The organism is Hymenobacter guriensis, from assembly GCF_015773195.1.
Classification (GTDB): Bacteria; Bacteroidota; Bacteroidia; order Cytophagales; family Hymenobacteraceae; genus Hymenobacter; species Hymenobacter guriensis.
This window is the reverse complement of record NZ_JADWYK010000019.1, coordinates 1-83,529: the sequence shown is the minus strand read 5'-3', so window position 1 is coordinate 83,529 and position 83,529 is coordinate 1. Positions and strand designations below refer to the sequence as shown.

At 58.9% G+C, this 83,529-nt stretch carries 78 protein-coding genes; 26 read left to right on the top strand and 52 right to left on the bottom strand.

Annotation, left to right across the window (positions count from 1 at the left end):
- The coding region (locus I5L79_RS21325; RefSeq protein WP_196957114.1) for an AAA family ATPase at positions 1–923 on the bottom strand (923 nt) is incomplete at its 3' end.
- A 157-nt stretch (positions 924–1,080) separates the two neighbouring features.
- Here I5L79_RS21325 and I5L79_RS23400 point away from each other — a divergent pair.
- Entirely contained in the window at positions 1,081–3,420 is a 2,340-nt protein-coding gene (locus tag I5L79_RS23400; RefSeq protein WP_231403249.1) for an McrB family protein, read from the top strand.
- The gene (locus I5L79_RS21315) at positions 3,420–4,721 is read left to right on the top strand and encodes an McrC family protein (RefSeq protein WP_196957113.1); all 1,302 of its coding nucleotides are present in this window, start codon (positions 3,420–3,422) and stop codon (positions 4,719–4,721) included. Before I5L79_RS23400 ends, I5L79_RS21315 begins: the two co-directional genes overlap by 1 nt.
- Positions 4,722–4,754: 33 nt before the next feature.
- On the opposite strand, the gene I5L79_RS21310 is transcribed toward I5L79_RS21315, so the two are convergent.
- Entirely contained in the window at positions 4,755–5,444 is a 690-nt protein-coding gene (locus I5L79_RS21310; RefSeq protein WP_196957112.1) for a DUF4145 domain-containing protein, read from the bottom strand.
- Between the two features lie 209 nt (positions 5,445–5,653).
- On the opposite strand from I5L79_RS21310, the gene I5L79_RS21305 reads away from it, so the two are divergent.
- On the top strand, positions 5,654–6,670 hold the full coding sequence (locus tag I5L79_RS21305) for a hypothetical protein (protein WP_196957111.1): 1,017 nt from the start codon (positions 5,654–5,656) through the stop codon (positions 6,668–6,670).
- 44 nt (positions 6,671–6,714) lie between these two features.
- Here I5L79_RS21305 and I5L79_RS21300 read toward each other — a convergent pair whose 3' ends face one another.
- The 15 genes from I5L79_RS21300 to I5L79_RS21230 form a co-directional block, all read right to left on the bottom strand.
- Positions 6,715–7,674, bottom strand: a complete 960-nt coding sequence (locus I5L79_RS21300; RefSeq protein ID WP_196957110.1) for a site-specific integrase — start codon at positions 7,672–7,674, stop codon at positions 6,715–6,717.
- Positions 7,675–7,777: 103 nt separating this feature from the next.
- Positions 7,778–9,199 carry an argonaute/piwi family protein gene (locus I5L79_RS21295; protein ID WP_196957109.1) on the bottom strand — a complete coding sequence of 474 codons (1,422 nt, stop codon included), beginning with the start codon at positions 9,197–9,199 and terminating at the stop codon, positions 7,778–7,780.
- Complete coding sequence (locus tag I5L79_RS21290) at positions 9,199–11,010, bottom strand: SIR2 family protein (protein ID WP_196957108.1); 1,812 nt, start codon at positions 11,008–11,010, stop codon at positions 9,199–9,201. Before I5L79_RS21290 ends, I5L79_RS21295 begins: the two co-directional genes overlap by 1 nt.
- Positions 11,011–11,170: 160 nt before the next feature.
- The gene (locus tag I5L79_RS21285; RefSeq protein ID WP_196957107.1) at positions 11,171–11,554 is read right to left on the bottom strand and encodes a hypothetical protein; all 384 of its coding nucleotides are present in this window, start codon (positions 11,552–11,554) and stop codon (positions 11,171–11,173) included.
- A gap of 17 nt (positions 11,555–11,571) precedes the next feature.
- On the bottom strand, positions 11,572–12,111 hold the full coding sequence (locus I5L79_RS21280; RefSeq protein WP_196957106.1) for a hypothetical protein: 540 nt from the start codon (positions 12,109–12,111) through the stop codon (positions 11,572–11,574).
- 6 nt (positions 12,112–12,117) lie between these two features.
- On the bottom strand, positions 12,118–13,002 hold the full coding sequence (locus tag I5L79_RS21275; RefSeq protein WP_196957105.1) for a hypothetical protein: 885 nt from the start codon (positions 13,000–13,002) through the stop codon (positions 12,118–12,120).
- Positions 13,003–13,024: 22 nt separating this feature from the next.
- Positions 13,025–14,443 carry a conjugative transposon protein TraM gene (gene traM, locus I5L79_RS21270; RefSeq protein WP_196957104.1) on the bottom strand — a complete coding sequence of 473 codons (1,419 nt, stop codon included), beginning with the start codon at positions 14,441–14,443 and terminating at the stop codon, positions 13,025–13,027.
- Positions 14,444–14,453: 10 nt separating this feature from the next.
- The gene (locus I5L79_RS21265; protein WP_196957103.1) at positions 14,454–15,356 is read right to left on the bottom strand and encodes a DUF4138 domain-containing protein; all 903 of its coding nucleotides are present in this window, start codon (positions 15,354–15,356) and stop codon (positions 14,454–14,456) included.
- Positions 15,357–15,385: 29 nt separating this feature from the next.
- A complete protein-coding gene (locus I5L79_RS21260; RefSeq protein WP_196957102.1) occupies positions 15,386–16,150 on the bottom strand; it encodes a conjugal transfer protein TraK in 765 nt (254 codons plus the stop codon).
- Positions 16,151–16,214: 64 nt separating this feature from the next.
- Positions 16,215–16,841 (bottom strand): hypothetical protein, encoded by a 627-nt coding sequence (locus I5L79_RS21255; protein ID WP_196957101.1) that lies wholly within the window; start codon positions 16,839–16,841, stop codon positions 16,215–16,217.
- 18 nt (positions 16,842–16,859) lie between these two features.
- The gene (locus I5L79_RS21250) at positions 16,860–17,975 is read right to left on the bottom strand and encodes a hypothetical protein (protein WP_196957100.1); all 1,116 of its coding nucleotides are present in this window, start codon (positions 17,973–17,975) and stop codon (positions 16,860–16,862) included.
- A complete protein-coding gene (locus tag I5L79_RS21245; protein WP_196957099.1) occupies positions 17,972–20,587 on the bottom strand; it encodes a VirB4 family type IV secretion system protein in 2,616 nt (871 codons plus the stop codon). The genes I5L79_RS21250 and I5L79_RS21245 overlap by 4 nt, the downstream gene beginning before the upstream one ends.
- A complete protein-coding gene (locus tag I5L79_RS21240; RefSeq protein WP_196957098.1) occupies positions 20,556–20,885 on the bottom strand; it encodes a hypothetical protein in 330 nt (109 codons plus the stop codon). The genes I5L79_RS21245 and I5L79_RS21240 overlap by 32 nt, the downstream gene beginning before the upstream one ends.
- A 9-nt stretch (positions 20,886–20,894) precedes the next feature.
- Positions 20,895–21,275 carry a hypothetical protein gene (locus I5L79_RS21235; RefSeq protein WP_196957097.1) on the bottom strand — a complete coding sequence of 127 codons (381 nt, stop codon included), beginning with the start codon at positions 21,273–21,275 and terminating at the stop codon, positions 20,895–20,897.
- 99 nt (positions 21,276–21,374) lie between these two features.
- Entirely contained in the window at positions 21,375–22,088 is a 714-nt protein-coding gene (locus tag I5L79_RS21230; RefSeq protein ID WP_231403248.1) for a hypothetical protein, read from the bottom strand.
- 272 nt (positions 22,089–22,360) lie between these two features.
- On the opposite strand from I5L79_RS21230, the gene I5L79_RS21225 reads away from it, so the two are divergent.
- The gene (locus I5L79_RS21225; RefSeq protein WP_196957095.1) at positions 22,361–22,771 is read left to right on the top strand and encodes a hypothetical protein; all 411 of its coding nucleotides are present in this window, start codon (positions 22,361–22,363) and stop codon (positions 22,769–22,771) included.
- A gap of 104 nt (positions 22,772–22,875) precedes the next feature.
- Entirely contained in the window at positions 22,876–25,479 is a 2,604-nt protein-coding gene (locus tag I5L79_RS21220; RefSeq protein WP_196957094.1) for a toprim domain-containing protein, read from the top strand.
- A 19-nt stretch (positions 25,480–25,498) separates the two neighbouring features.
- Here I5L79_RS21220 and I5L79_RS21215 read toward each other — a convergent pair whose 3' ends face one another.
- The 5 genes from I5L79_RS21215 to I5L79_RS21195 form a co-directional block, all read right to left on the bottom strand.
- Positions 25,499–26,488: a protein NO VEIN domain-containing protein gene (locus tag I5L79_RS21215; protein WP_196957093.1), complete on the bottom strand. Its 990-nt coding sequence runs from the start codon at positions 26,486–26,488 to the stop codon at positions 25,499–25,501.
- A gap of 46 nt (positions 26,489–26,534) precedes the next feature.
- Complete coding sequence (locus I5L79_RS21210; protein WP_196957092.1) at positions 26,535–27,119, bottom strand: hypothetical protein; 585 nt, start codon at positions 27,117–27,119, stop codon at positions 26,535–26,537.
- A gap of 120 nt (positions 27,120–27,239) precedes the next feature.
- The gene (locus I5L79_RS21205) at positions 27,240–28,928 is read right to left on the bottom strand and encodes a UvrD-helicase domain-containing protein (RefSeq protein WP_262894921.1); all 1,689 of its coding nucleotides are present in this window, start codon (positions 28,926–28,928) and stop codon (positions 27,240–27,242) included.
- A gap of 89 nt (positions 28,929–29,017) precedes the next feature.
- Positions 29,018–29,374 carry a helix-turn-helix domain-containing protein gene (locus tag I5L79_RS21200; RefSeq protein WP_196957090.1) on the bottom strand — a complete coding sequence of 119 codons (357 nt, stop codon included), beginning with the start codon at positions 29,372–29,374 and terminating at the stop codon, positions 29,018–29,020.
- A gap of 40 nt (positions 29,375–29,414) precedes the next feature.
- Positions 29,415–29,675 (bottom strand): type II toxin-antitoxin system HigB family toxin, encoded by a 261-nt coding sequence (locus I5L79_RS21195; protein WP_231403247.1) that lies wholly within the window; start codon positions 29,673–29,675, stop codon positions 29,415–29,417.
- Between the two features lie 584 nt (positions 29,676–30,259).
- Here I5L79_RS21195 and I5L79_RS21190 point away from each other — a divergent pair.
- The 4 genes from I5L79_RS21190 to I5L79_RS21175 all read left to right on the top strand — a co-directional run bounded on the left by I5L79_RS21190 (position 30,260) and on the right by I5L79_RS21175 (position 32,320).
- Positions 30,260–31,282 carry an ArdC family protein gene (locus I5L79_RS21190; protein ID WP_196957089.1) on the top strand — a complete coding sequence of 341 codons (1,023 nt, stop codon included), beginning with the start codon at positions 30,260–30,262 and terminating at the stop codon, positions 31,280–31,282.
- A 79-nt stretch (positions 31,283–31,361) separates the two neighbouring features.
- On the top strand, positions 31,362–31,649 hold the full coding sequence (locus tag I5L79_RS21185) for a hypothetical protein (protein WP_196957088.1): 288 nt from the start codon (positions 31,362–31,364) through the stop codon (positions 31,647–31,649).
- Between the two features lie 8 nt (positions 31,650–31,657).
- Complete coding sequence (locus I5L79_RS21180; protein ID WP_196957087.1) at positions 31,658–31,888, top strand: hypothetical protein; 231 nt, start codon at positions 31,658–31,660, stop codon at positions 31,886–31,888.
- Positions 31,889–31,951: 63 nt separating this feature from the next.
- Positions 31,952–32,320 carry a hypothetical protein gene (locus I5L79_RS21175; RefSeq protein WP_196957086.1) on the top strand — a complete coding sequence of 123 codons (369 nt, stop codon included), beginning with the start codon at positions 31,952–31,954 and terminating at the stop codon, positions 32,318–32,320.
- 187 nt (positions 32,321–32,507) lie between these two features.
- Here the strand turns inward: I5L79_RS21175 and I5L79_RS21170 are convergent, their stop codons facing one another.
- On the bottom strand, positions 32,508–33,044 hold the full coding sequence (locus tag I5L79_RS21170) for a hypothetical protein (RefSeq protein ID WP_196957085.1): 537 nt from the start codon (positions 33,042–33,044) through the stop codon (positions 32,508–32,510).
- Positions 33,044–33,823 (bottom strand): ParA family protein, encoded by a 780-nt coding sequence (locus I5L79_RS21165; RefSeq protein WP_196957084.1) that lies wholly within the window; start codon positions 33,821–33,823, stop codon positions 33,044–33,046. Before I5L79_RS21165 ends, I5L79_RS21170 begins: the two co-directional genes overlap by 1 nt.
- Before the next feature lie 849 nt (positions 33,824–34,672).
- Here I5L79_RS21165 and I5L79_RS21160 point away from each other — a divergent pair.
- The 8 genes from I5L79_RS21160 to I5L79_RS21125 all read left to right on the top strand — a co-directional run bounded on the left by I5L79_RS21160 (position 34,673) and on the right by I5L79_RS21125 (position 41,574).
- Positions 34,673–35,191 carry a BfmA/BtgA family mobilization protein gene (locus tag I5L79_RS21160; protein WP_196957083.1) on the top strand — a complete coding sequence of 173 codons (519 nt, stop codon included), beginning with the start codon at positions 34,673–34,675 and terminating at the stop codon, positions 35,189–35,191.
- A gap of 14 nt (positions 35,192–35,205) precedes the next feature.
- Complete coding sequence (locus I5L79_RS21155) at positions 35,206–36,225, top strand: DUF5712 family protein (protein ID WP_196957082.1); 1,020 nt, start codon at positions 35,206–35,208, stop codon at positions 36,223–36,225.
- 53 nt (positions 36,226–36,278) lie between these two features.
- Positions 36,279–38,606: a TraM recognition domain-containing protein gene (locus I5L79_RS21150; protein WP_196957081.1), complete on the top strand. Its 2,328-nt coding sequence runs from the start codon at positions 36,279–36,281 to the stop codon at positions 38,604–38,606.
- 70 nt (positions 38,607–38,676) lie between these two features.
- A complete protein-coding gene (locus I5L79_RS21145; RefSeq protein WP_149072647.1) occupies positions 38,677–38,946 on the top strand; it encodes an antitoxin VbhA family protein in 270 nt (89 codons plus the stop codon).
- Positions 38,946–40,355, top strand: a complete 1,410-nt coding sequence (locus I5L79_RS21140; RefSeq protein WP_196957080.1) for a Fic/DOC family protein — start codon at positions 38,946–38,948, stop codon at positions 40,353–40,355. The genes I5L79_RS21145 and I5L79_RS21140 overlap by 1 nt, the downstream gene beginning before the upstream one ends.
- Positions 40,356–40,473: 118 nt before the next feature.
- A complete protein-coding gene (locus I5L79_RS21135; RefSeq protein ID WP_196957079.1) occupies positions 40,474–40,878 on the top strand; it encodes a hypothetical protein in 405 nt (134 codons plus the stop codon).
- 47 nt (positions 40,879–40,925) lie between these two features.
- The gene (locus I5L79_RS21130; protein WP_196957078.1) at positions 40,926–41,264 is read left to right on the top strand and encodes a tetratricopeptide repeat protein; all 339 of its coding nucleotides are present in this window, start codon (positions 40,926–40,928) and stop codon (positions 41,262–41,264) included.
- Positions 41,265–41,358: 94 nt separating this feature from the next.
- Positions 41,359–41,574: a hypothetical protein gene (locus tag I5L79_RS21125; RefSeq protein ID WP_196957077.1), complete on the top strand. Its 216-nt coding sequence runs from the start codon at positions 41,359–41,361 to the stop codon at positions 41,572–41,574.
- 94 nt (positions 41,575–41,668) lie between these two features.
- Here the strand turns inward: I5L79_RS21125 and I5L79_RS23530 are convergent, their stop codons facing one another.
- The gene (locus I5L79_RS23530) at positions 41,669–41,800 is read right to left on the bottom strand and encodes a hypothetical protein (protein ID WP_262894920.1); all 132 of its coding nucleotides are present in this window, start codon (positions 41,798–41,800) and stop codon (positions 41,669–41,671) included.
- Positions 41,801–42,097: 297 nt separating this feature from the next.
- On the opposite strand from I5L79_RS23530, the gene I5L79_RS21120 reads away from it, so the two are divergent.
- The 5 genes from I5L79_RS21120 to I5L79_RS21100 all read left to right on the top strand — a co-directional run bounded on the left by I5L79_RS21120 (position 42,098) and on the right by I5L79_RS21100 (position 44,896).
- Positions 42,098–43,132 (top strand): hypothetical protein, encoded by a 1,035-nt coding sequence (locus I5L79_RS21120; RefSeq protein ID WP_196957076.1) that lies wholly within the window; start codon positions 42,098–42,100, stop codon positions 43,130–43,132.
- 115 nt (positions 43,133–43,247) lie between these two features.
- Positions 43,248–43,523 carry a hypothetical protein gene (locus I5L79_RS21115; protein WP_196957075.1) on the top strand — a complete coding sequence of 92 codons (276 nt, stop codon included), beginning with the start codon at positions 43,248–43,250 and terminating at the stop codon, positions 43,521–43,523.
- A gap of 60 nt (positions 43,524–43,583) precedes the next feature.
- Complete coding sequence (locus tag I5L79_RS21110) at positions 43,584–44,036, top strand: hypothetical protein (protein ID WP_196957074.1); 453 nt, start codon at positions 43,584–43,586, stop codon at positions 44,034–44,036.
- An 8-nt stretch (positions 44,037–44,044) separates the two neighbouring features.
- Complete coding sequence (locus I5L79_RS21105; RefSeq protein ID WP_196957073.1) at positions 44,045–44,389, top strand: hypothetical protein; 345 nt, start codon at positions 44,045–44,047, stop codon at positions 44,387–44,389.
- 24 nt (positions 44,390–44,413) lie between these two features.
- The gene (locus I5L79_RS21100) at positions 44,414–44,896 is read left to right on the top strand and encodes a hypothetical protein (RefSeq protein ID WP_196957072.1); all 483 of its coding nucleotides are present in this window, start codon (positions 44,414–44,416) and stop codon (positions 44,894–44,896) included.
- A 30-nt stretch (positions 44,897–44,926) separates the two neighbouring features.
- Here the strand turns inward: I5L79_RS21100 and I5L79_RS21095 are convergent, their stop codons facing one another.
- The 3 genes from I5L79_RS21095 to I5L79_RS21085 all read right to left on the bottom strand — a co-directional run bounded on the left by I5L79_RS21095 (position 44,927) and on the right by I5L79_RS21085 (position 47,264).
- Entirely contained in the window at positions 44,927–45,760 is an 834-nt protein-coding gene (locus tag I5L79_RS21095) for an agmatine deiminase family protein (RefSeq protein WP_196957071.1), read from the bottom strand.
- Positions 45,757–46,773, bottom strand: coding sequence for a hypothetical protein (locus I5L79_RS21090; protein WP_196957070.1), 1,017 nt, complete (start codon positions 46,771–46,773; stop codon positions 45,757–45,759). Before I5L79_RS21090 ends, I5L79_RS21095 begins: the two co-directional genes overlap by 4 nt.
- A 200-nt stretch (positions 46,774–46,973) precedes the next feature.
- Entirely contained in the window at positions 46,974–47,264 is a 291-nt protein-coding gene (locus tag I5L79_RS21085; RefSeq protein ID WP_196957069.1) for a hypothetical protein, read from the bottom strand.
- Between the two features lie 318 nt (positions 47,265–47,582).
- On the opposite strand from I5L79_RS21085, the gene I5L79_RS21080 reads away from it, so the two are divergent.
- The 3 genes from I5L79_RS21080 to I5L79_RS21070 are packed head-to-tail and all read left to right on the top strand — an operon-like array spanning position 47,583 to position 48,386.
- Positions 47,583–47,720 (top strand): hypothetical protein, encoded by a 138-nt coding sequence (locus tag I5L79_RS21080; RefSeq protein ID WP_196957068.1) that lies wholly within the window; start codon positions 47,583–47,585, stop codon positions 47,718–47,720.
- 39 nt (positions 47,721–47,759) lie between these two features.
- Positions 47,760–48,155 carry a hypothetical protein gene (locus I5L79_RS21075; RefSeq protein ID WP_196957067.1) on the top strand — a complete coding sequence of 132 codons (396 nt, stop codon included), beginning with the start codon at positions 47,760–47,762 and terminating at the stop codon, positions 48,153–48,155.
- A gap of 51 nt (positions 48,156–48,206) precedes the next feature.
- On the top strand, positions 48,207–48,386 hold the full coding sequence (locus I5L79_RS21070) for a hypothetical protein (protein WP_196957066.1): 180 nt from the start codon (positions 48,207–48,209) through the stop codon (positions 48,384–48,386).
- Between the two features lie 92 nt (positions 48,387–48,478).
- On the opposite strand, the gene I5L79_RS21065 is transcribed toward I5L79_RS21070, so the two are convergent.
- The 16 genes from I5L79_RS21065 to I5L79_RS20990 form a co-directional block, all read right to left on the bottom strand.
- Entirely contained in the window at positions 48,479–51,496 is a 3,018-nt protein-coding gene (locus I5L79_RS21065) for a Tn3 family transposase (RefSeq protein WP_196957065.1), read from the bottom strand.
- Between the two features lie 165 nt (positions 51,497–51,661).
- Positions 51,662–54,139 carry a TonB-dependent receptor domain-containing protein gene (locus tag I5L79_RS21060; protein WP_196957064.1) on the bottom strand — a complete coding sequence of 826 codons (2,478 nt, stop codon included), beginning with the start codon at positions 54,137–54,139 and terminating at the stop codon, positions 51,662–51,664.
- Positions 54,140–54,216: 77 nt separating this feature from the next.
- The gene (locus tag I5L79_RS21055; RefSeq protein ID WP_196957063.1) at positions 54,217–54,684 is read right to left on the bottom strand and encodes a PepSY-like domain-containing protein; all 468 of its coding nucleotides are present in this window, start codon (positions 54,682–54,684) and stop codon (positions 54,217–54,219) included.
- A 70-nt stretch (positions 54,685–54,754) separates the two neighbouring features.
- Positions 54,755–55,786 (bottom strand): sulfite exporter TauE/SafE family protein, encoded by a 1,032-nt coding sequence (locus tag I5L79_RS21050; protein ID WP_196957062.1) that lies wholly within the window; start codon positions 55,784–55,786, stop codon positions 54,755–54,757.
- Between the two features lie 32 nt (positions 55,787–55,818).
- Positions 55,819–56,631, bottom strand: coding sequence for a phosphatase PAP2 family protein (locus I5L79_RS21045; RefSeq protein ID WP_196957061.1), 813 nt, complete (start codon positions 56,629–56,631; stop codon positions 55,819–55,821).
- Between the two features lie 28 nt (positions 56,632–56,659).
- Complete coding sequence (locus tag I5L79_RS21040) at positions 56,660–57,934, bottom strand: sensor histidine kinase (RefSeq protein WP_196957060.1); 1,275 nt, start codon at positions 57,932–57,934, stop codon at positions 56,660–56,662.
- A gap of 18 nt (positions 57,935–57,952) precedes the next feature.
- Complete coding sequence (locus tag I5L79_RS21035) at positions 57,953–58,639, bottom strand: response regulator transcription factor (RefSeq protein WP_196957059.1); 687 nt, start codon at positions 58,637–58,639, stop codon at positions 57,953–57,955.
- A 107-nt stretch (positions 58,640–58,746) separates the two neighbouring features.
- Positions 58,747–59,163, bottom strand: a complete 417-nt coding sequence (locus I5L79_RS21030; RefSeq protein ID WP_196957058.1) for an EamA family transporter — start codon at positions 59,161–59,163, stop codon at positions 58,747–58,749.
- A 124-nt stretch (positions 59,164–59,287) separates the two neighbouring features.
- Complete coding sequence (locus tag I5L79_RS21025; protein ID WP_196957057.1) at positions 59,288–62,386, bottom strand: efflux RND transporter permease subunit; 3,099 nt, start codon at positions 62,384–62,386, stop codon at positions 59,288–59,290.
- A 122-nt stretch (positions 62,387–62,508) separates the two neighbouring features.
- A complete protein-coding gene (locus I5L79_RS21020; RefSeq protein WP_196957056.1) occupies positions 62,509–63,720 on the bottom strand; it encodes an efflux RND transporter periplasmic adaptor subunit in 1,212 nt (403 codons plus the stop codon).
- A 20-nt stretch (positions 63,721–63,740) separates the two neighbouring features.
- Positions 63,741–64,961: a TolC family protein gene (locus I5L79_RS21015; protein ID WP_196957055.1), complete on the bottom strand. Its 1,221-nt coding sequence runs from the start codon at positions 64,959–64,961 to the stop codon at positions 63,741–63,743.
- A gap of 483 nt (positions 64,962–65,444) precedes the next feature.
- A complete protein-coding gene (locus I5L79_RS21010) occupies positions 65,445–66,158 on the bottom strand; it encodes a phosphatase PAP2 family protein (protein WP_196957054.1) in 714 nt (237 codons plus the stop codon).
- Positions 66,159–66,204: 46 nt separating this feature from the next.
- Positions 66,205–66,984 carry a COG4705 family protein gene (locus I5L79_RS21005; RefSeq protein ID WP_196957053.1) on the bottom strand — a complete coding sequence of 260 codons (780 nt, stop codon included), beginning with the start codon at positions 66,982–66,984 and terminating at the stop codon, positions 66,205–66,207.
- A gap of 15 nt (positions 66,985–66,999) precedes the next feature.
- Positions 67,000–67,668 carry a phosphatase PAP2 family protein gene (locus I5L79_RS23695; protein WP_196957052.1) on the bottom strand — a complete coding sequence of 223 codons (669 nt, stop codon included), beginning with the start codon at positions 67,666–67,668 and terminating at the stop codon, positions 67,000–67,002.
- An 851-nt stretch (positions 67,669–68,519) separates the two neighbouring features.
- On the bottom strand, positions 68,520–69,230 hold the full coding sequence (locus tag I5L79_RS20995; protein WP_196957051.1) for a recombinase family protein: 711 nt from the start codon (positions 69,228–69,230) through the stop codon (positions 68,520–68,522).
- Between the two features lie 233 nt (positions 69,231–69,463).
- Entirely contained in the window at positions 69,464–69,967 is a 504-nt protein-coding gene (locus I5L79_RS20990; protein ID WP_196957050.1) for a M50 family metallopeptidase, read from the bottom strand.
- Between the two features lie 68 nt (positions 69,968–70,035).
- On the opposite strand from I5L79_RS20990, the gene I5L79_RS20985 reads away from it, so the two are divergent.
- Complete coding sequence (locus I5L79_RS20985; RefSeq protein ID WP_196957049.1) at positions 70,036–70,572, top strand: hypothetical protein; 537 nt, start codon at positions 70,036–70,038, stop codon at positions 70,570–70,572.
- A 214-nt stretch (positions 70,573–70,786) separates the two neighbouring features.
- Here the strand turns inward: I5L79_RS20985 and I5L79_RS20980 are convergent, their stop codons facing one another.
- From I5L79_RS20980 to I5L79_RS20945, 8 genes are all read right to left on the bottom strand, one after another.
- Positions 70,787–71,914 carry a replication initiation protein gene (locus I5L79_RS20980; RefSeq protein ID WP_196957048.1) on the bottom strand — a complete coding sequence of 376 codons (1,128 nt, stop codon included), beginning with the start codon at positions 71,912–71,914 and terminating at the stop codon, positions 70,787–70,789.
- A gap of 721 nt (positions 71,915–72,635) precedes the next feature.
- Positions 72,636–73,175, bottom strand: a complete 540-nt coding sequence (locus tag I5L79_RS20975; protein ID WP_196957047.1) for a tetratricopeptide repeat protein — start codon at positions 73,173–73,175, stop codon at positions 72,636–72,638.
- Between the two features lie 150 nt (positions 73,176–73,325).
- Positions 73,326–73,718 carry a hypothetical protein gene (locus I5L79_RS20970; RefSeq protein WP_196957046.1) on the bottom strand — a complete coding sequence of 131 codons (393 nt, stop codon included), beginning with the start codon at positions 73,716–73,718 and terminating at the stop codon, positions 73,326–73,328.
- A 147-nt stretch (positions 73,719–73,865) separates the two neighbouring features.
- Positions 73,866–77,024 carry a DEAD/DEAH box helicase family protein gene (locus I5L79_RS20965; RefSeq protein ID WP_196957045.1) on the bottom strand — a complete coding sequence of 1,053 codons (3,159 nt, stop codon included), beginning with the start codon at positions 77,022–77,024 and terminating at the stop codon, positions 73,866–73,868.
- An 18-nt stretch (positions 77,025–77,042) separates the two neighbouring features.
- A complete protein-coding gene (locus I5L79_RS20960) occupies positions 77,043–77,699 on the bottom strand; it encodes a DUF4276 family protein (RefSeq protein WP_196957044.1) in 657 nt (218 codons plus the stop codon).
- Entirely contained in the window at positions 77,696–78,817 is a 1,122-nt protein-coding gene (locus I5L79_RS20955) for an AAA family ATPase (protein ID WP_196957043.1), read from the bottom strand. The genes I5L79_RS20960 and I5L79_RS20955 overlap by 4 nt, the downstream gene beginning before the upstream one ends.
- Before the next feature lie 5 nt (positions 78,818–78,822).
- Positions 78,823–81,903, bottom strand: a complete 3,081-nt coding sequence (locus I5L79_RS20950; protein WP_196957042.1) for a site-specific DNA-methyltransferase — start codon at positions 81,901–81,903, stop codon at positions 78,823–78,825.
- A 129-nt stretch (positions 81,904–82,032) separates the two neighbouring features.
- On the bottom strand, positions 82,033–83,529 hold a 1,497-nt coding region (locus I5L79_RS20945; protein WP_231403246.1), incomplete at its 5' end, for an AAA family ATPase.

Below are 83,529 nucleotides of genomic sequence, written 5' to 3'. Positions count from 1 at the left end.
TCGTTGACTAATCGGGCATACTTTTCGTTGAAATACAAACTGTACGCTTTAATAATAGCCAGGTGCTCACCGACTGGCTGTTGGCAGAAAGGACACCGAGCTTCCTCTCCCTGCACGTTTTGCCAGCCGTAAGCCAACCAAGCTTCAGGGTCGGCACTTTCGGCAAAGTGAGCTTTGTGGTTAGCCAGTAGACGCTCGTACTCTTCAGAGATGCGCTCGATAGTGAATTCGAACACGCGCCGTACCCGGTCTGGCGAGTGGGCTGGCTCAAGCGTGGATAGCGGAGTTAAGGTTGCTGTTTGCCGGATGGTGGCCAGATTCCTTGCTTTTGCTAGGTCGACCTCATTTTGCCTTACCTGCGCCTCTAGGTCATCCGCAGGTACAAGTTGTACGAACTTCTCCGGAGTCAGGCCACCACCCACCTTGGCAGTGATGCTGCGCTTGGCCTCTGCAACATCCTTGTTATTCTGTTTAATGGTTTCTTTTATGGCAGCAATAGAGCTTTTTAGCCGTACCCCCAGCTTGCCTACTACCAACTCAAACAAATTTTTTTCTTGCTCTGAGCCGATTTCGTGCCCCGCATACACGTTTTCGCTAATGAAGTGGGCATCAAAAATCTCAATGTTGTCACAGGGCTGATTCCAGTTACTGCCATCGAAGCGCACCTGACCAGTGCAGCCGTCTACCAGAAACACTACCTCGCAGTTGGCAGTGGCGGAAAAGCTTTTTTTCTTATTCACGTCAGCGTTGCCAGATTGCAGCGACTTGAATACTTGTGCCAACGTGGTTTTGCCGGTACCGTTTTCGCCGTAGATGAGGACAGCTCGTGGCAGCTCTTGATTCCAATGGCCAGTATTGGTACCAGTAGGTGGGAAGGTCTTAAAGCGCCCGACATTCTGAATCTTGAGTATCTTCTTTATCATAGCAGGGTAGGACTGGGTAGGAATCAGACGGAACCCTAAATGTACTAAAGATGCCCGCACGGAAGCGGCGCTCAGCAGGTGTTGTTTCTTACCTTGCCAACGTGCTCCTTTACCATCCGGCCATTGCGGCCTGGCGCTACTTCTGTTACTCCGACTTATGAGTGAACTTCGACTTATCGAGGCTGCCCCGTTAAAAGCATTACTGGACTTACTGAATGATAACGACCTGCCAGTGGGGCCTATCGTCGTGCAGTATGCCAATTATATCGTGCGCAATACCGGTAGCCTTACGGGGCAGCCGTTGCGTTTCACGTGGCAGCGCGGTGCTCAGCGCGACTCACTCAGTTTTGCCTTGGTTACCTGGGATAATGGACCAGGACGGGCCGCTCCAGGGTCGACATTGGTACTCAAGAATTCTGACAACAGCGAAATGATGGGCTTTTCGCTAGCGCAGTTGCCTCAGGATGATGCCTATGTGTACCTCGGCTTCAAGATGGGCAACGGCGAAGGGGGTAAAAACCGGTGGTTTGGCCGCCGCCGTGACGACCCCCGCCCGGCCGATGCCACCAGCGAGCTGGCGTTGGAGCTGCGCCGGGCCTGGCAGGGCCTGTTTCCCGACGTGCTGACGACGCACCCTACCCTCGGTGGGGAATGGCTGGTGCTGTCGCAGCTGTCGCTGGATGACCTACGGCCAGATGCTGGCCTGAACCGGCGAATGGCGCTCAAAACGATTGTATTGCAACAGCTGGCGCAAGCCTTCGTCGTGGCTGAAAAGCTGCGGGATGAATCGTTTACCGGGCTTGAAGATGAAGTGCGCGATGAACTGATTCCCCCGCAGCCCGTGCCGCCCGCGCCCGTAAATTCGCTGCACCCGCTGAATCAGATTCTGTACGGCCCGCCGGGCACCGGCAAAACCTACGCTACGGCGGCTTGGGCGTTGGCGCTTATTGAAAATAAGCCGTTTACCGAAATAGAAGCCCGCTACCGGCACGACCACCGCACCCTGCAACGGGTGCTGGAAATGTACAAGAGCCGCAAGCAAGTCCGGTTTGTTACCTTTCACCAATCGTTCAGTTACGAGGATTTTGTCGAAGGAATCAAGCCGGACCTGACGGGCGAAGGCGACGTGTCTTACACCGTGGAGCCAGGCGTGTTTCGCCTTATTGCCGATGAGGCGACCCGTGACTGGCAACGGTCGGCGAATCTCAGCGGTGAAGCTGCTGCCACGGAAAAATTGCCTTTCCAACTGGTGTACGGAGGCTACGTGGCCGATTTGATGGCCCGCCTGGCGGCTAGTGCTGACGGTACGGTTTCCATTCCCACTGTGGGTAATTACTCAGCGGTAGTATCGTCGGTATCTCCCCACGGTACTATCAGCGTGCGGCACGGCACGGCTCCGTTGCAGTACAATGTAAAGTCGGCCTGGACGGAAGCCGTATACCAACGCTACGCGCAGGCCGCGGACATCGTCCCGATGAACAAGAAGATGCTGGAGATAGGTGGCCCTAACGCAACCCTGCAGTGGGCTATTTTCAATGACTTGAAAACGTATGAAGCTGCCCACCTGGATGAGTTGCGGGCGCAGGTAGCAGACGAGGAGGCTCCCGAACCGGTTTCCGCTACTGTTCCAAACTACGTGCTGATTATCGACGAAATCAACCGGGGCAATGTAGCGAGCATCTTCGGGGAACTGATAACCCTTCTGGAGGATGATAAGCGGGCGGGTTCCGATAATGCACTGAGCATTGTGCTGCCTTATTCCAAGGATTCGCGTCCGCCCTTCAGCGTACCACCCAATTTATTTGTGCTGGGCACCATGAATACGGCTGACCGTAGCGTAGAAGCTTTGGATACTGCGTTGCGCCGGCGGTTTTCCTTCGTCGAAATGGCCCCAAAGCCTCGCTTGTTGTCGCCGGCCCAGATGATTTTCCGGTTGTGGCATAAGCCGCCCTACGCCGAAATGAGATGGGAAGATGATGCCTATATGGCCGTTGAGCAACAGCTTTTTGACTTGCTAGGGTGCCCGCAACTGGCGGGCGAGGCCGCCCAGCGCGCGGCGTGGGATGCACTCAGTACCGAGGCTACCGAGCAGCAGATAGAAACGGCATTTGCGGCCGTCGACTTCACCGGGGTCAACCTGGAAAAGCTGTTGGCTGCGCTCAACCAGCGACTAGAATACCTGCTTGGTAGGGATTACTGCCTGGGCCACGCTTGGCTACTCGGGGTAGGAAGCCTGAATGGCCTGCGAGCTGCTTTTCGCAATAAAGTCATTCCGCAACTGCAGGAATTTTTCCCCGGCAATTGGGGCCGGATAGGGCAAATCCTTGGTCCTCGCTTTGTGGAAGAGCGAGTGGTTGCTACCTCTCCCTTGCTGGCTTTTGGCGATGAAACCGAGCCGGAAGGAAGGACGCTTTATGCCATTCGGGAGGATGAATGGACGGTGGCTGATTTTCGCTCCATTTACGAGGCCAGCCCCGTGCCGGCGCTTCCTGCCTGATGCCCGCCGCGCTAGTAACTATTGTCGCTTTCGAGCACCAGTTCATAGGTTATTCCACGATTGAGAATTGGCAGGACAGGCACGCCCAAGCATTGGAGCAGCTGCAGACTGAGCAAAAAGGCGGCGCTGGCTGGTTTACGCTAGAGCGTAAGGGAATCCGGTTTGCTGAGTATGTAGGTATTATCCAACTCCCCGGTCTATCAGTAGAAATATTGCCAAAAGCGGACGACCCAAATCGAACGGGAGCCAGCAATGGCAACGAGCTGAAAGCAGTGCACGACCGGTGGCGGAGTGCTTTGCTTGGTATGCTGCGGCAGGTTCTCAACCTGCCACTCGCGGTGCCCGGCCCTGCCGGTCTGGCTGCCGCCCCGCATAAGATGCTGGATGTGTTTCTAGCCGCTTTTGTCCAGCAGGCTGATGGCGTCTTTCGGGCTGGTCTGGTCAAGCATTACCACTCGGCCGAAGGCAACCGGTCCGCCTTGAAAGGGCAGCTCATGTTCGGGCAGCACCTGAACCAAAACTTGCTACATAAGGAGAGGTTCTTCACACGTCACCAAGTATACGACCGGGTTCATCCGCTCAATTGCTTGTTGCGAATGGCCTTGCAGGTTGCTGCCGACCAGGCGTACAGCGCTGCTGTGTCGGCCCGGGCTCGTACGCTGTTGCTGCATTGGCCCGAACTGCCACAGGTGAAGGTTCCGCAAGAGCGCCCTGTATTAAACCGTAAGACAGCGCACTACGGACCGGCACTGGATTTGGCTTTGCTGCTGTTGCGGGCTAATAGCCCAAGCCTGCAACAAGGCAAGACCCAGGCGCTGGCTCTGCTGTTCGACATGAATAGTTTATACGAGGAATATGTGGAGACTTTACTGCGGCGGGCTGCTGCGCAGGCAGGCGCTATAGTGCAGCCCCAAACCGAGAAACGCTTCTGGGCCACTATCAAAGCTCGACCCGACGTAGTCGTATCCATCCAGCCCACCCCAACCGACCCCCGACCGGCCCGCACATGTATTGTTGATATGAAGTGGAAGGTGCCTAAGGGGGGAAAGCCAACTCCAGACGACATTCGACAGGTGTATGCCTACTGTCATCTGTGGGGAGCCCAGCACGGATTACTGCTTTATCCTTGGGTGAGCGAAGCACAACAGCCACGCCGCGGTGCATTTGCGTCCAGCCAATTGGCTACTGCTGGTACTGTCATCACGGGTCAAACGATGTTTGCTCGCGTGCTGCTGCCCAACCATACCCTGAATCCGAACCTAGGCCGGGAAACGCTTCAGGCGCTTCGCAGCCTGGAATAGAGTTGGGCACAGGAATGTGAGCCGTTGGTTCGCTTATTTGGGTTTAGGCGCAGGCATCTGCCGTTGAAGTAATTGGTGTTGGTCTTCTAAATGTAGATGTGCCAATACCAGCCCTATGATTCTTTTTAGATCACTTACATCCATGTCTTGCCAACGACGTACGTAATGAGCCTCGTCATTGCCGAGCCAGACAGCTCTTTCAACCGCTGCTCGTATCCGGTCGTCCTTCAAGCGGGTAATACATTGCCCCAAAAACGTCTGCTTAATAGTTTCGGCATCCTCGGGGCTCTCCCGAATCAGGTAGTCTTTGACTAAAAATTCGAGTGCTTTACGGTACCCCAGCCCAGCAATTTGGTTCAAGCCATTCTGCTCAGCAGCTTGGGCTTGGTGATATATCTCGGCAAAGCTTGGCGATAAGTCAAGTATTGCAGGCTCAAACGCTTGCAGCTGTGGTTGAGCATTGGCAACTCCTTCAAGCAAGAACTTTGCTGGAACAGATTTGAGAACCATAGTGGCATCTGCTTTCCGGTAGCCGGCCACAAAAAGCCGCCGACAGGCTGGGCATTGAAACGTAATATCCGCACTTGATAAGGTACTGCCTACGCCAGGGCGTGTCAATCCTGCTACGTAATCTGGCGTGATAGCATGATGGCAATAAGGACACGTTTTAGGCACCTTACGCAGAGAAATCTGTCGGGAGCTATTTGTAAGCGATACAATCATTAGCTGTACGGGAAGATTGAGAAAACGGGAGGAATAGGGCAAGAGTAAGAACAAAAATTCCCGTTAAGCCCGAGGCGTTGAATTTTGTTGAGGTGGGCAATTTAAAGAAACAGGTACTTTTTTATTAATGTGCGACCATCCGCTGCTTTGAACCAGGTAGCTTTGTTAGTAGTCGATTTGGTGAGTAGTCTCTTAATGATATTATCTGTATGCTGACGCCTAATGCTTTCAACTGCCTGCTACGACACCTTGATGAAATCGACCGGGTAGTAGCTGCTCATCTACTGCGTAAACGCCCTTGGAGCGAAACTCACCTGACTTCGCTTCTGTGTGACTTACTGGATGAGGATACGCAGTCCGATACTCAACTGACGTATCCATTGGCAGACCTCCGGCGCGACTTGGCGCAGGAAGATGGCTTACTAGGAGTTCAACTCTCGGTTGAAACAGTCGAACATAACGGAACCTATGAGCGCTATATCTCGCAGAGTGATATTGGCCTTCGTCTCGTATTTGATAACCTACTAGAGCCCACTACTTCCTGGATACGTCCTTATCTGCTACAGGCCAAACGATTATTTCCCCAGCAGGAGGTTCCGCTGCGCTACACTGAGCTTTCTCGTTTCAAAAGCGCTGACAAAGAGCAGGACGCCCGAATACTCTTGCTTACGGAGCTGTTTGGTAAGCCGTATTTGAAATACTTGCTCTACTGTCCCCGACCAGAGAAGATGGAAGCTGATGTAAGCAGTAAGCTTGCTTACTTACGCAACAAGCAACTCAACCGGCACATCTTCGACTACACGGCGGGCATGGCGCTGCATCAGGCATTGTCGAATGGGTCGGTGACGCTCAAAGCCGGCTTATTCGTGGCTGACCCTGAGCATAACCCTGTCAATTTGGGGGCAATACACGCGGGAATTTTACATGCCACGCTGCCATTCAGTTGGTTTATCGCGCTAAACTTTTTAGATGACGATTGGTCATCCCAGCAATTCGTACCGACTGCTGTGCTCAGACCAGACCCGGCCTCTGCTGAGTTTCAACTCGTAGATGGTATAGTAACCGGCAAGCAGGAAATAATTGAGCAACTGCTGGAGAAGGCACGTGCTAGTAATCTTGACGGCGTACCAGCCAATATCCAGATAATACCCAGGCACACTATCACTGTGCGTGTAAGTGTAGGAGAGCAACTGGACCCTGACAACCGTTATTTGAAGCTACAATAGTTGGTACCCGCATGCTGGCCACCGCTGGTAATTACAAAGAATAGCTATAGCCCGAGTTCCTGAGCTGCATTATGCTGCCGCACGTTGTCCAAGCGTGTGTAACGACGAATCATCGCACTGGTCTTGTGCTTCGTCTGATTCATGATTTTGCTATCATCAGCACCGTTAAGCTTGGCCACCGTCACGAAGGAAGCGCGAAGGGAGTGAGCCGTATAATTAGGACCCAGATAGCGTTGCACAAGCGTATTGACGGTCTGGTCGGAAAGGCGGTTTGAGGTAAGCCGGTTGCCCTTGCGCAACATCACGAACACCGGACCTTCGTCGCGTTTTAATTGCTCCAGCCAAGCCTTCAGGGAGCGTATAGGGCAAACAGCTGGCTCAGGGGAATAAAAAATGGCCTTCTCTTCGTAGTCGCCCAACTGATTGGTTTTGCTCTTGCCCAGCGACACTATCAGGCATTCTTCGGTAAAGCGCAGGTCCTGCACATTCAAAGCCGTTAACTCCGAGCGGCGGAATGCCCCCGTAAAGCCCAAGAGCAGAATAGCCCGGTCTCGCAGTCCGGTGATGGTCTGCACGTCCAGGCTGCGCACGAGTTGTTTGAGCTGCGCGATGGAAAACGCCGGTGCCTGCTTCTGACGCACGCCGTGCACCCGACGCACGCCATCCATGAAAATCTTGAACTGCTTATCGTCCGTGGGCGAGTCAACGCCGCGCACCGCGTGGGCCTTGCTGATGGCCGCGCAATGCTGCTCCAGGGTGCCGACTTTTTTGCCCGCTTCGGCCAAGTGGGTGCAAAACCCCACCAGCGCATCGACGGGGGCCGGCAGTGCCGAGAACCCGTGCTCGGTACACCAGGCGCTGAAGCGCTTGAGATGTGCTGCGTACGCCCGGGCAGTATTGGGCGCGCCGGTCAGCCCAGCCTCGACGTAGCGGGCGGCCGCGCCGGTGTGGTGAGCCAGTGCATGACCGACCGGATTCACGGCAAGAGCGACAGACTTTTCCATGCAGCTTATATATAAGGTATACTTGCCCGGTTTTAGATTGGGCTGGCAAGATAGCGGATAGGTAGTGATAAGATTTACTAATCGATACCTAAAACTTGTTGCTTTACATAAAGTACCGGAAGTCGTAAGTTCCGGATGCCAGCCTTGGAATCCTTTTAATAATTCGAGCGAGCGTACTGGCGTAGGAAAGTGTAACTGGCATACGGTCATAGAGACCGTCATTATTCCAGTTCATCTTGGTTAGGTTCAGGATTTCATTGCACGCCTGCTGCCAATCTCCATGGCCTGCAAATCTGCGGATTAGTAGAGGAGCGGGGATGCTATTCTTCTCTTTGTAAAAGTGGGTTTTGCCTGCAATTGCTGATTCTGGCGAATCACCAGAAGTCCAGAGCAATACCTCCCGAGGGCCAATAGGCAGATAGGTTCCTCTTTCGCAAGGGTATCCGCCTAACTGCCCTCTACCCAGATTCTGAACAAATTGAATACCGCGCCACGGAGTATCTTCCTGTATCTGTAGAAGCTCAATGTCGCCTACGCGTTTAAGTGCTTCGCGGCAGCCAGCTATTTCTTCCGTCGTAAACCTTGTCGTTTTATGTACCACAATTCTAGCCGGAAGCTGGCCGGCGCGGTCATTCTGATATAACGAGAGGCTCCTGCTCATTAGGCGTGCCATCTCATTTCTGGATAGGAAGGGATTCTGCCGCTTGACGAAAGCTGCTTCCGTACCATAGGTTAAGAAACGTAAGCCCGTACCAGAATCATCAAAAATTTGACTGCAACAGGAAATGAAACGGTTGTCAGTAGCACCAGGCTTAAGAGCGTAGCTCAAGCCAATGAAAGCGGTGCTCTGTTGCGAATTAGCCAGCCGCCATGGTAGCCCCCCTGCTTTCACATATAGGGCGAGGCTGAGATTCCAGATTATACTAGCTTGGCAAGCATAATCGGCGGTTTTTTCTTGAATTAGCTGAACAGGAATTTGATGGGTTGCCGTGAGTCCCTTTACAAAATCATGTAAGTCAAAATCGTCAGTGGCTCCTCCTACAAAGCCACTGGCCCAGCTAGAGGGTAAGTAAATAATGAGTACATCAAACTCATTTCTTCTTGCACTAAGCGTAGCAATCGCTTGGGCAAATGATTCCGCCAGAATCTTGTACGGCTGGCTTTGAGTGGCAAGATTATCTGGTATGTCTAATAAGACATTACAATCTTTGGCCGCTACTAGGCGAACCTTAAAGGCAGACTCAAAGCCAGGAAATACAGGCAGATAATCCCGTTGATAGATGGGCGTAAGTGTACTAGAGAATCCATTCCATATCCGTCGCATTTTACCGGCGCCATTGTTGGGTATGATAAAGGCGACACGTATGGGGTCAGGTAAAGGCCGTTCTATTGAGCGCGAATAAGGACCGAATTTAATCAGCCCTTGGAGCGGGTGAACGTGTTGGTCGCTGTTGCGTTCGCTATGAAACAACAGTGGGGGCTCTGCAATATGGCTGTGAGCAGGCAATGCGGCGGAGTGTACCATCAGGCAATTCTTCGGCTATGGGCGGTGTCTTTTTCAATCGTGAAGACGGCATCTGAACCGTCTCGGTGTAAATCGAATGTTCTAAAAGTCTTGCTTGTATTCACACCAAGCAAAACATTCACCCAACCTGTAATTGCTGCATTCCAACCAGCGTTATAGCGATTTCGCAAACGCTGACGCGTAAACTCACGCACTGCTGCATACTCTGGGGAAATTGTGTGAGTAGTAAAATCCGAAAGTAAGGAGTCAGAATCCGTTTCCGGCGAATCTATCCACAGCGTGGGGATTACAACAAGCCAAAGTCTATCAAGTCGAAATTCTAGATGTAATTCTAGTGCCTCATGCCAAGTGTAGCCATTAGATATTCCTGACAAGGGTGCATCTACGGAGCTTGAGGACAGTGATTTGCGTAAAAAACTGAACCTTTCCGGTGCTTCGTGTTCATCTGCGACTAGTAAAGGCGAGCCAAAACGGCGCTCTAGTCGCAAGCCGCCACCCTGCATTAATGCCTGCGCCAAGGCATCTAGAACTAAGCGGTGTTCTTGTGACTCATATGATGAAGGACTATTAATGCGCTGAAATGGATAATAATCGAAGCCGCCAGCCATGCAAGAGGCAAACGCATTCGTTAAATCTTCATCAGCACCAAATGCAATAATCCCTTCTCTAAATCGGCGGGCTATAATTTGGTAGTTACCTTGATTAATGAGCTGCTGTACGGCACGGTCACCGTCAATAAGATTACCGACGGGTATCAATCGACAAGTCTTTGGGAAATGGCTAATGCGCAGGGCGTTCATGCGAAGCAGTGGCCACGTCACAGTAGGTGCCGGTGCAGGGATGGGGGCATCCCTCACCGGGGGCTGCAGTTGCTGGAGATAATCATTTAGGGCCGAGGGAAAATCGGCGCTCTCCAAACCAATCAAGTCGCTTACTAGCTCGTCAAAGGTTTCTATCTCTACAAAATCTGCCTCGATTCCCTTGCTTTTGGCATTCTCAATGAACTGTGCAACACGTGGTAGAGGAGCTGTTCCAGAACGCACTACCCAAAATATTCCTTGGGGAAAACTTTGCGGGTCATTCAGCGCCTCATCCAACGCGTCCATAACCGAATCATCGCGCCCACTGTAACCAACGACTATCAAGCCAAACTGACCACATGCGCGGGTAAGCGCAGAACGCATTTGTGCATCCTGGGCTCTCAATTCATCGGTTGTATTCATTAACCTCACGGATTGGTAATCTCCATGAAGTTTTACCAGCATTGGGTAGTTGCCTTCATTCAGACCCCGTCTTGCCGCATCCGCACTATCAAGCGCAACAGTTAGTAAGTCGTTGCCAGTTAGATTGAAGCGCTTTAGCTCAGCGTAAGCTTGCTCAACCATTCTATCAAAGTTGGTAGTCCAGATTAGTTTAGAATGACCCGTTGAAAGCAAAGCAGCTAATCCGAAGTGACCACGTGAAGGCTGGCCTTGGCGCACTTGCTCTTGAATGTATGCGCGGCGGTCTGATTGAGAAGGTCTGGCAGACTCAAAATAGGCTGAGTATTCCTCAACAGAATCCGAAGCGGGGTAGCGCTTGGTCTGGTCTAAAACAGATTGAATCAGTGCACGGGTATTGCTGTCTAATAAAGTAGGAATTCTACTATCTGCTACCTTCTTTTCTAGGCCATAGATGATGCGCTTAAACTCCCAAATCATTTGCCACGCTGTTTTGATTCCAGCTGACGCAGATGCGCCCGCGCCAAGTAACCACATCAGTTGCGGCGCTCGGGCTTTAAAGCGAAGTTGAAATTCAAGAGGTGTCATCATAAGGCTAATCTAGTAGTCGTGTCACAAGTTAGTTGCAAAAACGATGCTCAGAGGTTCCTTTGACCATTGATTGAAGGACTGTCATCATCTTAAGCATAAAAGCATGAGCGCCAAGCATATTATGCTTGGCGCTCATGCTTTTACATCTGTGGTAACAAACCTACTCACCGATTACATACACCGGTACGGCCTGCGCGTCAACGCCCTGGCCGGTTTCTTTCTTAACCTCTTTTCCATCCAGCAGGATAGAGCAGGTGATTTCTGAGGCCGCCGTGCCGCCGTCGATACTGGCCAGGATGGTCAGGTTGTCGCCCTGCTTCATGGTGCGCTTAAACTTGTAGCTCACCGGCAGCGGCGTGTTGCTGAGCGTCGTATTGCCGCCGCTTTCATTGGTATAGCTCAGGTAGTCAGAGGTTGGAGCATTGGAGGTAACCTTGTATTCTACCTGATACTCTTTCGGGCCGGAGGGCGTGACATCGTTGTCTTTCGAGCAGCTAGCGACCAGGGCCGCGCAGCTCAGCAGTAGATAGGTAAGCTGTTTCATAGGTCAGAAGGAGGTGATTAGCGAAAGTGATACCGCAGGCCGACGCTGGCCAAGCCTGGCCATTGGTCGACCAGCGGATTATTGAACAGGTAGCCTTTGGTGCCCGTGGCCACGAGCGACAGCCGGTTGCCGAGGAAGAAATCCGCTTCGGCTCCTACCTGGGGGCCGTAAGTGAAGCGCTGCGGCTCTTTCGCACTTAATATCATTTCCCCGGTGCCGTTCTGGTTGGTCCACTCGTAGCCCGCACCCGCGCCCACTAGCAGGTGCACGTAGGCCACCTCCCCGAGGCGGAACAGCTGGGGCGAGAGTAAAACCCGTCCTTGGTACACCGAGTATTCGCCGCGAGTGGTCAGGGTGCCGTGCTCATAGCCCCCGCTCAGGCGCAGGGCCAAGTGGTTGGTGAGCATGGGCGTATAGCTCAACTCGTAATAGTTGCCGGTTTCGGAGCGGCCGAGGTGTGCCCCCCAGGAGGCCAAGTGCTTGACGTGCCGCTGGGCGGAGGCCGGCATAATGCCGACCCCCGCGAGCAGGAGCACCACTAACAGGAGCTTTTTCATAGGGTGCTAGCGCGGCCGTGCACGGTCCATTTTAATCAGCGCGTTCCGGCTGAGGGTCGAGGCGTACACCGCTTCGGCGGCCTGGTGGGCAGGGCCGGCCTGCGAGGCTTCCATGAATAGCCGGTCGCCCTGCTCGCGCAGCTGCATGGCCTTAATCAGGTTGTCGTTCGAGGAGTTCAGGGCGGCTATCCGCTCCCCCTCAGTCATGGCGTAGCGGCCCGGATTTTTCAGCGTGGCCTGCATTTCTACGCTTTGCGCAGTCATCTCGTCGGCAATCTTGTAGTAGTTCACGGCCATTGCCAGCTTGCGCTTGGCCATCATCTCTTCGGCCGCAAACAGGGAAACCGTGGATTCCTCGCGCTTGGCCTGGTACTGGTCGCTGGTCATGTTGCCGTTGGGGTCGGCCGAACTGGTGCCGAAGCGCGAGAACACGTCGTACATCGTATTCACGTCCTGCATGGGGTTGGTCAGCTGCAGGGCCTGCCGCAGGCGCTGGGCCTTGGCGTAAACGGGCATCATCTGGTTGGTCTGGCTGCGGCCGGACATGGCCAGGGCCCGCGTAAACAGCTCCTGCGGGTTGGAAAGCCGCAAATCCTGAATGCTCTGCACCTTCCGCAGGTCGGCCTGCACCTGCTTCTGCAGGTCGAGCCCTTCCTGGGTGAGGCTGCGCACTTCGCTGGTGATGTCCTTCGTGACACCGGCAATCTGGCGGGCATCCTTTACTACCTGGTAGTTCTGCACCGTGGAGGACCACTGCTGCAGGCGCTTGGCAAACTCGCCAATCTGCACGCCCATGTGCAGCGGGTCATTCACCACCATCTGCGCCCGGGCCTGACCGGCCGGGGCCAGCAGCGCAACGGCCGCCAAGGCCGGAAAAAGAGTCTTTTTCATTGTCGTGGAATTAGTGAAAGGATTAGCGTCCCGACGCCGTGGCCGGCCCCATCTGGCCGGCGGCAGCCGTGGTAATCAGGATGGGGTAGCCGTCGGGCAGCAGCACATCCCGCAGCTTGGTGCGGGTTTTGGGCCGGCTGAGCACGCCCATGGCCACGCGCCCGCCCACGCCTACCACCGAGTTGGCAGCCGAGGCGGAGCGGTCGATGGCGGTGCTGACTTCCTGCATGGACTGCTGCTGCAGGTCCTGGCCGGCGAGGCTGGCATCTTTGGCTACCCGCTTCACGGGGTCAATCATGATGCCGGGCATGTAGTTGTAGTCGTAGATGCTGGCCGCGACCCGGTTGGGCCCGAGGCGGTTGACTTCCAGCATCACGTTGTTAGTGCCCACGGTGGCAACGGCGGCGAAGACAGTATTCTTCGGGAAGGTTACGCCCGACACCACGGCGTCTTCCTGCAGCCGCAGCAGCACCACGGAGCCGGTTCGCACCTTCTGCTCGCCGTTGATAGCGCACTTGAAAAAGACGTCGGGCACCAGCTCCGCCTGGCTGCTCTGGGCCATCATCCGGGCGGAGCCCGCGACCTTAACGGTATTGAAGCCGTCCATACCGGGCGCGCTGGTGCGGCTGGCCAGTGTCTGCGCGACGGCTTTAGGGTCGCGGTAGCGCTTGCCGGTCATGCGCTCATAGGCGGCGCGGGTTTCGGGCGGCGAGGTGCTCAGCATGGCCAGCACGTCCGGGTCGGTTTCAAACGGGGTGCCGTCGGTGTCAGTCGCCGACAGTAGCGTGGCCCGCGCCCGGCGCGCCGCGCCGGAGCTGGTTCGGCGGGCCACGCTACCGGCTACCTGGCCCGGCCGCCGCCTGGGCACCACCAGCGTCTGGGCATGGTACGAACCCGTCGCGGGGTCCTGCACCGTGGCTTCAATGGTGTCCACGTCGGCCGCGGCGAGGCGGGCTTCCTCCTGCCGGCGGCGCGCTGCCGCCGTGAGGGCCGCCGCCCGCTGCTTCCGCCGCAGGGCCTGCCCCATCGTATCGGCCACGAAGGCTTCCGCAACCTCATCGGTGTTGAGGCGGGTGGGCGTGCTTTGGGCCTCCTGCTCCAGCCGGCGCTGCTGCTCTATCTGCGCGGAGGGCGACACCGGCTCTGCCGCCGCCGTGGGGGCCGCTCTAATCTCGGGCTCGATGTTTTCCGAGGCCGCCGCGACGACTTCCTTCTTCTGCTGCGCGGCTTGGGTGGCGGAGCGCAGCCAGAGAAACAGACCCATGCCGACCAGCAGCACCAGCAGGCCGGTCAGGAGTAGCCAGTTGTTGCGCAGCGTTTCCAGCGGTGTGGCTTTGGACTGGCCGGCGGGCGCGGGCCGCTGCGGGCCGAAGTGCTCCGCGTCGTCGTGCGCCGCGGAGCCCATGGCTGGGGGTTGGGTGTGGGGATTTGCGGGTTCCATGGCAGCAGCGTTAGATGGTAGAGGCTCGGTTGATGACCCGCGAAGGCACCGGCAGCACCAGTACCCGCGCCCCGTTCAGCTCCCGCAGGGTCACTTCCAGGTAGCCTCGGTCGGTGGCCGCGTAGAGCGGAATGGCATAGGTCAGGTAGCCGGTGGTGCGGCCCGTAACCACTTGGTTGGCTAAGCCGCCCGAGGGAGCCAGCGGCCGGCGCGCTTCGTTCTTCTTGCGGGCCAGAAACTTCTTATGGGCGTTTTCCACCAGTTGGAAGTCGGTGAAATCGACGTTGTAGTCAATGGCCGAGTGGTTGATGACCTTGAAGCGCAGGTAGGTAAAATCCTTGTCGTTGCGCACGTTGGCCAACGATAAGACCAAGTCGTTGTCGACGACGGCCACGGCTTGGTGCTCCTCCCGCGTTTTGCGCAGCTGGCTGAGCTTGCCCTCCACGGCCGCTTTCTTCTCCCGCTCCTTGTCCAGGGCCAGCTCATTCTCCGGGGCCGCGCCGGCCGCCGTGCCCTCGCTGGTGCCGCTGCTCACGCTCAGCGCACCGTCTTTCTGAAAGTCGTACAGCTGCAGCACCGGCCGGTCCACGTACACGAGGCGGCCCATCCAGTACTTGGAGCCGTAGCGGATGAGGATGGGCGTGGGCGGCGCGGACTTGCGGCGGGCGCGCACGAACACGGCGTTGGCTTCAATCTTCACCAGGTAGTTATTGGCCATGCCCACATCGACCAGCGACACGGGGCCGCCGAAAACGAGGTAGGTAGTGGAGCTGTCGGACACGGCCACGTCCAGCAGCGCCGGGGCTGTCGGGGATGCCGCGGCGGGCCGCAGCACGGCCGTGGAGGATTGGGCTGACGTGGCCGACGCCAGCAGCAGGGGCAGGCCCAGGGCCAGCAAAAGCTTGGAAATCATAGTGCGATGCGCTTGAAGAAAGGATAGGGCTAATTGCCCGCTGCGGCGGGGGCTGGCGCAGCCGGAACTGCGGCCGGGGCTGGCGCGTCGCCGGCTGTGGGAGCCAGAGCGCCGGCACTGCGCTGGGCTTCCAGCAGAGCCCGCTGCCGGTCGGCTTCCTGCTCCTTCAGGGCCTGAAGCTCCTCCCGCGACACCTGCGGGTTGTAGGGGATGTAATCGAAGTTGGTGATGAGCATCCCGTAGGGGTTGGCATCGGAACGGTTGGTCTCGGTCAGGTTGAACTTGGCGGCCAGCGGCAAGGGCTCTTTCTGCTCGCCCCCGATGAAGATGCGCTGCTTGATGTACACCCGGCCCGACCAAGGGCGGTGGTTCATGTCGATGCTCACGCTGTCCACCGTCACCACGTTGCGGGCGGCGTACCGCTCGTAGTTCTGCAGCACCTGGCCCCGCGTGAAGCCGTCGTAGATGCGCCGGCCGCCGCGTCCCTCAATCAGGGGCAGGGCCGCGTCCAGGTTGGTTTTGTAGGTGTATTGGTCGTGGCCGAACATGGTCTGCATGAAGTTGCGCACCAGGTTGCGGGCCTCGTAGGGCGTGTGGGTTTCGGTAGTGGGCGCGGAGAGGGCGGCCACCGAGCCGGTCTGGCCTACCACGTACACGCGCCGGCCGCTGTTCTCGTAGGCGCGGTACACCAGAAAGCCCGCCGCCAGCGACACGAGCAGCAGGGCCAGGACGCTCCCCATCGCCAGGTTGCGCATGGTGGAGAATGAGGTACTTAGGTTTTTAGCGGAGTCCATTAAAAAGGCTGATTAAGTCAACGGGAGAGGATTGGCGAGGCTGGGGCTTTCTTCCCCACTGCCCCTAGTTGGCCAGGGGCAGGTACACTTGCTTGTCTTGGTAGGGGTACACCAGCAGCCGCTGCGGGTTATCCCGGTCGAGGTAGGTGTAGAGCACCCCTTGCACCGTGACGGGCTCCCCGGGCCGCACCTGCACAACCTTGCTGCCCATGCTCATCTCCGAGATATAGAAGCGCATCAGCGAGTCTTTCGGCGTCTGCAGCACCAGCAGGGCTGATTTGGGCTTGGTCTCCACGTAGCCCGTGGGCTTCCAGCGCAGCACCGCCTCGAAGGGAATCTTGTAGCCGGGGCCTACTTTGGGGTAGCCCGGCTTCACCCCGATGCGCCACATGGGCGGCAGGACGAGGGTGATAGGCTGCAGGGCCTGCCCCTTCACCGACACCAGCTCCAAGTAGCCTTCGGCCGGCAGCAGCTGCTCCACGCCGGCGCGCACGTCAACCGCCGAGGCCGGCCGGGCCGGGGGCAGCGCGTAGGCCGCCTTTTGTGCCGCCATACGGGCCTGTTCAGCGGGGCTTTCCGCTTGTGCTTCCAGCGCGTCGGCGAGGGCCGCGCTGGCTTTTTCTTCTTTGGATTGGCACGCAGTGGCTAGGCTCAGGGTCAGCAGGGCCAGGTAGCGGGTGGGATAGTTCATCGGAAAGGAGGGGAATGGTTAGGCCGTCCACAGCCCGGAAGGCCGTTGCCGGTAGGAAGGATTGAGGGCATCGGACATGGTAATGGAGGGCAGGCCCGCCGAGGCCGAGCTGCCGCCGCTTGGGACCGGGCCGGGGTCGGCTGAGTTGCCGCCCGCGCCCCCGCCGGAGCCGCCACCACCGCCACCCGAGGGGCCGCCGCTGCTCATGGCCCGGCCGATGGCCCCGGACACGCCGTGGCCGCCGCCGGCCATGCCGGCCGAAACACCGGCCGCCGCCGCTGCCGCCGACGTGGCCATGCCTACCACCGAGCCCACGAACCCTTGCGCGGCCGAGGAGCCGATAAACAGGCTCGTCAGGTAGGGTACCATGAGGTAGAGCATGATGAAGGCCACCGAGACAATCAGCTGGCGGGTATCCGACTCCGCCGCCACCGGGGCGGAGAAAACCCCGCCAAACGTGGTGTTGGAAGCCGTGTAGAAGGTGTATAGCAAATCCAGCAGGGCAAACGAGAGCCCCCAGAACTGCACGGCCAGGAAGTTCTGCAGCCACTTGATGGCCAGCTGGCCAAAGGCCGGCACGACCGACAGGCACAGGGAAATGGGGCCGCACACGAACAGGAAGCCCAGAATGAACTGCTGGATGAACTGCATGATTTGCCGAATCAGCAGCACCACTTCCCCGGTCACCAGCTGCAGCAGAATGTTGGTCAGGCTGAACGAGGTGATGGTTTTGAGCAGGTTGGCTATTTCCTGAGCCCCTTGCTCCACCACCGTTTTCTGCGAGAGTGTTTCCGAGGTGCTGATGGTCGCGCCCAGCGCCGAAGCGGCCGTGGAGCCGTCGGGGGTGGCAAACATGCGGGTGAACCCGGCTATGCCCGAGCTGAGCGTATCAATCAACTCCTTATAGAAGAAGAGCAGGAAGAATATCCAGACGGCCTTGATGATGGGGCCCCAGTCCATGGCCAGCCCGTTGCCCGAGATAAAGCCGCGCCCGATGGTGTAGAGCAGGGCAATGAGCATGAAGGTGGGCGTGATGTAGCGGCAGGCGCGCAGCACGATTTGCAGGGTCTGGTCGCAGGCGCTCAGAAAGCCCGGGTCGGCCCCGTAGGCGACCATTAGGTACAGGCTGCTCATTGGGCCAGGATGCCCTTGCGGGCCTGTTTATCCTCCACAAACTGGTCGACGGCGTAGTCCAGCCGCTGCACCTTCACGGGCTCGTACTGCGGGTTGCCCTCAGCGTCCAGCTTCGGCCGGCCGTTTCGGTCGAGCACCGGCTTCAGGTTGGTCTGCTGGTAGAACTTGACCAGCTTGTTGAGGTAGTTGCGCTCCACGGGCTTGGAGGTCAGGATGGCATCCAGTTGCGGCGAGGCCTCCACCCCGAAAATCTTGCCCTTCGCGCCCTGCTTGATGAATATCTCGCGCAGGGCCTCGGTGGAGCGTACCGACTTAATCAGGTCCATCTCGTGGCCGGTCAGGCCCAGCGGGGCCTGCAGCTGGGCCAGGGAGTCGGGGTTGACGTGGCGCAGGATAATCTTGGTAGCCGAGTTGTTGATGATGGCCGGCCCGATTTTGCTGCTGGTAATCTCGGTAATGCCCTGGGTGATGATGGTTACCGAGCCGTTGGTTTTGCGGATGGTGCGGTACATCGACTCGATGAATTCCGAGAGCACCCCGCTCAGCATGGTCCAGGCCTCGTCCAGGGCGATGTACTTGATGTCGTCAGGGAATTTGCGGAATAAGTCCAGCGACAGCTCGGTGATGAGCATGGCCACCACCGGGTAGAGGTCGGGGTCGGCCTGCACCTTCGCGAGGTCAAAGCAGATGAGCCGGTACTCGCTCAAATCCACGTCGCGCTTGGCGTTGAGCACCCGCTCGTAGCGGCCGCCAGTGATGTACTGGCCCAGCACCAGGAAGAACTGGTGCATGTCGATGTACTTCAGGTTTTTCTGGTACTGCCGGCGGGCGCCGTCCAGCGGGTCGGGCTCCACCCCGTCGCCGGGCTGAGCTACCGGCTTCTGCATTTCCTGGTCGTAGTGCTCGACGAAGCGGTAGAAGCTTTCCATGCCGGGAAACTCCTCGTCCTTTTGGTTCAGGTGCGGACTCTCATTCAGGCAGGCGTAGTACTCAATCAGAAAGCGCGAAAGAATGGTGCGCTCCGACTTGTCCAGGGCCGTGTCCTTGCCGCCCTTCCAGAGCGCGGCCAGCAAAGCCAGGTGAAAATTGGTTTTCTCGTCGTTGTAGAGCCACTTGCCCGAAGCGTCGCGCGGTACCACGAAGGGGTTGAACTCAATGGGCCGCTGCGGGTCGTACTCAAAGTAGGTGTTGTCGAAATCCTCGCCGTTGAGCGACTGCAGCACGTTGCGGTAAGTGCCGCCCACGTCCATGATAATCTGGCGGGCACCCTTCTCGAAGCGCTGCACAATCAGATTGCCGAAGGTGTAGCTCTTGCCCGAGCCCGAGGGGCCGATGACAATGGCGTTCTGATTGTCCAGGGCCGTGTTGAACAGGTTTACCTGCACCAGGTTGCGGAACCGGTCGGTGAGGTATTCGCCCACCGGGTCGGTTTTGTAAGTGGCCGTCCAGTGGGTGTAGCACGCGCCGCGGTCGGCGGTGCTCGTCAGCCAGCGGTCTGGTACTTGGTAGGCGTTGCCGGGCAGCAGGCCGAAGAACACCGGCAGGGCCAAGTAGCTTTCCACTACGCTTTCGGTGCCGAACATGTAGCGGAAGGCCGCCGTGGCCCGCTCCACGTTTTCGCGGCGGCTGTTATCGTTGGTGTCCCACAGCAGCAGGGAAAGGTGCAGGCCCACAATCTGCTTGTTTTCGGCCCGCACCTCGGCGGTAAATTCCTCAACCTCAGCCGCCCGTAGCGCATTGTCCTGGGTGGAGAGAAACGAGAGCGAGGCGTTGAGCTTGCGGTCAGTGTCCAGCGAGCTAAGCTCAGCGCGGGTATCCTGAACCAGCAGCGCCTGCGTCAGAATGTGCGGGCACTGCAGGACGTGGGTGAGCGGGTAGAGCATGGGCGCGGTGACGCCGTAGCTGTTCTTCACCGCCGGGTGGGCCTCGCTGCCCTGGCCCACCATCGAAAGGATATTCACCCGGTTCTCGCCCACGCTGAGCGCGCCCATGTCGTTGCCAATCTCGCGCTCTTGGCGCGTAGGCTGGCCGTCGAAGTTCAGATTGAAGTACTGCAGGTAAAGCTGGTGCATCTCCCGGCCGCTCAGGCGCTCAAACGCAACGCCGCCTAGGTTCTTGAGGCCCTGCACAAACTCCACGGCGCTGGCTTCGGCCAACTCCAGGGTCTGGACGAGCTGCGCGAAGGGGTTTTTCATCAGGGCTTCGCCGGCGCGGGCCACCAGGGCATTCACGGCGTTGGTGCGGGGCGCTTTCACCGCCACCGGCGCGAAGGAGAGAAACAGGTAGGACTTCTGAAACAGCACCAGCCGCTCGAAGAAGTGCTTGTTCATCTTGCCCTCGAAGTAGGTCTGCTGGGTTTTATCTTCGCGGTAGGGCCGGTCGTAGTAGACGTCGGTTTTCTGCACGATGGTACCCACCGGCAGGGGGCGTAGCACGCCCACCAGCGCGGTCTGGAAGGCCTCGTAGTCGTCCACCGTCCAGCTTTCCATCTCGGCCGGCTCAATGACGAAGCCCACCGCGACGCGACCATCCTTGAAGACCACCTTATCGCCCTCAAAGCTGTGCACGGGCATCACGGCGTCAAACGCGGCCGTTTTTGGTTTTTTTGCCATGAATAGTGGGAATGGGAAGGGAGCCCACCGCCAGGCGGCGGGGCTGAATGAAGGTGTAGGAGAGCCAGCCCATCAGGAAGCCGGGGGCTTGCGTGCGGGTGAGGTAGCGCAGGCTCAGAATCAGGCCCACTTCCGTGAGGATGACCACCAGATAGACCATGCGCGGAATCTTGACGGCCATGCCCAGGAAGCCCAGCAGCAGCACGGAGCCGATGAACAGGCCCACCAGCAGGCCCAGGTCCTGCAGGTTCATGCCCAGCACCTGCGCGGGGCGCTCAATGGATTTGTAGGAACGCATGGCAGCGGCCTAATCAGTGATACCACCCCCGTCGCTGCCACCCACGGCGCTGACCAAATCGTCCTTGAAGAGTTGGAAGCCGAACCAGAGCAGCACCCCGCCCACCAGCCAGCCCAAGGAGCCCAGCGCGTCAGGTGAGCCCTGAATAAACTTCATTACCACCCGAATCAGACCGATAATCAGGATGATGGCGAAGATGACCTGCACGATGCCAATCACCTTTTCCTTGACCTGGGTGAGAGCAGCTTCGGCGCTTTGCGCCCGCGCCGCGCTGGTGGAGAGAGCCAGCACCGTCAGTAGCGCATAGCCGCGCTGCTCCAGCTTGGAAGGTTGGTAGGCTTTGCCGGCTACCACCAGGTTTGCCGCCAGATTGAGGGGTTTGTTGAGCATAGGAGTAAGAAAAAAAGGGAAGGAAGTAGGGCGCTTATCGCCCGAAAAGCAGGGCAGAATGAGCGCGGAAATAAGGTGTAGTGCCGGAGGGATGCATGGCTAGGCGGAGCCTTCCTTGATGAGGGCGGTCAGGGCGGCTTTCTGGCTATCGGTGCCGGTGCGCAGGGCCGCCCGGTTGCTTTTTCTCAGCTCTGCGGCGGCTTTGCGGTTGGCCTCATCATTCTTGGTGCGCGTGGCTTCCGTGAGTGGGTTGCTGTAGATGGCCTGGGGCACGGTGGCTTCCCCGGCCGCTTCTGGTTCGGCCGGCTCGCTGTCGGCAACTGTCGCCGCTTCGGCCGTGGCCGGTGCTACTGCGGGCTCTGTCCTATCAGTGCCGAGCATATCCAGCACGTTCACCTTTGCGCCGGGCGCGTGGCGCGAGGACTGCAGCGGAGCCGTTCCGGCATCTTTGCCGGAAGCCGGGCCCGGCGTGTTTGGCTGTTGCGCCTGTTCATCGGTGCGGTTCTTGGTCGCTTCGCTGTCAACTGCCGCCACGGCCCGGGCCTGCTCTTCCTGTACCTGCTGGTCTTCGTCGGGCATGAGCCGGGCCAGCGCCTTACCGGGAGTCGGCGGCGAACTTGGCGCGACTACCTCCCGGGACGGTAGAATAGTTGCGGGGCCATAATGAAAAGACCACACCGAGCGGTGGTTGCTCTTGGCCACGAGGTCAGCCGGCTTGCTCTTACTCTTGATGCGCCGCCAGGCCAAGCCGGACAGGGCAAACAGTAAAAACAGGGTGAACACAACGATAAAGGCCATTTTCATATGAGCCATGCTTACGGCTGGTATTCTGAAAGAGTTCTGAAAGATTTCTAAAATGATTATTTTAGTATTCTGTAAAACCTCTGATAAGTTTCTGCGTTAGGGATGGGCAACCGTATTTTGGCCGGTTCAGCTTCTCTGAGCTACCGCCGAAACATGGGGTATCATGGTGGGATTTGTGTTAGCCATTTGCAGCGAATGGCTTCAATTCGTGTCTTTGTAGACTATGCCTCTCGTTAGGTCTACTTACACACCTCTTCAACCCTCACAAAGCCACCACCCGCATGGTACCATCGCCACACATTTCGGCCCCCCTGGGCTTCCCCGACCTAAACCTGACCGTTCCCTATGCCGACGTTTTACGCTATGCCCAATTCCGCCTGCTGATGCTTCCCAAAGGGGAGCTGAAATCGTTCTGCGAGCAGCATGAGCTGCCCTACACCAGTATCGTAGGACTGAAAAACAACTCCCTGAAGCGCGAAGAGCCCCGCCTGCTGCAGCGCCTGCTCCGCAACCTCGACGTGGCCACTGAGCTAATCAGGATTCCGCCCAACAGCGAGAGCCCGCGCTTTCTATTCCCCAGCCAGGAGGCCCTGACCACTTTCCAGAAGCAGCTGAAATGCTTCGACAGCGGCACCCCTCCCCTGCCCGGCTCCGAGCACGCCGCCGGCGCATCGGCAGCCCCAGCCCCGTAACCTCGACCGGATAGTTTTCTGGGTAGCCAGGCGGCCTCATTCCCCGCCTCCCCTTCCCCGCCCGGAGCTACTGGTCATCAACGACCACTTGTAAGCTCCCCGCGATGAATGCCCCTATCCGAGAAAACGACCCCACCGAGCTTGACCGGTTCAAGCGTGACATTGACTTGGTAGACTACGCCGAGCGGCAGGGCTATCAAGTCAGGAAGGAAGGCAAGCGCGGCGACTGGCACCAGCTCGAAAAAGACGGGGAGGTGCTCATCGTCACCCGCAAGGCCGACCACCAGGTGTACCTGAACACCGGCGACGACTGGGACAAGGGCAGCGTTATTGATTTTGCGAAAACCCGGGGCGGCAACGGCCACGGATTGAATTTGGGGCAGGTTCGCCAGCAGCTACGCGAGTATCTGCATGACGGGCCTGCCCCAGCCCGTGTTTATGGTGCCCCGGTGGACGTGAGCCGGCTCAATGCCCTGCCCGTGGGCGACCCGGACCATGAGCGCCAGCAGCAGGAAGACCGCAAAACGCGCCTCATTGCCGAGGTGCTGGGCGTAAATAAGGAGCTAACCGACCGCAGCTACCTGCACGGTCGGGGTATTACCAATAGCACAATTGATAGCCCGGCTTTTCAGGGGCGCATCTTCACCGCGCAGCAGAACGAGCACAAAAACACCGCTTTCCCGCTCTACAACGAGCAGGGTTTGGCCAGCGTCGAGCAGAAGAACGAGCACTACAAAAATCTGCTGCCGCTGCCCAAAAACGGCATCTGGGTATCGCACCCCACCCAGGGCAAGGATACGCCGGTCGAGCGGGTGGTCGTGTCCGAGTCGGCTATTGACTCCCTCTCCCACTACCAGCTGAAACACGCGCAGGACCCCCGAAACACCCTTTACGTGGCTACCAGCGGCACGCCCACCGAAGCGCAGGTTGCCCTGATTCAGCGGGTGATTGATAAGCAGGAGCCCAAGGAAATCGTGCTGGCCAATGACCGCGACGCTGGCGGGCGGCAGTTCAACATGAACTACATGAACGAGCTGCACCCGGCCCGCCCGCTGGTTCCCGTGGCCGACCAGGAGGCCTATAAGGAAGCCAGCCGGCCGGTGGAGTGGCATGCCACGTCCGACAAGTACCACACGGCCCTGAAAGTGAGCTACCGCCACGACAGCGCTGAGAGCGGGGCGGCCCAGGTGCAGCAGCTAACTGAGCGGGTAGCCCGGATGAACGGCAACCAGGAAGCCGGCCCTACCATCGAGCTGGAAGTGCAGCGCAGTACCGAGCGGGAAACCGTTCTGCGCCTGTCGGTGGCTAAGGCCGATACCGCCCAGCTCGAAGTAATCAGCCAGGAGCTGTACCGCCAGCGCGAGCAGCTGCGGCCTGAGCAGGAGCGCGGCCAGGAGGCTTTCATCCGGGTCGATTATCCGCAGGCCAAAGACTGGAACCGGGAGCTGGAGCTAACGGCGCAAGGCCTGAGCGCCGAGCAAATCCGCGCCCAGGCGCAGCTGGACGAGCAGCAGCGCGCCGCCGAGCGGGACCAGCGCGAGCAGCAGCGGCAGGCAGAATACGCCCGCTCCGCCGCGATGGAGCGCGCCGAGCAAGAAACCCGCCGCCAGTACGACGAGCGGCAGCGGCAGCAGCGGGCAGACGACAACAGCCCCGAAAGCCAGGCCGAGCGGCAGGCGGAGGACCGTCGCTTCAATCAGGCGATGATGGGCGCGGCAGTCGCGGACGCCGGCCGCCAGGATGCGGAGCGCCCGTTCCGCTCCTACCGAACCGAGCAGGAAGCGGCAGCGCACACGGCGCAGTTCGTGCACGCCCGGGACGCGGGCCTGGTGCTGCTAAAGGAATATATCAACGATAACCCCCCTCCTACCGGCCGCAAAGTTGATGAGGCCGAGCAGGCTGAGCTACGCGACCAGGCCCGCTTCGCGGCACGCCCGGCGGCCGCCGACCTGCCGGCAGCCCCGGCGGAGACGAAGGTGGCAACCTGGCAAATTGATGAGCTGGAGCCCAACACCACAGGCCGCGCCGAGGCCTGGAAGGAAGTGCTGGATAATTCCGGCTACTCGATGCGGACGAGTGAGATTCGCAGCACGGTGGATGAGCAGGGCATCCGGCGGGCGGAGTTCGACATGACCTACCGCAACGACCAGCCCGATATTGCCATCATCCATGCCATCGTTTCCAATACCAACGCCCGCGCCGAGGCCGGGCGGGAGCAGTATGCTGGTGTGCGGGTAGCGGAGAGCGAAGCCGACCAGGCAGCGCGCCAGGCGGCGGCCGAAGTCGCCCCCATCCAGCCCCACAACCGCGACCGTAGCTTGGATGTGGCCAAGAAGCCGCCGCTCGAAGCTTCGGCCGGTGCGCCGGGCAGTGAGAAGCAGGTAATCATCAAAGTAGACGAGCCCGCCATTGCTCCGGGCGAGCGGGGCCAGGCCGAGGCCGTGCAGGCTGCCGTTATCGGCAGCGGAGCGAAAGCCGGCGACATTCAGAGTACCACCGCGGCCGACGGTATCCGCCACTCGGAGATGAAAGTCACTTACCGCACCGACCAGCCGGAACTTGGCCGAATTAGCCACACGCTGGACGCAGTGGCAGAGCAGCCCGGCAGCCACGTTGTGGAGCACAGTAGTGACCGGGCTGAGCGGCGGGAGCTAAGCAAAAGTCAAGAGGTAACCACGCCGGCGCGGAATACTGAAATCACGCGCTGAGTATGGCGGTTTCGGCCGACTACCTTGCAAACACCCGGGCGCTGGTGACTTTTTCAAACGACAGTTCAAGCCCTTCCTCGCTCACCCAAAGGTCAACGGTTTTGGAATAAGAGAAAATGTGCAGCAGAGGCTTGGTAAGTGCATTCGTGACAATGCACACCCGGTAGTTGGGGCTATCTGCCAACAGGCAGCTGTACTCGTTGGCCGTTAGCTCAGCGGCAATTGCGGTACCGGATAGCCCTTTGACCTCCAGCTTCAGCCTGACACTTCCGTTGGTAGCGGTCAGGTCCCACCCAACCTTCGCGGCTTCTACGGATTCAAGGTCGTACCCCAGCTTTCGATAGTAGTCCCACGCTGTTTCAATAGCCTTTTGCTCAATGGCTAGTCGTTTAAGTACGTCGGGCTGCCTGGGCGACCGGCCTTTCTTTCGGGTAGCCGGAGGGGAAAGTATCCCGCCCCTAGCAATGTAGGCCTGCACCTGCTGCACAAAGTCCAGGTTGGCTTCATCGTCGGCGTACCAGACGTTACTTTGACCCATGCTTTTGGCCTTGCTTCTGGGAACAGGAAACAGTCGGGAGTCCCGGGACAGTAGCACGACATCAGTCGCTGCTGCCGTAGCATAGAACTCCATCAGGTGGTCCTGCCACAAGTGGCGGGAGTTAGCTGGGCGCGGTCGTTCCGTGCGGAATAGCGTTGCGTTCTTATACCAGCCCACGATGTAGCTGCCGCCACCTTCCTTAGCTGGTCGGGGAGCTGTCCAGACGACGGTTACGCCCTCGATACGGTCATCTGCCCTGGCTGCTCCAAGTCGCTCAAGCCTGATAGCACCACCGTGGGTGGTTCGGACGTAGCCGTAATACCTGCCCCGATAGGGCTTAAAGTTGAAAATCTCGCCTCCCCATCCCTGCTCCCTGGTATGGGCCCCGCCTCCCGTGATGGGGTCGAGGTTCCGGTGGTTGCCCGCGTAGGAATCCATCCAGCCGGTATTGAAAAAGATAATGCGCGGCATAAGTAGCAGGGGGCAATGGTTTCAATAGACTTCGCGGATACAAGGCTTAGGCAAGCGCGGATTTCGGTTGTAAAGAACTTCTTCGCTTTTTAACAGACTTCAGTGCCCGCTCAGTGCTGCCTACAAATGGATGCCATTGCAGCTGGTCGTAGTCAGCGGGCTTGGGTGGTATTGCGTCCCGGTAGAACCCGTACAGCTGGTAAGCCCGGTACTTCAGTACCTGTTTACACTCCGGGAAATGGTCCGCGAGACTGTGAATGGCACTGGGAATGAGTACCAGGTTTGGCAGTGAACAGTAATACAGCGGGTCGTATGCTTCGCCCTGCTCGTCGTAGATGTGGCAGGTATGAAACTGCGTGATTTTATCAGCTTCTGCACGGTAGCCGAGAGCGGTTTTGATGGCAATATTCGCTTTGGAGTTGTTGTCTAGGTAATTACCATCAGCGTAAGCGCGGACCGTCTCATTATTTTTCGTCCGGGCCCGGCGTACGTTGCGAAACCACCGGGCAGTATCGTTGCCGTCTTCTTGGCGCAGAGCTTCAATTACCGTGGGATGCACCCAGAGTGAAGTAGAGGCTACAAGTTGCAGAAGCGGGGTAATGTGGGCATGGAGTAGGGCATTGCCATTCATAGTACAGCTAAGAAAAGACGCTTCACATTCATGTTAAGACGCGGCGTCCGTGAATCGGAGAAAAGACACAATTGCGTCCTCTGCGCGCTGGCAGGCGGGCGTTTGGACTTCGGGGAGCAATTAACCTTTGGGTGATTTGCTGCTTGCGTCCAGCTTCTGTTGCAGTGAAGCAAAGCGAGAGTCCAAAGTAACCTGGGCGGGAGTGTATTCCACCCATTCCCTTTGATGAGCAGGAGCCGCTGCAGGTGCTGCGAGCAGGACCGTGCCGCCGGTACCGTGGAAGCCCTGCACGGCCGCGTGGGGCTCAAATCCATTGGGAAGGCAATCAGACGGCACATGCACGCGGGCCTTGGCTCGCGTCAGGGCGACGTAAAGCAAGTTGATTTCCTCGAACACACGGGCCCTGACACCCGGCTCCGGGGGCTTGGCTGCAAATTCCTCTTCCAGCTTGTCAACGGTGGCCTGCGTGATAAAATCCGGGATAAGCTGCACCTGGTCGTACTCCAAGCCTTTGCAGCGGTGCACCGTGGAGAAGTAGAGCTGAGCCTGGTCGCGGGCACCATCAGCAACGTGCAGGCGCTTCAACTCCTTGATGAGGTCGATAACGTCGTTGCCGTAATCCTCCACGATGGTGATGAGCATCTGCAGCTGCCCATCCTCGGTCTGCTCGGCGTAGTCGGTCAACTCATCCAGATTGGCCATTTTGCGAATCAACGGGTCTTTGATGGCCTCGCTCCGTCCGTTGTAAAGGGCCAGCACGTCCGTTAAGCTCGCGCCCTCCCCCGCGTAGGTGTAAGAGTTGATGTTGCCCTCGAAGTACACCCGGCGCAGCTGCTGCCGGTGCTCTTTGACGTACTCGATAGCCTTGAGCAGCAACCCCAGGTTAGTGCGGCCGATTACGGCGCGGGTAGTGCCCTCGCTTGGTGCTTCCTGCGCGGCACCCGTTACCACTAGTTGGGGGCCTGCACCCAGCTGCGCTTTCCAGCTCAGAACGTGTGAGGCCAGTTTGGCGATGGGAGGCCCAAACCGGAAACTAGTACTCAGCTGCAGGCTGGGATAATCCGTTCTTTCCAGCGAGTTGACTGCGTGCCGCCAGCCGTAAATCTGCTGGTGGGTATCTCCGACAATCACCTTGGTAGCCGGTTGGCGGAAAAAGATATCCAGCATGGCCCCGGAGGCGTCCTGGCCCTCATCGAACAGGATGACATCAGCCGGCAGGAGGGTGTGGCTCAGCTGAAACTTCTTCAGGTAGAAGTCGTGGGTAATCGCAATTTCACCGCGGTCCATGCGGGCCAGCAATTCCCGGCAGCTTCGTTCGATGGTAGCATAATGCTTACCGACAAATTCCCGAGCCTTCGGGTCGGTTAGCGTGGCCAGATAATCGAGCCGTTGCACCTGCGCCTGGTCGCTGTTGCAGAAATAGGTTACAAACTTGGCAATGTGATTGGCCAGCACATATTCCTGGTGCCGCTCCTGCCCGGTGCCCCGGGGCAGCTTGAGCATTTCTACCAGCTCGTGCGCCCGATATCCTTTATTGTTGAGTTGGTAGCGGCTGCCGCGCACCACGTAGCGGTACGCCAGCGAATGAGCTGTCTCTACCACTACGTTCGGTAGGCCAGCTGCCTGAAACTTGCGAATCGCTTCCTGCCGCACGGTTTTGTTGAAGGCAAGGTACAGGATGCGGGCCGTTGCCGGTTGAGCGCGGGCGTATTCAACCATCGTGGTGGTTTTACCACTCCCAGCGACGGCGTTGATTTTCAAGTGACCCCTGGAAGCCAGGATGGCAGACTGCTCAGCCGTAAGATTCATCACAAATTATTTCCGCCGGCCAGCGGCTAGCGCCCTGCCAGACTTGGTATAGTGTTGCCTGCTGAAATACACCTAAAGCCCGCGAGGAGCTACGCGTATTCCAGGATAAGTTCGGCAGAGATGCCCAGCTTTTGGTAGAGGCGCTTGGCCAGGTCCAGGTTGATGGCGCGCTTGCCGTTGAGAACTTCGCTCAGCCGGCTGTTGGCAATGCCGAGCAGAGCCGCCATGTCCTGCTTTTTCAAGCGGCGCGCCACCATCTCCCGCTCCAGCATGCCGACCAGCGAGGTAGGCGAGATGGGACGGTGGCCGTGGTCGTTTTCGTATTCGTTCGCGGCGTGACCGAGGGACTTTATTTCGTCCAGGTTGCCGGGCTCGTTATCGATGAGGTATTCAAGCCGCGTCATCGCGGCCTGATACTCCTTTTCAGTGTGCAGGATGAGTGCCATTGTGCGTGTGGGGTGAATGACTGGAATAAAAGAAGGGGGCTCAGACCGTCGAGGTGTCGGGGATGCGGTCATACTCAGCGTGGGTGCCCACGAAGCGGACGTACACCTGGTAGGCCGGGAAGAAGATGCGGACAATCAGGCGGAAGCGGTTGCCCAGAATATTGAACACGTAACGGTTGTTGCCGACGTAGCGAGCGGGTACATCAGCGGCTGTCTGCCACTCCGCCGCCTCGGCCATCTCAAACCACTCCAGCAGGGCTTGGGCTACATCAGGGTGTTGGGTATTTCCATAGTCTCTCAATCTTTTCTTAGTAAGTATCTCCATAGTCAATAAGCATAATGTCTAGCAAAAAGCGGCGCGAGGGCACGGGTTACAGTTCCTAAGTAAAGATACGTAAAATTTCTGAATCAGGTAAAAAAATTTACACAATACAGAAATTGGGGCGTGTCCCTTCGGGCCGGGCTGTTCGGGGCTGCGGCTGCGCCTCCGGTCCTACGGACTAAACCCCTGCCATCCCTCACGCAAAAGGCCGTCGCGCAGGCCATTAGGCGGCGCGGCCGGGTTGCCGACGACTACGCGGCGCTCCATCGACCGCAGCCCGGCCGCGCCGCCTGACGGCCTCTACCATTGGAAAGAGATTCGGAGCCGGGAGCCAGCCGGCTGAAAAAGCCGCCCCACTCCCAGCAGGGTGCTCGTGAGTCTTCTACTGTTTCGTGACCAAGCAGAATTAGGGGCGGTGGGGAAAAAAAGGCGGGAAAAGAGGGGCTTAATTTAAAGAAAATAATTGTAGTAAGTACTAATAATAATTGTATAAAGTGCAACTAATTGCGCGTTGCTGCCGTTTAATAAGTATAACAAACGAACGGAATAACAGCCTTTTAGCCATGAAAAAGACCAGCAAGCCCGCCGCCAAGAAAGCCACCAAAGCAGCCGCAACCCGGCCCGACGTGTACCAGATTGTGACGGACCGGATTATTTCGGCGCTGGAAGGCGGTATCATTCCGTGGCGCAAGCCGTGGAACGCGGTGTATGGCCTCCCCCGCAATTACGCCACCGGCCGCGTGTACAGCGGAATCAACCTGTTTCTGCTGCATTTCAGCGGGGCCCTCCCCTTCTTCATGACGTTCAAGCAGGCGCTGGCGCTGGGCGGCAACGTGAGAAAAGGGGCCAAAGGCCATCAGGTGGTGTACTACAACATCAGCAAGCGCGAGAACAAGGAGACCGGCAAAGAAGAGAAAATGCCCTTCCTGAAGTATTACACCGTGTTTTCAGTGGAAGACATTGAGGGCATCGAGTTCAATCTGCCCGAGGTAGCCAAGCAGGAGTTCACCCCCAGCGAAGTGGCCGAAGGCATCGTGGAGGCGTGGGACGGCAAGCCCGCCATTCAGCACCTGCACCAGCGGGCCTACTATTCGCCGGCGCTGGACTTTGTGAACATGCCCAAGCCGGAAACCTTCACCACGTCGGAGGGCTACTATCAGACCCTGTTTCACGAGCTGACGCACAGCACCGGCCACCAGAGCCGCCTCGACCGGGCCGACCTGACCGCCGGCGAGGGCAAGCAGAGCAGCAGCTACGCCCGCGAGGAAATGACCGCTGAAATGGGCGCATCCTTTCTGAGCGCGGCGGCCGGCATTGCGACCGAGCAGACCGAAGAAAACGCCGTGGCCTACATTCAGAACTGGCTGGAGCGGTTAAAGAACGACAAGAAGCTTGTGGTACAGGCCGCCAGCAAAGCCCAGCGCGCCGCTGAAACGATACTAGGGACGACAGCGGAGCCGGAGGGCGAGGCCGATGAGGTGCAGGCCCCGGCAGCCGCGCCGGTTGCCAGCGCGCCGGCTGCGGTGCTCGACGACATCGACCGCGAGTTTATGGCCGCCGAGCTAAGCTGGCTGCAGCTCGCATAGCCCGCCGGGCGGGGCTGGCCGCTTGCGAGCGGCTAGCCCTAGCCCTAATCCTAGCCCTAACTCTAACTCTAGCCTGCTTATGAAAGCCAGTGAAGCCCCCACCATCCAGAGCCCAGCCTGGAACGAGTACCGCAGCCGGGTGATTGCCGCCGTTGCCGACGTAGAAAACCTGATGCGGCAGTTGAATAAAGGCATTAACAGCGAAGTGCTCGCCGAGGAGGTTGCCGAGCGGCTGGGGCTGGAGATTGACACGTCAGCCGCCTACGACTCCCTTCTGAAGCTGGTGCGGGCAGTTCGACCCATTGCCTGCGAAGGCCTGCGCCGCACAAGCAAGCAGCACGGCGGGCAGTTTCAGCTAGCACTATAACCCCAGACATGAGCAGTCCCCTAACCACCATCAGGCACGTTACCCGTGACGTGCAGCAGGCCCTTGCCAACAATTGCTGGTCGGTATTTCACCGCGCCGCCGCCATTGAGGCTGTGTCAGCGCCGGCGGCGTACCGCGTGAGCCAGGCCCGGACCCGGCGGGGCCAGTTTCAGGTTCGCTACCTGCAGACCGGGCAGTGGCACCGGGTAGCCCCGGCCGACCTGCTTTTTCAACAATAGCCCCCTCCCCTCCCCCACCGGACCGTCCGCAGTCGGCCAACTTCTCACCTTGCCCCTTGCTTTATGAATCGTCCCCCTCAATCCTACCCGAGTACCACGGGCTTGCCCGCGCAGGAAGCGTATCTGGTCATTGAGCAAAAGCCGCGTGACAAAGCCGAAAGAATCCGGCTGGCAAAGCTTCGCCAGTACGTGCAGCATCACACGCATCAGGCGGATTTGCGTGACCTCGCCCCGGCTGTGCGGGAATTGATGGGGCCGGGCTACCAGATTGGCTGTGGAAGCTCGCACATCTGGATTCTGCCGCTGGCTGGCGATGATATGCCAGCAACTCCCGAACGACTGGCCATCGTGGCTGACCGACTCACAACGACTTTGCAGGACTGGAATGGCCCCCGCGTCAGTACCCGGCCGCAGAAGGATACGGCGGCTTAGCACTTTCCAGCAGGAAAATTGCTGGTTCGCGTTAACTGTTTCTTCCCCACTGCCCAAAAAACCAAGGGCAGCCCTACTAGGAGCTGCCCTTGGTTGGCGTATCAGCAGCAAACGTGCTGCGGCATTATTAGAATAAGCGAGGTCCGGTGACCAAGCCGGCTGGTCATCCTTAACCAGTCCTAGCGCGCTAATTGACTGGCGGGAGCTTGCCCTGCTTGCGCAGGTGCGCCTCGTAGTGCCGGTGGGCCGCGTGCAGGTAGCCGATAATATTTGTCGGCATATCCGGCCCTTTAGGAAGCTGAACGATAATCTTGCGAATTTCCGACCACACAGATTCCGCAATCCTCACCCCTTTCAACTCACCCGTTGGCTCCGGGCCCGCTGCTGCCGGCTTGCGGCCACGGGGACGGCGCTCAACCGGGGCCGCAGGCACGGAAGTAGCTGCGGCTTCCGCCACCGGCTGAACAGCAGCCGGCGCGGGCTCTGGCGTGGGCTCAACTGTTGTTACCGGCTCGGGCGTTGGCGCAGGCACGGGTGACGCTACTGGGGCCGCTACCGCTTCTGCAGGGGCAGTCGCAGCCGGGGTAGTTGCCTTGCCTTCGGCTTCCAGGCGGGTTTGCTCCCCTCCCATCCCAGCGCGGGCTTCGGCGCGCAAGGTCTCATCAACCGGGATACGCTTCCGGGGGCCTTCAATTTTCGCTTTTACAAAGGGAGACTTTGCCATTACTTAATTTCGGTTGGGGTGGTATCGGTCGTTTCTTCCAACTCAACGCCGACATCGGCTTTGCGGCGGGGTAGGTCCAGCTTTTCTATCAACTCGTCGCATACGCGCCGGATTTCCTCTGAGCTATCCTTGGTGCCTCCGGCGTAGTTGCGGTAGGCCGGGGTCAGCAGGCTGTGCAGCGTGGAGGCGCGGCTGTACACCATGCGGTGGCTGAGGTAGGACTGGAAGCGCGAGAGGCCCAGCTCGTCAATGTAGTCGTCCATCTCCTTTTCCTCCCGGCGGCCGCTGATGCGCTTCGTGGCGAGACCGAAATACTGGAAATCCACCTCGGCCTTGTCGGCTGCTTTCTTGAGCGCTTCCAGGATGCCCATAAACTCGGCCGTGGAGGCGCGGTCCAGGTAATCTGATACCAGCGGCACTATTACCGCGTCGCAACCCGTGAGGGCGTTGAAAACGTCTTCCCCGTCGGCCCGGCCGGGAATGTCGATGATGATAAGGTCGTAGTCGTTTTCCGGGTTGTCGATGAAGTCAAAGATGCTCTTCAGCGACATGGGAAACACGTCGTAGGGGTAATCCGCCGCCGGGTCTGACTCACGCAGGATAGCCAGGCTGGGCTCGTCCAGCTGCTGGCGGGTTTTGACGATGCTCTGCTGGTAGTCACAATCCAGGATGGCGATTTTCAGTCCGTACTCGATAGCCAGAGGAGCCGCGAGGACGAGGGCCAGGGTTGACTTGCCCGAGCCCCCCTTTTGGGTAGCAAAGCTGATGACTTTTGACATGGGGTTACTGGTTAAGGTAAGCTAGCGCTGATGCCCCAGATGGTCAGGCCCGGGGAAGGCAAATGTAAGCGAAAATGTCGCAAAGTAGTAAAGTCGCATTGTCGCAAAGTTGTGTAGTCGTAAAATGACTAAGTAGTAAAAGCAATAAGTTGCAAAGTAGTATTTGCTACAAGTAGTAAAAATGCATTGTAGTAAAGTAGTAATGTTGTAAAAACTCAAAGATGCCACATTAGCACTCGCATACATTCTGCGTGTAGTAAAGTCGCATTGTAGTAAAGTAGTAACACGTCGGCAGAGCAAACTCGTCAATGTAGTAAAGTAGTAATGTCGTAAAGTAGTAAGCTGATGCTGCCAGGCAATGCTGAGCTTAATGACAACAACAGTCGATGCGTGCAGGGCAAAGTCGTAAAGTAGTAATGTTGTAAAGTAGTAGTAGATATCAAAAAACCTTCGCGGGCTAATGAGCGCGGGAAAGGATAGAAGCTACACCTGTTGCCCAGATACACAGCAGGCAGGACGAAGCAGTGCGGTAAGAGCAGGAGAGGAGTTGCGGTGGGAGTAAGCCAGAACACAGCGGCAGGCCGGGGTAACAATAGAGAAAGGCTAACCCAATGCCACTCGTAATACGTACCCGTAGTTCTGAAATAGTTCTCAAATAATTCTGAAATCCCTCTTGAATGTAGTGTAGGTAGTCTTAGCAAGAAGAGTATCACATACAGGGTACTAAGCACCTGTAAGTGTGATACTTGGATTTAAGCAGAGCTTAAATCTATAGGTTTGTTAAGATAACTAACTGATTTGTAGGTTAAAAATAACCTAGAGAGGGCGGGCAGAAGATTGATTCTACCTATGCCAACCAACCCCGCTACGAAGAGCGTCAACGTACCTGCAGCCACTCATTTTCTACTGAGCAAAGAGGCCAAGCGGCTACAGATAAGCCAGGCTGATTACACCGGAGCGGCCGTGCGCTACTTCGCGGAGCGCGGGCTGCACCCCGTGGAGGATGTGGCCCGCGAAGGCCAGCTGATTATGCAGCAGGTAAAGAAGCTCGGCGACCGGGTATTTGGGTATCTGCAGGAGCAGGAGCGTAGTCTGCTGCTGCCAATACTGGAGGAAATGCTTCGTAGTCGGGTGACGCTGGAGCGCGTGCTGCGCATGAATGAAATCCTGGTAAACAACCTGACGCAGCAGCTAGGCGGCCTTAATGAGGCGCAGTTAAACGAGCAGCGGGAGGGCTTAAAGCAGCTGCGGGCGCAGAACGAAGACATGATTGAGCGGCAAGCGAAAGAGGCGATAGCTAACGCTCAACAAGCGGATAAAGGCAGAATAAATGCTGGCGATACGGTGGCAAAAGCAGTCAAGAATTAAGCGCAGAGCCACCGATGTATATCAAGCTAATCAACCCCGCGACGCACGGGAAAGCGGCTTACAGCAACAGCGGAAGCAGTGCGCAAACGCTCAATTATCTGAAGCAGGAAACCGGGCGGGACGGGGAGGAAGCCACGTTTTTCGGGGCTGATAGCGACGGCCTCAGCGCGGCCGAGGTAGGGCAAAATATCGATTCTAACGTGAAGGGACTGCGGGCCGGCGAAGCCAAATTCTACTCCCTGGTGATTAGCCCCAGCGAGGCCGAGCTGACGCACATCGGCAACGACGAGGCCAAGCTGAAAGACTATACCCGGCAGGTGATGGCGCAGTACGCCGCCAACTTCAGGCTGAAGGATGGGCGGGAGCTAGGTAGCCAGGACCTGGTGTGGGGAGCCACGCTGCACCAGCAGCGCAGCTACCGGGGCACCGACCCGGAAGTGAGCACTGGCCAGGCCAAGATAGGCGAGCAGCGGCCGGGCCTGCAGACGCACATTCACGTCATCGTGAGTGCCCGCGACGCGCAGCAGAGAATCACGCTGAACCCCGGCGGCCGCCGCAGCCGCTTTGACCTGATGCAGTGGCAGGCAGCGGCCGGCCGGCAGTTTGAGAAGCAGTTTGGCTACACGGCTCAGGCCCACGAAAAGCTGCGACCCAAGCAGCGCGATGGTAGCCGGGATGCCGGCCGCGCAGTCAGGATTGGGGAGCGGGTGGCCGCCCTCAACCTGCGCGTGCTGAAGGAAGAGCGACTGGACCCGCTGCGGGTCCAGCAGATTGCCCAGGGCCGCGAGTACGACAAGACGTTTTACCGCTCCCTGGCTACCGTCGAGCGGCGGGCGCAGCAGGGCCAGCCCATTGATAACGCCTACCACCTGCTGAGCACGGGCCGCGAGCGGCCGGAGCCGCAGCACGCGGCCAGCACCATGCTCCACGCCGTGCAGCAGGCGGTGCGCTCCAACACGGGCCGCGAGGAAAAGACCGAGCACCTCAGCGAGAAAAGGGGCCGCAACAGCGCAGAGCTGGACATTGAAATGTAGCGTGCCCGCTCGCCCCATCATCATCCTACCCATCTAAATCAGCTTTCAAGCCTATGACCAGTCAAGCACCTCGGCCAGCGGCCAGTACCCAGGGCGCGGGCCTCTTTGTTGTCCTGCTGCTGCTGGCCATTATCGGCGGCGACTACTACGTGCTCCTGCACGGCCCCGAGATTGCCGAGGCCCGCCGGGCGCAGCTCATCCAGGCGGCCGGCATACCAGCGGACAGCCTGACGCCCAAAGAGCGATTGGCGGCTACCACGGCGCGCATTGCCGAGCGGCAGCGCCAGGCCCGCATTGCCAAGGCCGAAGCTGCTGCCCGCCCGCCGGTAGGGGAGGGGGCAGCGGTAGGGGAGGGGGCCGTAACGCACTCCACCGACCAAGCGCTGAATAAGGCCAAAGGCGGGACCGACGCGCTGGCCAAAGCCGGCAGCGGCATAGGGAGCAAGCTGCTGGTAAAAGCTGCCCGCTTCTACGGTCCGGCCGGGGTGTACCTGCGGGCGCTGCTGCTGCTGGCCGGGCTGGTGCTTGTATTCGTGCAGAAAGCCCCGCAGGCGAAGCCCGGGCAGGCCAGGCGCAACGTCATCAACCGGCAGGCCGTGCGCGTCGTGGCGGGCCTGTGCGGAGCCTTATTCCTGGTAGCGGGCTATACCCTGCTGAACATGCACCACTACTCGCCGGGCTTTATCGAATTTGGCTATCCGGGAGCGGCCGTGGCCGTGCTGGGCAGTGGGGGAGTAGTGGGGCTGCTGTGGGCCATGACTAAAAAGCCGGCTTTCGGGCTGAGCACCGAGCGCCGGAAGGTGAAAAGCCCCGATGCCGTGCACTTCCCCACGGCGGACGGGGGCTGGATTACGGTGGCCAACCCGTACCGGGGCACGCTGGTGCTGGGCGGCGCGGGCGCGGGCAAGACCTACTCGATAGGGGAGCCGCTGATTGAGCAGTTTGCCTACCAGAACTTCGCCGGGCTGGTGTACGACTTCAAGTTTCCGGTGCTGGCCGAGGCGATGCAGAAAGCTCTGGTACTGGCCGAGCGCCGCAAGGAGCGCGAGCAGCAGTTGGCTGCCAGCTACGCGGCCAGCTTTCAGGGCCGGCTGCAGGCCCGGCTGATGGGCCTGTTCGGCAAGCCCGAGCCGCAGCCGGCGGCGGAACCGCCCGTGCAGCTGCACATCATCAACTTCCGGGACCTGACGCGCAGCGAGCGGGTGAACCCGCTGCGGCCGGCCGATATGCCGGTGGTGGCCTTCGCCGAGGAATACAGCAAGGCCATCATCAACAACCTGAACCCGTCGAGCATCCGCAAGATGGAGTTCTTCGATACCAGTTCCGTGGCCTACCTGACCGGCATCATCTGGTTTTACAAGAAGCATTACCCGCAGTACTGCACCATTCCGCACGTGGTGGCCACGGCCATGTACAAGGACTACACCCACGTGCTGAGTATGCTGGAAACAGATTTGGAATGCGGCGACCAAGCCCGCAGCCTCATCTCGGCGGTGCAGACCCGCGCCGACAAGCAGGTGGGCGCGGTGCTGGGCACGCTGCAGGTGAACCTGACCAAGATTAACAGCCCCGAGGTGGTGTGGGTGCTGACCCCGGACGAGGCAAACGGGGAGGGCTTTTCACTCAATTTGAACGATAAGCAGCGGCCCAAGCTGCTGTGCATCGGCAACGACCCGACGCTGAAGGACACGTTTTCGCCGGTGGTCAGCTGCGTGATTACGGTAGCGCTCAAGCTAATGAATCAGCAGAATAAGCACCGCAGCTACGTGTTTCTCGATGAGGCCGCGACACTCTACGTGCCGGGGCTGGAAGTGATTCCGGCCACGGCCCGCAGCAACAAGGTGGCGATGGTGTACATGACCCAGGACCTGAGCCAGATGACGGACGCCTACGGCAAGGAGAAGATGCAGGTGATGGTGAGCAACCTCAACAACCAGTTTTTCGGCAAGGTGAACTCGCTGGAAACGGCCAAGTTCATTTCCGAGCTGGTGGGCCGAGAGGACAAGCAGATGATAAGCACGAGCACCGGTACCAGCCAGGGCAGCGGGGCGCGCAACAACTCCACCAACCAGAGCACCAGCTACCAGGAGCGCAGCCTGGTGCGGGTGCAGGATACCATCGGCCTGCAGCAGGGCGAGTTTATCGGCCAGACGGTGGAAACCGGCAGCACCTTTTTCCAGGGCACCATTGCCCGGGCCGACGTTACGCCCGAGCGGTTTCCCCTGCACCAGATGGTGAGCTTCGGCGGCCCCGGCGAAGACCCGGCCAGCGCCCTTTCGCGCACGGTGCAGGAGAACTTTCTGCGGGTGCGCCAAGAGGTGAAAGAAACCTTGGCCAAACATGTAAACACCTTAGCAGCAGGGACAAAAACTGAGGCCTAAAACCGCTTAAAAGCGACAAATAAGGCCGTTTTAGCGTTCTACTAGTACCACCTTCTATTTCTGAAAAGCCATGAGCAAGACCTTTTTTGCGCCCGCCCCGGCCGGCCTCACTGCCGAAGAGCTAGCCGCCCGCCAGCAGCGCGAGCACGACAGCAACAACGCTATTGCCACGATGATGAGCAACGGCCCCGCGCCCAGCCCGGAAGCCCTGGCCCTGATGCAGCGCCACGTCGACGGCGAGCTGACGATTGAGCAGGTGATTGAGCTAACCGACGAGATGCTCCGGGCCCGCTACGCGGCCAAGCCCGGAGCCGGCACGCCCACCAGCCCGGCGCAGTAATGGCGGTGCTCAATGACCGGTTCAGCGACGAGAACGGCGTGCGGCTGAACAAGCTCGGAATTACCAACAAGGAGGATTTGGCGCAGGCCGAGTCCGATTCCTCCATTCCCCGCCTGAAGCTGCTCAACACGCAAGGCGGCATTCAGGGTGGGAAGTATGACCAGGCCCACCTGAAGCAGGTGCACGAGCGGCTGTTCAGCGGCGTGTACCAGTGGGCCGGCGAGACCCGGGCCGACCGCGAGTTTCAGGGCCACAAGGATACCCGCGTCACCGGCTTCCGCGAAACCATGACGTACGCGCCCCACAAGGAAATACCTGAGCGGCTGGATGCTATCGGGGCGCAGCTTAACCGCGAGAATAACCTGAAAGGCCTCTCGGCCGAGAAGTTTGCCGAGCGGGCCGCCTACTACCTCGACCAGTACAACCATGCCCATGCCTTCCGCGACGGCAACGGCCGCACCATCCAGGCCACCTTCACCCAGCTGGGCAAGGAAGCCGGCTATGACGTGGACTTCAACCGGGCCAGCCCGGAGATTCTAAACCGCAGCCGCGACCTGGCCATCGTGCGGCAGTACCCGCCCGCCGAGGCGGCGAAGAATCTGCAGCCGCTGAAAGAGATGTTTCAGAAAATTATCACCCCAACCCCGGGGGCGATAGGGGAGGAGTTGCGCGACCCCCGCCAGGCCGTGACGCCCACCCCGGAGCTAAGCCCGGCCATGAAGGCAATGGATGCCCGCCGGGAACTGGAGGTGACCGGCTACCGCGTGGCCAGCGTAGTGGCCAACATGCCCGGCCCCGGCAACCGGGAGCAGGGCATCCGGCTGGGGCAGCAGGTGGAGGCCGTGAATCTGGACCCTAAGGCTATCCAGGGCAAAAGCATCACCGAGTTTCAGCAGGCGGCGGACAAGATTCTCAAGCACCCGGCCATGAAGGATACCCCGCTCGACCTAGCCGACGCCCAGCGCCTGAAAGCCGCTTCGGTGCAGGTGCTGCAGCTTGCCGAAGGCAAGGAGCTGGTAGCGCCGCCCGCGCAGCGGCAGCCCGCGGCTTCGGCAGCAAGGAGCAGCGCCCCGTCTGTGCCCGCAGCCCCCAGGACACACGCCGAGGCCCAGCCCGTGTTTGCCACTGCCGCCCGCGAGGTGGCCAAGGTGCTGGAAGCCCACGGCCAGGCTGCCGCCGGGGCCGGTCTGCGCGAGGTGGCGAAGGACGTGGCGCGCAACCCGGTAATTGTCGGCCCCAACGCGGAGAGCTTTCGCCGGTCGCTTGACGCGGCCGAGAAGCTGCCGGGACTGGGCAGCAGCAAGCACCTGGAGGATTTGCGCAGCTCCGCCCAGGTACTGACCACCGCCTCGGTGCAGGAGCGCGGGAGTTCCGGTATTGGTCGCAGCAGCAGTGGCATCGAGCGGTAAGCCTCGTACCTCAACTGGCTATTGAGTTAGGTGTTAAATCCAAGGTTGTGCCTCAGTTAGGGTTCACTTCATTTCCTTTACATTTACTTATCACCACACCCCACTTCACTCTAGTGTTATGTTCGGTCTTTTCAAAGGCACAAAGGAATTCTATCATCTCGGCAATACATTCGACCTTGTTTATCAAGTTTTATTGGACCTGATACCCAAAGTGCAACATGCCTATGACAAGAGTGAGCATAATGAGGCAGTGCTAAGTCTTGCTTATGCCTGTAAGGCAGGCATTAACAACAGGTTGGAGAAATATGAATGGCCATTGCACTCAGGTATCTACGTGCCCTCAATCTCAAAAAGTAACGTCACCATTTTTGTTGCCATCTCTAAAACCGTCGCGGTTGTAGAAGCCCTTGCCGACAGCATGGATTTACACGATGAAGTCACTCAAATAATGGACGGGGGTGAGCTATATCGAATGTTTGACAGGATGGTGCCTCGGGTTTTTAAAGATAAAATAGGGCTTTAAGCTTCTTCTCAGCAGTAAGACACACTACACCACTTCATCTGAACAGCATGGGATTCTTTGACTTTCTGAAACCGAAACAAAGCGCCGGCACTCTGAAAACGGGCGCTAATGGTATGCCCTACGTGGAAAAAACTTCATCTGGGCCCTTGTCATTTGATGACATTGTAGAAAGTGCAATGGGCCTAAATATGACAGGGCGTCCTAAGGAAGCTTTAGCTGCAATCAATAAAGCGCTAGCAATGAAGCCTAATGATGCCGACGCATATCATATTCGTGGCAGTATTAAGCATGATATGGGGGACACCGATGGAGCTTGCGCTGACTGGAAAAAAGCTAATTCTCTTGGTGGAAACGCTAACGACTTGCTTCGGAAATACTGCAAGTAAAAGTTATGTGCTTTTAGTCCATCCCTCCCGTTACATGCTGCTTGGCTATATCAAGGCTATTCATTCAATTGGAGAAACCTTGTAGTTTACCATCATGTCTAATGACGAACTACACTTTCTGGAAGAGCAGTTGGCCGGCACTGAGCTACTGGCTTGCGTGACGTGCGGGGAGGATACGCTACATGCCCATTTGGAAGTGCTGGAAGTTTACCCCGTAGGCACGGAACTGCTGATGCAGTGTACCCACTGCCAAACCGAGCGGAAGTGGATGGACTGGACGCCGACCAAGCCGAAAGGTCAGGAGAACTAAGGCAAGCAGGGGAAATATGACATTTATGTTGTAGATTCTAGGTGTACCATTTCTCACTGTTGCCATGTCAACCGCATACTACCCGCTTTTGCACCTACTCGACGAACACGTTCCCGTTACTTTCACCCTGAATATGTTCGGCAATCATTGCCATGTATTCAGGGGGCAGGCCGAGCTTGGCCATGTGAGCTTCTCTGACGAAGATGTGCGCCGTATCAAAGCCCACGCGTGGGGCAACACGCACCCCTTCACTCCCAGAATCCCCATTGAGCGGCTCATCAGCATTCTAGCCCCAGCAAGGTCTTAGCTTAGTGGAATCTCTCCTTGTAGCACAGAGCTACCAAAAGCCTTTTCGGTCACGCGGCCGGAAAGGCTTTCGAGTTTTTGCATGGCAATCAGATGGACCACAAGACAAAAGATATTGGTATAAAATACGAATAATAATTGTATAAAATGCAACTAAGGGGAGCCGGTGAATGTTGACCATTTAGAATCAACAACCACCCTAACTACCCTTTAGAGCATGGAAAATACCCATCTTGCCAGCTACCAGTTTGAAGTTCTCCGCCAGTACGGGGACAGCTTCCCGGCGGTGCTGTTCGCTACCATAGCTGAGGCAGCAGCTTATTGCCGCGTAGAGTTGAGCGGCTACCTCAACCGTACCGACGATAGAGCCGAGGCGGCTTCAGTGGCGGCGGGCCAGCAGGTGCGGTTTCGTGGCCCACAGGGTCTGCGCTGGGTGAAAGGTCTGACCTACCCGGTGCCAGCCGGAGCCGCGCCAGCGCGCTTTAATCCCGGGCAGACCGTACGCCTTTTTGGGGTAGAGCAGCCGCTGACGGTATCGGCCCGCGACTTTGTGCAGGGAGCCTGGCACTACCAGCTCAAAGGTGGTTTCAAGCCGGTAGCCGAGGCACTGCTGTTTGGGGTGGACGACGAGCCTACCCCACCAGTTGCGGCTGCTGTGCAGGCTGAGCCGTTGCTGTTCAGCCTGCACAGCAGCCAGATACTGGCCGGTGACGAGCAGGGGCAGCCGTTCTGGAAACCCTTACCGCCGCGCCTGTTTGTGCAGGTGCAGGCCGGGCAACCCGACCAATCGCGCATCGTTGCGCTGTGCGGCACCACCGGCAAGCGGTTTGTGACCCATGCCTACGAGCACGGCCCATTTCAACTCGCAGACGGGCAGCGGCTGGCCAGCGTGAAGGCCCTGGGCGACTACTTCGCCCGCCAGCACCGCGCCATGCTCCCGGCCGAGGGGGCGGCCATGCTGCTGGGAGTCGACGGCAGCATCCAGGAAGTGCGACACGTGAAGGGCCGGACGTTCAAGCTGGCGCAGCTGTATACGGCCTTGGAATGCGACTACATCGACGTGCACCATCTTCAGCACGGGGCTTACCAGGACTGGATTCTGGTCTTCGACGACGAGGGCAAATTCAAGGAGCGTCCCATTAACCCGCTGGCCACGGCCCTATGGTACGAAACCTATCCGCTTGACCAGTACTCGCCCGTGGATGTGGTGGCCGGCCCGGTACTACTCATGCGGTCTGAGATGATGAGGTAATGCCCGCAGCATCCCGGTTGGCCAGTGGCCGGCCGGGATGTTTTGCAAATAGGCTGCTTTCTACTGATTTCGCAGTAAGTGCAATTATACTTCGTACATTGTGCATAGAATAGCTATGGCTGTTTCCGTTCCTGTCGACCACTTCACGGCTGACCCGCTACCGCTGGAAAAAGCCAGGGCTTGGCTAGCACTCGTTCTCAACCACCCGGCTTTTTCTGCCGAGCGCCGGCAGAAGGCGGGCCAGTTGCTGGCCGCCACGTCGGATGCCCGGCAGGTCTGCCGGTGGGCCGCGCTGGCGCTAGCGGAAAGTGAGCGGTGGGAGGATGCGATGCTGCTCCGTGAGGAAGCGTCGCGGGGCGGCCGTTCAAGTTTCCCGCGCTGCTGCCACTAACGGCGCGTCTGTACGTAAGCCGGACCTAGTACCTGAGTTACCATTCCTGACCCCTTGCTATTGGAAAGCCTGCTTTGCATCCCCGGTATTCGACAAGCCGAGCCCTTCTATTTCTTGGATGACCAGGCCCAGTCCGCCCGGAGTGAGGTGCTGGTTCACCCGGCCCACGGGTGGGCTATAGCCCTTGACCTGCCTCAATTCTTCTGGGACCGTATTGGATTAGGCGTCGTGGACTTGGCTGGCAAGCTCTGTGAGCAGTACGCCATTGCTCCGCCGGCGCTGGTAATGCTGGTGCGCTACGCTGCCCCGTATGACGACCGCTACTATCTGATGCGATTCGTGCACGGCGACGAGAGCATATTCGGAGGGTTCACCTTTATCGGCCCCATGCGCGAGCTACTCGAGCCGGAGCAGGTAGAAGAACTGCTAGCCCAGGTGCGGGCCGGCGGGCCGCCCCAACGCTCATTCCGCGCCATTAAAAACCCTTTGCTCCCCCTTACCAGCAGAAAGTAGCCTTGCCCATGACACGTCACCTTATCTCCATCCAGGCGCAGGCTGCCACCGTCACGGCCAGCACCCTCGCCGAGTTGCTGCGGCAGACCGGTACCAAGATTATGCAGCTCACGGAGGGCTTGGATATCAACCACCGCACGGCCCAGCGCCGCATCAAGGAGCCCGAGACTCTGACCATAAAGGAGCTGCTGGCGCTGGCCGCGCTGCTAAGGGTACCCGAGCAACAGCTTATCGACCTCATCCGCGACGAGTATCAGAACCGGCCGGCGGAGCCGAGTGGGGATGAAAGCGAGGAGCCTTCGCAATCTACTGAGGCCAAGAAAAAGCCCTCCAAAAAGGCTTCAAAATCCTGATTCAGCCAGTCGCAAAAACAAGCTATGCCCAGCTACGAGCCATCCGTGATAACACTTCCCGCCAGTGAAACGGCGCATTTAATCGAGAAGCAGCTGATTCATTCTCGGCCGGCCAAGAAAAGGCTGCTTAGCCGCGACCGATACTATTGCTTTCGGGGAGATGGAAACGAAATGAAGCGAATTTATAGCATTATACACGTTCTATCTGGCGTGGACCCAATACTCGCGCTGCAGCAACTCAATCAAGCTGTCTTTCCCAACTCATTTGGGCTGACTGAGGACCAAGCTACTCGCCTGAAAAACTATCTGAATGGGATAGAGCATGGGATTAGGGCGAAACGAATTAAGATATCCACTTACCATGAGCCGCAGGTATTCTATTTCCTGGCCACCAAAGAAGACGATACTCTGCCCCCGCATACGCGCCCGGCAAAGCCAACCACAGGACCAATAAATTACACCCGGGATGAGTTGAAGGCCGGGGGCATCCTGCCTGCTAAAAGCTAGCGCCTGCGCAACTGGGAGGCTATTGCTGTCTCAATTCGTATTCCACGTCACGCAGTGAAATACGCCCCCTTGCTTGGCCACTGCTCTGCCATCGAGCGAAATTATTTCAAAGTCGGGGTAGAGTTCGTGCAGGCGGCGCATGACTAGCTCATCTTCTGCTTGGTGGTAGATGGGAATAATCAGTGTCTTCCCCACATTCAGGTAGTTGATATACTCGCCCACTGCCGATGTGTAATCGGTATTCTGGTAGGGATTGTAGGGCAAGGGCACAGAGTCGAAGCCGGCGCGACGCAGGGCCTTCAGCAGGCGCTGCCAGATGATGGGCTCGTGCCGGCGGTAGTCATTTACCAGGGCCGTTCGCTCATCGAGCAGCTGCACCAACCCGTCAGCATGGCCAGTGAAGTCGTCGGGGTGAGCCGGTATCAAGTCAATCCGGTCTACTTCCAAGGCATCGGCCAGCAAGCGCAGCAGCCGGGAGCGGGGCACCGTGGGGTTTTCGCGCAGCACCTTGTCCGACATAAGCACCCGGCCGAACCGGCTGACCATGTTGCCGCCGTCGACTATGAGCGGGCTCCGCTGGAGCGGCAGGCCCAGCCGGTTTGCTACTGCAGCGCCGTCGGTGATAGTCGTATGCCACCGCCTAGGGCGCAAGTAGTCCGGGAAGTAGCGAAACTGCATCAGCTTGCCGCTTGTGGTAGGCACGGGCATAAAATCCCGGGCCCAGATATCCCGGGTTCCGGGCAGGGTAGCGACTGTCGCCCCACTTTTAAGCAGCGCATCAGTGAGGGCCGTTGCGGTAGCGGGGTGGCGCTGGGCGAGGGTATCGGCCAGGTAGAAGCGGGCAACTGGGCTAGCCGCAATCATAGCCAGCCTGGCTTATAGCCCAGGATGCGGCGCACCGTGTCAGCATCCATGCGCTGCTGCTTGCAGATGCTTTCCTTGTTTTTGAGTCGGGATAGATATCCTTCATCGGCCAAGAAGCGGTAAGGCCGCGTCACGTAGGGAAGCACCGTATCTTCCTCGTCAGGCCGAAAGGTTAGCCCTACGCGGGCCGTGCGCCAGGCTGTGGGCGGTGCTTCCGTCGGGGTAGAACTCTCTTCCAGGGAAAGGTACGTAGCGCCGTTCAGCGCGCTGCCCCAGCTGGCTACCAGCGCTCTGGTCAGGAGCTGCGGGCCCATGATGTAAGGGTAGGAGGGCGTTACCTCGTCGGTAGGGGCAGTGCTCAGCAATTGAAGCCCCCGCAGCAGAATGCCACCAAAGCTGTTGCTGTCCCGGTCGCCAAACGTAAGGTCTAGACTGGTAGCCTTGTTGAAATACCAGTGCAAAGGCTTTAGCTGTTCCGCGTCTCTGTGTACGTAGGGGTCGGGGTGGTTTCGGCTGTGATAGTAAAACTCCAGCTCCGTGATGCGGAAGATTTTGGTTTCTGTCCGCACCACCAGGCGATGCTGCAGCGTGGCGGCTATCTCCGTGAAGAAGTAGTCGATGTCTTCGGGCTGCGCCTCGTGAATCTGCTGCGTCAGGTACTGAAGCCATTCCTTCGGCCGGCTGTAGTTGCGGCGGTCGGCGGCCAGTAGGTACTCGCTGAACTCAGCGGCAAAAGGTACTTTCTGCTCAATGAGGTAGCGGGTTTGCGGCAGCCGCCCCGCGAGCGCGGTATGATAGTAGTGACAGATGAATCCTCCCAGCTCAGGTGACCCCGCTACGCGCAGGCCTTCAAGCAGCTCGGGCAGCGAGGCCTGGTCCGTGAGCCAGCATTCGTCATACAGAAAGTAGGTATAAGTCGATGACGGCAATTCAGCCTCGGTGATGACACGGCTGGCCGGTAAATGGGCCGCTTTGCCGGCTTTCAAAGTCTCGATTTGGTGGGAAGAGAGCATAGGTAACACTGGGCTGATTGGTAATAGATGCCACAACATTACACCGCGAATTCATCCGCTCCTAACGAATTGCAAGCTTTCTAAAAATGAGCTAAGTAGTTGTTTTAGTAGCAATTATAAAATTTACAATTGCTGTAATAGCAACAGTAAAAACTAACAATTTCGCTTGCGGCATCTCGCTGAGAATAGTTAGCGCATCCTTAGTCAGGGTCTTCCTCTTCCAACTCCAGACCATTGAGATTCAGGAGTGAGTCGCAGGTTCTCTCCACATTGGTAAGCAGCTTGGTCAGCAGTTGAACATTTGTGTCGCTGCAACTCTCCAAAAGCTCTTTCGAGATGGTGTGTACTTCTCCCACCTCCACAGTATCCGACCAGTCTTTCAATTCGTTGGCGATGGCGACCTGAAAAGTGGCGTCGAATAGTATCTCCCGAATATGTACCAGCATGGCGGCGGCATCGGTTAAGCTCTGTTTATAGGGGTCAGTACTCATACTGTCTAGGGGAGAATCGGACAAGGTATTGATAGGCGCGAAGCTAACATAGCGACAATGGCCAGTAGAATAGGCTTCCATCCTCTGAATGCCTTATCCATTTCGCTGCGCAGGCCATACACCGCAAACAGGAGTGGGCAATGGGGAAAAAATGGTCTGGCAGCAGCATAATGCTACTAGCTCGCTCGACTAGCAATGGCACTTTCATACAGACAATATTTGTATTTTATGCAAAGTTTTATTGTATAAAATGCAACTAAATTGATAGCGGTGGGGTTTTGTAAGTATAGGAAATGAACCCAAAATCACCCCTAAACCATGCATTACGACGCTTTTGAGCTTGCGCCCGGCGAGGTATTAGCTGACCGCTATGACCCCGCTGATGAGGAGTTGCCGCATCCCGCGACACTCACGGCCGACGAGCTAGCGGCGTGGGAGGCTGCCCCTTGGTTCTAATCCAATATGTCCACCACTCATTTTTCCCCAACCGCCCCGATGAAAGCCAAACGCACGTACCGCCCCGCCCGCCGCATTCCCGCTGACCGTCTCGCGCATATGCGCGCCGTAGCCGCTGCCAAGGCACAGGCCCGCGAGGACGCTTATCAGCAGCGCATTGCCCCGGTAGAAGAGTTTGCCGCCGCCCCGCGCCTGACGATGCTACCCGGCGGTCTGCATTGGTCAAGCCAAGCGCCGGTGCCGGCTATCGGAGCCACGGTAGCTGTGAGTCGTGCTGGCCACATTGAGCAGGCCGAAGTAAAGGGCTACTGCCACGCCGCCGGCTTCCTAGGGTTGGTAACGGAGACTACCCGCCACACCAAGACTGGCCGCCGCAATCCTCTTAGTGCCCGCGCTAACTGCGTTTTCGGCAGTCAACTGGCCATTGCCGCTTAGGTGTAATAGTGTAGCCCGCTCGTTTCCATCGTCTCACTCTAGTCTTGTACCATGTCTGCTTCCACCATTCTTGTGCCCACTTACCGAGCCGTCGCCACGCAATTCCTGCCTATGCGCCACGGCGAAGGCCGCCGCTTCCTGACCAACCCAGCTATCTGTGGCGGCTCCGGTCCGGGTACGCTGCTGGGTAATGTGATGTGTCTGGGCGGTCAGTATTACGTTACGGGGTAGCACAATAGTTGGAACCGAAATTCCCGCTAAGGAAAATCAGGATTCGTTTTCAGTAAAGAGGCAATTCCAGCGCAACCTGTAGTTTGCCCCAGTTACCCTACCGGCGCAAAACGTTCCTGCCACTGGGCCGGGTCGCGCAAGGGGCGCAGCTCCCCGGCAGCCAAGTGCGCGGGCAAGCTGAAGTCGTACTGGCCCAGCATGTTCACATGCTCGTGCAGCAGCGGGGAAAGGCGGGCAATGTCGTCGGCCGCCACGTCGTGCCCGGCCGCCTGGTGCTGCTCCAACGCGTGCTGTAGGTAACGCGTGTTCCACAGGACTACTGCGTTGACGACCAGCCCTAACGCCCCCAACTGGTCTTCCATGCCCTCGCGGTAGCGTTGGCGCAGTTCCCCCTTACGGCCGTGAAACACGGCGCGGGCCAGCGCGTGGCGGCCCTCGCCCCGGTTGAGTTGCACCAGGATGCGGCGCCGGTAGGCTTCGTCCTGCACGTAAGCCAACAGGTACCGTGTCTTTTCGATCCGGCCAAACTCGGCGACGGCACGTCCCAACCCAGATAAGGAACCCGCCCGTTGCAGCGTGCGCATCACGGCGGTGGCCTTGGCCTTGCCCAGCTTCAACGAACCGGCCAGGCGCAGCAGGTCGTCCCAGTGCTCGGTGAGGAGCCGGGCATTGACGACGTGGCGGCTCAGCCCGTTTAGCGGCCCGTAGTCGTCGGCCGGCTGCAGGCGCCAGAAGCGCTGGTCGGGCAAATCGGCCAGTCGGGGGCTGAAGCGGTAGCCCAGTAGGGCAAACAAGCCGAACACCACGTCGCTGTAGCCGTGCGTGTCGGCCATAATTTCGCGCGGGTCGAGGCTGGTTTGCTGCTCCAGCAGCCCGGCCAAAATAAACAACGAATCGCGCAGCGTGCCGGGAATGACGATGCCGTGGAAACCGGAGAACTGGTCGCTGGTGAAGTTGTAATAGGTCACGCCGCGCTGGCCTGGAAAATACTTGCCGTTCCAGCCGGCGTAGATGGTGCGCACCGGGACCACGAAGCGCAGACCGTCGGCCGAGGCGACTTCCCCGCCGCCCCAGGCCTGGGCCAGCGGCAGCACAGCCTGGCCGTCGACCAGCCGGGCGTTGGCGGCGGTGAGCGTTTCCTGGCGCAGGTAATGCTGCTGCACCCAGGCCAGTCGCGGCAAGGTCAGCGCTGGCACTTCCGGTCGCGCCACGGTTTTCAGGCCGATGTTGCAGGCCTGCGCCAGCAGCACGGCGCAGAGGCTGCGGGTCAACTCCGGGTCGGCCGGCTGCCCGTCGGCCACGTGGGTAAAGGCGCTGGCAAAGCCGGTGAAGGCGTCCACTTCCAGCAGCAAAGCGGCCAGCTCCACCGGCGGCAGTTGCTGCGCCAACTGCTCGCGCAGCTGCGTCAGGTGGGCGGGATCGGGCTGCGCGGCCAGCGGGCTGAGCACCAGCGCAGGCGGGTCGCCGGGCACCAGTTGCAGGGCGGTGTTCTGGGCAAGGTTGGCTTGCACGTCCGTGTAGGCGGCGTGCAGCTTCTGCTGTAGGCGCGCCAGTTCCACCGCCGGATCGGTGGAGCGGTCCAACGCCCGGGCCACGGACTCGCGGGCGGCTTCCCACGCTTCGCCTCGCAGCAGGTCGGCCCGCGGGTCGCCGTAACGCTCACTCACGGGCACGAATACATCGCGGCGGCGCAGCGCTTGGTGCAGCCGGTCCAGCACGCAGAGCGTGTAAGCCGCCGGGTCCACGTCGCCGGAGCTAGGAAACACGCGCCGGCGCCAGTTGGCGGGCACCACGGCGGCCGGGGCCTTAGCCCACCCCGGCCGGCCCCGGCCCGGCTGCTCGCGCTGCTGCAGGAACGTCCAGGCTTGTAGCAACGGGGTAGCCGCCGGCGTGCCCTCGAACCTGATGCCCGCGAGCAGGGCGGGCAGAAACCGCCGCACCGTCGCGTAGCGCCCCGCCAGGGCTGGCGGGGCCGGATCGTCGGCGTGGCTGGCCAACTGCTGGACGGCCGCGGCGGCGTCCCGCAGGGCCGTCTCGCCGACGGTGGCCAGCACCTGGGCGCGTACGGCGTCGTCGGGCACGGCCGGGTCCAGCACGAGGCGCGCGGCCTGCTGCAGCACCAGCGCGGCTGCGTCCAAATCCTTGAGGGTGCGCAGCCGCTCCCGCCGGTGCTGGGCCTCCCCGCGTAACGCCAACGTGGCCAGCAGCCCGTCGAACAGGTCCAGGACGTCGTCGGTGGCGGTGCGCTCCAGGCTCTGCACAAACGCCAGCAGGGTCGCGGCCCGGCGCTCCGGAGCCATGCGCAGCAGCGGCTGGGCCCAGGCCTGGTGTGCGTGCCGGGCCAACCGGGCCAGACGGGCGTTGGGTACCTCGTGCAGGGATACGTCGCTGACCCCCACCGCCCGGATCTGCGCCAGCCGCTGCAGGGCCTCCACCAAGCCCGGGGCCGACACGCGCGTGGGCGGCGTGCGCAGTAGTTCCAGCGGCGTCAGCCGATGGCCGGGGGGCGCCACGAGCAGCGCGTCCAAGGCGTGCCGTTGGGCGGCATCGAGCCGGCCCCACAGCAGGCGGTACAGATGGCGGCTATGGCGTTGGTGCACCCGGGCAATCAGCCGGGCCAGCGGCGAGACGCCGGGCAGCACCACGCGCTGGGCAACCAGGTGGGCCGTGGCCAGGTCGAACAGGACGCTGGGGCGTACCGTGCTGGTGCTGACTTGCGCGTAGAGCCATCGGGCGAGCCGAAACCCTTCCCGGCCGGTGAACGGCCGGTAGTCCAGATAGGCCACGATGTGGGCTTGGTGTTCGTACCAGGTGCTGGGGCGGGTGCGGTAGTCGTCCCACGCCGCCGGGCAGAGCTGCAGTTGGGCCGCCAGGGTGTCGACGACCACCGCCGGCACCTGGAAGGGGTCCGGCAGAAACGTGCCCAGAAACCGGAGCGTGCAGAGCTGAACCGCGTAGCCGAGGCGGTTAGCTGGCCGGCGCCGCTGCGCCACGGCCGTCCGATCCGACGGGCTCAGGTAGAAAAATTGCGCCAGCTGTTCGGGGCTAGGGGCTGCAGCAAAGCGGCCGTAGCGGGCGGCCTGTTCATCGCTCAGAAATTCAACGGGCATACCGTTTCACGCAGATTTACTTGGCGCCTCGTTGGCTACTCAGGAAGCGAGAAGGTGCAGTGCACACATCAGCCGGTGCCACACAGCGCCGCTGCCGCAGGTGCGTAGCTCACTGTCCGGCCTGTCCGCTTCATTTCCGCCGCAGGGTGGAGCCCCGTGCCGAAGTTATTCAAACCCGTTCCCAGCTTCCGCGGGCCCCTGTTGGGGCCGCCGACGCTGGTTGGTATCGACGCCGTCCTGCCCAAAGCGGTAGCTGAACGTGAGAATAGCAATACGCGACTCGCGCTTGGTGCGGCTGACGGCGTCGAGGTTGGGGCCGTAGGCAGTGAAATTGTAGCGCAGCGTATTGAACACGTCCGACACCCGCAGGGACAAGCTGCCCCGGTCGCCGAGCACGGCATACTTGGCAGCCACATCGGTGTTGAAGGTAGTCAGGCGGCGGCCCTGGGCCGAGACGACCGGCGAGCGGTAGTTGGCCGACACCTGCACATCGAGCTTCTTCACCGGCGTGAGCGTGGTGTTGACGCGGGCGGTGTACACGAAGTTGCTGTTGTTGATATCGGTGCTTGGGCCGCTGCCCTTGATGATGCGGCGGAAGGCCGAGGCTGTGCCGTTCAGCTTCCAGAACGAGGTCAGGCTGGTGGCGCCGATCAGCTCCAAGCCGTAATTCGTCTCGTCGCCCAGGTTCAGGCGGGTGCTGCTCGTGACCACGTTGCCCGTCAGCGGGTCGGTGATGACTTCCCGAAACCCTTTGATGGTCTGCGTCTCGATGTTGTAAAACGCGGTGCTGGTCAAGGAGCCGCTCTTACCGAAGTACTTCTGGTGGCCCAGCTCCACGGCGTGGATGTATTCGGGCAGCAGCAGAGGATTGCCGGTATTCAGGTTCAGCGGGTCGGATCGGTCGGTGAAGGGGTTTAGTTCCCCCTGGTCGGGACGCTGCACGCGCTTCGAGTAGCTCAGGCGCAGCTGCTGCTCCTGGCTTAGTTCGTAGCTGAGCACGGCACTGGGAAACAGGTTCAGGTAGCGGCGCCGGAACTGCTGCCCGGTCGAGAGCTGGTTGCCGTGGGTGTTGGTCTGTTCAGCGCGCACGCCGGCCTGGTAGCTCAGGTGCCCCACCGCGTTGCCATACGTGGCGTAGGCGGCTTGAATATACTCCTGGTAGAGGAAGTGATTCGACGGGTCGAAGGCCAGTGGCAGCGTGCTGGTAAAGCGGTAGTCGTTGTCGTAGTTGCGCCACAGGCTTTTGGCCCCGGTTTCCAGTCGGCTTTTCTCGCCCAGTGGCTGCACGTAATCCACCTGCGCCGAGCCTTGGTGGAGCATGTTATCGAAGTGCTGCTGCTGGCTGGGCGTGGCGCCGCCGTCGATGTAGTATAGGCGCGAGTCGATGGTGTTCTGTCCGTGCAGGGGCGTGTAAATGGCGCTGGCCGTCAGCTCCCGGCCTTTCTGCCCGGCCCAGGTGTGGCGGTAGTCCAGCGTGAGGTCAGCCGAGCGGTTGGTGCTGCGGGCGGTGTTGCTGCGGTCGGTGGTGCCCAGGCTGTCGGCGTAGCTGCGGGTGTCGAGGTAATTGAACTGCCGCGACGCAATGTTCTCCCAGCTGTGGCCCGCGTTGTAGCGCGGCTGCACCGACAGGGTCAGCGTCTGCTCGGGCGTGAGGCTGTAATCGATGCCCAGCCGCAGGGCGTTCGACTGGTTGTAGACGACGCCCTGACGATTCTGTCGTAGTACGCGCCGGGTACTGCTGCCGGCTGCATCGGTACTGGTGATGGTCTGGTCCAGGGAGCCATAGCCGGTACGCCGGTCCTGGCGGCCGTCGTAGGTCAGGAACACGTTCGCCTTGCCCTTGTGGTAATTCAGGCTCAGCGCGCCGTTGTACTTGTCCTTGGTACCCGCGCCGGCCGTGACCTGCCCGTTGAGCCCGTCGCGGCGGTTTTTCTTGAGCACGATGTTGATGATGCCGGCCGCTCCTTCGGCGTCGTAGCGGGCCGAGGGGTTGGTAATGACTTCCACCGACTCGATCTGGGAAGCTGGAATCTGGTCGAGCGAGACGCCCCGGCCCCCACCAGCCGCGCCCGAGGGCTTGCCGTCGATGAAGATGGTGACGCCGCTGGAGCCGCGCAGGCTCACCGATCCGTTCTGGTCCACCGTCACGGAGGGCACGTTCTGCAGCACGTCAGCCGCGGTGCCGCCCACCGCCGTCAAGTCCTTAACCACGCTGACGACCTTTTTGTCGAGGCCGGCCTGCACTACCGCCCGCTCGCCCTGAATGACCACGTCCTTGAGCTGGGTGGCCGTCGGGCGCAAGCGCAGCGTGCCCAGCTCCACGGCGGCAGCGGCCACCGTTACAGGCTTGCGGCCGGGGCGGTAGCCCAGCCCCGTGGCCCGCAGGGAGTAATTGCCGAAAGCTACCTTGTCGAGCACGAAGGCGCCGTTTTCCGCGGTCTGAGCGCCGGCCACGAAGCTGGAATCCTGGGCCCGCAGCAGCACCACGTTGGCGAAGGGCAGCGGTTGGTTGGTGGCCGCGTCGAATAACAGCCCGCGCACGGTAGCGGTCGACTGCGCCCGCGCCGCCAGTGGAGTCAGCAGTACGACCAGCACCAGCCAAAACGGGTATTTCAGGCGCTCCAGGCGAAAAAATGTATTCATCCGTCCAAAAGTAAGCCGGGACGAAACCTGCAGCAGGCTCCGTCCCGGCCATTCACTCACTCACGTTCACGCAGGTACTACTTCTTATCGGCTTTCGCGTCGTCGGCTTCGGTCTTGACCACCCCACCGTTGGCGTCGAAGATGACGTCCATCTTCTTGCCGGTCTTGCGCAGCTCGGCCTCGTAGGTGGTAGCGCCGGTGGCGGCTGTCACGATTTTGGCCGCCTCCGTCACCTGGTAACCGGCGTAGGCACTGGTCAGCTTGCTGCGGACGGCGGACGGCAGTTGCGCCACCCGGATTTCCGTTTCGGTTTCCAGCAGCTTCCCATCCGCCGTTAGCACGACCGACAGCTCCTCGGTACCCTGCTTAAACTCGGCCTCGTAGTTGCCGTCTTCCTTTTCCCACTTCACCTGCTTGGCGGCCGGGTGAGCTTTGTGGAAAGCAGCCGTTACGGCGGCGGGTACTTGCTTGGCCGTCAGCTCCTGGGCTTGGACGGCAACGGCTGCCCCCGTAATCAGGGCCAGCAGCAACAACGTTTTTTTCATGTGGCAATGCGGGTTACATGGTTGACGCTGCAATCTTACACCCCGTTTCTGTGGTTTTTCTGGTGCGTGTTCACGGCACTACGTCCAGCGAAACAACCCGCCCCCTATCGTTCAGATACAGCTCATAGTAGTGCCGGTTAAGCTGCCATACTTCCTCGATCTTGAGGATGGGTCGACCCTGCTGCAACCGGCGCATGGTAGCCTGCACAGCGGGCGGCAACTGCTCTAGGGTCACCGGCTGCTCGATGGCGGGGCTTTCGTCGATTTCCAGTTCCAATGTCAGGCTGCGGCTGCGCCACCAGCCGGTTACTTCCACTTCGTCGCCGAGCAAGGCGGTGCTGGCGCGCAGGTTGTCGGTGCTGCGCAGCTCGGTGGCGGCCGACCAGAGCATGAAGCCCCCGCTGAGTACCATCGCCGCATAGCCGATGCGGCGGAAGGCGGCCTCGGGCAGATAATGGACGATGCGCTTGGTAGCCGCCGTGGCCAGCACCGCTGCTACCGCCACCACGGCGCCCGCTTGCCAGGCTGGGCCGGTGAGCAGCCCCAAGGAGAGGTAAAGGCCCAGCTTGATCAGGTGCAGCAGCAGCTCGTTGGCCGCGCGGGTGGCGATGACTTGGTCCCGGCTCAGCCCATAGTGAAAGTAGAACTTATTGAACACCAGTCCCACCGCGCCCGTCAGGCCCGACAGAAAGCCCGCTAGAAACCCGATACCGCTCAGCTTCCGCCAGCCGATGGGCACGGGGGCCACGTCCGTCACCGGGGCCGAGCGACGCAGCATGGTCAGGTTCGAGAGCAGAAACAGACCGATGAACACCTCTAGGTACAAGGGGTTAAGGTATTTGAGCAGAAAGGCCCCCAGCAGCACGCCCGGCACCGCCCCCGGCACGAACCGGCGCGTGACCGCCCAGTTGATGTGGCGCCGAAACAGGGCCAGCTTCGAGACGGTGCTCGTGGCCGTGCCCACGGTGAGGGCCGCCGGTACTGCGGCGGTGGGCAGCACCCGCGCCAGCACGGGCAGCAGCAGCAACCCCGCGCCGCCCCCGCTTACCGTGCTTACCCCAAAGGCCAGCACGGCCGCAACAAAAATGAGTAGTAGTCCCACTGGAAAATCAGCAACGAGTTCTCACCTGCAGATTAGAGGACGACCACGACCGTGGCGCCCGCGGCACCATTCAGGTAGCTGGGCAGCACGACGGCCCGCTCCCCTAACCCCTTCCGTAATTGCCGGTGCAGCCAGGGATAGACCCAATACGCCAGTTCAGTGGAGGCCATTCCTACCCCCGCGCCGGCCAGCACGTCCGAGAGCCAATGCTTTTGCTTTACCACGCGCAGGGTTGCCACGCCAGTTGCCACCGTGTACCCCCCGACACTGTACCAGACGCTGCGCTGCCCATATTCCCGATCCAGAAAACGGGCGGCCGAAAAAGCCGCGCTCGTGTGCTGGCTGGGAAAGGAATCGAAGCCCGTTCCCTGCGGGCGCTCTACCCGGGTCAAGTGTTTGAGATTACTGGTGAGCATGTTGTTGATCGAATAGGTCAAGGTGAAGAGCAAAGCCTGGTTAAGCGTGCTGTGCCGGCCTTGTACGCCGAGCAGGCTGAGGCCCAGGGCAGTAGCGGCGGGCAGGTGCCGCAATTGATCATCCAGGGACGTGCGGACGACTGGAACGTGCTCCTGCACTTCTTCACGCACCTGCTCGTCGGAGGCAACGAGCTCAACGCGCCGGGTAGTCAGGGCGCCGGCACTAAACAGCAGCGCCGGTACCAGCACTCGCCGGTGGGCAGGCTGCCCGGCCCAGTGCGTGCTGCGGCTCAGCCAGGTGGCTGATCGGACTGCCGGGGCGACTGAATCCGGCGTGCTCGGCAGAAGGTGCTGGGTGTGGCCCGGGCGCGCGAGAAGCAGTAACCCGCTCACCAGCACCGGAAGAGAACGGTACAATCGTAGGTGCATACTCGGGGAAAAAGGCAGGATGTGTTAGCTAGGCAAACTGGACGCGCAGCAGATGGCGACTCTCGGCCTCCGTGAAGGCGTAGGTAATACTAAACCCATAGTAGGCGCAGATATGCTGCGCAATACTCAGGCCCAGACCGGGGGAGGTGGAAGCCGCATTCTGCTTGCGGAACCGCTCAAAAAATTGGGTTGGGTCCCCTTTAATTGCTGGGCCGGTGTTGCTGATTTCCAGGAACCGGGAAGTAAGCTGCACGTCTACCCGGCCCCCGGAGTGATTGTGCTTGATGGCGTTATGCAGTAAGTTCTGCAGCAGTGAATCGGCCAGGCCAGCATGCATGGTAAGGGCAGGCGGAGGCGAATCCACTCGCCAGGCGAGTAGTATCCCCCGCGCTTCGAGCAGGGGCTCGAGTAGGGTAATGCGCTCCCGCAGCAACTGGTCCAGCGCTACCGGCACGGCCTGGGTGGGGGCAAATTGGTGGTTTTCCAGGCGCGTGAGCAGCGTCAGCGCCTGGTGCAGGCGCGAGAGACGCTGAGCGCCCCCCAGCGCATCCCCCAGCACCGTGGCCAGCTGCTCGTCCTCCTGCAGCGCCGGCGCCTGCAGGAGCTGTTCCAGCTTGGCCTGAATGATAGCCAGTGGGGTCTGGGTTTCGTGCGCTGCGTTTTCCGTGAACTGGCGCAAGCTCTCGTAATCGCGCACCAGCCGCTCGCTAAGCATATTCAGGGCCTGATTCAGTTCCCGGAATTCGTCGATGGAGGAGGCCGGCAGCCCTAACGCGCGGTGGTGCTGCAGGTCGTAACCACGCAGGGCCACCAGCGTCTGCCGGAAAGGCAACCACAGGCGCTGGGAAAACCAATGGTTGAGGGCTACAACGCCGCCCAGCAGCAGGGCTAGAACCACGCCCAGTACGCCCACTACCACGGCCAGTACATCCTCGGTTTCCACCAGCGACTTGCGCACGGTGACCCACTCCGGCGCACTGGCCGCGCTTACCGGTTGCAGCCGGAAGGTCAATTGACGATGTGGCACCATTTCTTGTTCCACCGGATCGAGTAGGAGCGTATCAGAATAGCCCAGGGGCAGGGGCTGAAAGCTCCGGTCCAGGTTATCGGCATACGCCGGGTCGGGCAAGGCCAGGCCGCGGGCGACCTGCTGCTGCACATGGAGCTGACGGTTGTAGAGCAGCTCCTCTACCTCGTGGCGCAGAGCCCAGTCGAACCCCGCGTACAGCAGCAGACTGGCGAGGGCGAACAGACCCAGCGTCAGCCCCAGGTAATAGCGAGTGGTGGCCGTGAGCAGCTTCATTGGGCGTGTCTGACTACCTTAGCGAGCATCCTCGGTCGCGAGTTTGTAGCCCACCCCGTATATCGTGCGGATGTAGCCGTCGGCCCCTTTTTCCTGCAGCTTTTTGCGCAGGTTTTTCATATGAGTGTAAATAAAGTCAAAGGAGTCGGCCGCATCAATCTGGTCCCCGCACAGATGCTCGGCCACGGCTTCCTTGGTCAGCAGCCGGCCGGGATTAGCCAGGAAATACAGCAGCAGGTCATACTCCTTACGGGTTAGGGTAAGTGGCTCCCCGCGCACGTACACTTCCGCCAGCTCCGGCCAGACCAACAGGTCGCGAAACACGATGTGGTGCTGGCCCTGAAACTGGCGGCGGCGCAATAAGGCCCGCAGCCGGGCATTCAGTTCGGAAAGGTGAAAGGGTTTGGTCAGGTAGTCGTCGGCGCCCAGATCCAGGCCGCGGACCCGGTCATCCAGACCGTCGCGGGCGGTCAGGACCAACACGCCGGCGGCAGAGCCATCCGCTTTGAGGGTGCGCACAATATCCAGCCCGTCCCCGTCGGGCAGGGTCAAATCCACCAGCACGCAGTCGTACTGGTAAAGCCGGACCTTCTCGTAGGCTTGGGCGAAGGTGGCGGCCACCTCCACCACGTAACCGCCCTGGCGCAGGGAATCCACTAAGGTTAGGCGCAACGCCTCTTCATCTTCTACCAGCAGTAATTTCACAGCGTCTTATTCAGAAGGTAGGCACAAAGAAGCGAGGAGAATCTGAGGTAATTCTGAAGCAGCGCCACCAAGCGGTACGCTGCAGTAAAGAGCGCTATGCTGGTAGCTCACTTCCACAGTAAAACGAGGGTACCGACAACGATCAGTCCCGATCCAACGCTCGTTTGCCAGGTTAGCTTTTCACCCAGAAACACGACCGACAATCCAATGGCCAGCGCCACACTAAGCTTGTCGACCGGGGCCACTTGCGAGACGGTGCCCACCTGCAAGGCGCGGAAGTAACATAGCCACGATAAGCCGGTAGCTACCCCCGACAGCCCCAGAAACAGCAGGTTGGTGCGCGTCAGCGTTGAGAGCCCACTCAGCCCTCCCCGGGCGTAGACAATGGCCCAGGTCAGCACCAGAATTACCACCGTGCGGATGGCAGTAGCTAGGTTGGAGTCGACGCCGCGGATGCCAACTTTAGCCAGCACGGCTGTCAGGGCTGCAAACAGGGCAGAGAGCAAGGCATATAACCACCACATAGCTGAAGTAAAGCAGGTGAGAAAATAAGCTAGGCTAAACGGGATTATCTGGGGGGTGATGAGCCGCCCAGATAATCCTGTCCGCAGTTTGTTGCTGCTGACCACCGCGCAGCAACTGCTTCTGCTACGAAACGGTGGAATCCGCTGTTATCGGCTGGGAGTCCTGCTTCCGCCCGAAGGCCCAGTACAGGGCCGGCATGCCCAGCAGGTTGAGCACCGTGGACGTGATGACGCCGCCCAGAATCACCACCGACATCGGGTGCTCAATCTCGGAGCCCGGCTCGTTGCCGGCCACGATGATGGGCAGCAGCGCCAGCACGGAGGTCAGGGCCGTCATGATAATGGGCGACACCCGCTCCAGGGAGCCGCGGATGATGAGGTCCTTACCGAAGGGCATGCCTTCCTCCAGCTCCAGGTGGCGGTAGTGGCTTACGAGCATAATACTGTTGCGGGCCGCTACACCCAGCACCGTGATAAAGCCCACAATGGAGCCCAGCGACAGGACACCGCCGGTTAGAAACGCGGCCAAAAGGCAGCCCGACACGGCGAAAAACAAGCTCAGCAGCCCCAGCGTGGCCAGGCGCAGGGTGCCGAAGTCGGTGTAGAGCACCAGGAAGATGCCGATGAGCGAGAGGCCGACCAGCAGCAGCATCCGGTTCTGGGAAGCCTGCCGCTCGGCGTACTCACCCAGGATTTCGGGGTGGTAGCCCGGCCCGAAGGCCACCCCATCTACCTGGGCCTGCACGTCGCGGGCCACGGAGCCCAGGTCGCGGCCCCGCACGTTCAGGGTCACGTCGATGCGACGGGAGGAGGCCTCGCGGGTAATTTCGTTGGGCGTGGGCACGATGAGCACGTCGGCCACCTCGCGCAGGGGCACCGAGCCGCCGCCGGGCAGACCAATGAGCAGGTCGCGCACGGCCCCAAAGTCGGCGCGCACGGCGGGCTGCCCCCACACGGACACGTCAAAAATCTTCTGCTCCTGGTAGATTTCGCCCACCTTGCGCCCTTTTACCAGCGTGCTAATGGCCTGGAGCACGGTGCCCGGATTCAACCCGAACCGGGCCGCGGCTTCGGGTTTGAGCTTCACTTGGATCTGGGGCACCAGGGTTTGCTGCTGCACTTTCAGGTCCACCACGCCGTCCACGCCTTCAAGCTGGCTGCCCACTTCCTTGGCCTTGGTGTAGAGCTGGTCGAGGTCGGGGCCGAAGATGCGCACCACGATGGTGGCCGAGGTGCCGGTGAGGACCTCCTTGATCCGCTCCCGCAGATACGTTAGCAGGTCGCGGTAGAGGCCGGGGTAGCCGTCCACCACAGTCTGAATTTTGGCCACCGTCTGCTCGTAGTCCACCTTCGGGTCCACGGAAATCCATAGCTCGGTGAAGTTCGGGCCGACCACTTCATCAGCAACCTCAGCCCGCCCGATGTGAGCCCCGAAATTGCGCACGCCGGGAATGGCGCGCAGCTCCTTGCTGGCCCGCACCGTGATGCGTGACATGGCCTGCAGCGAGGTGCCGGGCTTCTCTACCCAGTGCATCAGAAAGTCGTACTCCTTGAAGTTAGGCAGAAACTCCTGGCCAAAAAACGGCAGCGTGAGCATCGAAAACACGGCCGCGGCCGTCAGCGACCAGGCAACGCGCTTGGGCCGGGCCAGCAGGCCGGGCAGCATCCGGGCGTAGTGGCGTTTGAGCCACGCTACTACCGGCGAGTCCTTGGACTCCTTTTGCGCCGCCTTGGGCAGCAGGATCAGGGCCAGGGCCGGCGTCAAAGTCAGGGCCACGAACAGGGACGCCAAGATGGCCAGCACGTAGGAAAAGGCCAGCGGCTGGAAAAACGCGCCCGACAAGCCCGGCAGCAAAAAGATAGGCAGCAGCACCAGCGCCACGATAACCGAGCCGTAAATCACGGCCGAGCGCACTTCCATGCTAGCTTCATATACCACCGCGAAGGCTGATTTGGGCGAGCCGGCTTCGTGGTTGAGCCGTAGCCGCCGCATGATATTTTCCACGTCGATAATGGCGTCGTCCACCACTTCGCCCAGGGCAATGATGAGGCCGGCCAGCACCATCGTATCAATGGTTTTGCCCGAGTAGCGCAGGGCCAGCGCCGCCGCAATCAGCGAGGTCGGCAGGGCCAGGGCGCTGATCAGCGCCGTGCGCCACTCGTAGAGAAAGAACAGCAGCACCAGCACCACCAGCACGCAGCCAATGAGCAGCGACTGGTTCAGGTTGCTGAGCGACATCTCTATAAAGGTGGCGGGCCGGAAGATGGTCGAGTCGATTTCCAGGCCTTTCAATCCCGGCCGCATGGCGTTCAGGGCCGACTCTACCTGCCGGGTCACGTCCAGGGTGTTGGCGCCGGGCTGCTTTTCTACAATAAGCAGCAGGCCCGGGCCGTCATTAATCACGGCGTCGCCGATGGGGGCGGGAAAGCCTTCCACCACCTGCGCCACCTCGCCCAGCTTCAAACTCACGCCGTTGCGAAAGGTAACGGGCATCTGGGCCAAGTCGGCGGCCGACTGAATAGCCGAGCTTTGCGAGACGGCCAGGCGCTGGTTGGGCGAGTCGATGAAGCCCCCGCCGGCCAGGGTGGTGGCATCCGCCGCGGCTTTTTCCACCTCGGCCAGCGTGAGGCCCAGGGTGCGCAGCTGCTCGGGATTCACCAGCACCTGCAGCTGCCGGTCGCGCTGCCCCCAGATGGCCACGTTGGCCACGCCGGGCACGGACATCAGCCGGGGGCGAATGCTCCAGCGGGCCAGCGTCGTCATTTCGACTTGGGTGAGGCTATCCGAGGAAATGCCAATTTTCAGCACCCGGCTCGTCGAGGACAGCGGGGAGAGCATGACCGGGGGCCGGGCCACGCCGGGCAGCGTGGGCGCCACCCGCGCCAGCCGCTCCTGCACGGCCTGCCGGGCGTTGTTGATGTCGATGCCCTGGGGAAAGTAGAGCACCACCGAGGAAAGCCCCAGCACCGATTTAGACCGAATTTTCTTCACGTCGGGCGTGCCGTTCAGGGCATTTTCCAGGGGCACGCTGACCAGGGCTTCCACCTCGGCCGTCGAGAGGCCGGGCGCTTCGGTCTGCACCTCCACGTAGGGCGGGGCAAACTCGGGAAACACGTCCAGCGGGGTATTGCGCACTACCTGCAGGCCCGCGACCAGCAGCACCCCAAACAGCACCACGACCACCAGTCGCAGCCGTAGGGCCGATTCTATTATCCACTTCATAGGGTAAGATTGGGAAGTGGTGAATTTGTGAAGTGGCGGAGTTGCGAAGGAAGAGCTCCGGCGACCCGAATGGGGCAGTCAGAACGGCAAACTCACAATTTCACCACCTCACCATTTCACCGTTAATGGCTACCGCCGAATTCAGTGCCGAATAACTCCGCCGCGCCGTCGGTGACGACTTCGGCGCCGGCCGGTACGCCCCGGGAAATGACCACCTGGTCGCCTACGGTGCGCTGCACTTCCACCCGCTGCCGGGTGTACTGCAAGGGTTTGGTGCGCACGTACACCCACTGCCCGCCCGAGGCGTCGTAGAGCAGGGCCGCGGCCGGAATGGTCAGGGCGCGCGTGGTAGCGGCGGTTGCTCCGGCGCTGCCCGGAGTGGCGTTGGCAGTGCCCAGGGCTACGTCCACCACCACCCGCTCGCCGGGCCGGAAAGCTTCGTCGGTGTTGTCAATTTCGTAGAACACGTCGGCCGTTGCCGTGCCGGCGGTACCGCCGATGGTGGGCGCTTCCACGGGCCGGGCCTGCCGGGCCCCGCCGCCGTTCAGCGGGCGCACCGTCACCGTCTGCCCGGCGCTGAGGCGGCGCAAATCCCCCACGAACAAGGGCACCCGCACCCACACTTTATTCAGGGCCGCCAGCTCCAGCAGCACGGTGTTCGTCGTCACGAGCGAGCCGGGGGCTACGGTCACGCGCTGCACCACGCCGCTGAGTGGGGCTTTGATGGGCAGGGCCTGGCCGCCGCCGGTAGAGCCGCTCATAGCGCCTTGCCGGGCGCGGGCGTCGGCCAGGGCGCGCTGGGCTAGGGCCACGTCGGCGCGGGCGTCGTCGCGGGCCCGCACGCTGCCGGCGCGGTCGGCCAGCAGGTCTTCGGCCCGGCTCAGGCGGGCCTGGGCCACCTGCAGCTGGGTGCGGGCCTGGGCCGTGCCCTGGTTGAGGGTCAGCAGGTCGCGCTCCGGGGGCAGGGGCACCAAGCTGTAGAGCGTCTGGCCCTGGCGTACCCGCTGGCCGGCAGTGAGGCTCGCTCCGCCCCGCAGCGTGCCCTGTACGGGCGCCACGATGGTCACGGCCTGACCCGGCACGGCCTGAATCTCACCGCCAACCTCGCGGGTGGCCCTCACGTTGTCGGACGTGATGACGGCCGTGCGGATGCCGAGGCGCTTTTCGGCTTCGGGCGTAATGACCACGGTGGTCAGCTCCGATTCCTTGACCGGGTTTTTCACCTCGGAAGGGCTGATGGCCTTGGGTTTTTCCCCTTTGCCGCAGGCGGCGCAGCCCAGCAGGCCAAGCAGCGCGATGCGGCTGGAAACAACGAATACAGTGGGTGCGAACATAAAGAGTAGGTCTGAAAACGTTAGAAGCGGGCTCCGCCCACAGCGTAGCGGAGGCGGGCCAGGGCCCGGCGCTTATCGGCACGGGCATCGGCGGCGCGCTGGCGGGCGTCGAGCAGCTGGCGGGTGGTTTCGGCTACCTGCACGTAGGGGAAGTCACCGTTGATGAAGGCTTTAGTGGAGCGGCGCAGCGCGTCCTGCAGGCTGGGCAGGTAGCTTTGCTCCCACAGCGCGACGCTCTGGGTGGCCTGTTCGTACTGGGCGTAGGCTTCGCGCACGTCGAGGCGCACGGTCTGGCGCAGGGCCAGGTACTGCCAGGAGGCCTGCTCCAGCTCGGCCTTCACTCGGGAAATGCGGCCTTGGTTGCGGTTGAAGATAGGCAGCCCAACGGCCGCGCCCGGCCCCAAGTGCACAGGGTTGGGGTCGTTGAGGCGGGCATTGAGCGAGAGCACGAAGGAAAATACCCGGCTCCGTTCCCACTTCAGCCGCTTGCCGATAGCCTCAATGCCCGTGCGGGCCGCCCACAGGTCGGGCCGGGCCGCGTAGGCCGAGTCCAGCAGGGCAGGCAGCGGGGGCACCACGGCCCCGGCGGCCGGCGCCACGGTGAAGCGCAGGGAGTCGGCATTCAGCGAATCCAGGCCCAGGGGCGTGAGCAGGCGCAGGCGGGCTACCCGGGCGTCGCGGCGGGCGCGGTAGTAGTCGTCCACGGCCCGGAGCGAGTCGGCGCTGGGGGCTACGGTTTCCAGCTCACTTGCCTCGCCTACCCGGTAGCGGGAGCGGACGATGCGCGCCACCTCGGCCCGCATGACGATGGCCTCCCTGGCAATGCGCAGCCGCTCATCGGCCAGGGTCACGTCGGTGTAGGATACCTGCGCGTCGCGGCCCACGAGCAAACCCCGGCTGACCAAGCTTTCGGCCACGCGCTGCGTTTCGAGCTGGGCAGCACCCACCCGGCCCGGCCGCTGCCAGAGCAGGTCAGAGGCGAAGTTCAGGGCCAGAGCAAAGGGGGCCGTGCCATAGGACGTCACACCCGACAGTACCGGGTTGGCGAGCAGGCCGGCGTCCTGCAAATCGGCCTGGGCCAGGGCCAGCGTGCTCAGGTCGGCCTGAAACGCGGGGTTGCGGGTGAGGGCCAGCCCGACGGCTTCCTCTTCGCTCAGGCCGTCCTGCAGGTTGGGCAGCGCGGGGGTGGGGGCATCAGGTGAGCGACCCGGTCCCAACTCGTAGCCGGCACGAGCTTGCAACTGTTGCGCAATATGGTCCCGGGTATATTCTGGTTTCGTGCTGACGCAACTGGAAACAAATAAGAGTACGTGCACCAGCAGCCCGCACGTAAACCAGGGCCGAGCTAGTGTCGGAAGATAAAAAAGGAGATTAGGTGGCTTGTTCATGACGACAGCGGGAAAGCGAAATGGCAATAAAAGCAGAAGGTTACTTAGGATATTCGACTAGATTAAAATAGAATTAAAACATGCATAGAAGCGTATTGACTTTCTTATTGAAGCAGTGAATGGGATAAATTCATTTAATGAAGATTTGATGAAGATCAATGACGCAAGGATAAAACTGGATTCTAAAGCAAATCTGTCCGACGTGTTTTATTACCGGCAGCGTACCCATTACCCATGAAAAAGCCTGCCGGTCCCCATACATTAGGAGGGTCCGGCAGGCATAGAAAGAGTACGGCAAAAAGAAGCCTCCCCGTCCAGCATAACTGCGGAAGGAATTTAGCGGTGAGGCCGCTGCCAGTAGGATCGGGTATCAGTCCACAGATTGTGCAGATCAAGGCCTACTCGGGAGAACAGCAGATGCACGCCCCAGACCCAGCCGACAGAGCCAACCCAGCCGGCCAGCACATCGGAGGGAAAATGCACCCCCAGGTACATGCGTGACCAGCCCATCAGCAGGGCCCAGGCCGCCCCCAGTACCACCGCCACCCAGCGGCCGCGGGTGGGCCAGAGCAGAATACCCAGGGTCAGAGCCAGGGCAGTGGCGGCCATGGCGTGGCCGCTGGGAAAGCTGTAGGAGGTTTCCGGAGCAATAGATACCCAGAAGTCGGGCCGGGCGCGGGCCAACAGCAGTTTGGCAAACAGGTTCAGAAGGCCAGCCCCGCCCACGGCCACCAGAAAAAACAGCGCCGCCCGCCATTGTCGGGCCAGCAACAGGCCTGCTAATACTGCGGCCTCCAGCAGGGGCGTCCACCGGGTGCCGCCTGCCTGGGCCAGCCATACCGCCAACGCATCGCCTCCAGGGCTTTCAAAGTGGTGCAGCCCTTGCAGGATCAGCCGATCCAGCAGAAAGCCCTTGTCTTCCCAGACTTCCTGTCCAACTTTCAGAAAGACAACCCAGGGCAGGATAAAACCCAGCAGCAGGGTGAGCAGCAACCGGCGGTGCTGCCGCCAGAGCAGTTGAGCGTACCCGAGCAGCGTGGAAAACGTCATACGGTCAGATGGAGACGGCTACGGATGCGTGCCCGGCTGGCGAAGATTAGTGGGCGGGGCCGGACGCATTATAGTGGTCCTGCCAGGCCGCGCTCCGCTGCCGCCACGAGTCGTACACCACCAGCGCCGCCAGCACCCCCAACAGGATGAGCGAGGAACCACTGGTCCCGAAGCCGAGGCCCTGTTTAGCGGCTGGTTTTGTCAGCAGATCGCCGAAGGTAGCCCCGAAGGGACGCGTCAGCACGAAGGCAATCCAAAACAGTAGCACCCGCGACAGGTTGGTTGCATAGTAGGCCAGCACGGTTACGGCCAGCAGGCTGCCAATCAGCAACGCGCCGCCCGCAAACCCCAGCCCGGAGTCATCGGCCAGGTAATCCCCTAGGGCGGTTCCCAGCGTGTTGGAAATCAGAATGGCCGTCCAGTAGAACAATTCCCCTTGCCGAGTGCGAATGCTGGTCACCGACAAAGACTTCTCACTTCGCCACCACAGGCCCAGTACCAGCAGCAGCAGGGTAACGAGCATGGCCGAGCCCAAGGCGTAGCCCAGACCCAGCGTCCGATCCATGTAATCGGAGAGCGTGGTCCCGGCCGTACTGGTCGCCAGAATGACACTCCAGTATAACATCGGCACGTACCGATGAACCGCCAATTGGCCCAGCAGCACCACCACAAAGAAACCGAGTAAGAGCAGCGTGCTGATGGCGTAGCCCACGTGCATGGTCTGGGCCAGCTGGTCTCCGGCCGTCTCGCCCAGCGTGGTGGCGCAAATCTTCATTACCCAAAACAGCAGGGTAACTTCCGGAATCTTTTTCAGGGCAGCGTGCATCCTTGGGGAGGGTAATTAATGGGCGCGCCAGCTAAGCGAGACGCCCGGGGTGTTACCGGCAAAATAGGCCGGTGCCACATTCCAGCCCACTAGCGTCGGCTTGCGGCCCCAGCGGTTGCGGTGGGTCAGGTACCCCAGGTGGGCGGAGAGAATGCCAAATCCGGCCCCAGCCACCACATCGCTCTGCCAGTGCTTGTTGTTGATCATGCGCAGGGCGGCTACGCTGGTGGCAATCGTGTAGGCCCCGATGCCGTACCACTGGCTTTTATCCCGGAATTCGGTATGGACGATGCTGGCCGCCAGGAATGCCTGGGCGGTGTGGCCTGAAGGAAACGACAGATTATCGGAGCCATCGGGACGAGTTTCACGGGTGAGGTTCTTGACGGCAAACACCGAGGCCAGCATAATGAGCTCTGACTTTCCGATCACCAGCAGGGTGTTCAGCCGGTCGTCCCGCGACTCTACGCCCGACAGCGCCACCAGGCCTAGCTCGGCGTAGGGCGCGAAGATGAGGATGTTGTCGAGGGAAGTGCGGTAGGTGGGAAAGAGCTTGTGGATGTCGCGGTTGGCCTGCTGGTTGGTATAGAATCCTCCCCCATTAAAAGTATACGCACCGTAGCCGATGAGCAGAGCCGGCACGATCGAGGCCTTCACCAGCTTACCCTTGTACCAGGGTTTGGCCACAGGGGGAACGGCGGCAAGCGGCTCAAACTTATGGAGCGTATCTGCGGGCGCCGTCGACGGGGTTGACTGAGGTATCTGGGCGTGGGCAGATAGGGTACAGCTCAGTAGTAAGGCCGCAGCCGCAGCGCGGGCGGAAGCAAGAGAAAACATGCAGTACCAACTAGGGTGAAACGACAGAAGTGCTCAGTAGGCAGCAGGAACTGAACGGGGCCAAACATAGCGGCCGATTCTGAAGTAAATCTGGCCTAACCCACGGGAGGCCTTAGAAATGGCTAGTGACAGTATCCTTTACGTCCAATCCCACGCAGGTTGGGCAGCGAGCCCGGGTTTCATCGACAGTGGTTAGGTCGTAATATTGCCAGTTCCCATCCTGTTTTATGGCCAGTCCGATCGGACACTGGTCATTGTCATGATAGGGATAGCGCTCCGCAACAGGGGCCGCTGCTCGTAGTCCCGTGGGGTGCTGTGTATGACGGAAAAAGGGTGGCGTTTTGGCCATATTAGGCAAATCAGAATGCGGCTGCGCTGATGTAGCACGTTTGGCAAGCTACAGGGCATTTCTGTTGAGTTTCTGAAGCAGTAATCACCTTAAACAGATCTTCTTGTAATGGTGGAATGACATTACGATAAGCCCCGCTGCTGTCCGGCCTTGGTTTTCTTCAAGATGCTCTCGCGACCACACTCAGCCAACGAACCCAAATTGACCTTGGTTAAAAGTCTGGTCCAAACTTCGCATTTGGTCTAGATCCCACGTTGTTTCTTCACTGCAGTCAGGCGTGGTACTCCAGCCGTTTTCGGCTTAACGCATGCCATTTTATTTGGCGCAAAGCGGGCAGGAATGTTGACTAATACTAAGAAAAAGTCGCTGCCACATCGCCCGTTTCAGTCACCGTATGGCTGATTGATTCTGTAGTAGAAAGCAACAGCCGTAGCACTGACGTTTTATGAAACGTTTTGCCCCGGCGTGTGCGGTAGCCATGCGCATTGAGTTCGGCTGCGATGGTAGCCAAGGTCAACCCGTCGCGCCGCAGTAGCGTGGCCAACCGACGAGCCTGTTTATTGGGCAATGCTTCTTGTGCTTTACGCTGCACTACGGCCCGGCCCAGCGCCCGCGAGGCGGCGGTAAAATTTTCGGGCTTGCCCAAGGTAAAGCCACGGGCCTTCTTGGCGGCGAGCCCGCGTTTGGTCGACTCGGAAATATCCTTGGCACCTTTTTGCGCAACGGCCGCCAAAATGTTAATGGTAAACTCGTCGGCATTGGGAATGTCGCAGGCCTTGAAGCGGACCCGCTCCTCCATTAGCTTCGAGGTAAAATACACGCTGCGCGCTAGGCGCGACATCTCGGCCACGAGCAGAGTCGCCCCAGCGGCCTTCGTCTCGGCAATAGCCTTGGCCATCTCGGGCCGGTTGTTCTTGCGTCCGCTCTCCACTTCGATGTACTCGGCGACAATCTGGTCGCCGGGCTGCAGGAAGCGGTAGGCAATCAGGCGCTGGCCCTCGAGGCCTAGCCCGCTCTGACCCTGGCGCAGGGTCGAGGCTCGCAGGTAGAGAATGTAGTCCATACTATAAAGGAGTAGCCGACGAAAAGCCTCGTTTAGAGCAAAGTTACATCCTAAAGACGACCATTCTTAGCATGTAACTTAAGGCAAATACCGGTAAGGCTATCTGCCAAGCTGACGGAAAGGCAAGCGCGGCGTATCAAACACCAGTCGGCATGCCGCTTCCTCTATCCTCTCTGCTAGGCAACTTTCCTTTGCTGGTTACCACGCGAGCGTGACCGTTATCCAGCCCTGTCTCATACCCGCTTCTGGGCTTGAAATCGCCGCCATGCTTCGCGGACCTTCCATCCGTCGCTCGGCGTATCGTACGCCTGCAGTTCCGGTTTTAAGTTGGCCAGGTCCATGATCACGTAGAAAACAGCAACGCACACAGCGATGACGTTGACAAACGTAGTGGCCGTAAACCCTACAGCATACACCACAAACAGGGCCCCTACTACCGCGCCGCTGAGTGGCCCGGCTAAGTTAAAGAAGATGGCCTTCAGCGGGTGCTGGCTGAAGGCGACTCCTGAGGTGGTGATAAATGATACTAGGCTATTAGCGGCCAAATAGAATTCAGTGTCACCTACCGTAAACAAGGGCTTCACTGGCGCCTTTCGCAGGTCTGTGACAATAGCTATTCGATGAATAGTCAAGCCAACGAGCTTCCCTGCGATGGCATGACCAAGTTCGTGCGCCAGGGCGTTCAGGATAAACGATACTGGAAGGAGAACCAGAAGCAGTAGCAGATCGCCAAGCATAGAGGGGAGCAGTCGAGCACAACAGTTTCAGAACACTACACCCTAAGCGGGAATTTCGGTTCCTACTATTGTGCGACCCCGTTACCGGCCCTGCTTTCCCGGCCGATGGGGAGCCGGCAATGCGCCACGCAGTTCTAGCCGGCCATGCGGCCGTGCAGCACTACAACTGTCAGCAGCGCGAGCCCCAACAGATTTATACGCTCGACACGCACAGCGGAGCGCTGGCCAAGCTATGGGAGTTGCTGGCTGCCCACTATGCGATTGGGGACGCGGCCGAGCAGGTACGGGAGCATGAGCTACGCGAGGCCACCCAGCGCCATCAAGCGTACGAGCAGACCCTAGCCGAGCAGGAGCATCTAAATCAGTGGAGCAGCGCCAGCGACCAGGCGCACGAGAGCAACGGGAATAATCCGGCTATCAACCGCGCTGAGGACTGGATACCGGACTACCCGCCGCAGCCGGGTGAGGATTTGGCCGACAACCAGGATAGCGAGGAATATCCGGAATATCCCGAGGATGAGCAGCGCGACTACTTAAACGACAATGAGCAGGACGCCGAAGCGGAGGCGCTGGGGGACCTGTACAACAGCCAATTTGAGGACTAAGCCAGCCGGCTGGGATTAGCGTTGTTTTCCGTTCCAACTCTAGCGCTGTCTCACTCCATACCGCAAGGCTGGCCCCGCTTATCATTTGCGCGCTACACCAAGCAGCGGGAAAGCCGCTTAGTGTAGCGCGCAAATGCGACTTTTGGACCAAACTTTTAACCAGAGCCAAGGATGTCTGAGGAAGGGGAGGCATAGAGGCGCGGCGCAGAGTAGGCTAGTTTTTGTCGGCTGCCGTCGCAAACAGGCCAAGCTGCAGGTCCTTGCGAACCTGCAGCGCTTCGGCTTTCTGCTCGGCCAGCAGCTGCTTCGCCGCCCGCGAGATGGCCGTGTTGCAATACTTTTCCTTGCTGTTGATGCGGTCCGTTGGATGAATAGCTTTCAGGTCCCATTCCCGCAGAATCTTCTTGACCCCGTCGCGGCCCAGGGTAGGGGCGTGAAGTGCGATGTTGCGGTCAGTGACCTTCCAGGCGCGGAGTCGCTCGATGAGTGAGGCCGTGACCGGGTCGGCCAGCCAGGAGGCCGGAATCTTGGTTTGCTGCTTCTGATTCAACTCAAAGCGCAGCCGCACAATCCGGGGCCGGCCCCGGGTGGCCCGCTCAGCTTCGTAGACAGGCTGCATGGTAAAGGCCACGTCGCTTTCGGCCAGTTCCTCCAGCGGCTCCTTGGTGGTGTAGTGCACTAGGTCTTTCACCAGCGGGTACTTCATAAGCACCTTGCCAGACTTGTCTTTTTTGGGCTGCTGGCGCTTGTCCAGCACCGGGCCGCAGTCCATCAGCGTCCGGTATTCCTCAATGGTAACTTCCCAGAAGCCGGTATCCTTGAACGCCGACAGTATCTCGAAGAACCGCATGGAGTACCAGCTTTTCAGCCGCATATAGTGCGAGAGCTGGTAGCTGGTGTAATGGGCGACGTTGATGAAGTAATCGGACAGCGCCGGATTCAGCGGTATAGATATAATACCGTTTTTGTACCCGGCCGTCTCATCCTTACTGGTATCGAGCAGGTGGCGGGCCCGCCACTCCGACGAGTCCGGGCTCTTGAATGTCCAGATAACCGCCAGCAGTTCCAGAATAGCACCCTCCACCTCTTTATAGACGGTTTCGGCCTTCACGCCGGCGTCCACTACCACGTCGCTGACGCGCATCTGGTAGAAGGGCCGCAGCTCAAAGTCATCATCCCGGATTTGGTCGAGCACCCGTGCCATAATACGCTTCGCCAGCACGCTCATCTTCCGCTGCCGGGAGAAGGTTACGTTCCAATGCTGCTTCACCAGCTCCTTGTGTTGCGGCTCGTAGACCAGCCCCAGGGGTAGCGAGGCGGTGGTCACTTTCTTGTTACTCATAGCGGCTAGATTCCAAATGCAGAAGGACAGTTGGGGATAGAGAGTGACAAAATAACACGAAATAAAAGGAGTAAGAAATTATCAACTCCTAATAGGTAGGGGTAAAACTCCTTTTAATCATCTCCAGGGTAGGGGTAAAACTCCTTTTAATCGAGAATTAAGTGGGGGTAAAGCTCCTTTTATTCAGTTCAGCCAGTAGGGGTAAAACTCCTTTTAATGCTTTCTACTCCTTATAGTGAACTATCTTGTCTTTTTTAAAAGACAATCAGTAAAAATTCCAACTATGTAGTTTTCCCGAGAAGGAAGCTTTTAGGGATGGTATAAAACCCATCAGAACCCCCAAAAAGCAGACAAACAAAACAGTAAAAAAGAGCATAAAAGCCAAAAAAAGTGATTGCACTTTTTTACTATTTAATACTATTATTTTTATAAAGCATATAGTGTTCATCTTACGCCTACGTGCCATACCTTTGACTTGCCCCAAGCCGGCTAACTCCGACAAAGCGTAGCGCTGCCTACACAACGAACAGCCCGTTCTACCCAGAATACAGCGCGTAGGAGAGATGCAGCCACTAAGGACTAAGTTGCACCTGCTCCACTGGTCGAAGACGCCACACAGCACAGATTTGGCCTTGGTTAGATATGTAGTCCAAAAGCTAACCGATAAGGCCATCAGGAGCACCACCTGATTCCATAGTTTTCCAGAGTCGATTGCCACAGGCTAAGGTCTAACCAGCGAAATTGCCGCTGGGTCCGGATTGCCTCCCGTGGTAGCCAACCGCTCTTTCAGGCCCGCAATCCACCTTCCTGCCCCGTGGTTGTCCTTTGGATTGATAAGCACTAGGAACTCAAATAGGGCCAGCGCCTCAGCCCACCGCTTCGCTTTCTGCAACTCGACACCCATGGCATAATAGGCCGTTAGCACGAAGCCATTACCAGTGGACTCATAAAGCAACACGTCCCGGCCTTCCTCAAAGGCTTTGGGAAACAGTAGCCGGGCCTGCATAAAGGCCTGCATGAGGTAGGTAAGGCCCAAGCCGGGCGTTCGGTTATTGAGCAGCATTCCCAAATGCGAAACCGCGTCTAGGTGCAGCTCCCCGCAGGCGGCCATAATACGCCGGTAGATTCGCTCCGCCTCTTGCGGCGCAGAGGTATGCAGCGCTTTACCCTGCTGGAATAACGCTTCGTGCTCCAGCACGACTGCCGGGTACACCACGCGCCAGTGGCGCGGCTGGTATTCTATCATGCGGAGCTGGTCCATGCGCAGGAACGATAGGAAGGAGGAAGCTCAAAAATACGGAGAAACTGCACCGCTCCTTAAGGAGAAATCCTGCTCCAACTCTAGTGGCCCGTGCGTGAGCCAACGCAATGCTTAGCGTGTAAATCCGCCCGATTGGAAGAACAACCGCTACTATACTGCTGCATCAAAGTCTGCCAGCTCCTGTTGAAAGCGAGCCAGACGACCCTTCGTCTTCAGGAAAAGCATGTAGCGCATCTTACCCCGTATCGGCCCGACATCAAAGCCCAGCAAGGTAGCTTGGTAGCCGAATACGCCCAGTAGGTTCTGAACGAGTTTGGGCTCCTGCTTAACAAGGGGGCCGTAGTATACCCAGTCCAGCTGCTGCGCATCAACTGCCACGCCCAGGTCCGCGCAGCGGTTCAGTAGCTCCGGCAGGGCCGCCGGCTCGTAAGCGCGCAGATACCCCCGCACCAGGCGTAGCGCGTCTTCATACGTCACGGCAAACGAAGCATCGAACGAGGGAAAATCGACTTCCGATTCGTCTTCTGAGTTGTTATCGAACATTGGACAAGTGAAAGGAAGGGCGACTAGCGATTAAAGAAGGCCCGCCGCACCATTGCGGTACGTCGGGCTTTCAGGGCGCTCCTACGAGCACCGTAAATCTACGGAACTGCAGAATGCTAAAGTGTACAGTCGACATCAAGCACCTCATTAAACCATTGAGGCCTTCAACATGAGAAGTACGTGGTCTGCTTGTTTCTCAAAGTACACATGCTCCGCATTGAAGTCGGCTAGGGTGTCAGCACCTTTCCAATGGGTAAGTTCTTCACGCAGGGTATTGGAAAGAATAAATGAGCTTAGATGCAGCTCCGTGTCGCCGAGCTGGGGTTGAATCATCTTCCGCAACTTGCTGTGCAGTGCAATTTTAGGGTCAGTGAAGCCTTGTATCTGTCGTAATCCTTTGGGGTCAATGAAAGACACATACTGCTGCTTGCCGACTACCAGCCAAACAATAAAGTCGGGATAGAAATTGCTGGCTTCAAAAAAGCCAATGCCTTTTCGGCTGATGTTTCGGAGCAAGTACAACTCCTTATCCGCGAAAAATGCCGGGTTGCTCTCACCGCACGCTTTCACGGCCTCAACGAAGTTTTTCTCCCCCTTATTGAGCGGAACCGGCTTTACCTGTACCACATCATCTCCCCATTTTTGACCTACATACAACAACGGGTCGTAGAGGTGCTGGGGAATGTGCAAGGCCAGGAAGTCGGGTTTTTCTACTGTCACGGTGCTGGCCAGTGGGCCGGCCAGGAGGGTTGACTGTAGCGCGGTCAGCTGTTGGATAAGAGTCGTTTGCTCCTTCCGAACTGCCACGCGGTACTCTTTTTCAAAATTAGGGTGCTGCGCGGTCAGCTCAGCTACTTCCATAAACTGGCTGTAGTAGCGGCTTTTCTGGAAATTGTAGGCTTTGTCGCAGTATCCTTTGAGTAGGGCCGTCACGATTTCCTGCCAGTTACGCACTTGGTTGTAGTGGCTCACTTCCAGTTGCGCAATGGGAATGAATAGCTCATACCAGCTGTGGCTGGCAAAGAGACCCGGCAGCTCGTCCCGGTTGAGGAGCAAATTGGTCCAGCCCCGGTCGTTCTTGAATTTCTCCAGCTCGAAGTAGACGGCATTCCAGTTGATGAAGGCCAGGTTTTCCGGCGTCAGCTGGTTGGCCGTCTTAGAAGAAGCAGCGAGCTTGCCAGACTTCTTTTGGCTTTCTGCCATTTGCACCTTAGGGTACCAGTCAACCAGCACTTTAGGCACGGTTGTTTTCAGGGGCAACGTGACTACTTCGGCGCGTTTAAAATCGGCGCGGCTCTGAACCTGCACTAGTTTCAGCTTTTTGCCGGGCAGGTCCTTAACCGTGGTATGAATGCGCAGGGTGAACTGTTCGCGTTCTTCTGTGTCGGGAAGGCCTTCGGCGGCCAGCATGTCCCGAAACTGCCGCATGTACTCGGCCCGCAAACCAAAAATGCGCAGGGTTTCCAATGTTGGCAGCACGCTGGGTACCTCGTCGGGCCGGCTGTTCAGGTCCAGGGCCGTGCTGCGCTTGAGCGAAAACTGGTAGCCTTTGAGTCGTACGCCCCGGCCGAATAGCTGAATGATTTCGGAACCCTCTCCTCGGCCGATGTTCAGCAGGCCCATCGTACTGACGCGCCAGCTGCTCCAGCCTTCTGAGAATTTTTTCGAGCCAATCAGGATGTTTACCGGACTGTCGTCTTGATTGATGGCCTGAAAGAGGGAAGTAGAAAACGGCTTTTCCGTCACGGAAAGCCCGTTGTCAGCGCATAGCTTCAGCAGCTTGGCGTCGTCGCCCACGTTGATGACGCCGAAATACGGGGCATTGCCCACACGTAAGCCAATTTCCCCATCCTGACCCTTCAGGTTGTCGAGGTGCAGACCTGCGCCCGCCACGGTGGAGTTAAAAACTAAGTGCAACAGGTCGCGGTATACGTCGGCCGCGGTTTTACGCTGGCTCCGCACATGCGTAAAGGCATTGCGGAAAATGGCCTGGTTGTGCTGGTCGAGCAGCGGGTCCTGTTGTTCCAGCAGCCGCTTTATCCATTCAATGCTTTGCGCGGGAGCGTGCACGAACGTGTGCAGAAACTGTAGCAGTGGCACCACGTCCGAAACCTCGCGCTTGTCACCCTTATATTCATTCAGCTTGCGCACGGCCGCCACACGTCCGCCCACGAAAATGGCCAGGGGCTTGGCGACCAGGAACGGTAGTAGCGCGGCATGGTGGTCTTTGAACACCAACAACTGGTCATAGAAAGTGAGCAGGCAGGCCACCAGGTACTGCGTCACGTTGTCGTCGTCCCAAGCTTCGTCCAGGTTGAGAATCTGGTAGTCTTTGCCGTAGCCGTCCTGGTAGAAATAGCGGTAGGAGTAGTCGAACAAGGTAGCCTTGCCATACTCGCTGAGCAGCTCGCGCTGGGACGCGCCGGCCTGCGAGGCCACGGCTTGCCCAAACGTGGCGGAGTACTCGAAGGAGAAGCCTTCAGCGGCCAGCGAAGCGCGGTAGCGTTTCCATTCGTTGCCACCCGTGCCGCGGTGGCCCTCATCCACCAGCACCAAGTTGTTGCCCTCGAAGGCTTCGATGGCCACCGTTTTGGTGCCGCTTTTGTCGCGGAACTTGTTGATGTCGATTATCTCAATCTTCTGACCCTGGAAAAGGGTGCCGGTTTGCTTGTCGAATAGCTCGGCTTCGAGGTCGGACTCGGCAAACTCCCGCAGGTGCTGGCGCGACAGCCCTTCGTTGGGCGTCAGCACAATCACGCGGTTCAGCTCGCGCTGGCGGCCGTGGCGGTGCAGGTAATGCCGGTACTGCAGGATGTTGATGTGCATCAGCAACGTCTTGCCAGAACCCGTGGCGTTCCAGAAGGCGAGCTTGGTCAGGTCATCTTCGCCGAAGGCTTTGATAGCCCGGAAATCGGTATGTCTATCCTGTGGAGTGTTGACACGGAAATTGTCCAGTTGCTGCCGCAGCCCGGCCGCGTTGGCGAAATACTGGTCCAGGTAGATTTCCGTGAACAGCAGGGCCAGGTACTGAAAGTATTTCCAAGTGATGCGCGTGGGTCGCTTCTGGCTGATGCGCTCGGTATGCGCAAAGATATTCTCATCGTAGTGCCGAAGCTGCGCCGCTGTCAGCAGCGGGTTGGCATACAGGCGCTTCACCAGCTCTTGGTGGAAGTAGGATACGTTGTTTTCGTCGTAGCCTTCCAGCGAGCTGTCTTTCAGGTTTTCGGCCAGGGCTTCGAGGTCCTTCACCCCAAAAAGGTGCAGAATGTATTTATTCAGCACTAGGGCCGAGGATAATGCGGGCATTCGGAAGAAGGATAGAAGTTACGTAAGCTGTTCGAGGCGCGTCACCCAGTCATTGAAATGAGGGCACTGCTGACGCATTTTTGCAAGTCCTATTTCTTCCAGCACCATTATGCCATCTACTATTTTACGGTAGCCTGGGCATAATTTCAGAATGCGTTTAGATGGGGCTGTTTCCCGGCTGTCATTAATGAGTTCAGGCTGCCCGTTATAGGTGCTGTGGATAGCCGAGAAACAGTTAGCCGGTAGCGTATGGTCGATTCCCAGCCACTCTTCCATCGTTACCGGGTCTGCAAAAAGCAAACTCTCAAACTCGTGGAGTTGGATGAATGGAATGAAGCGGTGAGAGCCGATAGCGGCACCAAACGCGTGCTCAATGTGAGCAACCTTGGCGTGAGCAGGCAGGTGCTTGGAAGCAGTATACCCCGGAAACTTACTGTTCAGGCCGTACAGGTCAATAAGCGTAGTATGCCAGGCTGCAGGGTCGTTCTTGAGCCATTGGTCAATATCGGCCTGCGCTTTTTTGAAGCTGGTGTAGCCGCCGCGCTGGGTTTTGCTGGTTCGTAGCCGCCGGGTATGCACCACCTTGCCGTGTGCAGCCAGGTGTGGCCCTAAAATGTTGTTGATGAATGACTCTTCGGTCTGCCCTTCGGCCGTGATGTTGATGCGGATACTCATGGACGACCTCCAATAATATTCTTTTCCCAGATTTCTCCCAGCGAATAGCGTTTCAGCCAATCCGTTAACCCTTCGGCCGATTGACGCTCGAACGTCGAGGCGCCATCTTCGTCACGCTCAACTACAATGATGTCTTCAGGAGAAAATTCATTCACCAGGTTAACAGACTGAGTTGAAATGATAATCGTGGCGCGGTCCGACGCTTTGCTGAGTAACCCCGCCACGATGGCAATAGCAGCAGGGTGCAGGCCTAGCTCTGGCTCGTCGAGCAACACGAGGGCTGGAATGTCGGGCTGGAGCAAAAGCGTTGCGATGCAGATGAAGCGCAATGACCCATCAGACAAAGCATGTGCATTGAAGATGGTGTCGGGGTGGTTTTTGTCCTGCCATTGCAGCCTTACCGACTTCTTTTCATCAGCCTTGCCATCGTCGTCAGCAGGAAAGTAGAAGTCCTGAAAAAACGGAATGACTTGCTGGATGATGCGGAGCAGCCGTTTGTAGTGCAGCGGGTGCTCGTCGCGCATGTTCCAGAGAAATGGCGCTAAGTTGGAGGCATTTTCCTTGAGCACACTCGTGTCGCTACGCTCAGCCGATTGTTTGACCGCTGCGTCACGGCTAGTATCGTGGAAATGATACACACGCCAGCCGTAGAGCGCCCGGTAGACGTGCTTTGCTACGGGGGCCATTGGCCGTGTTACCGGATTTGCCATCCGCGACTCCAGCGCGCCAGGATGCGTAAGCACTTCAATGAATGGATTTCGATTGTTGTTGCCGGTATTGAATAAACCTACTTCGTGCGCAATCGTGAAGGAGTCATCATCGGTGGGTACCAGCGCCAAACTGTAGCCATTTGGCGGGAAGAGGATTTCTACTTCGAGCTTGTCCGTGCGCTTGCGGCCGTAGTGCAGAATACGGTTGGCACCACCCCGCTGCCGGGTATAGAGCTGCAGCTGGCCAGTCATGACCTGACGCACCAAGCCAAACAACTCTATGAAGTTGGATTTGCCTACCCCATTGGGCCCAATCAGGACATTGAGGGGGCGAAGGGGCAGGTCTAGGCTCGCAATGGAGCGAAAGCCTTTGACGTGGATTGATGTTAAGCGGGAAGTATCAGCCATAGCAGTTAGTCGGTTTGGGCAAACATGCGCTTGCCGAATTCTTCCTCAATCTGCCGCACCTGCCAGGTGCCCGCCGCCGGGGTGCCCGGCATGGTGGGCACGGTGTGCGCGCCGTTTACGTATACGGTGGCGTAGGCGTGGCGCAGCGGCGAATGGGGCGAGGCCGCTAGGAAATCGTTCAGGGCCTGGTGGTCGTGCTGGCGGGTATCGCGCCACACCACCAGCACGGCCTCGCCAGTGGCGCGGGTGCGACCCCGCACTAGCCGGAAGCCGGGTGCCGGGGCCGAGTGGTGCTCTACCACCAGCCCCAGCAGGAAGTTGAAGGTTTCTACCAGGTCCACGGTGGTTTCGCGCTCCTCGTTCTGGCGCGTTACCTTCAGCTTGCAGTCGAAGGGGGCGTTGAACCATTCCAGGTTGAGCAGGCTCTGGCGGCTTTCCACGTCGAGCATGTAGCCGAGCAGGTACTCCTCCCGGAACGCCGGACTGGCTTCCAGGGCCAGTTGCTGGCCTTCGGGGCGGGCTTCGGGCAGCAGCAGGTTGTTGAGCGTGTCTTCGTAGCTCTCCAGCCGGAGGTATTGGAACGCGTGCGAGAGGCCGGTGTTGCGGCCCACGGGCTTGCCATCCTTCCAGTTCTTGCTGTACGCCGCTTTCATTACCCGGGGCTTGGTAACGGTGTCGAAGTATTCCCCCATTTCCACCAGAATGTACTTGCGGTGGCCCTGGTCTTCGCGGTTCAGGTTCATCACCGCGTGAGCCGTGGTGGCAGAGCCTCCAAAGAAGTCCATAACATTGGCTTTGGGGTGTGAACCACCGCCAATGTAAACAGAGTCCATTACTGCATACAGAGACTTCGGATAGGTAAACGGCGACTTCCCAAAAAGAGCCTTCAACAGGGCAGTACCATGTTCTGTAGCCGAATACTTTGCGTCGAACCAGGATGAAACAGAAACAACGCCCGCTTCATTTGGTCGCCGTTTGTAATAAATATAGTCTTTGCCAGTACGGTCAGGTCGCACGGCCACTTTCTCAAGAGAAGTCATGACAGTTTTCCATTCCCAACGCCAAGTTTTCTCTACGCCTTCGTCGTTGTTAGGATAGACTACTTGTTCACCTTTTTGAGGTTTCTCTTTAACAATCCAAGTTTCATTATCCTCATCCCATTCTAACTCAGGTACACGTATTGATTCACCTGCAATGTAGATGGGGTAGTACAATGCACGGCGGGCATCACGGTCAGAATTAGAGCCTTCCCGCCGCAGGTTTCTCCACTCAAATACTCCTTCCTCGTCCTCTTTATTGAAGCGCGCCATCTGCTCAGGCGTAGGCGGCATTCGATTGATGCCGGAGGAATCTGATTTACCAGCAAAGAGCACGTATTCGTGCGACACTGCGTAGCCGGCTTGTGTTGGTCGGCCAGAAGGGTTCGAGCGTACGCAGAACGTCCCAAGCAAATTGCCGCCGTAGTGAGCCCCTAGGATGTAACTCAGTTCACGCTGCTGGGCATCATCAATTGCAGCGGCTATTACCCCCTTCTCTGTAAGCAGTGGTTTAGACACTTCAATTCTATTGTCCATCAAAGCCGCCCAACTCGAAGACTTGTACCCGTTTTTATACATAATTGGCCCCGCATCAGTATTGTATGGAGGGTCGATGTAAATACAGTCCAACTGTCCGGTGTACCGCTCTTTCAGGAGGTTCAGCGCTTGAAAGTTCTCGGAGCTTACCAATAGTCCGTCCAGCGCTTGTGCCACATCCTTGATTGTAGCTAACAAGCGGAGTTTGAAATCTTCGGGAAAGAAAGCGGTATCAACAAGTAGGTGTTCGTTTTGCTCCAAGAAGCGGATGCTAACCGGCCGGTTAAAGCCTTCGGTCACGGCATCCGCTTGGATTTCATCAATAGCAAAAAGCCGTACCCACTCTTCGGTTTGGGCTGTATTACCAGCTATTTCCTCATAGAAAGTATCAGGTATCTTATCTAAGGTGAAGCAGAAGTTGCTCTCCACGACAAACTTCTTTTTCAGCCATAGTTTCTTCTGAAATCCTTCGAGCTGGGCTAGAAAACGAATAATTTTCTGACCGATAGTGCGCAGGGCTTTTACCTTGCTCAACTCGCGCAGAGTATCCTGCTCATTGGCTGTATTGAGGTCGTCTAGGTAGATGACCTCATTCTTGATGTAAAAGTCCAGCTCGTGACCTAAGAATCTACCTAAATCTTTGTGAATGAAGTAATCAAAAGTGTTACGGGCACTGTAGTCAGTTAAATGCTTTTCAAGCAAAGTGACCGGATTCTTTGCTTTAGGGTCAATAGGAGTTAATAATGCCTTAGCGAATGGCTCAGGCAACAGAGGTTGTAATGTCTCGAATGCTTGGCGAAGCAGCTCAACCTGTTTAAGTGTTTTCGGTACAGGCTCGTAGACAAACCGCAGGCATAACTCATCGTCTACCACGGCTACTGGGTCGGGTGTGTAGAGTGCGAAGCGGCGCTCTTGTTTGCCCTGTATCTTATTGTTGTTCTGCTCAACAGTAGCTTCTATCAACTCGAATACCACAAACTTGCCCCCGGCCGAGGCCGGCAACTGGAAGCGGTAGGAGCGAAAGTATTCGGCCGTTTTGATGTAGTACTGGTCGTGGTTGGCCCAGTGTAGCTTCACTTCCTCACCCTCGTAGGGAATGGCGTACACGTCGCGCTTGTAGCGGCGCTGCGAGATGAAGTCGCCATTATCGTAGTAGCGGGCAAAGAAGTTGGCCAGCCGCGAGAAGATGTCGTTTTCCAGGCTTTCGGCGTCGCCAAAGGCGGCCAGCTTTTCGCGCAACGTCACCACTTTCTCCACCGAGTCGGGGTTGGGCACGCCCATTGCCTTCAGGTCGGCCAATACCTTGTCCAAATCGTGCTGCACCTGTTCGCGGCCGGCGCCGGCGTGCTCGCCCAGCACCGAGCGCACCTGCGGCAGCAGGTCGTCGTCCAGAAAACGTTCTATCTCCTGGCGCTTCTGGTTCAGGATGCGGTAGATACCAAAGTCTAGCTCAGCTTTATCAAGCATGAAGACCTCGCGCAGAGTGGCGCGAAGCTTTTCGTAATTCGTCATAGGAGCGTGCGGGGCGAAAGTGCAAGCTACAAATAGCCCGCACCAGGGCCAAATGTGGCAAAAATGGCCTAACCGGCCTCCATTTGCGGAAGCCGTTAGCGGCCAGCGGATTGAGAAGGAATGCAGGCCTTAGATGTGCTGCACCACGTCTAGAGTACGCCGAGCAAAGCGGAGCAGTTGAGCTTCATCAATAGCGTCCGCCGGGTTCAGGTCGGCGTGGTGAAATTCTTTACTGTAGTTGTTTAGGTCATCTAATGTTCCCAAGTGCTCGCGCAGGCGCCAGAACGGTGAGGTGCTATCAGCCGCATTGCGAATTTTTTCCAAGGCGTTTCCCAGCCATTCGGTTTTGCCTAGCCGGCGCACAAACTTGTAGCGGAAATAGCCTTCCAGCACCGGACGGATGCAACGCACCATACTTACTTTCTGATGCTCGTCCAACGTAGGCTGATTTTCTACATAGTCGGCCAGTCGGCGGTAGTCCCCAAGGAATCGGTGAATGACTTCTTCGTCAATCTCATGCTCCCGCCACATGCTTCCTGCCCCAGAATGCTTAATCTCTAAACTTATACACGGTACGTTACTGCTGTTTTGCCCAAGTTGATGCAGCAGGTCTTTGGCGAAGAACAGGTTATGGGTGAGTACAATCAATTGCTTGGCGTTTCTGCTTAGCTCAGCCAACACTGCAATGGTGTCGCGTTTTCGGCTAGCATCGAAGCTCGACATAGGGTCGTCAAACACTACTACCTTTTCGCCCACGTGCTCATCTAGGTCGAGTTTGGCCAGGAAAAAGCTAAGTGCCAAGGCACTTTTATCACCCTCGCTTAGCGAGTGCTTTAATGAAGGGCTACCGTCGGCCGATTCTTTCAGGGCGATGTCGGTGTCATGTACCCTAAGCTTGTATTTGACGAATGGGTCTAGCCCACCGCCGATGTACTTATGCTTAGGTACAGTGATTTGAATGTACCCCGCGAACTTGTTCAAGTAATGGTTTATCCGTTCGCCGTACTTTGCCAAGGTGCCTAGTGCGTACTCGTCCAGTTTTTCCTGCTTGGCTTTAAGCTGCGCGTTGTTGGCATTCAGTAGGTTGCTGTGAGTAAGCAGGTCCTCACAAATGGAAGTCATTTCCTCAGATTTGCGCAGTACTTGCAGGTTCAGTGCCTGCTGTTTTGTCAGCAATTGTGCTTCCGTTGGGCCATCCTCAGTTTTAGTTTCGATGATAGCAGCATTCACCAGCGCTACGGCGCTATTGTAGTCGGCCACGAACTGGTTCACACTCACCAAAGCTTGGTCGTAAGCGTTGGCATTGGTCAGCGCCACTTTGCGGCTTGGGTCGTGCTTTTTTACTTCAACGTCTTGTAACAGTTCGGCAGTCCTGTCAGTCAGCATCATTTGCATTGCATCCAGCAGAGCCGTAGCCGTTGGGGCTTGAACCGCTACATATGGTTGCCAGAACTGCATCAGCGCTGTATTGGTACGGTCCACCTGAAGCACGGCCGTAATCAGGGCTTGGACCTTCTCAGCCGCGAATGCTTGCTGCATCCTGTCCAACTCGTTGACTAATCGGGCATACTTTTCGTTGAAATACAAACTGTACGCTTTAATAATAGCCAGGTGCTCACCGACTGG

Excerpts from the sequence above, each read along its gene's own strand:
- I5L79_RS23400 (WP_231403249.1), top strand. The coding sequence starts at position 1,081 with ATGAGTGAACTTCGACTTATCGAGGCTGCCCCGTTAAAAGCATTACTG.
- I5L79_RS21315 (WP_196957113.1), top strand. The coding sequence starts at position 3,420 with ATGCCCGCCGCGCTAGTAACTATTGTCGCTTTCGAGCACCAGTTCATA.
- I5L79_RS21310 (WP_196957112.1), bottom strand. The coding sequence starts at position 5,444 with ATGATTGTATCGCTTACAAATAGCTCCCGACAGATTTCTCTGCGTAAG.
- I5L79_RS21305 (WP_196957111.1), top strand. The coding sequence starts at position 5,654 with ATGCTGACGCCTAATGCTTTCAACTGCCTGCTACGACACCTTGATGAA.
- I5L79_RS21300 (WP_196957110.1), bottom strand. The coding sequence starts at position 7,674 with ATGGAAAAGTCTGTCGCTCTTGCCGTGAATCCGGTCGGTCATGCACTG.
- I5L79_RS21295 (WP_196957109.1), bottom strand. The coding sequence starts at position 9,199 with ATGGTACACTCCGCCGCATTGCCTGCTCACAGCCATATTGCAGAGCCC.
- I5L79_RS21290 (WP_196957108.1), bottom strand. The coding sequence starts at position 11,010 with ATGATGACACCTCTTGAATTTCAACTTCGCTTTAAAGCCCGAGCGCCG.
- I5L79_RS21285 (WP_196957107.1), bottom strand. The coding sequence starts at position 11,554 with ATGAAACAGCTTACCTATCTACTGCTGAGCTGCGCGGCCCTGGTCGCT.
- I5L79_RS21280 (WP_196957106.1), bottom strand. The coding sequence starts at position 12,111 with ATGAAAAAGCTCCTGTTAGTGGTGCTCCTGCTCGCGGGGGTCGGCATT.
- I5L79_RS21275 (WP_196957105.1), bottom strand. The coding sequence starts at position 13,002 with ATGAAAAAGACTCTTTTTCCGGCCTTGGCGGCCGTTGCGCTGCTGGCC.
- traM (WP_196957104.1), bottom strand. The coding sequence starts at position 14,443 with ATGGAACCCGCAAATCCCCACACCCAACCCCCAGCCATGGGCTCCGCG.
- I5L79_RS21265 (WP_196957103.1), bottom strand. The coding sequence starts at position 15,356 with ATGATTTCCAAGCTTTTGCTGGCCCTGGGCCTGCCCCTGCTGCTGGCG.
- I5L79_RS21260 (WP_196957102.1), bottom strand. The coding sequence starts at position 16,150 with ATGGACTCCGCTAAAAACCTAAGTACCTCATTCTCCACCATGCGCAAC.
- I5L79_RS21255 (WP_196957101.1), bottom strand. The coding sequence starts at position 16,841 with ATGAACTATCCCACCCGCTACCTGGCCCTGCTGACCCTGAGCCTAGCC.
- I5L79_RS21250 (WP_196957100.1), bottom strand. The coding sequence starts at position 17,975 with ATGAGCAGCCTGTACCTAATGGTCGCCTACGGGGCCGACCCGGGCTTT.
- I5L79_RS21245 (WP_196957099.1), bottom strand. The coding sequence starts at position 20,587 with ATGGCAAAAAAACCAAAAACGGCCGCGTTTGACGCCGTGATGCCCGTG.
- I5L79_RS21240 (WP_196957098.1), bottom strand. The coding sequence starts at position 20,885 with ATGCGTTCCTACAAATCCATTGAGCGCCCCGCGCAGGTGCTGGGCATG.
- I5L79_RS21235 (WP_196957097.1), bottom strand. The coding sequence starts at position 21,275 with ATGCTCAACAAACCCCTCAATCTGGCGGCAAACCTGGTGGTAGCCGGC.
- I5L79_RS21230 (WP_231403248.1), bottom strand. The coding sequence starts at position 22,088 with ATGGCTCATATGAAAATGGCCTTTATCGTTGTGTTCACCCTGTTTTTA.
- I5L79_RS21225 (WP_196957095.1), top strand. The coding sequence starts at position 22,361 with ATGGTACCATCGCCACACATTTCGGCCCCCCTGGGCTTCCCCGACCTA.
- I5L79_RS21220 (WP_196957094.1), top strand. The coding sequence starts at position 22,876 with ATGAATGCCCCTATCCGAGAAAACGACCCCACCGAGCTTGACCGGTTC.
- I5L79_RS21215 (WP_196957093.1), bottom strand. The coding sequence starts at position 26,488 with ATGCCGCGCATTATCTTTTTCAATACCGGCTGGATGGATTCCTACGCG.
- I5L79_RS21210 (WP_196957092.1), bottom strand. The coding sequence starts at position 27,119 with ATGAATGGCAATGCCCTACTCCATGCCCACATTACCCCGCTTCTGCAA.
- I5L79_RS21205 (WP_262894921.1), bottom strand. The coding sequence starts at position 28,928 with ATGAATCTTACGGCTGAGCAGTCTGCCATCCTGGCTTCCAGGGGTCAC.
- I5L79_RS21200 (WP_196957090.1), bottom strand. The coding sequence starts at position 29,374 with ATGGCACTCATCCTGCACACTGAAAAGGAGTATCAGGCCGCGATGACG.
- I5L79_RS21190 (WP_196957089.1), top strand. The coding sequence starts at position 30,260 with ATGAAAAAGACCAGCAAGCCCGCCGCCAAGAAAGCCACCAAAGCAGCC.
- I5L79_RS21185 (WP_196957088.1), top strand. The coding sequence starts at position 31,362 with ATGAAAGCCAGTGAAGCCCCCACCATCCAGAGCCCAGCCTGGAACGAG.
- I5L79_RS21180 (WP_196957087.1), top strand. The coding sequence starts at position 31,658 with ATGAGCAGTCCCCTAACCACCATCAGGCACGTTACCCGTGACGTGCAG.
- I5L79_RS21175 (WP_196957086.1), top strand. The coding sequence starts at position 31,952 with ATGAATCGTCCCCCTCAATCCTACCCGAGTACCACGGGCTTGCCCGCG.
- I5L79_RS21170 (WP_196957085.1), bottom strand. The coding sequence starts at position 33,044 with ATGGCAAAGTCTCCCTTTGTAAAAGCGAAAATTGAAGGCCCCCGGAAG.
- I5L79_RS21165 (WP_196957084.1), bottom strand. The coding sequence starts at position 33,823 with ATGTCAAAAGTCATCAGCTTTGCTACCCAAAAGGGGGGCTCGGGCAAG.
- I5L79_RS21160 (WP_196957083.1), top strand. The coding sequence starts at position 34,673 with ATGCCAACCAACCCCGCTACGAAGAGCGTCAACGTACCTGCAGCCACT.
- I5L79_RS21155 (WP_196957082.1), top strand. The coding sequence starts at position 35,206 with ATGTATATCAAGCTAATCAACCCCGCGACGCACGGGAAAGCGGCTTAC.
- I5L79_RS21150 (WP_196957081.1), top strand. The coding sequence starts at position 36,279 with ATGACCAGTCAAGCACCTCGGCCAGCGGCCAGTACCCAGGGCGCGGGC.
- I5L79_RS21145 (WP_149072647.1), top strand. The coding sequence starts at position 38,677 with ATGAGCAAGACCTTTTTTGCGCCCGCCCCGGCCGGCCTCACTGCCGAA.
- I5L79_RS21140 (WP_196957080.1), top strand. The coding sequence starts at position 38,946 with ATGGCGGTGCTCAATGACCGGTTCAGCGACGAGAACGGCGTGCGGCTG.
- I5L79_RS21135 (WP_196957079.1), top strand. The coding sequence starts at position 40,474 with ATGTTCGGTCTTTTCAAAGGCACAAAGGAATTCTATCATCTCGGCAAT.
- I5L79_RS21130 (WP_196957078.1), top strand. The coding sequence starts at position 40,926 with ATGGGATTCTTTGACTTTCTGAAACCGAAACAAAGCGCCGGCACTCTG.
- I5L79_RS21125 (WP_196957077.1), top strand. The coding sequence starts at position 41,359 with ATGTCTAATGACGAACTACACTTTCTGGAAGAGCAGTTGGCCGGCACT.
- I5L79_RS21120 (WP_196957076.1), top strand. The coding sequence starts at position 42,098 with ATGGAAAATACCCATCTTGCCAGCTACCAGTTTGAAGTTCTCCGCCAG.
- I5L79_RS21115 (WP_196957075.1), top strand. The coding sequence starts at position 43,248 with ATGGCTGTTTCCGTTCCTGTCGACCACTTCACGGCTGACCCGCTACCG.
- I5L79_RS21105 (WP_196957073.1), top strand. The coding sequence starts at position 44,045 with ATGACACGTCACCTTATCTCCATCCAGGCGCAGGCTGCCACCGTCACG.
- I5L79_RS21100 (WP_196957072.1), top strand. The coding sequence starts at position 44,414 with ATGCCCAGCTACGAGCCATCCGTGATAACACTTCCCGCCAGTGAAACG.
- I5L79_RS21095 (WP_196957071.1), bottom strand. The coding sequence starts at position 45,760 with ATGATTGCGGCTAGCCCAGTTGCCCGCTTCTACCTGGCCGATACCCTC.
- I5L79_RS21090 (WP_196957070.1), bottom strand. The coding sequence starts at position 46,773 with ATGCTCTCTTCCCACCAAATCGAGACTTTGAAAGCCGGCAAAGCGGCC.
- I5L79_RS21085 (WP_196957069.1), bottom strand. The coding sequence starts at position 47,264 with ATGAGTACTGACCCCTATAAACAGAGCTTAACCGATGCCGCCGCCATG.
- I5L79_RS21080 (WP_196957068.1), top strand. The coding sequence starts at position 47,583 with ATGCATTACGACGCTTTTGAGCTTGCGCCCGGCGAGGTATTAGCTGAC.
- I5L79_RS21075 (WP_196957067.1), top strand. The coding sequence starts at position 47,760 with ATGAAAGCCAAACGCACGTACCGCCCCGCCCGCCGCATTCCCGCTGAC.
- I5L79_RS21070 (WP_196957066.1), top strand. The coding sequence starts at position 48,207 with ATGTCTGCTTCCACCATTCTTGTGCCCACTTACCGAGCCGTCGCCACG.
- I5L79_RS21065 (WP_196957065.1), bottom strand. The coding sequence starts at position 51,496 with ATGCCCGTTGAATTTCTGAGCGATGAACAGGCCGCCCGCTACGGCCGC.
- I5L79_RS21060 (WP_196957064.1), bottom strand. The coding sequence starts at position 54,139 with ATGAATACATTTTTTCGCCTGGAGCGCCTGAAATACCCGTTTTGGCTG.
- I5L79_RS21055 (WP_196957063.1), bottom strand. The coding sequence starts at position 54,684 with ATGAAAAAAACGTTGTTGCTGCTGGCCCTGATTACGGGGGCAGCCGTT.
- I5L79_RS21045 (WP_196957061.1), bottom strand. The coding sequence starts at position 56,631 with ATGCACCTACGATTGTACCGTTCTCTTCCGGTGCTGGTGAGCGGGTTA.
- I5L79_RS21040 (WP_196957060.1), bottom strand. The coding sequence starts at position 57,934 with ATGAAGCTGCTCACGGCCACCACTCGCTATTACCTGGGGCTGACGCTG.
- I5L79_RS21030 (WP_196957058.1), bottom strand. The coding sequence starts at position 59,163 with ATGTGGTGGTTATATGCCTTGCTCTCTGCCCTGTTTGCAGCCCTGACA.
- I5L79_RS21025 (WP_196957057.1), bottom strand. The coding sequence starts at position 62,386 with ATGAAGTGGATAATAGAATCGGCCCTACGGCTGCGACTGGTGGTCGTG.
- I5L79_RS21020 (WP_196957056.1), bottom strand. The coding sequence starts at position 63,720 with ATGTTCGCACCCACTGTATTCGTTGTTTCCAGCCGCATCGCGCTGCTT.
- I5L79_RS21010 (WP_196957054.1), bottom strand. The coding sequence starts at position 66,158 with ATGACGTTTTCCACGCTGCTCGGGTACGCTCAACTGCTCTGGCGGCAG.
- I5L79_RS21005 (WP_196957053.1), bottom strand. The coding sequence starts at position 66,984 with ATGCACGCTGCCCTGAAAAAGATTCCGGAAGTTACCCTGCTGTTTTGG.
- I5L79_RS20995 (WP_196957051.1), bottom strand. The coding sequence starts at position 69,230 with ATGGACTACATTCTCTACCTGCGAGCCTCGACCCTGCGCCAGGGTCAG.
- I5L79_RS20990 (WP_196957050.1), bottom strand. The coding sequence starts at position 69,967 with ATGCTTGGCGATCTGCTACTGCTTCTGGTTCTCCTTCCAGTATCGTTT.
- I5L79_RS20980 (WP_196957048.1), bottom strand. The coding sequence starts at position 71,914 with ATGAGTAACAAGAAAGTGACCACCGCCTCGCTACCCCTGGGGCTGGTC.
- I5L79_RS20975 (WP_196957047.1), bottom strand. The coding sequence starts at position 73,175 with ATGGACCAGCTCCGCATGATAGAATACCAGCCGCGCCACTGGCGCGTG.
- I5L79_RS20970 (WP_196957046.1), bottom strand. The coding sequence starts at position 73,718 with ATGTTCGATAACAACTCAGAAGACGAATCGGAAGTCGATTTTCCCTCG.
- I5L79_RS20965 (WP_196957045.1), bottom strand. The coding sequence starts at position 77,024 with ATGCCCGCATTATCCTCGGCCCTAGTGCTGAATAAATACATTCTGCAC.
- I5L79_RS20960 (WP_196957044.1), bottom strand. The coding sequence starts at position 77,699 with ATGAGTATCCGCATCAACATCACGGCCGAAGGGCAGACCGAAGAGTCA.
- I5L79_RS20955 (WP_196957043.1), bottom strand. The coding sequence starts at position 78,817 with ATGGCTGATACTTCCCGCTTAACATCAATCCACGTCAAAGGCTTTCGC.
- I5L79_RS20950 (WP_196957042.1), bottom strand. The coding sequence starts at position 81,903 with ATGACGAATTACGAAAAGCTTCGCGCCACTCTGCGCGAGGTCTTCATG.